Here is a 114,475-nt window from a genome sequence, read left to right on the forward strand (position 1 = left end):
CGCGCAGTGGCAGGCGGCCCTGGACCCCGACGGGGTCCTCCCAACCGAGGACCTGTTCGAGGCAAAGTCCAACATCGGCTTCGGCCAGTTGAAGAACGGGTTGTATCCGGTGAAGGGTGGGGTGACGCCGGAACTGTTCGGGATCATGAACACGATGTTCGACGCCTTCCTGAGCTTCCATGCCCGGCCCGCGTTCCCCACCGCCGAGGAACAGGCCCTGATGGATTCGGGGCAGATGATCCCCGGCGCCGAATCAGCGGACGGCGACGCCGACACGGGCCCGGATCTGGACGTGATCGAAGCGGAGCTGCGGGAGCGGCGGGCGGATACCCGCACGGGTGGGGAGAAGCGCGCGGACATCCTCCGGGCGTTGTTCGAACACGCCGCCCGGGACGAGGACACCCCGTCGATGGGCGGGTCGGCGCCGACGGTGATGGTGCACGTGAATGCAGCGGACCTCGCCTCGGGGGTCGGGGTGGGGTGGATCGACGGGGTCGAGGCCCCCGTGTCTTTGAAGACGGTGCATCAGCGCATCTGTGACGGCGGCTTCCAAGGGGTCCTCTTCGGGGCGAACAACGAAGTGCTCAAGCTCGGTCCGGAGCGGCGCTATTTCAACCGGGCGCAACGCCGGGCGATCACCGCCCGGGACGGCGGCTGCATCATCCCCGGGTGCAAAGCCCCGGCGCACTGGGCCGAAGTACACCACGTGAAGCCCTGGGCCAAGGACGGCCCGACGACCGTCGACAACGGGGTCCTGCTCTGCTGGTTCCATCACCACACGATCGACACCTCGGGGTGGGAGATCCGCATGGTGAAAGGCTCACCACAAGTCCGGGCCCCCGGACTCATCGACCCGCAACGACTCTGGCGGCCGCCGAACAGGCACCGCGCCCACCAAGTCCTCACCGGACCACCCAACCGCGACTGACCAACCGTGACGTGACCAACCGCGACGGGGCACGGCCTCCGTCAGCGGACCGGGAGCGACTCGAGGTCGAGGTCGGCTGCGGCGAGCACATCGGCACCGGCATCGCGGAGTGCGGCCATGAAGGCGGCATGAACGGATGCCCCCGGAACCTCAGTGCCCTGGAACTCGAAGGCGGGCGCCGCGCAGGCGTTGTGCACGATGGTGACGGCGAAGCCGAGGTCGAGGGCGGCCCTCGAGGTCGCATCGATGCACATGCTGCTCATCATGCCCATGACGACAAGGTGGTCGATGTTCTCAGCGCGCAACAGCCGTTCGAGGCCGGTGTCCACAAAGGCGTTCGCGGAGCCCTTGGTGAAGTGGCGCTCCGGTGTCACCGGTGCCACGAGCGGGTAGATCTCGACGCCTGTGGTCCCCGGGACGAAGAACGTCGCATCCGCTTCGGTGGCGATGTGCTGGAAGTGTATGACGGTCGTGCCGGTTGCACGGGCAGAGTCGAGGACGCCCCGGGCAACCACCGCGGCGGACTCACTCCCGGAGAGGGGATATGCGCCCCCGGGGAAGTAGTCCTTCTGGATGTCAATGACCACAATTCCAGTGCTCACACCTGCTCCGCTTCGTTTCCTGTGCCGATTCCCCCACACGACTCTAATTGTTACGGGCCGGATTTGCAGTGTCACGGCGCTGCCGTATTCTCGGCTCCATCCTCCCCGTTTCATTTCCGATCCCGCAAGGACATCGTGACCGCCACATATACCGGAATCTCCGTCGAATTGCCCGTGCTGACCTGGGGCGATCCCGCCGCGTCGCGGAGCGTGCTGCTGCTTCACGGACTCACGTCCGCGGGAGCGGTCTGGTGGCGAGTCGCGAGCGGACTCGCTGCGGAGGGATGGTTCGTGGTCGCTCCCGACCAGCGTGGCCACGGTCGGGCCCCGCGCACGACCTCGTATCCGCTGGAGGGATTCGTCGCCGACACGCTGCGGCTCCGCCCGGCGCCGGGGAAGCCCTGGGACCTGGTCATCGGGCACTCGCTCGGCGGCGTTGTCGCGCTCCTCGCCGCGGCGGGCAGCGACGACTGGACTCGGAGCGTTTTGCTTCTCGACCCACCGCTCACCCTCGGACCGGACTCGGTCGCACCGCTCCTCGCCGAAACGATCGCGGAGATCACCGATCCGACAACGGCGGGAATACTCAGCCAGAACCCGGGCTGGCACGCGGAAGACGCGCACCAGAAGGTGGAGGCCGCACGTGTGGTCAGCCCGTTCACGGTCGAGCGCGTGCTGAGCGACACCAGCCCCTGGGATCTCGAACCGCACCTCGACGACGTCCGGGTGCCGGTCAGGCTCCTCGGCGCGGACCCCGCGTCGGGCAGCGCATCGGTGCTTCCCGAACAGGGCGAGCGCCTCGCAGCCCGGCACGCGAACCTCAGCTACGCGTTCGTTGCGGGTGCAGGGCATTCGATTCACCGGGACTCGGCGGATCGCGTGATTGCCGAGGCGCTCGGGGCCGCGATCACGGCCGCGCGTACAACCAGTCCATAACCGCTGGACACGCCTCGAGCACGGAAATGTGGCCGTCGTCGGGGCGCAGCCGGAGCTCGGCTCGGGGAAGGCGCCGACTCAGCCAGTCGGCGTGAGACGGCGGGACCACCCGATCCCTGACGCCCTGGAGGAGCAGGACCGGCGCGGAGACCGCGGAAACGGGGAAGCCCCACGCGGCCACGAAGGCGAGATCATCATCGATCAGGCCCTCCGGCCCCGCCTCCGAAGCCAGGCCGACATCGGTGCCCAGGGAGGTCCACGCGCCCGCCAGTGCGTCGTAGTCCGCCTCGATGAAGCTGTCCGGGTCGAAGTCCACGGTTTCCTCGTACGTTGTGCGCTCCGCGCGACCGAGCAGTGCCGCGCGAAGGGACGCTCCGTCCGTGGCCATGCCGGCGAACCAGTCGATACCGTCGGCGTCGAGCGGGGCCAGACTCGCGAGGCAGCCCACTGCCGAGACTCGCTCCGGCAGCAGGGCGGCGCAAGCGAGGGCGTGCGGACCGCCGCCGGACGCGCCCATGACGGCGAATCGGGCGATGCCGAGCGCGTCGGCAAGCTGTTCGACGTCGGTGGCCGCGGCGGCCACGTCACGACCCGGCAGCGCAGACGAACCGCCGTAGCCGGGCCGGCCATACGAGATGAGACGGATGCCGCGAGCGGCCGCCGCGGACAGCAACGGCTCGAGCAGGGCTCCCGTCTGGGGTGAACCGTGCTGCCAGAGCACGGTGAAGGCCGAGTCGAGTTCGTGGTCGGCGGCGCTGTCGTGCACGCGGAGCGTGCGACCGTCGCGAAGGTGCAGGTCCTGAATGAACACCATGGAGACATCCTAGGCAGGGGCGGGCAGGACACAGGCGTGAAACCGGAAGAGCCGGGCCGGGAGAAGTGTCTCTCCCGACCCGGCTCTTCCGGTCACTGAGTGGTGGCTACTCGCGCTACTCGCGCGGGAGTCCTGCCGGGTTCACGAGGGACTCGGTGACGCCCTCGGACGTGAGGCCCCAGCGGGCGAGAACGTCGCCGTATTGACCGCCCGTGATCGCCTTGTTGAGCACGATGCTGACGCCCTCGATGAGGCCGTTGCCCTTCTTGGTGCCCGCAGCGATGTTGGCGTGCGCCGGGTAGCCGCCGTTGAAGGTGCCGACGAGCCTGGTCTCACCGTTCTGGGCTGCTGCGTAGGCAGAGGTCGCGTTCGGTCCGAAGTTGGCATCGGCGCGCCCGGACTGCAGGGCGAGGTTCGCGGCTGCGGTGTCGTCGAAGTACTGGTACTCGACGGGGGCGAGGCCCTTGGCGATGTTCTCCTTGTCCCAGCCCTGGAGGATCTTCTCCTGGTTGGTCCCGGAGCCGACGATGACCTTGAGGCCGGCGACGTCCTTGGCTTCCTTGATGGACGAGATCTTCGAGTCGCTCTTCACGTAGAAGCCGAGGAGGTCCTCGCGGTAGCTCGCGAAGTCGTAGAGGTCCTTGCGGGCCTCGGTCACGGTGACGTTGGACGTGATCAGGTCGTACTTGCCGGACTGGATGCCGAGGGGCCAGTCCGCCCACGCTGCCGGCTGCAGGTTGAGCTCGAGGCCGAGACCATCGGCGATGAGCTGGGCGATGTCGGTTTCGTTGCCGATCAGGGTCGTGTCGTCGGTCGCGAACAGGCCAAGGGGAGCGACGTACGGGCTGACGACGACCGTGAGCTTGCCGGCCTCGATCGGGGTGAAACCGCTCTTCTTGATGGCCGCGATGGCCTCGGGCACCTTGTCGAGACGGATCCGGTCCTGCTTCGGGCCGAGGTTGAACCTCACAGGTGCGGCGGACGCCGAGGGAGAGGCCGCGCCTGCGGCCTGGGCCGAGCTGTTGCCGGTGCCGGCCAGGACGGCCGCGGTGATGCCGCCTGCGACGAGAGCAACGGCGGCGATGCCTCCGATGATGACCGCGGTTTTCTTCTTAATTGCCATTGTGTGCCTCTATTTCTGTGCGGTTCTGTTTGTGAATGCTGCTGTGCAGGGTGGGTGGTGGCTGATTGGCCCGGAACGCGTTTAGAGCACGCGACCCAGGAATTCTTTGGTGCGCGGGTGCTTTGGCGAACCGAAGACCTGCTCGGGGGGACCGACTTCGAGGACGTGCCCGGCGTCGATGAACACGATCCGGTCGGCGACCTCGCGGGCGAATCCGATCTCGTGGGTCACGATGATGAGCGTCGTGCCGAGTTTGGCCAGGTCTCGGATCACGTCCAGGACCTCTCCGACGAGCTCGGGATCGAGCGCCGATGTCGGTTCGTCGAAGAGCAGCACCTTGGGCTGCAGGGCCAGGGCCCGCGCTATCGCGACGCGCTGCTGCTGGCCGCCGGAGAGTTGGCGGGGATAGGCGTCCGGCTTGTCGGCGAGGCCCACCTTCGCGAGGAGTCCGAGGGCGAGTTCGCGGGCATCCGACTTGCCCAGTCGCCCGAGAGCGACGGGAGCGACGGCGATGTTCTCTGCGGCCGTGAGGTGCGGGAAGAGGTTGAAATTCTGGAAGACGACGCCAACGTTGGTGCGCCGCTTCAGGATCTCGCGTTCCTTCAGCTCGAAGAGCCGGTCACCGCGCTGCTCGTACCCGATGAGCTCGCCGTCCACGGTGACCCAGCCCCTGTCGACGCTCTCGAGGTGGTTGATTGTGCGGAGCAGGGTGGACTTGCCGGACCCCGACGGCCCGAGGATCGCGACGACCTCCCCGGGCTGCACGATCAGGTTCACGTCGTGCAGGACTTCGTGGCCGGCGTAGCTCTTGGAGACGCCGCGAATTTCGACGAGGCCGCGGGTCGCCGGTGCGGTCAGCGTGCCGGAGGCCTGGGTTACTGCGATGCTCATGATCCGTTTCCGCCGATCCGGGTGGCGGGGGTTTCGGGTTTCTCGTCGAGCCGCGCCCATTGGGTCTTCACCCAGCCGCGTGCCGCCTGGATGGGCGTCGGCGGAACCACTCTGAGGGCACCTCTGGCGAAGTGGCGCTCCACATAGAACTGGGCGACGCTCAGCACGGTGGTGAAGATGATGTACCAGACCACCGAGACCAGCAGCAGCGGGATCACCTGCTGGTTGCGGTTGTAGATCACCTGGGTTACGTAGAAGAGTTCGCCGAGGGCGATGACCGACACGATCGAGGTGCCCTTGATCAGGCCGATGATCTCGTTGAAGGCGTTCGGGAGAATCGCCCGGGCGGCCTGCGGCAGGATGATCCGCAACACCCGTACGTGCCGGGGGAGTCCGAGGGCGGCAGCGGCTTCCAGCTGGCCCTGGTCGACCGAGAGGATTCCGCCGCGGATGATCTCGGCGGAGTACGCCGCCTGGTTGAGCGAGAGTCCGAGCACCGCGGCAGCGAACTGGCTGACCAGGGTCACGGTGTCGAAGCTCCAGAAGTAGTTGTCGGTGAACGGGACGCCGAGCCCGAGGCGCGGGTACAGGTAGCCGAGGTTGTACCAGACGAGCAACTGGACGAGCAGCGGAACCGAGCGGAAGAACCAGATGAACGACCAGGACACGCTGTTCAGGATCGGCGACTTCGACAGCCGGGCGAGGGCGAGCAGTGTGCCGAGGACGAACCCGATCGTCCCGGAGACGACCGTGAGGGCGAGTGTCAGCTGGATGCCCTTGATAATAGCCGGTGCGAAGAAGTAGGTCGCGAAGATCGGCCAGCCGTATTTGTCGTTCGTGGCGAGGCTCCAGAGGAACTGCAGCACGACGAAGAGCACGAGGGCGCCGAAGATCCAGCGCACAAAGTGGCGGGTGTGCACGACCTTGAGGGCGGCGAAATCGGGCGAATTCCGGTTCACGACCTGGTTCACGTCTCGGCGAGAAGCGGACGAGTCCTCGGTCGGCGCCGCCGACCGGTGTTCCTTCACGGTGTCCGTCATGGTCTCAGTCGCTTTCGGGGATCAGTGCGACGAAGCGCGGGTTGTCAGCGTGTTCACGCCGGATGGCTGCATAGTGCGCCGCCGTGATGCCGGCAACGTCGAGTTCCTGGGCGTCGAGGCTCTTCGCGAAGGCGTGGATGACCACCTCGTCGGGGGTGAGCGCGGTGTCGAAGAGCGGCGTGTAGCCGGTGACGAGGTAGAGGTTCTTCGCTTCGGGCTGGCGGGGGCCTGTCGTCAGGAACACCCGGTCGTAGCCGCGCCTGGCGGACTCGGCTTCGAGTTCGGCGACGACGAGCCGGGCCAGGCCCTGACGCCGATGGGTCGCGGCGGTCCAGATGCGCTTGAGCTCTGCGGTGCGCTCGTCGAACCGTTTGAACGCGCCACCGGCGATCGGGATGCCGTCGCGCACCAGCACGACGAAGGCTCCGTCGGGCGCCGCGAAGGCGTCGACCGGGTACCGGGAGATCTCGGTGGAAGCACTCTCGCCGAAGTATGAGCCGTACCGGGAGTGGTACTCCGCGGCGAGGTCCGTCAGCAGCGGCTGGGCGAGCGGGTCGTCGTCGGCGACGTAGACGAAGGTGTCTCGCGTGGTGGTGGTGCCGGCAAATTCGATGCTCACGGGGTGCCTGCCTTTCTCGTGGGTGGCGGTGGGAAGCGATGGGGAGCCAGGAAGCGGGACGACCCCGCTGGAGTTGAAACCTAAGGGGGTCTCCGAAGCGGCGCCAACGCATCCGCTTCACAATTCGTCACCTCGTCACGGCGCGACACATTGGGCGGGATTTGTCGCCGTCGAGACGACTCTTGTGTCATGAGCGACTCCAGAGGCACTGACCCCACGGGACCCGACCGCGCCCCGGCCATCGCGATCATCGGCGGCGGGCCCCGCGGATCCGGCGTGCTCGAACGCCTCGCGGCAAACCTCGACGAAACGTGGGGGAGGGACCGGCCCCTGGTCGTGCACGTGATCGACCCGTTCCCACCCGGAGCCGGCCGGATCTGGCGGCACGACCAATCCCCGCTGCTCAAACTGAATTCCCTCGCCGAGGACGTCACGATGTTCACCGACGAGACGTCGGTCATCGAGGGCCCGATTCTGCCCGGACCATCCCTGATCGAGTGGGCCGCCGGCGTCAGGGCCGGAACGATCGAGATCCCCGCGATCGACGGTGCCGGAAAGGACGGTGCCGGAAAGGACGGTGCCGGCGAGATCGATGCGGTCCTCGCCGCCGAGATCGCCGGCCTCACCGGGGCGAGCTTCCCGACCCGTCGCCTGCAGAGCCTCTATCTCGCCTGGTTCCATGAGGAGGCCGCCGCCGCACTGGGGCCGAACGTGACCGTCGAGTCCCACCGGGCCACCGCCATCCGGGTCGACGACATCGACGACGCCGCCGGCCAGATCGTGGTCCTCTCGACCGGGGTCACCCTGAACGTCGATCTCGTGCTCTACTCCCTCGGTCACAACGGTGCCGACCCGTCCCCAGAGCACACGGCCCTCACCGAATTCGCCCGCCGTCATGACCGCTACTACCTGCCGCCCGCCTTCACGGCGGATGCCGACACGAGCGCGCTCGAGCCAGGCGAGCGGGTCATCGTGCGCGGCTTCGGCCTGGCCGCGGTGGACCTCACCGTGCTCCTGACCGAGGGCAGGGGCGGCCGCTTCACCCGGCTGCCCGATGGGCGGCTGCACTACGCGCCGTCCGGGCTCGAACCCCGGGTACTGATCGGGTCGCGCAGGGGAGTGCCGTACCACTCCAAGATCAGCTCGACCATCGTCGGGGAGCCACCGGTTCCCCGGTTCTTCACGCCCGACGTTGCCGCGGCCCTCGACAGGGACAGCTCGAGCCTCGACTTCACGAGCGATGTCTGGCCACTGATAGCGCAGGAAATGGTCTGGGGATACTACCGGGAGCTTTTCACCGGACACCCCGAGCGGGTGTCCGCGTCCTGGGCGGACTTCTCCGACCGTTTCGACGCGATCGACCCGAGGGCGCTGCCGGTCGCCGCCGCACGGCCGGAACGGTCAGGGGAACGTGCGGCGAGTCATCCGCTCACCGAGTGGGGTGCCGACACGTTCCTCATCGAGCAGGATGCGGCACGCTTCCGCGCCCTCGTCGAGTCAACCGTCACCGACCCGATCGACCGGCTGTTCCTGCCCGACTTCGACCGTCCCCTCGACGGCCTTCGGTTCGAGTCGGTCGCCGAGCTCCAGGATGCCCTGCGCGACTATATCCGCCGCGATCTCACCCTCCGCACCGCGCCGGAGCACAGCGCGACCTTCGCCCTGTTCATCGCCCTGCTCCGGAGCCTCTTCGCGCTTTCGGACATCATCGATTCACCGAAATGGAGCGCGCAGTCACGGGTGCGTGACATCCACGGCTGGTGGCTCGGCTACTTCAGTTTCATCGCGAGCGGTCCGCCTGGCCACCGGCTCGAGGAACTCCTCGCGCTCTCCGAAGCCGGCATCGTCGAATTCCTCGGTGGCGACCTCTGGGTCGAGACCGACGAGGTGACGGGCCTGTTCCGGGCCGGAAGCGCGAACCTCGACCGGGTCGTCACGGCGACCGCACTCGTCGACGCGCGACTTCCCGACACCGTGGTCTCCGCGAGCGACAACCCGCTGCTCAGGTCGCTCCTCGACTCCGGCGCCGGTGTCGAGGAGCAGGCGACGGATGCCGGCTTCACCGGGAGCACGGGACGTCTCGCGGTGCGCCAGGCCGACACCCGGGTCCTGACGCCGGACGGAGACCACCACCCGCGACGATTCGCCATCGGGCCGTACACGAACTCGCCGTTCGTCGGCGCCTTCTCCCGCCCGCGCACGAATGCGATCTCCTTTCGCGAGAACGACAAGGTCGCCAGGGCGCTCCTGGTCCACCTCGACAGCCTCGTGGGCGACCCGGGGCGCACTCGGCTGCCGGCCGACCTGGCCGCGAGCACCCGATGATCCGGGCGCTGTGGGCGTTCCTGGCGAGTTGCCCGGTGCCGGCCGATGAGACTCTGCTTGCGACCTCGTCGCCCTATGTCCTGCGTCTCGTTGATGACGGCGTCGCCCCCTTCGACAGAAAGGACGAGCTCACCACCTGAATTGCACCGCGGCGTGCCCGAGAGGACGAAGGGACCGGTTTCATATTCCGGTAATCGCAGGTTCGAATCCTGCCGTCGCGTCACGACCCGTCGACGCTAGGCACTGGCGCGCGATAATGCCAGCGATCACGCATTCTTTACGACATGTTTCCGTCCGCGACGGGATGTGTCGGCCGGGACCCCGGCCCGAATCGACCCGGCCTAGCGTCGACCCATGACGAATCACACCTCCCCGGCGTTCGACGCCGACTGGTCGGAGCGCGACGGCCACCTCGTGCTCGGTGCGATGGTGCGCACCCTGGGGTCCTTCCCGTCCGGTTGGAGGTATCCCGGTGCGCACAACGACCCTTCGACCGATCCCCGCGCGCTCAAGCGCCTCGCGCTCGCCGCGGAGAAGGCCGGCTTCGACTACCTGTTCCTCGGTGACTGGCTCGCGACGGATCCGGAGCTCGAGTTCTCGGACCCGCACCTGCTCTCCCGCGTCGACTCGATGAGCACAGCGGCTTACCTCGCGGCGATCACGCGACGGATCGGTCTGGTCGGAACAGTGGAGACCGCCCACTCCGAGCCATACGCGACGGCCAGGGCCGCTGCGTCGATCGACCGGCTCAGCGGAGGGCGCTTCGGGCTGAACCTCACCGTCGGATCCGATGCCAAGGTCGAGGCGAATTTCGGGCCGCCCGGAGCCCGCACCCACCTCGACCGCTTCGACGTCGCAGACGAATACGTCACCGTGCTCCGCGGCCTCTGGGACACCTGGGGCGAGAACGCCTTCACCAGGAACGTCGCGAGCGCCGCCATCATCGACCGGTCCAGGGTCACGCCCCTTGAGCACGTCGGACCGGCCTTCGCGGTGGCCGGTCCCCTCAATGTGCAACGACCCGTCCAAGGCCATGTCCCGCTCGTCCACGCCGGCACTTCGCGTCGCGCCCAGCAGTTCGCGGCCGAGCAAGCCGACATCTACGTGGTCGCACCGACGAGCCTGGGCGACGCCGCCGAGTTCTATCACGACACCAAGGCCAGGGTCGAGGCGGCCGGCCGTGCGGCATCCGCCCTGACCATCGTCGCCCTCGTCCTTCCGATCGTCGGCGAGACGCGAGCGGATGCCTGGGCCGTCTACGACCGGCTCGTGGACCTGTTCCCCGTCGACGACGGCACCCCGGAAGCGGCGGACCTCGACCTGCCCGCCAACCGGAACATCCGGCACCTGCGCCAGGTCATCGGGCTTCCGCTCGTCGAGAGACGCTTCGACGAGGCCGTCACCCCCGGCACCGCGAGCCGTTTCACCGCGGCGGGCGCCCGTCTCGTCGACGTGGTCACCCGCCGCTCCGGTCGCACGATCGGCGGCAAGCGGCCGGTCACCTATCGGCACCTCCTCGTCGCCCACCTGATCAGGTCCCCGATCGTGGTCGGGTCGCCCGCCGATATCGCCGACCACCTCGAAACCTGGTTCCGGGCGAGTGCGGTCGACGGCTTCAACGTACTGAACGCCTTCCTGCACGAACAGTTCGAGACCTTCGCCCGTCTCGTCGTGCCCGAACTCCGCAGTCGCGGGCTCATCAGGGACGAGTACGAGGCCACCACTCTCCGCGGTCACCTCGGTTCTCCACTGCCGACCGCGCCATTGCCGGCGCTCGCCGCCGCGACCGCCCCCACCACCCGCACCGACTGAAGGACAACCATGACCGAATCACACGTGACCGAGACGCCGACCGAGACGCCGACCGAGACGCCGGCCAGGCCCCTCCGCGTCGTCGCCGTGTCCGGCAGCCTGCACGCGCCCTCGAAGACGACGGTTCTCCTCAAGGAAATCCTCGCCTCCGTCGGCCGGGAACTCCCTATCGCCGCGCATCTCATCGGCGTGCACGAGATCGGCGAGCAGTTCGCCGGCGCGTTGCGACGCGACCAGCTGCCCGCAACGATCGAGGCCGAACTCGACTGGATCGAGGGCGCCGACCTGCTCATCGTGGCGAGCCCGGTCTACCGGGCGTCGTTCACCGGACTGTTCAAGCACCTCTTCGACTTCGTCGACCAGTACGCCCTCGTCGACAAGCCGGTGCTGCTCGCGGCCACCGGGGGGAGCGACCGCCACGCCCTGATCATCGAGCACCAGCTCCGCCCGCTGTTCGGATTCTTCCAGGCGCTCACCCTCCCGATCGGCGTCTACGCGAAGGATTCCGACTTCACCAACTACCGGGTCTCGAGCCTCGACCTGCAGGAGCGCATCGATCTCGCGGTCACACGCGCCCTGCCCTTGATTCGCAGCAGGCGGGAGAGCCTCGAAGCGGCTCTGTGACGCCGCTTTACCTTTCATGACCTGCCCGATTCCCTCACCGTGTTGCCGGACGCTAGATTGCCGGACATGACCTCCCCAGCCTCAGTTCCAGCATCAGCGCCCACGCCGTCCCCGTTCCGTCTCGGCTTCCTCGCGTTCGTCGAACACGGCGGTGTCGCCGGCGCCACGTCGCAGGGCCTGCAGGACGGAATCGACCTGTTTCGGCACGCCGACGAACTCGGTTTCGACACCGGCTGGGTGCGACACCGGCACCTCGAGAAGTACCTCTCCTCGCCGCTCACCTTCCTCTCGGTCGTCGCCCAGCACACCGAGGGCATCAGGCTCGGCACCTCCGTGACCCCGTTGCGGTTCGAGAACCCGGTGCGACTCGCCGAGGAGGCGGCCACCGCCGACCTCCTCACCGATGGACGCCTCGAGGTCGGCTTGAGCTCCGGCTACGCCCAGTCAGAAGGCATCTTCGGCCCCGTCTACGGTGCCATCACCGGCTCGCTCAGAGAAGAGGCGGATGCCCGGCTCGCCTCCTTCCGTTCGGCACTCCGCGGCGACACCCTCGCCATCGCCGACGCGAGCTTTCCCGCCTTCCCTGCCGGCACGCCACTCACTGCCCAGCCGCTGAGCCCGACCCTCTCCGACCGCCTCTATTACGGCGCAGGCGCGACCCCGAGCGCAGTGCGCACCGGCCAGCAGGGCCTCCGCCTGCAGCTCTCGACCCTCAACACGGAACCGAGCGAGCTTTCCTTCGAGGAAGCCCAGCTCGAGTCGATCACCGCGTACCGTGCCGCCCACGCCGCTGTCACCGAGCGACCGTCCTACGCACTCGTCGGACGTCAGGTGCTGCCGATCCTCTGCCGGGACGACGCTGACGAATTCGCCTGGCTGATCGAGCGCGACGAGGAGCGGCAGCGCGCCCACGGCACTCCCGGAGCCGCCCTGCCGTTCCAGTTCGGCAAGGTGCCTTCCGGCGATCCGGACGACATCATCGAGGCCCTCCTCGCCGACGTCGCCTTCCGTGGTTCCGACGAGCTCGTGATCGCCCTTCCCTTCGACCATCCGCCGGCGGGGTTGCACCGCATTCTCACCGCCGTGGCCGAACGCATCGCCCCCGCCCTCGGCTGGACGCCGCGCCGTTAGGCCCCATCCGCGAATACCCGGCCGCCCATACAGATCCGGGTGGCACTGTCAACCCCCTTTTGCCGGAACTGACGGCCCGTAGCGTGAAAGGACGCACAGCGACGTGCGCGCGAATCCCTCGGTTCGCGAGCTCAGCAAGGACAGCGCCATGAACACACTCAGCCTCACCCACTTTTCACAGCGCGGGCAGCGGCAGGGAGACGACAGTCATTCGTCGCTGCTCCTTGCTGATGCTCTCCGCTTCGCCAGGACGGCCTGCGCGGGGAAACGTGACGAGGCAGGGGAGGCGGCCATCGAGCATCCGCTTCGTGTGATGGCCGCACTGGCCCGCGAGGACGAGAAAGTCGTCGCCCTGCTGCACGACACCTGCGCGTCGTCCGGCCCCGGCCTGGCCGGACTGCGCGGCTTCGTACCCAACCGGCTGCTGATGGCCGTCACTGCGCTTGGGCACGGCTTCGAGGAAACGGACGAGATCTCGTTCCGGTTCCTGCTCGCCGACCCGATCGCCCTCGCCGTGAAGCTCGCCTGCGTCGGAGACCTCACCGATCCGGGGCGGCTCGCCCGACTTGACCCGTTTACCCGTCGACGCCGGGAAATCGCGGGTGCTGCCGCCGCGCGCGGACTCGGGACAACCCTCGACGCGATCCGCACTCCGTTCGCAACGCCGTGATCGCCGAATAACGGAGTACGCTCAGTTTTAGGGCATACTCCCCACTACGGGGGTGTCGCCCCGACCGTGAGGAGTGCACCATGGCGCACGCCACCGAGAATCGATGAGCTTTTCGGCGGGCACTTCTTCGCGACCAACTTCTGGCAGATGTGGCGCACGACATTCGCCTTCCAGAACTGGCACTCCGCCGCCGAACTGCGTCGGTACTTCAAGCGCTTCATCCAGGAATTCGACCGGATCCACCTCCTGTCCGGCGTCAGCCGGACCACGTACAACCAATACGATTCGATGGTCGTGCCGACGTCGACTTCGCCGCGGCTCTGGAACCACGCCGGGCGACCCGGCTTCACCTCGAGAACGCCGAGGGGACATCCGCTCTCGACCTCGACGACAACACCTTCATCACAATCGGTTCGATCACTGACAAGAAGATGTCCGAGGCGACGGGCGAAGAGATCCTGACGGAGCTCGTGCACCAGCTCGGCTTCGAGGACATCCTCGACGAGGTGCTCGCGTCGACCGACGTGACAACGGTCATGATGCCGTATGCGTCAGCCCTCTTTAGCCGGCGCGTGCCGGAGGACCGGCCGAAGGTGCTCCCGGACGGCGCGGAGAACTTCGCCTTCCTCGGCCAGTTCACCCCACTACCCGAGGACGTCGTCTTCACGGTCGAGTACTCCGTGCACGGCGCCATGCAGGCGGTCTATACGCTCTTCGACGTCGAGAAGCCCATCCCGCCGATCTATCACGGGTTACTGGACCCGAAGGTCGACCTGCACGCGCTCGCAGCGGCGTTCCGGTAACCCGCTTCCCCCGCGTCCTGTGTCCGCGAGAGCCCGCCGCACCGCTACCCGACGGCGCGTTCGATCCCCGCCGCGGCGTAGATGGCATCGATGGCCGCCATGTTGCCGACGGAATCGTCCCCCTCGGTGAGGAGCGGCTCGCCGCTCGCAAGGCCGCGCACGACCGCATCGAGCTGGTGATCGTAGGTCTCGTTGCCGCGAACGGTGAGCCAGCGTTCGATTCCCCGGCTGACTTCGCGGATGCTGTGGCCGCGGGACGGGAAAACCATGTTGTCCACGTGCACGGTGCCCTCTGTCCCGACGATGTCGAACGAGGTGTCGAGGGGAGTGCCCGCGATCATGCTCGAGGAGACCCGGGCGGTGACGCCGGAGGGGAACACCAGTGCGGCATCCATGCTCATGTCGGCCCCCAGCGGGTTCAGGGTGGCTACGGCGCTCGTGACGAGGGGTTCCTCGCCGGTGAGGGCCCGCACCCAGTGCAGCGGGTAACACCCGAGGTCCATCAACGAACCACCGCCGAGGGCCGGGATGTGCCGGATCGACGTCGGGTCGAAGGGGTTGCTGCCGGAGAATTCGCCGCGCAGGGACACGACGTCGCCGAGCCGGCCGGACGCGACAATGGCGTCGAGCTCGAGGCTGAGCGGGTGGTAGCGGTCGTGGAACGCCTCGATGAGACGCTGCCCCGTCTCGGCGGCCGCCTGGCGCATCAGCCCGGCCTGGGCGGCGTTCATCGCGAAGGGCTTTTCGCAGAGCACGTCCTTGCCGGCCTCGAGCGCTGCAATCGACCACTCGGCGTGCTCCGAGGGCGGCAGCGCGACATAGACGAGGTCGATCTCCGGGTCCGCAAGGAGTGCGCGGTAGTCGCCGTATGAGCGGTCGATGCCGTGTTCCTGCGCATAGGCGGCGGCAGCGGATGCCCGGCGCGAGGCGACCGCGGCGATCACGACATCGGTTCGTCGCCGGGCGGGGCGGATGATCGCGGACGGCGCGATGCCGGCGGCACCGAGGATTCCGATCCTGAGCATCAGCGCACCGACCCACGGGCCGCGACATTGCGGCGACTATTTGTTGCGTGTAGTGACATATTCGGGACACTACCATTGAGCAGCGGCCTGCCGCATCTCACGTGCCGCTATCGCTGGATCTGTCGAAGAATCGAATCGGAGGGGCTCGTGTCTGAACCCGTTTCCCCGGCCGGCCGCCGCCGCCTCGCGGTACTGGGGTCTCCCATCGGTCATTCGCGCTCGCCCCTGCTGCACACGACGGCGTACACCCTGCTCGGTCTCCCGTTCGACTATTCCCGGGCCGAGGTCCGCTCGGGCGAGCTGGCCTCGTGGCTCGTCTCCCTCGACGACAGCTGGCTCGGGCTCAGCCTCACCATGCCGCTCAAACGCGAGGTCGTCCCGCTGCTCGACACGACCTCGTCGCTCGTCGACGACCTCGGCGTCGCGAACACCGTGCTGTTCACGGCCGACAATGGCACGCGCCGGTTGCACGGCTTCAACACCGACGTCGACGGCATCGTCCGTACGGTTTCGACGCTGGACTCTGCTCGACCCTCCTCTGCCGCGATCCTCGGCGGTGGTGCGACGGCAGCCTCGGCACTTTACGCGGCTCACGCGCTCGGCGCGGGGGAGATCACGGTCTACCTGCGGGATCCCGCCAGGGCCACCGGCCTGTCGGCCCTCGGCGACCGGCTCGGGGTCCCCGTGCGGGTTCGGCGGCTCGACGAGCTGGACGCGGCCGGTCCGCTCTCCTTCGTCATCAGCACGCTGCCGGGCGGGGTTGCGGACGGCCTCGACCTCCGGCCCCTTGACGCCGGTTCCATCCTCTTCGACGTGGCGTACGACCCGTGGCCGAGCCCGATCGCCGAGGGTTGGGGTTCCGCAGGCGGCGTCGTCTTCAGCGGGCTCGACATGCTCGTCGAGCAGGCGATCAGCCAGGTGCGCATCTTCACCGGCGGGAAACAGGACGAACCCCTGCACGGTGAGGCGGGCATCCGCGCTGCCATGCGGTCGGCCGTCGGCCTTGCGCCCGCGCACTCCCCGGCAGGGGGAGAGGCCTCATGACCGGCGCGACGGCACGGTCCTCTGTGCGGATGCGCTCGATCGTGCTCGGCGAGGGCAGGCCGCAGATCTGCGTTCCGTTGGTCGGGGCGACGATCGCCGAACTCGCGGCGGCCGCCTCCGGACTCATCGCCGGGGACTATGACCTCGTCGAACTCCGGATCGACTTCTTCTCCGAATCGGATATCCCAGCGGCCGTCCGGGAAGCGATCGCCGTCGTGCGTGCTGCCCTTCCGGAGGGCGTCCCGGTGATCTTCACCTTCCGCACGAAACGGGAAGGCGGGCAGCGGGACATCCTCCCGGAGGCCTACGCCGACCTGCTCGGGCTGGCGATCGCCGCCGGGGTCGATGCGGTCGACGTCGAACTCTTCACCGAGCGGTCGTGCCTGCTCCGCATCGTGAGCGCGGCCCACGAGACGGGCGTCCTCGTCGTGATGTCCTCGCACGACTTCGAGTCCACGCCGCCGCGGGCCGAGATTCTCGCACGCTTCGCGGAGCAGCAGGCACTCGGGGCGGATGTGCTCAAGCTCGCGGTGATGCCGTCGAGCCCGCGCGATGTCCTCACCCTGATGGACGCGACCGCCGAGTTCGTCGCCGAGCAGGCCCGGCGCCCGGTGATCGCGATGTCCATGGGGGGACTCGGCGTGGTGTCGAGGCTGGCCGGGGAGACCTTCGGTTCCTGTGTCACCTTCGGTTCCGTCGGAGCCTCGAGCGCCCCGGGCCAGATCGAGGCCAGCGAGTTGCGTGCCGTCCTGGACCTGGTGCACGGAGCCCGGTGACCGGGCCTGCTGAGCCCCGCCAGATCGCTGTGTGCTAGATCGCGGTGTCGTCGAGCTCGAGGGTCGATTCGCGTTCGCGGAAGATGTTCAGCTGGCGACGCCGGTACTCGGAGAACATGCTGCCCACCTCCGACGGTGCCAGGGTCTGGCCGTGCTCGGGTTCGTCGGCGTGCTTCAGGCTCTCGGTGTACGCGACGTTCTCGGTGCGCTCGGTGCGCTCGGTGTGCTCGGTGTGCTCGTAGTTCTCCGCGTGTTCGGACTTCTGCGGCAGGTCGGAGGATTCGTGGTTCATGGGGATACCCAATTCTTTCTCTGGGGTGAGTGTGGGGGAGCTGCTGCGGCGGCGAGCGAACCGGGGACAACCGGCAGTGGTGCCGGGCGTTCCTGGTGAGCGCTCTCAGCGCGTGGTGTGGGCCGATGGGCGGCGCAGCGGATGATGTCGCGAACCGACGTGAGGCGAAGCCTGGAGTCGTTCCCGCATCAGTGGTCCTTCCGTGATGAAGCGGTTTCTCGGGTGCGGCAGTACGGCGGGTTACCGAACGGCCGACGGGGATCCTGAAGCACTTCATCGGGCGGAGGAACTTTGGAGAAACATTATGTGATTCACTCCGAGATGTCAACGGCCGGATATCGGCGATCCATGAGATATTTCTGAGTATCACCGTGTCTCAGGCGAGGTCTCTGTCGTGCGGGAATAGGAAACCCCCGATCGAGGTTGGGTACGATATCCATGCAAATGCATTGAAAATACTGCCCGAGAAAATGCAGTGAACACTCAGAGAGGCTGACCATGCAGTTCGGAATCTTTTCGGTCGGGGACCTGACAACCGACCCGACCACCGGCCGTACCCCGACCGAGCAGGAGCGCATCAAGGCGATCCTGACGATCGCCCAGAAGGTCGAAGAAGTCGGACTCGACGTGTTTGCAACCGGTGAGCACCACAATCCGCCCTTCGTGCCCTCGAGCCCGACCACGATGCTCGGCTACATCGCGGCCAAGACCGAGCGCATCATCCTCTCCACGGCGACGACCCTGATCACGACGAGTGACCCGGTCAAGATCGCCGAAGACTTCGCGATGCTCCAGCACGTCGCCGACGGCCGGGTGGACCTGACCCTCGGCCGCGGCAACACCGGCCCGGTCTACCCGTGGTTCGGCCAGGACATCCGCCAGGGCATTCCCCTCGCGCTCGAGAACTACGCGCTCCTGCGCCGGCTCTGGACCGAGGAATTCGTGGACTGGGAGGGCCAGTTCCGCACCCCGCTGCAGGGCTTCCAGTCGACGCCCCGCCCCCTGGACGGCGTCGCGCCGTTCGTCTGGCACGGCAGCATCCGCACCCCGGAGATCGCCGAGCAGGCCGCATTCTACGGCGACGGCTTCTTCGCCAACCACATCTTCTGGCCGGCCTCGCACACCGCGAAAATGGTCGGGTTCTATCGCCAGCGCTTCGAGCACTACGGCCACGGCACCGCCGAGCAGGCGATCGTCGGACTCGGCGGCCAGGTCTTCATGCGCAAGAACTCGCAGGACGCCGTGAAGGAGTTCCGCCCGTACTTCGACAACGCGCCCGTCTACGGCCACGGCCCGAGCCTCGAGGAATTCACCTCGCAGACGCCGCTCACCGTCGGCAGCCCGCAGGAAGTCATCGACCGCACTCTCGGCTTCCGGGACTACGTGGGCGACTACCAGCGCCAGCTGTTCCTGATGGACCACGCCGGACTGCCGCTCAAGACCGTTCTCGAACAGCTCGATCTGCTCGGTGAAGAGGTTGTGCCCGTGCTGCGCCGCGAGTTCGCGAAGAACCGTCCGGCAACGGTTCCGGATGCCCCCACCCACGCGTCGCTCGTCGCTGCGGCGGCCGCGGCTCCCGTCGGCGCATCCGTCGGCGCTCCGGTCGAGGTGGCCTAGCCATGACGGAACGCACCCGTACCATCGCCGTCGTCACCGCAGGACTCAGCCAGCCGTCCTCGACGAGGATGCTCGCCGACCGTCTTGCGGAGGCGACCTCCTCCCGCCTGGCCGAGAAAGGCATCCCCGCCGAGGTCAGGATCTTCGAACTGCGCGACGTCGCCCTCGACGTGATGAACAACATGCTCACCGGGTTCCCGAGCCCGAAGCTCGATGCGGTGATCGAAGCCGTGACCGGCGCGGACGGGCTCATCGCCGTCACCCCGATCTTCACGACCAGCGCGAGCGGCCTCTTCAAGTCGTTCTTCGACGTCATCGACAACCGGTCGCTGACCGACATGCCGACGGTCATCGCGGCGACGGCGGGCACCGCACGCCATTCCCTGGCCCTTGACTACGCCATCCGCCCGATGTTCACCTACCTGCACGCGGTCGTCGCCACCACCGCGGTGTTCGCCGCATCGGAGGACTGGGGAAGCGGCGCGGACACGGTCAAGACGCTGCCCGACCGCATCGACAGGGCGGCCGGGGAACTCGCGGCTCTCATCGCGGCATCCGATCGCTCGAATTCCGTGCGCGACCCGTTCACGATCGACGCGTCCTTCAGTCCGACGGGCGGATTCCAGCCCTCGATCTGACCGGTTCCCTGCGAGAATGGGGGAATGCCCGCACCTACCGCTCTCTCCGCTGATCCCGAGCTGCTCGCGCAACTCCTGCTCGCTCGTCGCGCGACCGCGTTCTTCGCGCACGAGCTCAACGGGTTGTCGAACGTCGACCTCGACGGCGACTCGCTGTTGCCCGGCTGGAGCCGCCGTCACGTGATCGCCCATGTCGCATATAACGCGAGGGGCATCGTACGACTCGTGACCTGGGCGCGCACCGACGTCGAAACGCCGATGTACGTCTCGAACGCGGCTCGCGACAGCGACATCGCCGCCGGGGCCGAGCTCGACCGCGACGCCCTGCGGACCCTCTTCGACGTCGCGACCATCCAGCTCGACGCCGCGTGGCGCCGGCTCACCCCCGAGGCGTGGAGCCACCCGGTCCGGACCCCGAGCGGCCGGGAGATCGCCGTGTCCGAGACCGTGTGGATGCGCAACCAGGAACTCTGGGTGCACACGATCGACCTCGCGACCGGCGCATCCTTCGCCGACGTGCCGGTCGAGGTGCTCGATCGCCTGCTCACCGAGATCACCTCGGCCTGGGCGACCCGGGGTGACGGGGGAGACCTCGTGCTCTCCGTCACTGATTCCCACGACGAGCGCAGGTTCGGCGACCTCCATTCCGCGCATCCCATCGTCGTGTCCGGCAGCCTCGCTGGCCTCGTCCAGTGGGCGACCGGGCGTGGCGGTTCCGGCGTGGGTTCGAGCGCCGGGACTCCGGCCGACCCGCCTCGGTGGCTCTGAGCCCAGCTGAACGATCCCGCTGAACGATCGCGCTGAACGATCCCGCCGCGTGGCAGACTGGTACTCGAAACAACGGGGGCTGACAGTGGACGATCCGCGCGCGAACATGCAGGACAACCGACTGATCGCCCTCGGCGCGCCGCGTGCCGACTGGACGAAGACACCCGGGCGCTCGCTCGGATTCTGGATCACCCTCGCCGGATTCGTCCTCGCTCTCGTGCTCCCGTTCTGGGGAGTCATCGCTGTCCTCGTCGGGCTCGCATACTCGATGCGCGCGCTCCGGGTCATGCCCGCTGGCGTGCACGGCCGGGGCCTGGTCCTGATCGCGCTGGGCGTCGCGGCCGTGACCGTCGTCGTCGTGGCGCGCGGCATCCTCGGGGCCTGAACCTCTGGGCCTGTTCGCACTCCGTTCGCCGACCGCGTAACCGGGGGTTTCCCAGCATGAGGCGGGAATGAAACCCACGGCCTGACGTTGAGTTGAGTCAATAGCACTCAAGTTTCAAGATCAGGAGGTCTCGTGCCTACATTCTTCGGTCCCGCGGATTCCGGTAACGGTTCGTTCGACGAGTTCATCGCCCGCTACCTGCAGGGCCAGCAGGGTGCTGCACCAACAGGGCGCCCGATCGACATCACCCGGCTGCTCAGCCGCCGCACCCACGAGGTGCTCGCCGAGGCCGCCCAGTACGCGGTCGAGCACGGGCACTCCCACGTCGACGTCCTGCACATTCTCCGGGTCCTCGTCCTGCGCGAACCGGCCGCCCAGGCGATCCGGAATGCCGGCGCAGACCCCGCGGCCCTCGCCCTGGCCGCCGAGCAGCGCCTGCCGGAGCGCTCTGCCCCGACCGGAGACGCGACGCCGGGACTCACCCCCTCCGCCCAGCGCGCCCTCCTCGACGCGCACCAGATCGCGCGCGCCTTCGGGTCGACCTACATCGACCCCGAACATCTCTTCTTCGCCTTCGTGGTGAACGAGGACTCCCCGGCCGGCCAGGTCCTCGCTGCGGCCGGCGTCACCCAGGAATCCCTGCAGGCCGGTGCACGCGAGCCGCAGGCGGATGCGACGGGCCAGGACCCTGCCCCGGCATCCGCTTCGGAAACGCCGATGCTCGACACCTACGGCACCGACCTCACGGCCCGGGCCCGCGACGGGAAACTCGACCCGGTGATCGGCCGTGCCGACGAGATCGAACAGACGATCGAGATCCTCTCCCGGCGCACCAAGAACAACCCGGTTCTGATCGGCGAGGCCGGCGTCGGCAAGACCGCCGTCGTCGAAGGGCTCGCGCAGGCCATCGTGGCGGGAACCGTGCCGGAGCAACTGCGCGGCAAGCGCGTCGTGGCACTCGACCTCGCGGCGATGGTCGCCGGGACCCGGTACCGCGGCGACTTCGAGGAACGCCTCGGTAAGACCATGGACGAGATCACCGCGCACAGCGGCGAGCTCGTGATCTTCATCGACGAGCTGCACACGGTCGTCGGCGCCGGCGGATCCGGCGACGGCGGCATGGACGCCGGAAACATCCTCAAGCCGCGGCTGGCGCGCGGTGAGTTGCACGTGATCGGCGCGACGACGCTCAAGGAGTACCGGAAGGTCGAGAAGGACCCGGCCCTCGAACGCCGTTTCCAGACCGTGCGGGTCGGCGAGCCGAGCATCGACGACGCGGTGAGCATCCTTGCGGGGCTGCGCGGCCGCTACGAAGAGCACCACGGCGTGCGCTACACCGACGAGGCGCTGCGTGCCGCCGTCGAGCTTTCCGCACGCTACGTGTCCGACCGGTTCCTGCCCGACAAGGCCATCGACCTGATCGACCAGGCCGGTGCCCGGCTGCGCCTGACCCTCGGCTCCCTGCCCGACCGTGAGGCCCTCGAGGCCCTGCGTGCGCGCGTGGTGACACTCGAGGAGGCGAAGAGCGCCGCCGTCCTCACCGAACAATACGAGGAGGCCTCCCGGCTCCGGGACGAGATCGAGACGGTCCAGGCACAGCTGCAGCTCCAGGAAGACCCCGCCCAGGCCGTTGCAGCAGAGGCCGTCGTCGGCGAGGCCGAGATCGCCGGCGTCATTGCCCGCGCGACGGGCATACCCGTCGCCCGGCTCACCGCGGACGACCGTTCCCGCCTCGGCCTGCTCGAGGCCGAGCTGCACGAACGCGTCGTCGGACAGGACGACGCCGTCACGCTCATCGCCAAGGCGGTGCGCCGCAATCGCACGGGCATGAACGATGCCGGCCGACCCGTCGGCAGCTTCCTGTTCCTCGGGCCGACGGGCGTCGGTAAGACAGAGCTCGCCAAGGCCCTCGCTGAATCGTTGTTCGGCGACGAGCACGCGATGGTGCGCTTCGACATGAGCGAGTTCGGCGAACGGCACACCGTGAGCCGGCTCGTCGGGTCCCCTCCCGGCTACGTCGGCTACGACGAGGCCGGGCAGTTGACCGAGCGCGTGCGCAGGAACCCGTACTCGGTGATCCTGCTCGACGAGATCGAGAAGGCCCACCCCGACGTGTTCAACCTGCTGTTGCAGGTGCTCGACGACGGCCGCCTGACCGACGGCCAGGGTCGCACCGTCGACTTCCGGAACACGGTCATCATCATGACCTCCAACCTCGGCTCCGAATTCCTCGCCAGCCGGAGCGGCGCCCTCGGCTTCACCGCCCAGATCGATGGCGGGGCCGACAACGGCTTCGGCTCGGAGAAAGCGCTCCGCGACCGGGTGATGGGCAAGCTCCGCGAGGCGATGCGTCCGGAGTTCCTGAACCGGCTCGACGAGATCGTGCTGTTCCGCAAGCTCGACGCGCCGCAACTGCACGACATCGTGCGGATGCTGCTCGCCGGGACGCGCACCCGGCTCGCCGCCCAGGGCTTCGCCCTGACCGTGAGCGAGGACGCGATCGACTGGATCGCCACGCGGGGCTACGAACCCGAGTACGGTGCCCGGCCGCTCCGCCGCGTGATCCAGCGGGAACTCGACGACAAGATCGCCGACCTCCTCGTCGGCTCTGACCTGCTGGCGAGTACCGGAGTCGACGTCTCGGTTGCTGACGGCGCACTCGTCGTCGCGGCCGCGGCATCCGCGCCGGCGCAGCCGCTGCCCCTGGCCGCGTAAGGAGTCGCTGCGGAGTCGCCGCCAGGCTGGTTCAGCCCCTGGCGGCGATCCCGGCGGCGATCTCCGCGGCGATCTCCGTGTCGGAGCGGGCATTGAACACACCCCACATGATGTGCGTCGGGCCGCTGCCGTCGCTTCCGGGGGCCGCGGCCCGCGCGGTCCACCGGTTGGCGATGGCGGCGCGACCGAGGTCCCCGAGGGAGTCGGCGATCCGGGCCTTCCGGAGTTTTCCGGCCACGACACTGCCGTCCTCGGCGAGTCGCCAGCCGCGATCGCTCGCGAGCACGCGTCCGATCTCCTCCTCGGTGAGCCAGCGCGAAAAACTGCGACCGGGCGGGTCGATATCGGTGAGTTTCATGCTCGAAACTGTACCCAGCTTTCCGGGTAAGCGATTGAGAACCCCAACTGGTCAATCACAGCGATGACGGCTGTTGGACAGATCAGTGGTCCTGGAGGAGGCTGAAGTCATGGAATACACACACCTCGGTCGCTCTGGTCTTTCCGTCTCCCGACTGTGCCTCGGCACCATGAACTTCGGGCCGCTCACGCCGGAACCGGAGGCGCACTCCATCATGGACTCGGCGCTCGCCTCGGGAATCAACTACTTCGACACGGCGAACGTCTATGGCGGCGACCTCGGGCCCGGGGCCACCGAGTCCCTCGTCGGCCGGTGGTTCGCGCGCGGCGGCGATCGCCGGGAGCGGACCGTGCTCGCCACCAAGCTCTACGGGACGACCTCGGACTGGCCGAACAACGGCAGGCTCTCGGCCCTCAACATCCGCCGGGCCCTCGACGCGAGCCTCCGGCGACTGCAGACGGATTACATCGACATCTACCAGTTCCACCACATCGACAGGGAGACGCCCTGGGACGAGATCTGGCAGGCCATGGAGACGGCCGTCGCCCAGGGAAAGATCCTCTACGCGGGCAGCAGCAACTTCGCCGGCTGGCACATCGCCACGGCCCAGGCGGAAGCGCGACGTCGCAACTTCACCGGCCTGGTGAGTGAGCAGTCGATCTACAACCTCCTCACCCGGGACCTCGAGCTCGAAGTGCTCCCGGCGGCGCGAGCGAACGGGCTCGGTGTGATCGCCTGGTCCCCGCTGCAGGGCGGCCTCCTCGGGGGAGTGCTCGGCAAGGAGCGCGACGGCAGACGGCGCCTCGAAGGGCGCTCTGCCGAGACGCTTGCCGCGCACCGACCGGCCATCCAGGCCTTCGAGGACTTCGCCGCAGACCTGGGGCACGAGCCGGGAGACGTGGCCCTGGCCTGGCTCCTGCACCAGCCGGGAGTGACGGCGCCGATCATCGGGCCGCGCACCCAGGCCCAGCTCGACGACGGTCTCCGGGCGCTCGACGTCACCCTCGATGCCGCAGCTCTGGCCCGTCTCGATGAGATCTTCCCCGGGCACAAGCCGGCCCCTGAGGACTATGCCTGGTGACCAACCCCGCAACAGGTCCCGCAACAGATCCCGCAACAGATCCCGCAACGAATCCCGCAACGAACACTGCAGAACCGCCAGCCCCGTCAACCGCTCAACGAAGGAAGCCATGCCGACCCGAATGATGCAAACCCGAATGATCGCCGACCGAACCGTGAGCGCGATCGGACTCGGCGGAATGCCGATGTCGATTGAAGGACGACCGGATGCGGCCAGGTCCGTCGCGACGATCCACGCGGCCCTCGACGAGGGCGTGACCCTGTTCGACACCGCGGACGCGTACCACCTGCACGCCGACGAGGTCGGCCACAACGAAACCCTCATCGCAGGAGCGATCGCGTCGTGGGGCGGGGACACCAGCGACGTGCTCGTCGCGACGAAGGGCGGGCACCTGCGCCCCGGTGACGGCACCTGGTATGTCGACGGCCGCCCTGAATACCTCAAGAAGGCCGCGGAGGCCTCACTCGCGCGGCTCGGCGGCGACGCGATCGGCCTCTATCAGTTCCACCGGCCGGACCCGGCGGTGCCGTACGCCGATTCCATCGGGGCGCTCGTCGAGCTCCTCGACGCCGGCACGATCCGCCTCGCCGGCATCTCCAATGCGAACGTCGATCAGATCCGGCTCGCCCGCGAACTGCTCGGCGGGCGCCTCGCGAGCGTGCAGAACCAGTTCTCTCCTGCGTTCCGCAGCAGCGAACCAGAGCTCGAGCTCTGCACCGAACTCGGAATCGCCTTCATCCCCTGGAGCCCGCTCGGTGGGATCTCCTCTGCGTCCCGGCTCGGCGAACGCTTCGCGCCGTTCCAGCAGGTAGCAGCAGACCGCGGGGTCAGCCCGCAGGTCGTCTGCCTGGCCTGGCACCTCGCGAAGTCCCCTGTGGTCATCCCGATCCCCGGCGCCTCGCGGCCGGAGAGCATCCGGGATTCGGTTCACGCTGCCGGCATCACGCTCACGCCTGAGGAACTGGCGCTGCTGGGCTGATCCCCGCGAGCTGGGCTGATCCCCGCGAGCTGGGTGAGGAACGCCGTGGCGGCCGGGCTGGGCTCGTCCGCCACGGCGACCGCGGCCGTCCACGGCGGCATCGGATCCTCGATCTGAATGGCTCGCAGGAGGTCAGGGCGCTTCGCTGCGAAACTCTCCGGCACGATCGCGACACCGAGGTTGTAACCGACGAGGTCGAGCATCGGATGCACGTCGTTGACCTCGAGCGCGGCCCGGTAATCGAACCCGGCAGCGGCGAAACCGCGGCGGGCGAGGACGTGTGCGCCCCAGCCTGCGGGGAACCCGACGAGTGACTCGGCATGCAGGGATGCGAGGTCGACGGAGCCCCTGGCCGCGAACGCGTGATCGGGATGGCAGAGCACGATGAGCCGCTGCGTGCTGAGCGGACTGAGTCGGACGCCGGGAGTCTGGTCGCCGACCGAGACGACAAGGGCGACGTCCGTGCGGCCGTTCGCGACGCCCTCGATGAGCTCGAGCGATCCGGCGTGCCTGAGACGTACGTCGACCCCTGGATGCGTCATGCGGAAGCGGGCGAGCTCTCCCGGAAGGTCCACCGAGCCCAGGCACGGCTCGGCGCCGACGGTCAGGCTCCCCAGCATGAGGCCGCGCACGGCCGCAACGGCGTTCTGGGCCGCGGTGGCGCTCGCGAGCGTGCGCAACGCCTCGACCAGGAAGGCCTGTCCGGCGACCGAGAGTTCGACGCTGCGGGTGCTGCGGATGAAGAGTGACGTCCCGAGCTCGCTTTCGAGCGCCCGAACGGATGCCGACAGACCGGATTGTGAGATCTGCAGGATCTCGGCGGCCCGGGTGAAGTGGCGTTCCTCGGCGACGATCGCGAAATGTTCGAGCTGGCGGAGTTCCATTCAGCAAGGCTAGTGCCTCACGCGGGACCATTCACAGGTGCGAGGACTGGATCCACCGCCTCGTCTTTTGCCGTTCCGGGGTCGATAATGTCTCGGAAGCGCGGGCCCGACGGCGGGCACGCCCCGGTCTGGAGGTCTCAGATGACAACGCTCAACCCCTATCTCTCGTTCCGTGATTCGGCCAGGGCGGCCATGGACCTGTACGAGTCGGTCTTCGGCGGCACGGTCACGCGCAGTACCTTCGCGGAGCTCCACGCCAGTGAGGATCCTGCGGAGGGCGACAAGATCATGCACTCCGCTTTGACGACGGACGGCGGGATGGTCCTGATGGCGGCGGACACACCGAACAGCATGGATCTGACACCGGGCACCACTATGTCGGTCTCGCTGAGCGGCGACGACGAGGCGGAACTGAGCGGCTACTTCGAAAAACTGTCTGCCGGCGGGACCGTACTCCAGCCGCTTGCGAAGGCGCCGTGGGGAGACAGCTTCGGGATGCTCGTGGACCCGTTCGGCGTGAGCTGGCTGGTCAACATCTCCGGATCGGGCAGCACAGCGCCCGAGTGACGTTCAGGCGCCGGGCTGGACGTCGAGGCTGATCGAGTCGTCTTCCGTGCCGTCGACAAGGCGCTGCAGGGCGTTGCGGACGAGGAGGCCGCGCATGGTGTCGCGGTGCGCCCGCGCATTCGGCAGGAAGTGCGGCACGTACCCGTAGACGGCGTGGCTCTTCTTCGAGCCGAGGTACGGACCAGGGGGAGTGTCGGCGAGCGGTACGAACGGGATGCCCAGAAAGTCCCGCATCTTGCGCAGCGGGCGGTCGTCGACGATGGACACAATGTGCTTGATCCGGTGCACGAGCGCGGAGAGGTACATGGCGCGGTAGAGCTGCACGCTCACCGCTGCTTCGCCGCGACGGTAGTCGGGGAGGACGGCGACGGTGCCGATGTCCCAGATCTCGGTCGGATCGGTGATCGCGTGAAAGCGGAACGCCTCATCGAGTTCCAGATTGAACGGTTCCTGGGCGGCATCGTTGAGGCTCTTGAGTCCATGCGGGGAATCCTCGATGATCCGCAGCACCCCGCTCGGCGTGCCGGTGTCCCTGTCGATGGAGATGAAGAATGTGCTCGTGCCCTCGTACGCGCCGTACTCGTCCGTCATCTGCGCGGCATCGTTGCCGAACGTCGCCTCGAAGACAACACGTTCCACGTGCCGGCCGACGTTCGAAAACGGGCTCCGGCCGTCGACCTCGATCGCGACCAGCCGGTAGTGCTCCGGGAGGTCACGCGTGCGCGCGGCGAGCAGCCGCACGGTGAGGTCCTCGAGCTCGGCATCGCTCAGGTCGTATCGGGGGCTGAACACCTCGGCGCCGATCACGGTATCGGTGTCGCGGGTCGGCACTAAAACTCCTTGTATTCGGCGCTGGCACTGCCGAAGAAACGCGTGGTGTATTCGACGGCCACGAGGGGGTCGAACGGCTTGCAGGTGTAGATGTCGACACTGTAGAAGAGCACCGGTTGTTCCCACGCGTAGAAATGCGCCCCCGACGTTTCCCAGTGAGTCCACCCGGCCCAGCCGTACAGATCGCTGCGATGCGTGACCGGTTCGATCAGGCCTTTCATGTCGAGCACCGGGGCAAGCCCTGACAAGTAGTCCGTGATCTGCACTGCGCTGATCGGTTCGGCGGGGTAGGCCTCGATGACAAGACGCTGCCGGTAAATGGTTGGTGCAAGGTCGCGCATGAAAGCCATTCCCCCAGTGATGTGATCAAGAGCTTGGGGAAAGGAATCCCCGGCGGCAGCCGTTTCATCAGGGCGACATTGGAACCTGAGACTGAGCGGTGCTGCCTCACTGTACGCCCCCCAGACATCCATCGGGGTCCGAGGGCACGTCCGACAGTCTGGACGAGTCCCCGGTGGGTCCCTTTTCTTCACCGCGATGCCGGTGCACACTGAGCGAATGCGCAGGCTTTCCGTCACGAGACACCCGGGAAAGGGGCCGGTTGCGCCGCCCATTTTCGGGGCCGCGCTGCTGGTGATCCTTGCAGTGGGCCTTCCCCTCGCGGCCATCCAGGTAGCAGGTGCGATCCGACCGGACCCGGCGGCATCCGCCCCGTCCGGCATCCCAGCGGTTTCCCCGACCGCGGCCCCCACTCCGGTGCCGACCGTACCGGCCCAATCGTCGCGGGCCCAACCGTCACCGGCGATCAGGGCGCTGGATTCGGACAATCCGATTTCCGATCCTGCCTGGTTCGTGCAGGCATACGAAGCCGGGTTCCGGCTCTACATCCTCAGCTCCACCGAGTTCGGCACGTGCACGCCTCTCGCCCGCACCCAGGCGCAGCTCGCGATGGCCATCGACGCCGGTCTCGCGATCGCCGCGTACACCAGGGATCCGCGCTGCTGGCGGGAGGGGATCGCGGCGACGGGCTCCTTCCGCATCCGGCTCCAGTTCTTCGCCCTCGACATCGAAACGGGCGGCCCGCCGCTCACCCGCGCCATGATCACGGGCGTCCAATCCACCGGAGTGCGCCCCGTCGTCTACACCGGCGCGCGGATGTGGGACGACATCATGGGCGCGGGAACGACGGAGTTCTCGGACGTCGCCCTCTGGGATGCCGTGCCCGTCCAGCCGGGCTCGACTGCCGTGGCCGGCCTCCCTGACGACCCCGTCGATCTCCTCTCGCCTGCACCGATTCCGTTCGGTGGCTGGAACGCGTCCGGGAATCTCCGAGTCGGTGTTCAGCAGCATTTTGAACGGGTCTTCAACGGCGTCAACATCGATGTGAACACCTTCGCGAGGTCATTCCTGTACTGATCGGGAAGCGCGCACCGGAATGGGCGCCGCACCGCGTATCATGGCGGCGTGAAGCCCTACCTGCTCTTGGCCAGCCGTCCGGAGGACGAAGCCGCCGACGACGAGTACGAGGGTTTCCTGAGCGCCGGCGGCCTCACCCCGGAGGACCTGCACCGGGTCAGGCTCGAGGCGGCGCCACTGCCGCCGATCCGGCTGGACGACTACTCCGGCATCATCGTCGGTGGCAGCCCCTTCAACGCCAGCGACCCCGCGGCGACGAAGTCCGCCGTCCAGCTCCGGGTCGAGCGGGAACTCCAGTCGCTCCTCGACCTCGTCGTCGCCCGTGATTTTCCCTTTCTCGGAGCCTGTTACGGCATCGGGCTGCTGACGACACACGGCGGGGGTGTCGTCGACGGAACGTGGCCGGAGGACGCCGGCCCGACGAGAGTGCGGCTGACGCAGGAGGGAGCCGCCGACCCCCTGTTCGGTATCCTCGAGCCCGACTTCGAGGCCTTCGTCGGACACAAGGAGGCATGCACGGTCCTCCCGCCCGGCGCCGTACTCCTCGCCACCGGAGAGGATTGCCCGGTCCAGGCCTTCCGGGTCGGACGGAACGTCTACGCGACCCAGTTCCACCCGGAGCTCACCAATGCGAGCATCCTCACCCGCCTCCGGATCTACCGCGACAACGGATATGTCAAGCCGGATGCCTGGACCGGAGTCATCGCGAGCATCGCGGCGGCCACGGTGACGCAACCGGCGAACCTGATGCGTGCCTTCGTGCGGCGCTTCGGCACCGAATAAGCTGCGCCACCAAATAAACTGCTACGAATGCCAACCTCACTCGCGACCCCGTATGAAGACCTGCTTCGCCACACCCTGGCGACGGGCACCGCCAAAGCCGACCGGACCGGGACCGGAACCACGAGCATCTTCGGCGCCCAGCTCCGCTTCGACCTTCGTGAGGGCTTCCCGCTCATCACGACGAAGCGCGTGCACTTCAAGTCGATCGCCTACGAACTCCTGTGGTTCCTGCGCGGCGAGAGCAACGTCGGATGGCTCCGGGAACACGGCGTCAGCATCTGGGACGAGTGGGCATCGGAAACCGGAGAACTCGGTCCCGTCTACGGAGTGCAATGGCGCTCCTGGCCCACCCCCGACGGTGGTCACATCGATCAGATCGCCCAGGTGATCGAGACCCTGAAGACAGACCCGGATTCGCGTCGCATGATCGTGTCGGCCTGGAACGTCGCGGACATCCCGTCGATGGCCCTCGCACCGTGCCACGCGCTCTTCCAGTTCTACGTCGCCGACGGCCGCCTGTCCTGCCAGCTCTACCAGCGCAGCGCCGACCTCTTCCTCGGCGTCCCCTTCAACATCGCGAGTTATGCGCTGCTGACCCACCTCGTCGCCGCCCAGGCCGGCCTCGAGGTCGGCGACTTCATCTGGACCGGCGGGGACTGCCACATCTACGACAACCATCGTGACCAGGTCACGGAGCAGCTGACCCGTGCCCCGTATCCGCTCCCGACGCTCCGCATCACGGGCGAACGCGCGAGCATCTTCGACTACGGGTACGAGGACCTCGAGGTCGTCGGCTACCAGCACCACCCCGCGATCAAGGCACCCGTTGCCGTCTGATCCCGCCCGTCACACTCCCGTGATCGCACTGGTCTGGGCGCAGGCGCACGACGGGATCATCGGCAGCGCCGGTTCGATACCCTGGCACCTTCCCGAAGACCTCGCGCATTTCAAGGCCGTGACGGATGCCGCGACGGTCGTGATGGGTCGTCGCACGTGGGATTCCCTCCCCGAACGATTCCGGCCGCTCCCCGGGCGACGGAACATCGTCGTCACTAGGGACGCCGACTGGGCCGCTGCCGGAGCCGAACGCGCCGGGTCCGTGGACGATGCCCTCGCTGCGGACGACTCGGCCACAGATCCGGCCACGACGATCTGGGTGATCGGCGGAGGCGAGGTCTACCGCGAAGCCCTGGCCCGCGCCTCACGACTCGAGGTCACCGAGCTGGACCTCGCCGTGCCCGGCGACACGAGGGCCCCCGCGGTTGACGGGGAGTGGACGCGTGCCCACGCCTCGGAATGGATGGTCTCGAGGACCGGCATCCGCTTTCGCTTTGTCGGGTACGAGCGGCCGGTTCCGCGGAACTGACGTCTCTTCGGGCACCGACATCTCTTCACGAGCTGACGTCTCCGGCGGCACCGGCTTCTCCTGCAGCGCGGGAGCCACGGGCGCCACGGTGACTCGGCGTTCTGGACTCCTCCAGCGTCCGCTCGACGGCGTCAGGAATGCCTGGGGAAGGGTCGCCAGGCAGATCGCCGCGTCGACCACACGTACGAGTGGGAAGGCGAACCCGAGCAGCAGATAACTCGGCCGGCGGGTGACGGCGACGACGAGCACGGTCAACAGGTAATCGGGCACGAGCACGCCGAGCAGGATCAGGGTCGGCGGAATCGCGTCCGTCAGCCGCGTGGCGATGCCGGACGGGTCCGTCGACGTCGCCTCCCAGATGACCGCGCCGACCGATACGACGAGCAGCGGCAGGAACAGCAGCATCATCACACTGCTCGTCACGAGCTCGAACACGTGGAGCGCCAGCGCACCCCAGAACCAGCCGAGCCGGAATCCGTGGCGGCGCAGCGTCTGCCAGAACCCCAGGGTCCAACGCCGGAGCTGCCGGGTGTAATCGTGCAGGTTGTCCGGATCCTGGGTCGAGGCCCTCGCGATCGAGGGGTGGAATGCGATCCGGCCGAGCTTGCGCGCGTGCACTTCGAACGTCATGTTGAAGTCCTCGATCGCGAGCCCGGGAGGATCGATGTCGATGCTTCCGAGGACCCGGCTGCGATACATGCTCGCGAAACCGGGAACGATGGAGATCACGTTCGCGAGCCTGGCGGCCTGACCGTATTTGAGCAGGTACTGCACCCTGACGTAGAAACGTTCCCGGTATGCGACCAGGAATCGGCCCATCATCGTCGCGGGGGGAGGATCAGCGATCGTCGACGCACACGCTGCAACCGCGACGACCCCCGGATCCTGGAAGCACGGCAGGCCGGTCAGCAGGTAGTCGGGGGCCAGCACCGTGTCCGCATCGAGGAGCACCACGACCGGGAACCGGCGTGCCAGTTCGAAATGGTCGATTGCCGCGACGAGCGCGCCGGCCTTTCCATGATTCGACTCGAGTTCGAGCACGTTCGCTCCGCTGGCTCTCGCGAGGTCCGCGGTCCGGTCTGCTGAGGCGTCCGAAACGACGAAGACGTGTCCAACGGGCACCTGGCCGGTTGCGGAACCGATCGTCGCGGCGATCACTTGTTCTTCGTCGTGGGCGGCGACCAGGACCGCGACCTCGTCCGCGGAGATCAGCGGGTCCTGCGATCGATCGGGCGACCGGCGGCGGCTGCTCTCGACCACGGCACGGATGAGACCGACCGTGGTCCAGAGCAAGGTGTTGATTCCCACAACAAGAATGAAAATGACGAAGAACGTAACCATCTGTGCCCCCGGGGTGAAATCGAACGTCCCACACTGGAACCGGAGACGCCACGTCGAGACTGTCGGTGTTGACGTGCACGAAGCTACCCGAGGCCGGAGGGGACCGCTGGCCCTGTCACCCGGATGGGGCGACCCATGTGGTTAACCACATCCGGGTGTGGGTTGCCCCCGGAACGCGCCGCGACGTGTTTTCCGGATGCATGCAGTTACAGGCATTTATGAGTGAGGATGATGGAGAAGTGACTTTTCCGACGAGTACCTCCAATTTTCGTGCCGCCCGCGATCAGCTGCTGCGCCTCTGGGACGGCCACGCCCGTGCCGCCGCGGAATTCCGCTGGCCGGATGTCGGCGCGTCATTCAACTGGGCCGTCGACTGGTTCGACGTGATCGCGGCCGGCAACGACAACATCGCCCTGTGGATCGTCGAGGAGGACGGCCGTGAGCTGAAGGTCACTTTCGCGGAGATGTCCGCACGCTCCAACCAGGTCGCGGCGTGGCTCACCCAGCAGGGCGTCGGCAAGGGCGATCACGTGATGCTCATGCTCGGCAACCAGGTCGAACTCTGGGAGCTCATGCTCGGCATCATGAAGATCGGCGCCGTGATCCTCCCGACATCGACCGTGCTCGCCGCCGGCGACCTCGCCGACCGCGTGCAGCGCGGCGAGGTGGACTGCGTCATCGCGAATGCGGGTGACGCCGCCAAGTTCGCGGAGATCGACGGCGATTTCCGGCGCATCTGCGTCGGCGGCACGGTTCCCGGCTGGGCTCACTACGCCGACGCCGCCCTGCTTTCCACGGCGCCCGTTCCCGTGGCCGTCGGTTCGGACGACCCGTCGCTCATCTACTTCACCTCGGGGACCACGAGCAAGCCCAAGATGGTCGTGCACACCCAGACCTCGTACCCCGTGGGCCATCTCTCCACGATGTACTGGCTCGGGCTTCGTCCCGGCGACGTGCACCTCGCCATCAGCTCACCGGGCTGGGGCAAGCACGCCTGGAGCAGCTTCTTCTCGCCCTGGATCGCTGAGGCCACCGTCTTCGTCTACAACTACGGCCGGTTCGACCCGCAGGCGCTCACGGCCCAGCTGCACCGCGCCAAGGTCACGACGTTCTGTGCGCCGCCGACGGTGTGGCGGATGCTGATCCAGTCCGATGTGGGCGAGAAGCCGGTCGGCCTCCGCGAGATCCTCTCGGCGGGTGAACCGCTCAACCCCGAGGTGATCAGCCAGATCCAGCGTGCCTGGGGGCTCACGATCCGCGATGGGTACGGCCAGACCGAGACGACGGCCATCGTCGGCAACGTGCCGGGGTCCGTCCTCAAGGCCGGGTCCATGGGCCTGCCCCTGCCCGGCGTCGCGATCACCCTCGTCGATCCGATCACGGGAGGCGTCGCAGACGAGGGCGAGATCTGCCTCGACCTCGCCGAGCCCGCCGTCAACCTCATGGCCCGGTACCACGGCGACCCGGTCAGGACCCAGGCTGCGCTCCGGGATGGCTACTTCCACACGGGCGACGTCGCCACCCGGGACGACAACGGCTACATCACCTTCATCGGCCGCACGGATGACATCTTCAAGTCCTCCGATTACAAGGTCTCCCCGTTCGAGGTCGAAAGCGTGCTGCTCGAACACCCCGCCGTCGCCGAGGCCGCGGTCGTCCCCGCCCCCGACGACACCCGACTCAACATCGCCAAGGCGTATATCCACCTCGCGGCCGGCTGGGCACCCGACAGCGCGACTGCTCTCGCCGTGCTGCGTCACGCCCGCAACGGGTTGCCGCCGTACATGCGGGTGCGGCGTATCGAGTTCTTCGAACTGCCCAAGACGAGCTCAGGCAAGATCCGCAGGGTCGAGCTGCGGGCGCGCGAGAACGATGCCGCAGAGCAGCAGCTCCGGCTTCCGGAGGAATGGCGCGACGACCAGTTCCCCGAGCTCAAGCGTTCGTCGAAGAGCTGATCCGCGCGCCCGCGAAAGCGGGTGAAACGTCGTACTGAGCTCGGCATACCGACGACTCACCCGCTTTCGCGAACGGCGGCGGGGACGGGAACGGGGGCGAGCAGGGCGTCGATCGCTGCGAGGGGGATCGGCAGCCAGTCGGGCCGATTGAGTTTTTCGTAGACGACCTCGTAGAGAGCCTTGTCGAGTTCGAAGGCGCCGAGCAGCGGGCGTTGCTCTCCGAGGCTCCTGCCGGAACGTTCGCTGTACCCGGCAAGGAACGCCCGACGGCAGGCCTGTGCCCACCCGGTGACGACACCGGTCCGCTCGGGAGCTTCCCGCGCCACGGTTCCGGCCGCGTAGGAGAACGACCTCAGCATCCCGGCGACATCCCGCCAGGGCACGTCGACACGGGTCCGGTCCTCGAGAGGAGTGAGCGGTTCGCCCTCGAAATCGACGAGCACCCAGCCCCTGCCCGGAACGAGCAGCACCTGGCCGAGGTGCAGGTCCCCGTGGATGCGCTGCAGCCTCGGCCAGGACACCTCGGCCGCTGCGGCGAACACCGCCTCGATCGCCGGGGCGTACCGGTCGAGTGCAGGCACCTCCGCGATCGCGCGCCGGGCGCGGGCGCGCAGGCCGTCGAGGACCGTGCCGACGACCTCAGCGGTCGGCTCCGCCGTCGGCATCGCGTCAGCGAGGTCGGCGTGGACTGCCGCGGTCGCGACGCCGAGGCTCCGCGCCCGCGCAGTGAAGTCCTCGTTTCTCCGTGCCGCACCGAGTACCACCCGCCAGGCGTCTTCGACGCCGGGCAGGAACTCCTGGGCGAAAGCGAGGTGGCCGCGCGCGGTGCCGCCAGGCGCGCGGGGGTCCGCCCAGTCCCCGACGATGCAACCGACGGGAAGGGGAACGAAGTGCGAGCCGGCGCGGGCGAGTGCGGACTGCACGGTGACGTCGGGGTTGTCGCCGTGGTGGAGCGCCCGGAAGACCTTGCAGATCACGGGAGTGAGTGCGCGACCGTCAGGACCCGCGAGTTCGTAGATGATCGAGGTGTTGGACTGCTCTCCCCGGAGCACGTGACTCGACACGACGGTCGGCTCGACACCCTCCGGCGCGACTCCGTCGCCGGGTACACCTCCGGGTACACCGCCGGCGAGGCCGTTGGGAAGGGTCTCGCCTTCCGCGACCGAGCATCCGTCTGCACCAGGGCCTGACGTGCCGCGACGCAGGATCAACAGGAGCAGCGCCCGCGCATAGGCCGGATCCGCCGGAGCGTCATAGACGAACTTTCGCCGCCCGTCCGCTCCGGTAAGGGTCGTGATGAGGGCCGCCTCGCCGCCAGGGAGAGCCACCTCCCGCTCGGTCACGGGAAGCTGGTAGACCGTCCGGCGAGGGTCGCCGGCGTCGACGACGCAGTCGGTGCGGATCAGCACCCCCGGCTCGCCGGAGGGCAGCGACCAGCCGCCCACGCGCGCCAGCGCCACCGGGCGGCCCGTGTCCGCGAACCAGCGCTGGCGGGCGGCCCAGGAGCTCACATCTTCGGGCACTGCGGATCCGAGGCCATTCCCAGTCATGCCGCCAGCGTACGCCAGCGGCAGAGTGTGGCCCGCAGACATCCTGATCAGCTTGGAAACACCAGTGCCCAGCCGATGTTCATGGGGCAGAACTGTCATTTGACGGCGTATTCACAGGAAAGTGATAGCGTCCGGAAAGCCCTGATCCATAACTTCGATCCCGGTGGGCCCCACGGAGAGTCCCCGGAACCGGAGACTCATGTTCTATACCTACCTGCGTCGGGAACTCGCGGGCCGTCGCAAGCAGACCGCCATCGTCGCGATCGGCATGGCCCTCGCCATCGCGCTGGTCATCATCGTCAACTCGGTGTCGAGCGGAGTCCAGCTCGCCCAGGCATCCGTTCTCGAGTCCGTGTACGGCGTCGGCACCGACATCACCGTGAGCCAGGCCCCTGCTGCCGCCGCGACGCCGGGCACCGGAAACGGCGCGCCCCAACGCTTCGACTTCGGTTCGGCGGACGGTGCCGCAGCGGACGGAACCACGACGATCAGCCGCAGCAGGCTCACGGCTGAACGCGGGACGGAGACCTTCGCCTCGACCGGTCTCGACTCGGTGCGCGCGGTTCCGAACGTCAGTGCGGCCGCTGCGACGCTCCTGCTGAGCAACTCCACCTTCAGCGGCGCCCTCCCGACCCGCAGCCAGGGCGCCACCCGGCCATCGACCGGCCAGGGCGCTCCGTCAGGCCAGAGCGCTGAGACGCCGCCGACGGGTGGCCCCGACGGTGCGGGCGGCAGCTCGTTCAGCGTCGACTCCTTCACCGTGCTCGGGCTGAACCCGGCCGACGCAGCCGTCGGCCCGCTCTCCGCCGTGACGCTCACAGCCGGGCGCTCGCTCGCGAGCACGGATGCCGGTGCGAACGTCGCCGTCCTCGACGCGAGCTACGCGACGACCGCCTCCCTCGCCGTCGGCGGCACCGTCGCTATCGCGGGCACCGACTTCAGCATCGTCGGGCTGGTCTCCGCGGCGACCTCGGACAGCGCGACCGCGGCCAATGTCTACATTCCGCTCGACGTCGCCCAGTCCCTCGCGGCCCTGCCGGGCCAGGTCTCCAACATCTACGTGCAGGCGGCGTCGTCGACGGACATCAACCAGGTCCAGGCGGACATCAGGACCGCACTGCCCGCAGCGACCGTCAAGACCCAGGCGGACCTCGCGTCGAGCGTATCCGGGTCGCTCGCGAGCGCATCGAGCCTCGTCTCCAACCTCGGGTTGTGGCTCTCCCTGATCGTCCTCGCAGCGGCGTTCCTGATCGCGATCCTCTTCACGATCTCCGGGGTCACCCGGCGCACCCGTGAGTTCGGAACGCTCAAGGCGATCGGGTGGTCCAACGGCCGGATCGTGCGCCAGGTCGGCGGCGAATCGCTCGTGCAGGGCCTGATCGGCGGCGTCGTCGGGATCGCCGTCGGGCTCGCCGGGATCCTCGTGATCAACATCATCGCCCCGACGTTGACCGCAGGGGCCTCGACGGCCGTGCAGGCGGTGGGCCGCGGGGCCGGGGCCGCCGGCGGCGCGGGAGGTGCGGGAGGCGCAGGCTTCGGCCCTGGCGGTGGCGGATTCGGTGCCGCAACCCAGGCGGCCACCCAGTCGAACATCGTCCTGACGGCGCCCGTCACGGTATCCGTGATCCTGATCGCGGTCGGACTCGCCGTTCTCGGCGGCCTGCTCGCCGGAGTGATCGGGGGGTGGCGAGCCTCCCGGCTCCGGCCGGCGGAAGCCCTGCGCAGCATCGCGTAGCACTGCCTGCGTCACCCGATTCGATTCGCTCCGATTCTCACTTTCAGCTTCCAGAAGGAACCAGACCATGTACCAGCTGACGAATGTCACCAAAAAGTATGACCAGGGCAAGCGCTCGGTGACCGCGCTGCAGGACGTCACCGTTTCGATCCCCGATGGCCAGATGGTCGCGATCCAGGGGCCGACCGGTGGCGGCAAGTCGACCCTCCTGCAGATGCTCGGGGCACTTGACCGCCCGAGTTCCGGATCCGTGGTGCTCGAGACGGAGCACCTCGGCAGTTCGAACCTGTCGAGCCTCGGGGACTCCCAGCTCGGTCGCATCCGCGCCACCGAGATCGGCTTCGTGTTCCAGGGCTTCAACCTGATCCCGACGCTGACCGCCCAGGAGAATGTCGAGACGGCGCTCGCGCCGCTCGGCGGGACGAACGCCGCGCGCCGGGAGCGCTCGGCGGCCGCCCTCGAGGCCGTCGGCCTCGGGGACCGCCTCGGCCACCTTCCCGCCGAACTCTCGGGCGGCCAGCAACAGCGGGTCGCGATCGCGAGGGCACTCGTCAAGGACCCGACCGTGCTCCTCGCCGACGAGCCGACCGGCAACCTCGACGAGGAGACCAGGGACGAGATCATGGACCTGCTCGAGGGGCTCTGGCGGGCACAGGGCCTCACCCTGATCGTGGTCACGCACGACAGTGCCGTCGCCAGGCGCGCCCAGCGCCGCCTGCACATCAAGGCCGGACGACTCACCGAACTCGCCTGACTGCCGGGCTCGCCTGATGACCGCCGGGCTCGACAAACATTAGAGTAAAGACTCTAATGGGAGTATGACGCCCGACAGGACACCCAGGAACGACCGGAACGAGCAGCACGACAGGAACGACCGGCACGAGCCGAAAGGCCGGTACGACAAGAAGGGGCGGACGTCGTCCCGGCGTTCGTTCCTCAAGGTCGCCGGCATCGGCCTGGGGACGATCGCGATCGCCGGCGCCGCAGGCCTCACCTGGCGCGCGGTCGACGGTGGCGTGTTCGCGAGCGGGACAGGCGAGGCATTCGCCGCATGGGCGCAGGCCGGCCCGGAGGCGCATGACGCCCTCGGCCTCGTTCGGGCCGCCGTGCTCGCAGCGAACGCGCACAACGCCCAGCCCTGGCAGTTCAGGGTCGCCGACAACCGGATCGACGTCTTCGCTGACACGACCAGGAACCTCGGGACGATGGACCCGCTGCTCCGGGAGATGGACGTCTCGCTCGGGTGCGCGATCGAGAACATCGTCGTCGCGGCACCCGCGAACGGGAAGAAGGCCGCCGTCACCCTGCTGCCGGACCCCGCGGACCCCACACACGTCGCACGGATCGACCTTCAGGCGGCGGAGGCATCCGTCTCACCGCTGTTCACCGCGATCGCATCCCGACACACCGACCGCAACTCCTATGACCTCACGCGGCCCGTGAGCGCCGCGGAGCTGGCACGGCTCAGCGGACTCATCGACGAGACCGTCGCCGAACTCGTCTGGTTCTCGGCCCCCGCGGAGAAGAATGCGTTCGGTGCCCTGACCGTCCGCGCGACCGAGGCGATCATCGCAGACCCGCAACAGGTGGCGGACGACGCCGCCTGGTACCGCACCGACTGGCACGAGATCCAGTCGAAGAAAGACGGCATCACGATCGACCCGTCCGGGCAGTCGGAATTCATCAGGGCCGTTTCGAAGGTCATTCCCGTTTCGACGGCCCAGAACAACGCGGGCTGGCTCGCCGGCACCAGGGACAGCCAGGTCCCCACGGCCGCGGCCTTCGGAGCGCTCGTCGTGCGCGACCCGCTCGACACCGGCGAGCGTCTCGCCGTCGGCAGGGCCTGGCAGCGCCTGCACCTGAGCATGACGGTCGACGGGGTGAGCGCCCAACCGCTCTGCCAGCTTCCGGAACGGATCGACAGGGAACGCTCGACGGGCCTCAACCCGGACTTCGGCGACGCGCTGGCCGCGCTCCTGCCCGCCGGCCGCCACGCGATCATGACCTTCCGGATCGGACATCCGACCGGCTCGGCCCTGCCGAGCCCTCGACGCCCCGCGCGGGAAGTCGTGCTTTCGTGAGCCGGGTCCCGACCACGGTGACGGCGGGGGAGACCAGGGCCAGGATCCTCTTCGTCGCCCTCGGCCTCTTCAACGAACGCGGCACCGCCGCCGTGACCACCAACGCGATCGCGGCGGCCGCCGGAATCAGCCCGGGCAACCTGTACTACTGGTTCGGCGGCAAGGACGAGATCGTGCGCGAGCTGCATGCCCAGCGCGTGACGGCCTATGAATCTCTCTGGGAGGCATCCGCTGCCGGGGGAGGGGACGGGCCTGAACGCCTGGACCCCGAGCAGGTACTCGACCGCCTCGGTGCCGGTGTCGCGCTGACGCGGCAGTACGCGTTCCTGGCCCGCGACCTCTTCGGCCTGCTGCACGCGGACCCGGTGCTCGCCGAACACTACCGGCTCGTGCGCGCCCGGCGCCTCGTCAGGTTCAGCGAGATCGCCAGGGGCTGGCGTGAACACGGCGAGATCCGCCCGCTCGGCGATCGGGAGCTCGATGACCTCGTGCGGGCGCTCTGGATTCTCGCCGAGTCCTGGTTCGCCTTCGAGGAGCTCGACGGGGCGGACACCGGAGGGCCTTCGGATTCCACTGCAGATTCCACCGGCGGGACGCGCTACCTGCGCGCCGTCCTCACGCCGTACCTCAGCGCCCCTTTACCCGGGCGGGGCTAGACGCGGCGGATGCCCCAGGCCACGACGGCGAGGGACGCCGCGCAGACGACACCGAGCAGGGACATCAGCAGGGTGTAGCTCGCGACGGCGTTGAGCGCCGCGAAGAGGACCGGCAGCAGGAACCCGAGGTAGGTGAGGCTGTAGTACACGCCCGTGATGCCGGCGAGGTCGGCAGGGGTGGAGATGCGCTGCACCTCGACGAGGCCCGCGACGACGCACACGCCGTACGCGGCGCCGAGCACGATCGCCGTGACGAGGGCGACGATCGGGGACAGGGTCGCCGCGGCGCAGATGGAGAGCAGGATGCCGACGAGCATCATGCCCATGCCGACGACGAGCGCTCGCCCGTTGGTGCGTGTGTTGATCCGGGCGACCTGCGGCTGGACCAGGGCCCCCGTACCGAGGGTGACGACCGTGAGCAGGGTCGCGTATGCGAGGTTGAACTCGCCGAGCTGGGTGTCGACGAGCTTCGGCATGATCGCGTACGCGATCCCGGCCGCGCCGAAGACCCAGGGCGCTGAGGGCGCGATGACGCGCAGGAAGCGGCGATGCCCGGCGAGAGGAACCGCAAGGTCACGCCAGAACGGGCGGTGCGCCCGATAGCGCGGCACGGTCTCCGGCGTCGTGACGAGCAGGGGCAGTACGGCAAGGCTCAGCACGATGTGGACGAGGTAGGGGGCGAGCGTCGGCATCGGGCCCCACTGGGCGAGTGCGCCGGCGACGCCGGCACCGAGTCCGAAGCCGAGGGTGAGGGTCAGTGCCGGGCGCCGGGCGCCTGCCACCGTGTCAGCGCGCTTGTCGAACGGCGCGGCGGAGAGTTCCTTGAGCCACGCCGTTCCGACCGACATCGCAACGCCCACGCTCAGCCCGGCCAGGAAGCGGCCGAGGCACAGCATGACCGTGCTCGAGAAACCGAAACCGAGAAGGATGCTGGCCACGAGTCCCGTGATCACGCCCGCGATCGCTAGGGGCTTGCGTCCATACCGGTCCGAGAGCGCCCCGGCGAGGAGGAGCCCGGGAATCAGGCCGACGACGTACGCCCCGAGGAAGACATCCGCCATCACGGTCGTGTAGTGGCCGAGCGCCTCGTACATGTGCAGCAGCGGGGTGAAGTGGTTGCCGCCCCAGGCCATGACGAAGATGGCGGGTGCTGCGCGGAGCCAGGCGGGAATGGTACGGGGAATCATCGGACTTTCGGAACGCGATCGGGGATGGACGGTGGTGGTGGTGGTCAGGGGACCGTGGCGGTCAGGCGACCCTGGTGGAGAAATGCCCGGCCTCGACATGTTCGCGGAGGGCACGGTCGTACGCTGCGGTGTCTCCGCTGGACACGTGACCGGCCAGGGTGCGGTGCTCGGCGAGAAGGCGTTCGAGGTTGCGGGGGTCCCGGGAAGCGACCCGGTGGGTGAGGCGTTCGAGCCTCGGGCCGAGCTGGGCGTAGAAACCGTCGATCACCCGGTTGCGGTTCTCGTCCACGATCCGGGAGTGGAAGCGGTGGTCTGCCCTGGCGAAGGTGAGCAGGTCACCGCTCGCAGCGGCATCCGCCTGGATCTCGATCAGGGCGGCGAGGTCGGTGTCCACCGCGCCTGTCCCGCCCTCGCATTCGCCCAGGAGCCGGACGGCGGTCGTCTCGAGCATGATGCGCACCTGGAGCAACTCGGCGGTCTCCGCCTCGTCGAGCGCGGTGACGACGGCGCCCTTCTTCGGGAAGAGCCGGATCAGCCCGCGGGCCTCGAGCGCGAGGAAGGCTTCGCGCACCGGTGTGCGGCTGAGTGAGAGGGCTCCGGCGATCTCCCCCTCGGTCAGGAAGGAGCTCGCAGGGAGGGACCCCGAGATGATCAGGTCCGCGACGTGCGTGTATGCCCGCTCGACGGCGGAGGCCCCGGCCGGCATGAGGGAGGCTGATTCGTTCGGCATACCCCCAGCCTAGCCATAGATACATCAATAACTACAAGTCGGCTGCGGAATATACCGCCTCATATACTGGGCAAACGCCCCGATTGAGGCACACCCACCGCCGGGCCGCAGGCCTTTCGCCCGGTGCCGGCTCGTCCACTCTGACCCAGAGGCCCCCGTGACTGAAACGCTTTCCCCGCAGACGATCCTCGACGAACTCGCCACGATACTGCCGCCCGCGCAGCTCGTGACCGGACAGGCGACCGATGCGTATCTCACGGACCAGTCGGACGGCACCGCTGCGGGGGAGCCCCTCGCCGTCGTGTTCCCCAAAAGCACCGCCGAGGTTGCGGCGGTCGTCACCCTCGCAGCGGCCAACGGCATTGCGCTCGTGCCGCAGGGTGCCCGCACCGGACTCGCCGGCGGTGCGAACGCGATCACCGGAGCCATTGTCGTGAACCTCACCCGGATGAACCGGATCGTCTCCGTCGACAAGGCAGACCAGACCGCGACGGTCGAGGCCGGCGTGCGCACATACGCCCTGGCCAGGGCCGCCGCGACCGCCGGCCTCTTCTACCCGCCGGACCCCGGCTCGTGGAAGGGCTCGACGATCGGCGGCAACGTGGCCACCAACGCCGGCGGGATGCTGTGCGTCAAGTACGGCGTGACGGGTAACTTCGTGCGCCGCCTCACGGTCGTCCTCGCGGACGGCTCCATCGTGCACACGGGGCAGCGCACCATCAAGGGTGTCGCCGGGTACAACCTGACGGCGCTCCTCGTCGGGTCGGAGGGCACCCTCGGGATCATCACCGAGATCACGGTCGGGCTGCTGCCTGCCCCTGCCTCGGCCTCCGGCGTGTCCGCGACGTTCTCGACCACCGCGGAGGCCCTCGCCGCCGCCGCACTGATCGTCACGAACAACCGGCGTCCGAGCGTGCTCGAATTCCTCGACGGATCCTGCATCACCGCGATCAACGCCTTCGACCCCGCGTCCACGCTCCCGGAGGGTGCTGCAGCACTTCTCCTCGTGCAGTCGGATGCCGCGGGGCAGGCCGACGACGACGTCGCAGAATACGCGCGCATCCTCGAGGCCGGGGGAGCGGGCGAGATCGTCATCGCGCACGACGCCGCGCACCTCGACCAGCTGATGAGCGCGAGACGCCTCCTCCAGCCGGCCCTGCAGGCCGCGCGCGGTGCGAGCCTCAACGAGGACGTGACCGTTCCGCGGTCGCAGCTGCAGGCGCTCCTCTCCGGCCTTCAGGAGATTTCCAGCGAACTCTTGATTCCGATCAGCACCGGAGGGCACCTCGGCGACGGGAACCTGCACCCGGTGATCGGCTTCAACCCCGACCTGCCCGCGGAGGTCGATGCCGCCCACCGCGCGTTCAAACGGGTGATCCAGCTCGCCGTCACGCTGGGTGGGTCCGCGTCGGGGGAACACGGGATCGGCCTGCTCAAGCAGGCGCACCTCGACGACGAACTCGGCCTCGCCGTGCGGGAGCTGCAGCGCCGCGTCAAGCTCGCTTTCGACCCCGCCAGCCTGCTGAACCCCGGAAAGAAGCTCTAGCCGCCAGGTTTGAGAATTCTCAGGATCGTCACTCCCCGCAGTGGATTACCGGGGTTTGGCTGTGCTAGGCGAGTCCTTTTAAACGCGCGGGCGAGAGACGCGGCGGAAGAACCCCCCGACCGGCCCTTGCCGGGGAGTAGTGTTGGAAAAAGAGAGCGGACCACGGTGCATCGGTGCACGTCTGGCGCCTCGTGTCCCCCCGCTCACTACCCCGAGCGCGGGATCTTCCGCGGCGGGAAAGCTCAATCCCACGAGGAGAGTAGTCCACATGACAATTACAGAGGGCGTCCTCAGCGGCGACACTTCGATGCAGCACGGCAAGGCGGAATTCGTTTCCGGGCCGTGGCAGGATTCGATTAACCTTCGCGATTTCATTCAGCGCAATTACACGCCGTATATCGGCGACGCGTCCTTCCTGGCCGGGCCGACTGCCCGCACCACGGGAGTCTGGGCCAAGTTGTCCGCGATGTTCCCCGAGGAACGTCGTAAGGGCGTCTACGACATCGACGCCTTCACGCCGTCCTCCATTACAGCCCACAAGCCGGGCTACATCGACAAGGACAATGAAGTCATCGTCGGCCTCCAGACGGATGCGCCGCTCAAGCGCGCGATCATGCCGTTCGGTGGATGGCGCATGGTCGTCAACTCCCTCGAGACCTACGGCTACCCCGTCTCTCCCGAACTCGAGAAGATCTTCACCGACTACCGCAAGACCCACAACACTGCCGTGTTCGACGTCTACCCTCCCGGTGTGCGTCGTGCCCGCAACAGCCACCTGATCACCGGTCTTCCGGATGCCTACGGCCGTGGCCGTATCATCGGCGACTACCGTCGTGTCGCCCTCTACGGCGTCGACGCACTGATCGCCGGCAAGAAGAACGACCGCGCCGAGCTCGACATGGAGCCCTCGACCGAGGACATCATCCGCGCCCGCGAGGAAAACTCGGAGCAGATCCGGGCCCTCAAGGAACTCGTCCAGATGGCCGCGTCCTACGGCTCCGACATCTCCAAGCCGGCCCAGACCGCCCAGGAAGCCGTCCAGTGGCTGTACTTCGCGTACCTCGGTGCCGTCAAGGAACAGAACGGCGCTGCAATGTCGTTCGGCCGTAACTCGGCCTTCCTCGACGCGTACATCGAGCGCGACCTCGCCGACGGCACCATCACCGAAGAGGGCGCCCAGGAGCTCATCGACGACCTCGTCATCAAGCTCCGCATCGTGCGCTTCCTGCGTACCCCGGAATACGACGAGATCTTCGCCGGCGACCCGACCTGGGTCACCGAGTCCCTCGGCGGCATCGGCGAAGACGGTCGCCCGCTCGTCACCAAGACGGCGTTCCGTTTCCTCCAGACGTTGTACAACATCGGCGCAGCACCGGAGCCGAACCTCACCGTTCTCTGGAACGACGGCCTTCCCGATGGATTCAAGCGCTTCTGCGCCCAGGTTTCCATCGACACGTCGGCGATCCAGTACGAGTCCGACGACCTCATCCGCGCCGAGCTCGGTGACGACGCTGCGATCGCCTGCTGCGTCTCCCCGATGCGCGTCGGCAAGCAGATGCAGTTCTTCGGTGCTCGCGTCAACGCCGTCAAGGCGCTGCTCTACTCGATCAACGGCGGCAAGGACGAGGTTTCCGGCAAGCAGGTCGCCCCGGCGACCGCGCCGAACCTGGACACGATCCTCGACTATGACACCGTCTTCGCGAACTACCTCGTCACGCTCGAGTGGCTTGCCGAGACCTACGTCACCGCGCTGAACTGCATCCACTACATGCACGACAAGTACGCGTACGAGCGTCTCGAAATGGCTCTCCACGACAAGGAAATCGTTCGCACGATGGCCTGTGGCATCGCCGGCCTGAGCGTTGTCGCCGACTCCCTGTCCGCGATCAAGTACGCCAAGGTGCGTCCGGTCCGCGACGACAACGGACTCGTCATCGACTACACGATCGAGGGCGAATTCCCCAAGTTCGGTAACGACGACGACAAGGTCGACTCCATTGCGATCGACGTCATGGAACGCTTCATGAACATGATCCGCAAGCACCCGACCTACCGCAACGCGATCCACACCCAGTCGATCCTGACGATCACGTCCAACGTGGTCTACGGCAAGGCAACCGGCAACACGCCCGATGGCCGTCGCAAGGGTGAGCCGTTCGCTCCGGGTGCAAACCCGATGAACGGCCGCGACACGCACGGCATGCTCGCGTCGGCGCTCAGCGTCGCCAAGCTGCCGTTCAGCCAGGCGCAGGACGGCATCTCGCTCACGAACACGGTCGTCCCCAGTGGCCTCGGTCACACCAAGGACGAGCAGATCACGAGCCTCGTCGGACTCATTGACGCGTACACGGAAGCCACCGGCTACCACATCAACGTCAACGTGCTCAACAAGGAAACCCTTGAAGACGCCATGCTGCACCCGGAGAACTACCCGCAGCTGACGATTCGCGTCTCCGGCTACGCGGTCAACTTCGTGCGCCTCACGCGCGAACAGCAGATGGACGTCATCAGCCGTACGTTCCACCAGCGCTAAGGATTCACCAGCGCTAAGGATTCACCAGCACCGAAGATTCACCAGCACTAATATCCACCGATAACAGATGGCGGCGACGCTGAGTAGGACGAGACAATGCCCGCAATAAACCTCGGCCTACCCAGCGTCGGCCCCGCCATCGCACTCGTCGCGCTGGAGGACGGCAAGACTCCCAGCACCGAACAAGCTGAACTTGCCGAACTCCATCACCTCGAGATGGCCGCGATTCACAACGGCTCGGTGGCGAGCGTCCATTCCTGGGAACTCGTCACGGCCGTGGACGGTCCCGGAACGCGGATGACCCTGTTCCTGTCCGGGTGCCTGTTGCGTTGCCAGTACTGCCACAACCCGGACACCTGGAAGATGCGCGACGGGTTGATCACCACCCTCGACGACCTGGTCACGCGCCTCAAGCGCTACAAGGGCGTCTTCGACGCAACCGGGGGAGGCCTCACCATCTCCGGCGGTGAGCCGCTCATGCAGCCGGCCTTCGTGGAGCGCATCTTCGAGGAATGCCACAAGCTCGGCATCCACACCACCCTGGACACCTCGGGGTTCCTCGGGAAGAGCGCGTCAGAGACGCTGCTCGACAACCTCGACCTCGTGCTTCTGGACGTCAAGTCCGGTCTTCACGACACGTACAAAGAGGTCACCGGGCGTGAGCTCCAGCCGACACTCGATTTCGGCGATCGCCTCGCGGAAAAGGGAATCCCCGTCTGGGCCCGCTTCGTGCTCGTCCCCGGACTGACCGATGCCGTCGACAACGTCGACGCCGTCGCGGAAATCATTTCCCGCTGGCCGAACGTCGAGCGCGTCGAAGTGCTCCCGTTCCACCAGATGGGCGAGGACAAGTGGGACCGGCTCGAGATCCCGTACCCGCTGCACGGGGTGACGCCCCCCGACAACGATCTGCAGGAGCGCGTGCGGGAGCAATTCCGCGCGAGGGGCCTGACCGTTTTCTAGGCGAAACCGGCGTTCAGACGCTGGGAAAGGCGCGGCATCCAACGGATGCCGCGCCTTTCCTCCGCCACCGTGCAAACGTTTACCACCAATGTTGCAATCGGCAGAGAAAATGTGATGAATGCGCTTTCATTACTGGCAGACTGGGGGGTAACACGAGTGTCACGACAGGCGCGACACCAGGAAAGGTATCTCATGACAACCGCTACGACAACGGCTGCCCAGCCCCTGATCGCCGGTTCCGGCCAGGCGCGTATTCTTCGGATTATCGGCCTCCTCGGCATTATCGGCGGCCTCGTTATGCTCCTCGTCGGCGGCGTCGTCTGGGGCACCGTCAGCAGCCAGCTGGCCGGCGAGAAGATTACTGTCGCGGCCGACGCATCGTTCCTCGCCGGAACGACCGTCGACAACCCCCTCTCCGCCCTCGCGCAGGCGAACATCATTAACCACCACGCCATGGAGGCCTCGGGCGGCAAGACGTACGCCGAGCTCGCCCAGGACGACAAGGTCCGCCCGACGGTCATGACCGCGTCGCTGCTGCGCGCCTCGCTCTTCACCTCGATCGTCGCCTTCGGCGTCTCCTTCTTCGCCATGGGCCTCGGCATCCTCGTCGGCCTGTTCGGCTGGGCGATCTTCGTCCTCACGCCGCACGCTTCGAAGAAGACCGCGGTTCCGGCCGTCGCCTGATCCGATCCGGCAGTATCGAACGGGCCTCGCGGTAGTCGCGGGGCCCGTTTTCTGTGCCCGGCGCAGCTTGTTACCGTGCCGAAACACGGGAACCCCTACGATGGGGCTAACGGACGATCTTGCCGCCCCGAGGGGTGGCCATCGGGAACCACGTCCGCGGAATACTGGGGGACCAGCATGAGTGCTCGCGACAGCTATGCCACGAGGCAGATTTCCCCAACGGCGTCGGTACGACCGCGGCGCGGAGGCGCCACCGGACGCCTGGTAGCATTCGTGGCTGCCGCCCTGCTCCTGACGGGCGGCCTCGTGACGGCGGCTCCGCAGCCGGCGGCATTCGCGGCATCCTCCGTCAGTGCGCCGTCCGGCTGGCTGCACACCGCGGGTGGCACGATCCAGAACTCCGCCAACCAGACGTATGTCGTCAAGGCCATCTCCTGGTTCGGAATGGAGACGAGCAACTGCGCCCCGCACGGACTCTGGACGATCGGCCTCGACGCCGGCCTCGCGCAGATCAAGTCGCTCGGATTCAACACCCTGCGGCTGCCGTTCTCGAATGAGTGCCTCGGCGGGGCCCCCAGCAATTCGATCAACTACGCGGTGAATCCGACCCTCGCGGGACTGACCCCGCAGCGGCTGATGGACACGGTCATCGCCCGGGCGAAGGTCGCCGGACTCAATGTCATCCTCGACCGGCACCGTCCGGATTCCGGAGCCCAATCGGAGCTCTGGTACACGGCGCAATACAGTGAAGCCAAGTGGATCAGCGACTGGCAGGCACTCGCCACCCGGTATAAGAATGATCCGACCGTGATCGGCTTCGACCTGCACAACGAACCGCACGGGCAGGCATGCTGGGGCTGCGGTAACCCCGCGATCGACTGGCAGGCGGCCGCGACCCGCGGTGGGAACGCCGTGCTCGCCGTGAACCCCCGGCTGCTGATCCTCGTCGAGGGCATCGAGAACCAGGCCACCGGCGGATCCACCTGGTGGGGTGGCGGCCTGAGCGGTGTCAAGGGCAAGCCTGTCATCCTCTCCGTCGTGAACCAGGTGGTGTACTCGCCGCACGACTACCCGGCGACGGTCTACGCGCAGAAGTGGTTCAGCGCGGCCAACTACCCGGACAACCTCGCCACCGTCTGGGACCAGAACTGGGGCTACATCAGCAAGACCGGGATCGCACCGGTGCTGCTCGGCGAGTTCGGTACGAAGCTTGCGACCGAATCCGACCAGAAATGGCTTGCCAAGCTCGTACCGTACCTCTCGAGCAATGGCATGAGCTTCGCGTACTGGTCGTTCAACCCGAACAGCGGCGACACCGGCGGCATCGTCAAGGACGACTGGGTCACCCCGGAGGCGGCAAAGCTCACGGCCCTCACGCCGCTGCTCGGTGCAGGGACTCCGATCGTCGTTCCGCCGACTGCGACGCCGACGCCGACCGCTACTCCGACTCCGACGGCTACTCCGACTCCGACACCGACTCCGAAGCCGACCGCTACTCCGACTGCGACGCCGACGCCGACGGCGACTGCGAAGCCGACCGCTACTCCGACCCCGACTCCGACCGCCACTCCGACTCCCGTCCCCGGCACGGCCTCGATCACCACGACGTGGAACCTGCAGAGCGCGTGGGGCGCCGGCTACGTCGCCGACTTCCAGGTGAAGAGTGCGACCGGTGCCAAAGCCTGGAGCGTGACGTGGTCCGATCCGACCGTGACTGCGGTGACCAACGCGTGGGGGATGACGTGCACGGTCAAGGTCAGGACCTCGATCACGTGCACCGGAGCGGGTTGGGCGAGCACCATTCCCGCGGGGCAGAGCGTCTGGGTGGGCCTTCAGGTCGAGGCGACCAAGGCCCCGGTAGCACCGGCGCTGATCCTCACCGCCAGGTAAGCTCCCCGGCGGGCCTGCTCGACATCCGTTGCCCAGACCTGATCGCTCCGATAACGATCGTGAGACGCCCCTAGCAATTCTGTCGGCGCCGGGGTTCCATGAACCGTGATGGGGGGTTCAGATGCGGACGACGGAATTCCAGGAGCGGCGCACGCCTCGGGGTGTGATCGGCGGGCTGGTCGGGCTTGTGGCCATGAGCGGGGTTGCCGGACTCCTGATCGCCGCGTCGGTGACGCCCGTCGTCGCGCTGTCGGGACTCGCCGTGACGGACACGATCAACACCTTCCAAAGCCTTCCGGAATTCCTGTCGATCGACAGGCTCTCCCAGAAGAGCAACATCTACGCGATGCGGGGTGATGGCTCTCCCTACCTGCTCGCCTCCTTCTATGACCAGAACCGGATCGAGGTCGGCTCGGACTCGATCAGCCCCTTTGTGACGGATGCCGCGGTCTCGAGTGAGGACCCGCGCTTCTATGAACACGGCGGCATCGACATGCAGGGCACGATCAGGGCCGGACTCAGGGTGAGCCTTGGCGGGGAAACTCAGGGCGGGTCGTCCATCACTCAGCAGTATGTCAAGAATGTCCTCGTTCAGAAGTGCGAGGTACTCTCCGACCCCGTGGCGCGCGACTCCTGTTACACGACGGCCACCCGAACGAGCGCCGAGCGCAAGCTCAAGGAGATGCGGCTCGCGATCGGCGTCGAGAAGAAATACTCCAAGAAGGACATCCTTCGCCAGTATCTCAATATCACCGGCTTCGGAGGAACGGTCTACGGAATCGAGGCGGCCGCCGAGTACTACTTCAACACGACGGCGGCGGCCGTGAGCCTGCCGCAGGCCGCGAGCCTCGTCGCCATCATCAACAACCCGGTCAAGTTCCAGCTCGACGACCCGAACAGCGCCTCCAACGGTACGGCGAACGGCTACGCGGCGAACCGGGACCGTCGGGACTATATCCTCGGGACGATGCTGAAGTACGGCACGATCGGACCGGACGATTACGCGGCGGCGGTCGCGGCACCGGTCGAACCCAGCATCCACGAGCCCAGTACCGGCTGCCAGACCGCGGGCGGAAGCGCCTATTTCTGCGACTACGTGACCCATGTGCTTCGGAACGACCCGGCGTTCGGGGCGGATGCCGACACCCGGCTTCTCAACTTCCGCCGGGGTGGCTACAACGTCTACACAACCATTGATCTGGACCTTCAGAATGCCGCGGAGGCCACGATGAAGCAGAATGTGCCGTCGACCTTCCCCGGCTGGGATGTCGGCGCTGTCATCTCGAGCGTGCAGGTCGGCACCGGTCGTGTGCTTGCGATGGTGCAGAACAAGGACTACAGCCAGGATCCTGTCGTCGAGGCCACGGGAGCGAACTACACGAGCATCAACTACAACACCGACTATGCCGATGGCGGTTCGAGTGGCTTCCAGCCGGGTTCCGGGTACAAGGTGTTCACCCTCGCCGAGTGGCTCACGGAAGGTCACGCTCTCTACGAACGCGTCGATTCCCGCCGCAAGGCCAATTGGGGCACCTTCCAGGACAGCTGCCTCGGCCCGCAGAACTACGACAAGGAGAAGTGGAACCCGAAGAACGACGCCAACGAGAGTGGGGCGCACTACAGCGCCCTCGAAGCCACCGTGGGTTCGATCAACACCGGGTACATCGGGATGGCCAAGAAGCTCGACCTGTGCGGAATCCGTAAGACGGCTGAGGCATTCCGGATGCACCGCGCTGATGCGACCCCTCTCCTGCAGAGCGCTGCGTCGGTGATCGGCACGAATGAGATCGCGCCGTTGAGCATGGCCGTCGCGTTCGCGGGAATCGCGAACAGGGGGGTGACGTGCAGTCCGGTCGTGATCGACCGCATCGTTGGCCCGACCGGCGCTGAGGTTCCCGTGCCGACCAGCGAGTGCGCGGCTTCCGTCAACCCCACGGTCGCGGCGGGCATGGCCTACGCCATGCACAAGGTCATGACGACCGGGACAGGGCAGCAGTCGAACCGGGGCATGGCGCCGCAAGTGCCCGTGATCGGAAAGACCGGTACGACGGACGGCAATAAGGACACCTGGATGACCGGGTCGAGTACGAAGGTCGCAACCGTCGTCGCGGTGGTCAGCCTCACCGGCGATGCGAACCAGCGGACCACATACTTCGACAGCGGCCAGGCCGCGACCGCCCGGCACCGGATGTGGCCGGCGGTGATGTCGGTCGCGAATGCGAAGTACGGTGGAGATGACTTCATCGAAGCCAATCCGACGCCGACTCAGACACCGAGACCGACACCGGCGCAGACTCAGACTCCGACGCCCCGTTAAACACAGCGCTGAGGGTTTTCCGTCCTGAGAGTTTCTCAGCTATGAATGTGTCGTGAGTTCCCCGTGATTACGGCGATCTCTCAGTTTTTTTGTTTGTCAAGCCCCTAGCGCAGCCGTAAAACTGGGGGTATTTTCCGGAGCCGTGTACTTCGAATGGGTTACAGTCAACCCATCGAAAATGCGTGTCGTAGGTTCTGTGGATGGATTTGTGATCGGCGCGTTCCGGTCATTTGAAAGGCAAAAAACTCCATGCAACAGCTCTTTCGTCGCGCCGAGAAGTCCTCGCCGCGTAGTACAACCGCGCGTCGCAAACTCGTAGGCGGTGTCCTGGCCGCAACGGCGGCCCTGTGCATCGTCGTCGGCACAACGGCCTCCTGTGCGTTCGCCTCCGGCGACTCCTCGTCCTCGTCGTCCCGCTCGTCGTCCGGTTCATCGTCCGTGAGCGCACCGTCAGGCTGGCTCGCCGTGACCGGGGTGTGGTCACACCGTAAGAACCACCACAACGGAACTCCGACTCCGACTCCGACTCCGACTCCGACGCCTGCGCCGACGCCGAAGCCCACGCCGGCTCCGACGCCTGCGCCGAAGCCCACGCCCGCGCCGACGCCGAAGCCCACCCCGACTCCGACTCCGACTCCGACTCCGACTCCGACGCCTGCGCCGACGCCGAAGCCCACCCCGACTCCGACTCCGACTCCTACGCCCACGCCTACGCCGACGCCGACGCCTACTCCTACGCCGACGCCGACGCCTACTCCGACGACGCCCCCCATCGCCATCGGAACGTCCCCGCTGCACACCAATATCGTGTCGACGACCTTCTGGGTCGGCGAGATCTTCAACGCGAACCTCAGCGACGGCAGCCAGGTCTGCAGCACCTATGACAGCAAGTGGGCGCTTCACCACACCGGCGTTCAGCTCGGGTCCTCAACGGACACCGGCTGCGGCGGCTCGCCCGTCGGCGGGTGCGATGGCCCGTCCAGCGGCGCGACCGCTGCGACCTTCACGTGCACGACAGAGAAGCGCACCGCTGCCAACGGCTACTTCCCGACCAGCCAGCCCAAGCCGCTCGAGAACCCGTTCTACCTGGATCTTCCTTACGACGACGTCAACGACGCGACGGCGTTCGCCAACCGCGACACCGTCGTACCGTGGGCGAACGTGGCCCCGTACAGCGCTCACCATGGTGACTCGAACTACTCGTACATGAAGAACCACTGGGTCCAGCTCACCGGTCCCAATGGCCAGACGTGCTACGGACAGGTTGAGGACGCGGGCCCCTCGAGCGGCTCGCTGTACCACGACGCTGCCTACGTGTTCGGAAGCAACGACGCCCGTCCGGTGAACAAGCAGTTCAGCGGCGACCCGAGCCAGGGCGCAGGCACCGACGTGTCGCCCGCCCTCAACGGATGCCTCGGCTTCACCGACCTCGACGGCGACAACGACCACGTCAACTGGCGTTTCGTGGACCGGTCCGCCGTTCCCGCCGGCCCGTGGCTGAACGTGGAAACGACCAGCCAGGTGGCCCAGTAGCCGCCGGATAGTCGAACGGCCGTCCGGATCTACCGCCGGACGGCCGGTACAAGGATCCATCGGATGCCCGGTGCCGCGCCTGCGGCACCGGGCATTCGCCTGCCCGGACGGGTCGCGGCCGTTCCGTGGGCCGGGTTCGTGGGCCGGGTTCGCGTGTCGGATCAGGCGGAGCGCGCGGACCAGAGGTGGCGCACGTTTGTGGGCGCGACCGCGGCGAGCTCGGCCGCCAGGGCCTCGGCCCGGGCCTCGTCGCCCGCAGAGTTCTCGGCCGCGCGCTCGGCGCTGTGCCGTTGTTTGACCAGCCGGGCGGCATCCGCGAGGTCCCAGAGCGAGTCGCCCGTCACCGACACCCCTTTCGCACCCGAGCGCCTGGTGCGGCCGCGGACGAGCAGGTGCCTGGTCTGGAAGACCGGGGCGCCGATGCGTTCCTGGGCGTCGTGGAAGAACACCACGTTCGCGACCGGCCCGGTGCCGTCGTCGAGGCTCACGAACACGATGCGTCGCCCGCCGCGCATCGGCGGGGTGTTCGTCGCCCGCCGCACGCCCGCGAGGAGCACCTCGGTGCCGCCGGGCAGGTCGGCGAGGGCCGACGCCGGGGTGACGCCGAGTTCGGCGAAGAGCGGATAGAAACGGGCGAGCTGGTGCCCGGACACGGCGAGGCTCAGGTCGCGCAGCTCGAGTTCGGTCTGGGTCCGGCCGCGCAGCTCGAGGGAGGTGACGGCGGTGAACCGGTCGCCGGTGTACCGGGGGACCGGCAGGTCGACGTCGAAGGCGAGTTGGTCGTCGTGCACGGCGACGGCCGTGCCGCGGAGCGACTGGATGTGCGCGAGCAGCTCATGCCGGCGCTCACGGTCATAGCCGATGAAGCTGTCGAGGGCGCCGACCCGTGCGAGCGCCTCGAAGCTCGACCGCCGTGGCCGCACCCGGTCCCGGAAGTCCTGGAGCGAGGAGAACGGCTGGTGCCGCACGATCCGGGCCCTCTCGGCGGCGGTGCTGCCCGAAAGCTCTGGCAGCGCCAGGCGGATGCCTCTGCGCGGCCCGGCAGGCCCGGGAGACCCGGCAGTCACCGGTTCGACCTGGACAGGCCCGGCGTGGCCAGGAGGAAGATCCTCGACCCGGTAGTCGAGCACGCTGTGCTGCACGTCGAGCGGAAGCACGGGCACCCCGAGCGCCCGGGCTTCGGCCACGAGCAGGTCCTTCGGCCACATTCCCGGGTCGTGGGTGAGGAGACCGGCAAGGAAGACCGCAGGGTGATGGGTCTTCAGCCACGCGGACTGGTAGGTGGGCAGGGCGAACGCGGCGCCGTGCGCCTTGGCGAAGCCGAAGCTGCCGAATCCGGCGAGCACGGTCCAGATCCGGTCGATCACCGCCGGGGGGAATCCGCGGCCCAGGGCCTGCTCACGGACGTACGCCTCGATGAGGGGCAGCTGCTCGGGTTTCCCCAGGTGCCTGCGGAAGACATCCGCCTTGCCCAGGCCGCAGCCGGTGAGTTCGTCGAAGAGCCGCATCACCTGTTCGTGGAAGATGACGACGCCGCGGGTCTCCCGCAGGATCGGTTCGAAACGCGGGTGGATGTAGTCCGGCACGACCTCGCCGTGCCGCGCCTGCAGGTAGAGCAGGGGCATGTTGTTCTGCATCGGGCCGGGTCGGAACAGGGAGATCTCCACGGTGAGGTCGTTGAAGACCTCGGGCTGCAGCTTGCCGACGAGCTCCATCTGGCCTGGCGACTCGAGCTGGAAGATGCCGAGGGTGCGCGTCGAGCGGATTAGCTCGAAGGTCGGCTCGTCGTCGAGCGGGATCCGGTCGAGGTCGATGCTCTCGCCGGTGAGGCGTCGGTGCTCCTCGACGGCATGCGCCATCGCAGACTGCATCCGAACGCCCAGGATGTCGAGCTTGATCAGGCCCATCGGGTCCATGTCGTGCTTGTCGAACTGCGACATCGGCAGTCCCATTCCCGACGCCTGCACCGGGGTGCGGTCGAGCAGGCTCGCGTCGGAGAGGATCACGCCGCACGGGTGCACCGAGATGTGCCGCGGCAGCCGGTCGAGCCGTGCGGTGAGGTCGACCAGCTGATCGAGCTGCTGCGAGGCGCGCACTTCGGCGGCGAGCGGTTCGAGCTCGGGCTTCTCCTCGAGGGCACGGCGGAAGTCGCGGGCGTTGAACCGCCACATCTGCTTCGCGATCGCAGACACCTGCCCGGCATCCATGCCGAGGGCCAGCCCGGCGTCCCTGACGGCGCCGCGGCCGCGGTAGGCGTTGGTCATCGACATCAGCGAGACCCGGTCGGCACCGAAGGTCTGGAAAATGGCGCGGTAGATATCGTGGCGGCGCGCTGACTCCACGTCCAGGTCGATGTCGGGCAGGGTCTGGCGTTCGGGGGAGAGGAACCGTTCCCAGAGCAGGCCGTTCGCGATCGGCTCGACCGATGAGGTGTGCAGGGCGTAGTTGAGCACCGAGCCGACGCCGGAGCCACGGGCCTGGATACGAACGCCCATGCCCCTGACGAGGTCGGCGACGCGGGCGACCGTGAGGAAATAGCTCGCGAAGCCGAGATGCTCGACCGTCGCCATCTCGTACTCGAGGCGGGCGTGCGCCGTTTCGACCGCCGTCCGACCGGATGCCGCGTAGCGTTCGTCGACGCCGGATCGTCCGCGTTTCCAGAGTTCGGCGAGCGGGTCGCCGGTGACCCCGATCACGCGTGCCTCCGGCATCCGCGGGGTACCGAGGCCGATGTCGGCCTGCGGGTCGAGGGTGCAGCGGTCGGCGAGCATGTCCGTATCGCGCAGCAGCCGGGTGAGCGCGCCGTCGTCGTGCAGGCCGGCATCGACGACCATGCGGGCCACCTGCCGCATCGCGCCTGCCGGTTTGAGCCAGGCCTGTCCGTTCGTCTGCGGCTGCTCGAGCTCGGCGAGCGGGGTCAGGGTGCGGGCGGCGTCGGCAAGGTCTGCGGTCACCGCGTCCTCCGGCTCGCCGTAGCGCACCGCATTCGTGAGCACGGCGGGCAGGCCGTTCTGCTCGGCGAGGGCGAGCATGCGGGTCGCGGGAGTGACGCTGCCGCGGCTGCCGGGCTCGGCGAGATGGCAGACGACTTCGAGGCACACCGACCCGGTGGGCATCGATCCCTGCCAGGCCGTGAGCCGGGCGCCGGCTTCCTTCGTCGCGCGGCGGCCGATCGCCTCACCGACGTCTGAGACCGGCCCGAGCAGAACGGTCAGCGCCCGGAGCCCGGCCAGTTCGGCAAGCTCTGACCGGCCGATGCTCGGCTCGCGCCCTGTTCCGGTCGACATGGCCTGGTGGGCGGCGGACACGGCGCGGCACAGGGCAGCATACCCACGGCCGCTGGTGCCTCCGTGCGCGAGAACGACGACGCGGCCGAGCGGCAGCCGGTCGTCGTCGTGCACCGCGAGGTCGGACCCGAGGCCGGCGCGGATGCCCTCCGCCCCACACGCCCGAAGGTGCTTGACGGCCCCATAGAGCCCGTCACGGTCGGTGAGTGCAAGGAAGGAGGCGCCCTGGGCCCTCGCCTGGCCGGCAAGCGTTTCGGGAAGCGTCACCCCGTAGTGGGTCGAGTATGCGCTCGCGACGTGCAGGTGCGGGAAGCCGGTGCCCGGCCCGGCAGTGCCCGACCGGCCCGTGCCCGGCTCGTTCATCCCCAGTCGAGGGCGAGCACCCACGACCCGTCGACGTCGCGTCGCAGGTCGTACCGGTGTTGTTCCTCGCCCCCGCGGGCCGCGTCGACCCGCCACAGCTCGGTGTCGATGCGGGTGGGCACCCCGTCGTTCTCCCACCAGCGGGTGCGCGTGAACACCGCCTGCGGTTGCCCGATGATGGTGTGCTCGAAGCGGTCCCAGGTGAAGGCGCGGGGGTCGCCGTCGGCCGAAAGCTCGACGTCGACGCGGATGTCGATGATCTGGGGCATTCGGTGGCTCCTCCGTAATGATCGAACAAATGTTCGATATTGGGAGTGTACGTCACCCCGCCGACACTAGCCAGCGCCGACCGTCGATCGACGTCGCTCCGGTGCCTCGACGCGCAGCGCGTCGGCCCCGAGCAGGGCGGTCGGCACCCGGAAGGTCTCCCGCGCGGTGACGGCGGCGATCGCCGAGAGCACCATGGTGGCTGCGGTGAAGACGGCGACGGGAACCCAGCCGTCGATCCCGCTCCCGAGCAGGGCATAACAGATGCTCGGAGCGAAGCCGGCGAGCAGGAATCCGAGCTGGGTGCCGATCGCAAAGCCGGAGTAGCGCACCGGCGCGGCGAACATCTCCGTGAAGAACGACGGCCAGAGCCCGTTGACCATCGAATAGAACAGCGTCATGTTCAGGAAGCCGCCGAGGAAGATGAGCGGGATCGAACCGGTCGAGATCGCCCAGAAGTAGAGGAAGATGGTCGCCGCGGAACCGAGGGTGCCGATGATCCAGACCGGCCGGCGCCCGATGCGGTCCGACAGAGCCGAGAACAGCGGGATGGTGACGAGGGAACCCGCGATGGACACGGTCGCGACCCACAGCATCGTGCCGCGATCGATGCCCACGGCGGGGCTCGTCGCATAGGCGAGGCCGAAGACGGTGAACACGGTCTGCGTCACAGCGAACAGAGAGCAGACGAGCACGCGCACGACGTCGCGCCACTGGTGCCGGAACACCTGCGCGGCCGGGAACCTCTCGACGGCGGCGACGGACTTCGTCTCGGCGAACACCGGCGTCTCGTCGAGACGGGACCGCACGATGTATGCGACGACGAGCACGACCGCGCTCAACAGGAACGGCACCCGCCAGCCCCAGGCATACAGCTGGTCCTCCGGTAGGGCCGCGACGGGAATGAAGACGATGGTGGCGAGCACCATACCGGCCGCATACCCGGTCATCGTGAAACCGGAGAAGAACGCCCTGCGATGTTCGGGGGCGTGCTCGATGGCGAGGGTGCTCGCCCCTGCCGCTTCCCCGCCGGCCGAGAACCCCTGCGCGAGGCGGCACAGCACGAGGAGGGCCGGGGCGAAGGCCCCGATCTGGTCGTAGGTGGGCAGGAAGCCGATCGCGAGGCTCGCGACCCCCATGATCACGAGGGTGAGGATCAGCACCCGCTTGCGGCCGATCCGGTCGCCGAAGTGGCCGAGGATCAGCCCGCCGAACGGCCGGGCGACATAGCCGACGCCGAATGTCGCCAGGGAGGCGATGGTCGCGATCGCCGGGTCGGCGGCGGAGAAGAAGATGTGGTTGAAGACGAGGGCGGCCGCGGCGCCGTAGATGAAGAAGTCGTAGTACTCGAGGGCGCTGCCGACGAATGCCGCTGCCGCGGCCTTTCGAGGCATCCGCTGGGGGATGGTCGACGCTGGAACCGTGCTGGACATGCTGTCTCCTTTGACAAGGTGCCTGGTGGGGTTGGGGCGGGTGGTTCGGGTGGTGCGGGTGGTCTGCCCTGGGTCAGACGGCGGTGTATCCGCCGTCGATGACCAGTTCGGAACCGGTGCTGAAGCGGGATTCGTCGCTCGCGAGGTAGAGCACGCCGTAGGCGATCTCGTCGGGTTCCCCCTGCCGGCGGAGCGGATTGCCCTCGACCAGCTGGCGGTAGTACGCCTCTGGCCCGACAGCGCTCATGTCGGCGGCCGTGCGGCTCATCCTCGTGTTCATCGAGCCGGGGTGGATCGAATTCACCCGGATGCCGTGCTCACCGTAGGTCGCGGCGTCGGACTTGGTGAGCAGCCGGACCGCGCCTTTCGTGGCGTGGTACAGCGGCACGCTCCTGCCGCCGGTGATGCCGTGGATCGACGAGAAGTTGACGATGCTGCCGCGCGACGCGGCGATCATGGCCGGGACCACGTACTTCGTCATGAGCCAGGTGCCCTTGACGTTCACGTTGAAGATCCGGTCGAACTCGGCGAGGGTCGACTCGTGCGAGGGCGCCGCGCGCCCGATGATACCGGCGGCGTTCACGAGGATGTCGGGAACGCCGACCGTCTCGAGTACCCGGGCCACGGCGCGTTCCACCTGTTCCGGGTCGGTGATGTCGAGTTCGAGGGAGGTGATTCCCGGCTCGTGCCACGGTTCGGCCGGCGGGGTGACGTCGAGGCTGACGACCACGGCGCCCTCGCGGGCGAGGAGCCGCACGCAGGCGCTGCCGAGGTCGCCGCTCCCTCCCGTGACGATGGCGATCTTGCCGTGCACCCGCCCCTTCCTCTGCTCCGCGTGCGTCGTGGCCGGTTCCGGAACGTCGAAATCGACGGATGCGATCTGCCGGGTGTGCGGGCTGGAGAGGGCGATCAGCGGGGTGTGCAGCGGATGCCCTGCGTACCCGGCCACGTCGGCGGCCGTGTCGAAGTCCGCGACGATCGTGCAGTCCCAGGACCTGGCCTGTCCGGAGAGGTCGCGGCCGACGCTCAGCGACCGGAGCCCCGGCACGTGACCGACGAGACCGTCGAGCCCGGCACGCCAGTCGTGTTCGATCGAGGGGGTGAAGCTGTCTTCGAACCGGAAAAGCACCACGTGGCGGATCATCGGACGACCGCCGTCGCCGCAGCGTCGGCCAGGTCGGGGTAGCCGATCGGGCTGCCTGCGAGGGTGCGGCCGATCAGGTAGCCCATCGTCATCAGCGGCCCGAGGGTCGCGCCTGCGCCGGGGTAACCGGCCCCGTACGCGCTCTCGGTGGTGTTCCCGGCGGCGAACAGTCCACCGATGACGGCGCCGTCGACGTCGACGACGCGACCGACGCCATCCGTCGACACGCCTCCGCTCGTGCCGAAGGCGCCGTTGACGACCGGGAGCGCGTAGAACGGCCCGGTGGTGAGCGGGCCGAGGCTCGGGTTGGGGAAGACGTTCCCCGCATCGCCCCAGTAGGTGTCGTAGCGGCTCCGGCCCCTGCCGAAGTCTGGGTCCTCACCGAGCTCGGCGTAGTGGTTGAAGCGGCCGACCGTCTCCGTGAGGGCGGCCGGGTCGACGCCGATGCGCGCGGCGAGGTCGGCCAGGGTGGCGCCTTCGAGCAGCCACGCCGGCGTCGGCCGGCCGGCGCGGTGGCTCAGGACGCCGTAGCGCTCGAGGAAGGCGTGGTCGAAGACGACGTGGGCCGGCGTGTTCAGCGGGGCATTGGCCGCGGGGTCCCACGAGTGCAGGGCACGCGCGAGGTCGTTGTAATCCTGGGATTCGTTCGCGAAACGGCGCCCGTGTTGGTTGACCATGATCGAACCGGGACCCTGGCGTTCGAAGCGGAGCAGGGTGCCGACCTGTTCCCCGTCGCGGAGATCGCCGGGGATGACCGACATCGGCGCCCACCAGGCTTCCCTGGTCCCACCGGTCCGTGCACCGATGCGCTGGGCCATCCGGAGGCCGTCTCCGGTGTTCGACGGGGGAGAGCAGACGACGTGCAGACGGGTCTGGAGCAGCCCGTCGGCGAGTTCCTTGTCCCACTCGAAGCCGCCGCAGGCGAGCACGACGCCGTCATTCGCGTGGAACGTGCGTCCGTCCACGACGACGCCCGTGACGCGCCCGTTCTCGACGACGAGGCGTTCGGCGCGGGCGTCGACGGAGAGGGTCACGTCGTTCCCGAGGCAGGAGGCGAGCAGCATGCTGACGAGCGCCTGCCCCTTGGCGACGAGGCCCGCCGCTTCCCGTGCCGCGAGTTCTGGCCAGGGGAAGTGGGTGAAGGCTCCCCAGGCTTCGTATTCCTGCATCGTGAAGGGCGCCCGGCCGTCGGTGCGCACGTGTGCCCGCACGGGGCCGAGCGCGGCAGCGGCGTCGAAGAGTTCGGGTTCGACGGTGCGTCCGCCGTCGAGGGCGCCGTCGAGATCCATCCGGTAGTCCGGGAAGTTATCAAGCAGCAGGAAGGCCACGCCGAGCTCGCGTTCGACGTAGCGCAGCATGTCATCGCCGCTGTCGATCGCGGCATCGAAGAGCTCGTTCCTGCCCCGGCCCCTGGAGACCGCTCGCACGTACCGTGCGGCGTCTTCCGGCGAATCCGCGATGCCCGCGCCGCGGGCGAGATGGTTGGCGGCGACCCAGAGCATCCCGCCCGATACCGCCGAGGTCCCGCCGAGCAGGGCCGACTTCTCGACCACCAGCACGCTCTTGCCTTCGTTGGCCGCCGTCGCGGCGGCCGTGAGCGCCGCGGCGCCGGACCCCACCACCACGACATCGAATCGGTCCTGCGGCTTGCCCTGGAGAATTCGCATCGAATCCCACTCCCGTCGTCGTTGACACAAGAATTTGCGTTTCTGAAGACTGCCAACGGTCGGGGTCGCTCATCGTGCCCCTCCCATTCAATGGGAGGAATATTCGCCGGGGAATCGGGGCGTCCCGGTCAGACGGCCCGCGGCATCCGGCTTGTGCCGCCGCGCGGCCGGTCGGAGCCGAGGGCGCGGGAGATGCCGTGCGCCGCGGTCTTCAGGGCGGGCACGGTCGCCCGGAGGTCCTCCTCGCCGAAGGGGACGATCACGTTCAGCGCGGCGATCACCAGATCGCCGCGTTCGAACACCGGGACGGCGATCCCGGTCGTGTTCGGCACGATGATCCCGGGCACGGAAGCGTGGCCGAGCTGCCTGATCCCGGCCAGCAGCCGGCGCAGGGCTGCGGGTTCGGTGACGGTGTGTTCCGTGTAGCGCACGAGTTCCCTGCCGAGCACGTCGTCCTGGAACTCCGGCGGGGAGTATGCCAGGAGCACGAGCCCGGACGAGCACGCGTGGATCGGCAGCCGGCCGGCGATCTGGGTGATGTTCACCGCCGAACCGCGGGTCGTGAGCCGCTCGATGTAGAGTACGTTCTCGCTGTCGAGCAGGCTCAGGGTCGTGTGCTGCTGCACGACGGCGTGCACGTCCTCCATGAAGGGAAGCGCGATCTCGCGCAGGTCGGTGGTGCGCGAGCCCCGCGAGGCCAGCTCCCACAACCGGATGCCGAGGCGAACTCCTCCGTCCGCGTCGCGCTCGAGGAGCCGTTCGTCGAGGAGCTGCACGACGAGCCGGTGGGTCGTGGCGAGTGGGATGCCCACCCGGCGCGATAACGCGGAGATCGTCATGGACGAGCGATGGGAATCGAAGGCGTCGAGAATCGTCACGAGCCGGGACAGCAGGGAGTCGCCGGAGCAGGAATTCGCCATGGCCCCACAATATGCTGCCCGCCGGTGCGCGGGCGAGTAGCGTGGTGCTGATGTCAGGGAAGCCCGCACAGTCGAGGGGAACCGAGGACGCTGCGGCGTTCCCGGTCGATGACCGCGGCGTGGCCGCCCGGCTCTTCGCCATTCTCGACGCGTTCACCGCGCCGCCGGCGAGTTCGCTCACCCTCACCGCGATCGCGCAGCGCACCGGGATCCCGCTGACGACGGTGCATCGCCTCGTCGGCGAATGGACGAGCTGGGGAGGCCTTGCCCGCCAGGAAGACGGACGCTACGCGCTCGGGATGCGGCTCTGGGAGGTCGGGGTGCAGACCCCGACGGCGCGGAACCTGCGCACGATCGCCCTGCCCTATCTGGAAGACCTGTACGAGTCGACCCACGAGCACGTGCACCTCGCCGTCCTCGATGGGAGCGACGCCCTCTACCTCGAGAAGCTGTCCGGGCACCAGGCCGTGCGGGTGATCTCCCGGGTGGGCGGCCGCCTCCCGCTGCACGCGACCGGGGTCGGACTCGTGCTGCTGGCCTTCGCTCCGAACGAGGTGATCCAGGCCTACCTGGCCGGGCCGTTGCCGCGGTTCCTGCCACAGACGGTGACCGACCCCGAGGAATTGCGGCGGCGCCTGGCCGGCATCCGCGCCCAGGGCATCGCCCGCATGTCCGAGGAGATGACGGCCGGTTCGAGTTCGATCGCGGCGCCGATCCGGGACCGCACCGGCCAGGTGGTTGCGGCCGTGTCTATCGTCACCCGCACAACGCCCCGGTCGAGCCCCGAGCAGGAACAGGCCGTGCGCGTCGCGGCCCACGGGGTCGGCAGGGCGCTCGGGTACCGCCGCGCCGCCGGCTGAGTGCGGATCAGCTGCGGACTGATTGCGGACTGATCGCGCGGGGAGGCCCGCTCGATGGTTGCGGCAGTCGATAATGGGGGAATGCCCGTTGAGGAGCTCGTTCCCCGTGGTCGATGGCGACCCCTGCTGTCGGTCCGGGTGCGCATCCTGGCCGCCATCCTGGTCGTCACAGCGTTCGGCATGGCCACCGCGGGGACGACCGCGTATCTGGTGCAGCGCGAACGAACCCTGGATGCTCTTGACGCCTCACTGAAGGTGACGGTCGAGGACGCCCGTTTCATCGCAGGGGACTCCGGGCTGACCACGGTGGCCGGCGTGCTCGGTGCCGTCGTGCAGCGGGTGCGGCCGGGAACGAATGAGTCCACACTCGCCGTCATCGACGGTGCTGCGGCCTTCGCCCCCGCTGGGGACGTCGCCTTCCGCCTCGAAGACGACGCCGGGTTCGTCATGCGGATCACGGCCGAGACGTCGGGCGGAGCAGTCGTGCTCGGCACCGCGGTCGGGAACGGACGGGCTGTGCGCTACGTCGCGGCACCCGTCACCGTCGGCACAGACCCCGCCGCCGGGGTGTTCAGCGCCGCCTTCGATCTCGACGCCGAGCTGCGGCCCGTCACGGATGCCTTCCGCACCTACCTGGGAGTCGCCGCGCTGACCCTGGTCCTGCTCGGCCTCGTCGGCTGGCTGGTATCCGGACGTCTGCTGCGTCCCATCCGTGCCCTGCGTGAGGCGGCCGCGCGGATCACCGCGTCCGACATGAGTGAGCGCATACCGGCCTATGGCCGGGACGATGTCTCACTCCTGACCGAAACCGTCAATGGCATGCTCGACAGGCTCGATCACTCGATCACCAGCCAGCGTCGCCTGCTCGACGACATCGGCCACGAGCTCAAGACTCCGATCACCATCGTGCGCGGGCACCTGGAACTCATGAACGAATCCGACCCCGCCGACGTTGCAGCGACGAGGGCACTGGCGATCGACGAGCTCGACCGGATGAACGGCCTGGTCAGGGACATCTCCGCGCTCGCAGAAGTGCACAGGCCGGTGAGCCTGAACCTGGCGCCTGCCGACATCGCGGCCCTCACCGAACTCGTGCGCGCCAAGGCAGCTGCGCTCTCCGACCACCACTGGGTGTCGAGCCGGAGTGCCGCTGTCACGGCTACCGTCGACGCCGACAAGCTCACCCAGGCCCTGCTCCAGCTCGCGGCAAACGCTGTCAGTCACGGTTCGCCCGGAGGAACGGTCGACATCGGCAGCGCGGTCGACCGGGCGGCGGACGGCTCGTCCCGGCTGCGGCTCTGGGTCAGGGACGACGGTCCAGGGATCAGCATCGAGGCGCAGGAACACATTTTTGAACGATTCACGCGTGGAGCGGTCGGACGGGGAGAGACCGGTTCCGGACTCGGCCTCGCGATCGTCGCGGCGATCGCCGACGCCCACGGCGGTTCGGTCCTGGTGACGTCGCAGCAGGGACAGGGCGCGACCTTCACGCTCGATATCCCGCTCCCGCCCCGAAGCGTCGAAGCGCCAGAGACCACGGAGGTCACCCCATGAGCCGCATCCTGATCGCAGAGGACGAAGCGCGGATCGCGACCTTCGTCGACAAGGGCCTCTCGGCGGCCGGGTACGCGACGTCGGTCGTGCGCACCGGACCTGACGCACTCGACTTCGCCCTCACCGGCGGATTCGACCTGATGGTGCTCGACATCGGCCTTCCGGGCATCGACGGTTACGAAGTACTCCGCAGACTGCGCGCGGAGGACTCTGCGCTACCGGTGATCGTGCTGACGGCGCGGGACTCTGCAGAAGACACCCTGGCCAGCCTTCAGGGCGGTGCCAACGACTACATGGCCAAGCCGTTCCGGTTCGATGAGCTGCTCGCCCGCGTGCGCCTGCGTCTGGCAGATGCCGCCAGAGTCCTCGAACCCGTCCTGGGCGTCCCTGGGCTCCAGCTCGACCTGCGCAGCCGCCGGGCGATCGTCGGTGATCACCAGATGGACCTGTCGGCCAGGGAATTCGCTCTGGCCGAGGAATTCCTGCGCAACCCCGACCAGGTGCTCAGCCGGGAGCAGCTGCTCAGCCGGGTCTGGGGCTACGACTTCGATCCCGGTTCGAACGTTGTCGACGTCTACGTCGGCTATCTCCGGGCCAAGTTCGGCGCCTCGCGTATCGAAACGGTCAGGGGAATGGGCTACCGGCTGCGCTGATCGCGCTGAGCCGGCAGCCCATTTCCCGTCCCCGGCGACGAGCCCGGGCGGATGTCGGTGTTCGGGGAGTTCTAGCCGTTGCTGCCGTGCCCGGAGTTGTCGTGCCCGGTGCTGTCGTGGCCGGAGCTGTCGTGGCCGGAGTTGCCTGAGCCGGAGTCGGTGGAGCCGGAGGTGTCCGTTCCGTGGTCGTCGCCGACGTCGTGGGTTGCGGGGTCGTCGACGCCGTGGTCATCGGTGCGGACGGGAGTCGCAGGCGTGGCGGGCACGGCCGGGGCGGCGGAGTGGTCGTCGCCGACGTCGTGGGTGGCGGGATCGTCGGCTCCGTTGTCGTCGGTCGTGACGGCGGGGGTCGTCGGTGTCGGCGTGGCGGGGTCGGTCGAGTGATCGTCGCCGAGGTCGTGGGTCGCCGGGTCGTCGGTGCCGACGATGGTGCCGGGTGTGGTCGTGCTGGAACTGCTGGTCGGCGTCGGGATGACGTCGCCGTGCCTGCCGGTGTCTGCCTGTGCGGTGGCGATACCCGCAGACAGGAGCCCGGCGAGGCCGAGGGTGGCGAGTGCGAGGGAACTCTTCTTTGTCAGGTGGGCCATGAGATGTCCTTTCGACGGCGCCGGGACCGGCGCTTCAGCGGATGTCACTGAGTGCTTCCACTCTGCGGTGTGGTTCTAAGCCCGGAAGGAGACGCCGGTGAGAGCTCTCTTAGCGTTCGGGCGGTTCAGTCCTTACCGCTGCTCCCACTGCTGCCGCTGCCACCGCTTCCTCCCGATCGGTTACCGCCGTGGTCGTCGACGACAACCGGCGTCGGGGCAGGCACCAGCTCGGGCACGGGTGCGGTGGTCGGTATCGTGGCCGGGACCGTGCCCACCGACGGCGCGCCGGTGGAGACCGCGCTCGGCGCGACGACCGGGGCGTCGCCCGTGGCGGGCGGCTGGGTTCCGACCGTGACCCCGGGAACGGTGAGCGGCGTCCCCGCCTGGTCCGCGAGCGCGAGGGAGCTCACCATGGCTGCGGCAAGGCCGGCGGTGGCGACGACGACGACGACGATGAGTGCAGCCCCGGCGAGGCCGGCACGCGTCCGCCGCCGACGACTGTCAGGTGCTGGGATGGGCTCGCGCATTGATCTGCTCCTATTCAGCGGGGGAAGGCTCCACAGCCAGTGTGCCGTCACCGGGCGTCGGGGTCATCATCCGACAGTGTGCCTGTCCTCGATGAGGCAGACGCGAGACGCGTGTGAGAGCTTTCTTAGAAAGATCTGCTTGCCGTGAGTCCAGCCCGCGATCTTTCACTCAGTGGAAACGGCTGCGCTGGAGGGTTGCTGACTCCGCAAGATGGTGCGATCACCTGTCATCGTCGCTAGGAGAACCCCGTGTCCCCAGAAAACACCCGTGTCGCCATCATCGGCGCAGGCCCCGCCGGTCTTCTCCTCAGCTGGGCGCTGCGGGACGCCGGAATCGACTCGATCGTGGTCGAGAACCGTTCGCAGGACTACGTGCTCGCCCGGATCCGGGCCGGCGTACTCGAGCAGAGCGCCGTCGAGACCCTCACCCGCCTGGGGCTCGGCGAGCGGATCAGGACCGAGGGCCTCGAGCACGACGGCATCTACCTGCAGTTCCGGGGCGAACGCCACCACGTCGACTTCCAGGAGCTCATCGGCCGCAGCGTCACGGTGTACGGCCAGCAGGAAGTCGTCAAGGACCTCATCGCGGCGCACAACGCCGCCGGCTCGACGATCTACTATGAGGCGGCGGATGTCGCCGTGCACGACCTCGAGTCGAGCGCGCCGCGGGTGACGTTCACCCACGCGGGCGAGGCCCACGAGATCACGGCGGACTTCGTCGTCGGCGCCGACGGCTTCCACGGCGTCTGCCGCGCGAGCATCCCCCGCGAAGCCATCACGCTCTACGACCGGAGTTACCCGTACGCCTGGCTCGGGATCCTCGCGAACGTGGCTCCGTCGACCGACGAGCTCATCTATGCGCTGCACGAAGACGGCTTCGCAATGCACTCGATGCGTTCGCCGCACGTCTCCCGGCTCTACCTGCAGGTCGACACCGCGGACTCGCTCGACCAGTGGCCGGACGAACGGATCTGGGAGAACCTGCACGCCCGGCTCGGCGTGCCGGGCTGGACCCTCCAGGAGGGCGAGATCACCGACAAGTCGATCACGCCCATGCGCAGCTTCGTGGCGTCCCGCCTCGCGTACGGCAGTCTCTTCCTCGCGGGGGACGCCGGACACATCGTGCCGCCGACCGGGGCGAAGGGCCTCAACTCCGCCATCGCCGACGTCACCATGCTCGCCGCCGCCCTCGCCGCCCACTACGCGGACGACGACGCCCTCCTCTCCGGTTACGGCGAGGCGGCGCTCCGCCGCCAGTGGCGCGTGCAGCAGTTCTCGCAGTGGATGACCGACCTGCTGCACCGCAACCGCACCGACCTGCAGACGATGGAGTTCGACTACCAGAGCCAGCTCGGCCGTCTCGACTACGTCACGGGCTCGGTGCACGCCCAGCGCGAGCTCGCCGAACAGTATTCCGGACTCCCGTTCTAGCCCCGCACTCCCGACCCCATACTCCCGAGAGGAATCAGCGACATGACCGATACCACGTCACAACACGAGATCTCCGCAGAGATGCAGGCCATCGAGGCGGAAGCCAGGGCCCGCGTCGCGGAGGGCAACGCCCCGGAACTGCACCCGCGTCGCGACTACCCTCCCTATCGCAGTTCGATCCTGCGGCACCCGACCCACGAGCTCGTGCGGGCGGACCCCGAGGAGATCGAACGGCACTCGCCCGCCTTCGGGCACAGCGACGTCAGCCCCCTCGAGAGCGACCTGACCATCCAGCACAACGCCGAACCTCTCGGCGAGCGGATGACGGTGTCCGGGCGGGTGCTCGACGGCGAGGGCCGCCCGGTGCGGCACCAGCTCGTCGAGGTCTGGCAGGCCAACGCCGGCGGACGCTACGTGCACAAGCGCGACCAGCATCCCGCCCCGCTCGACCCCAACTTCACCGGCGTCGGCCGGGTCATCACGGGGGACAACGGCGAATACTCCTTCACCACGATCAAGCCGGGACCCTACCCGTGGCGGAACCACCTGAACGCGTGGCGGCCGGCACACATCCACTTCTCCCTCTTCGGTACCGCGTTCACCCAGCGCCTGATCACCCAGATGTACTTTCCGGGCGACCCGCTCTTCGCGCTCGACCCGATCTACCAGTCGATCACAGACCCCGCAGCGCGCGCCCGGCTGATCGGCGTGTACGACCACGACCTGAGCGTGCCGGAGTTCTCGCTCGGCTACCGGTGGGACATCGTGCTCACCGGTCCGAAATCCACCTGGATGGAAAGTGAAGAAGCCCATGACTGAGTCGCCTGCCGCCCGGTACGTGCAGACCCCCGCGCAGACCGTGGGCCCGTTCTACGGGTTCGCGTTGCCGTACGACGGGGGAGCCGAGCTCGTGCCCGGCCACCACCCGCACGCGATCCGGCTGCACGGAACCGTCTTCGACGGCGCAGGGGAACCGGTGCCCGACGCCATCCTCGAAATCTGGCAGGCCGACGAGACCGGCGCCCTTCGGAACGAACGGGGCTCCCTCGCCCGCGACGGCTTCGGCTTCACGGGCTTCGGCAGGGCGGCCGTCGACTTCGGCGGTCACTACACCTTCACGACGGTCGAGCCCGGCCCGGTCGCGGGCGGTGCGCCGTACGTGCTCGTCACCGTGTTCGCCAGGGGGCTCATCCACCACCTCTTCACCCGGGCCTACTTCCCCGGGAATGCGGAGCTGAATGCCACGGATGCCGTGCTCGCCGCGGTCCCGGCGGACCGGCGGCACACCCTCGTCTGCGTGCAGGAAGGGACCGGGCCGACGGGCGCTGCCTCGTACCGGTTCGACATCCGCCTGCAGGGCGAGAACGAGACCGTGTTCCTGGATTTCGATGCCTGAGTCAGTGCTGCCTGAGTCTTCGATGCCTGAGCCCATTCTCGACGCCGGGCTGCTGGCTCCGCTCGACCACGGCAGCAGGGCGCGGGCGCTCACGAGCGACGCGGCCTGGCTGCAGGCGATGGTCGACACCGAGCTCGCCCTGACCAGGGCGCTCGTCGACGCAGCACTCGCCCCCGAGTGGATGCTCGGCGTCTGCGACACTCTCGCCGACGCCGGTGCGCTCGACCTCGGTGCGATCGCGCGGGAGGGACGCGGCGGCGGCAACCCCGTGATCCCGCTCGTGAAGCACCTCGGGCTCGCCGCGGAACGCGTGCGTGCAGGGGCCTCAGACCACATCCATGTCGGCGCCACGAGCCAGGACGTCCTCGACACGGCGGCGATGCTCGTCGCCGACCGGGTCTGCGGCGAGCTCGCCGACCGGCTCGGGGAATTCGCCGCCGCGCTCGCCGTGCTCGCGGGGCAGCACCGGGACACGATCATGGCCGGCCGCACCCTGGGCCAGCAGGCCTCGCCCACGAGCTTCGGCTTCGTGGCGGCCGGCTGGCTCGACGCCGTGCTCACGGCCGCGACCGCGCTCGCTCGGGTGCGCGCGGGGCTGCCAGCGCAGCTCGGCGGCGCCGTCGGGAACCTCGCCGTGCTCACCGCCATCGCCAACGCCCGCTCCGGGGTCGCCGGGCCGGCGGCATCCACGTCGGGCACCCCGGCCGTCGAGGTCGTCACGGACCGGTTCGCCGCCCGGCTCGGGCTGCGCCGCCCGCTGCTCAGCTGGCACACCGACCGCCTGCCGGTCGTGGAACTCGGATCCGCGCTCGCCGCGGTGACCGGGGTCGCCGGGGCGTTCGCCCTCGACGTGTCCGTGCTGTCCCGCACCGAGATCGCCGAGGTGAACGAGCGGCTCGGTGCGGGACAGGGCGGCTCCAGCGCGATGCCGCACAAGCGCAACCCGGTGACGGCCGTGCTCGTCACGGCCGCAGCGCGCCAGACCCCTGCTCTGCTTGCGTCGCTCTACGGCAGCCTGCTCGCCGAGGACCAGCGCCCGAGCGGAGCCTGGCACGCCGAGTGGCAGACCCTGCGCGAGCTCGAGCGGCTCGCGGTTTCCGCGGTCAGCGGAGCGGCCGACCTCGCCGGGCGCCTCGACGTCCACCCCGGGCGGATGCGGGTCAACCTCGAGTTCACCGACGGGCTCGTCTTCAGCGAACGCGTGACCACCCTGCTCGCCGAGGCCCTCGGGAAGACCAGGGCCTTCGCACTCGTACAGCGTGCCGCCGAGGAATCCCACGAGACCCGGCGACCGCTGCGGGTGACGCTGGGTGGCCTGCTGGCAGCAGAGGGCGCCACCGGGGGAGTGACCGACGCACTGCGGGACCGGGCCTGGGCCGCATTCGACGCGGACTCCGGCCTTGGCCAGGGTTCGTCAGCGATCGACCGGGTGCTCGCCCGATACCGGGCACACGTCGAGGCAGAAGTGCCTCGTGAACCGGCAGTGCCTCGTCAACCGGCAGTGCCTGCCCACCCAGCACGGAAGGTTGAACGATGACCCAGCCTCTTCTTCGTGGCACAATTCGCCCTGGCCCGGCTGGCCCGGCTGGCCGGGCGTCGCTGCTCGTTCTCGGACCGTCGCTCGGCACCACGACGACGCTCTGGGACCCGGTCGTCGGCGCCCTCGGCGCCCTCGGCGCCCTCGGCGACCCGGCACATCCGGACCTGCGGGTGCTCAGCTTCGATCTGCCCGGACACGGGGTCAGCCCGGCCGCGCGGGAACCGTTCACGGTCGCCGAACTCGCCGACGCGGTGATCGCGCTCGTCGACTCCGCGACGGCCGCCGCCCTCGGTCCGGACGCGGCACCGGAGTCCTTCCACTATGCCGGGATCTCGCTCGGCGGAGCGGTCGGGCTCGAGCTCGGCATCCGCCACCCCGGGCGCCTGCTGAGCCTCACCGTCGTCTGTTCGGCGGCACGGATCGGCACAGCGGAGGGCTGGCACGAGCGCGCCGCACAGATCCGGGCGAGCGGAACGCCCTCGATGGTGATCGGCAGCGCCGAACGCTGGTTCGCTCCGGGGTTCCTGGAGCGCGATCCCGCGGCGGGTGCCGGTGCGCTGAACCGGCTGCTCGACATCGACGACGAGTCATACGCGCTCTGCTGCGAGGCGCTCGCCGCCTTCGACGAGTGCGACGCGGTCGCCGGCATCGCCGTGCAGACGCTCTGCGTCGCCGGGGAACTCGACCTCGCCACGCCGAGTGCCCTCGTCACCGAACTCGCCGCGGCCATTCCCGGCGCCCGGTTCGCCGAGATCGCGGGAGTCGCCCACCTGCCCTCCCTCGAGCGGCCGCGGGACCTCGCAGGCCTGCTCAGGGAACAGCTCGCGGCGACGCCCCCGGCAACGTCTGCGGAGGAGCCGATCGGACTAGCCGTGGCCCAGGATCCCTCCGCACGAACGGCGGCCGAGGTGTACACCGCGGGCCTGGCCGTGCGCCGGGCCGTGCTCGGTGACACGCACGTGGATGCCGCGACGGCCGCGATCACCCCGGAGACCGCCGACTTCCAGGACTTCATCACCCGATACGCCTGGGGTGAAATCTGGACCAGGCCCGGCCTCGACCGGCGCACCCGCAGCTTCCTCACCCTCGCCTGCCTGATCACCGGCGGCCACGAGCACGAGCTCGCGATGCACGTGCGCGCCGCGCTCACCAACGGGCTCAGCCGCGCCGAGATCAGCGAGGCGATGCTGCATACCGCGATCTACGCCGGGGTGCCTGCCGCGAACTCGGCGCTCTCGATAGCCCGCACGACGTTCGCCGCCCTGGACGCGGAGGCCGCCGCCCCTGCACCGACCCCGACACTTCCCTGAACCGGACCGAAGGACTGCTCCATGGATAAGACGTTCACCTCCGCGGCGGCCGCCGTCGCGGACATCCCAGACGGCGCTTCCCTCGCCGTCGGCGGCTTCGGCCTGGTCGGCGTGCCGATCGTGCTGATCCGCGCCCTGCTCGACCGGGGCACGACAGACCTCCGGGTCGTCTCCAACAACTGCGGCGTCGACGGCTGGGGACTCGGTGAGCTGCTCAGGGAGGGCAGGATCAGCAGGGTCATCGCGTCATACATCGGCGAGAACAAGGACTTCGCTCGGCGCTACCTCGGCGGGGACCTCGAGGTCGAGCTCACTCCGCAGGGAACCCTCGCCGAGCGGCTTCGCGCGGGCGGCAGCGGCATCCCAGCGTTCTTCACCGCGAGCGGCGTCGGAACCCTGGTCGCCGACGGTGGCCTGCCCTGGCGCTACGGACCGGGCGGGGAGGTGCTGGTGTCCTCGCCGCCGAAGGAGACCCGGGTGTTCTCCTCGCTCGGAAAGACGCAGGAATACGTGCTCGAGGAGGCGATCATCACCGACTTCGCCCTGGTGCGCGCCGCTCGCGGCGACCGGCACGGCAATCTGGTCTTCGAGAAGTCGGCCCGCAACTTCAACCCGCCGGCAGCGATGGCCGGCCGGATCACCATCGCCGAGGTCGACGAGCTCGTCGAACCGGGCGAGATCGATCCGGACGACGTGCACCTCGCCGGCATCTACGTGCAACGGATCGTGCAGCTGAACCACGCGGATGCGCATGACCTCCCGATCGAGAAGGTCACGACCCGGCCACGGCCGGGAGACGCCGCCGCGGCCGCGGCATCCGCCCAGACCGCCAGAACGGAAGGCTGACATGCCCCTGACCCGCAACGAGATGGCGGCCCGAGCCGCGCAGGAACTCGCCCCCGACAGCTACGTCAACCTCGGGATCGGCCTGCCGACCCTGATCCCGAACTTCCTGCCGGAGGGGGTGCACGTCATCCTGCATTCGGAGAACGGGGTGCTCGGCGTCGGGGCGTACCCGTGGGAGGGCGAGGAGGACCCGAAACTGATCAACGCCGGCAAGGAGACCATCACCGTCAATCCCGGTGCGGCGTACTTCGACTCCGCGCAGAGCTTCGGCATGATCCGTGCCGGGGTCATCGACGTGGCCGTTCTCGGCGCGATGCAGGTCTCGGAGACGGGAGACATCGCGAACTGGGCCGTGCCGGGCAAGATGATCAAAGGTATGGGCGGGGCGATGGACCTCGTGCACGGCGCCGATACCGTGATCGTCGTGATGGAGCATGTCACGCGTGCCGGCGAGCACAAGATCGTGGCGGAGTGCTCCCTTCCCCTGACCGGCAAGCACGTGGTCACCCGGATCATCACCGACCTCGCGGTGATCGACGTCACCGGGGAGGGGCTCGTGCTGCGGGAGGTCGCTCCGGGTCTCACCGTCGCGGAGGTGCAGGCCGCGACCGGGGCGCGGCTGCTCGTGCCCGCGGAACCGGGCGTCATCCGCACCCTGCTGTCAGGGGTCGGCGCATGAACGAGCGGATGCGCGAGGTCGTCATCTGCGAACCGGTGCGCACCCCGATCGGGCGCTTCGGCGGGATGTTCGCCACGGTCGCGCCGGCCGACCTCGCCGCCGCCGTGATCGCGGCCCTGCTGGAACGTACCGGCATCGACGGGGGTGTGATCGACGACGTGATCCTCGGGCAGGCCTACCCGACCGCGGAGGCGGCATCCGTCGCCCGCGTCGCCGCCCTCAATGCCGGCCTGCCGGTGACCGTCGGCGGGCTCCAACTCGACCGGCGGTGCGGCTCCGGCCTGCAGGCCGTGCTCGACGCGGCGATGCAGGTGCAGACCGGCATCAGCGACGTCGTCGTGGCCGGCGGAGTCGACTCGATGAGCCAGGCGCCGTTCTACACCGTCGATTCCCGTTTCGGAATCACGGCCGGGCCGGGCCTGCTGCTGCGCGACGCGCTCAGCCGTGGCCGGGAGACCGCCGGCGGCCGCAACTACCCGGTTCCCGGCGGCATGCTCGAGACCGCGGAGAACCTGCGCCGGGAGTACGGCATCGGTCGTACCGAGCAGGACGAGCTCGCCGTGCGGTCCCAGCAGCGCGCCGCGGCGGCCGTTGCAGAGGGCCGCTTCGACGCCGAAATCGTTCCGGTCACGGTTCCGGGGCGAAAGGGCGCCGTCGTCGTCTCCCGCGACGAAACCCCGCGGCCGGACACGACCCTGGCCGGTCTCGCCGGGCTGCGTCCCATTCTCGTGAAGACGGATGCCGACGCGACGGTCACCGCCGGAAACGCGAGCGGGCAGAACGACGCCGCCGCCGTGTGCCTCGTGACGACCCCTGAGCGCGCCGCGGAGCTCGGGCTCACCCCGCTCGTGCGCCTCGTGACGTGGGCAAGGGCCGGCGTCGAGCCCTCGCGGATGGGCATCGGGCCGGTGCCCGCAACGAAGAAGGCCCTCGAACGCGCAGGCCTCACCCTCGCGGACATCGACCTGATCGAGCTCAATGAGGCATTCGCCGCGCAGGTGCTCGCGGTCAGCCGGGAGTGGAAATTCACCGACGCCGACTGGGAACGCACCAACGTGAACGGTTCCGGCATCTCCCTGGGTCACCCCGTCGGTGCCACCGGCGCACGCATCCTGGCGACCGCGAGCAGGCACCTGCACCGCACCGGGGGGCAGTACCTGCTCGAGACCATGTGCATCGGGGGTGGACAGGGCCTCGCCGCCGTCTTCGAACGGGTGTGATGGGAGGCGATCGCTGTCCGGTCGCTCGGGCCGGGCATCCGGTGCGCGCAAGCCGAAGCAGGAGCCGACCGTGCGCTCCGCAGTTGGCGGCCGTGCTCAGGCGGCCGGGGGCCGGAACGCGAGCGCGAGCTCGACGAGCAGGCGGGCTCCGAAACCGGTCGGTCCCTTGGTCCGCCAGGAGTCGTCGGAGTCCGACTGCATCGGGCCGCACATGTCGACGTGCGCCCAGGGGGTGTCGCCGACGAAGTCCGCGAGGAACAGGGCAGCGGTCGTCGCGCCGGCGAACGGCCCGCCGAGGTTCGACATGTCCGCGACGTCCGAGTCGAGCTGGTTGCGGTAGCGGCGGTCGAGCGGAAGTTGCCAGACTGTCTCGTCGGTGAGGTCGGATGCCGCGCGCACCTGGTCGATGATGTCCTGGTCGTTGCCGAACAGCGCCGCCATCATCGGGCCGAGCGAGACGAGCGCGGCCCCGGTGAGGGTCGCGAGGTCGACGATGGCGTCAACGCCCTCTTCGGTGGCGAGGACGAGCCCGTCCGCCATCACGAGCCGCCCCTCCGCGTCGGTGTTCTTGACTTCGACGGTCGTGCCGCCGCGGATCGTGAGGACGTCACCCATCGCGGTCGCCGAACCGGAGGGCATGTTGTCTGTGCACATCAGATAGGCGGTCACGGCGTTCGTGCAGCCGAGTTCTGTGAGCGCAGTCATCGCGGCGAAGATCGCGCCGGCACCGGACATGTCCATCTTCATCGCGAGGTGCGTGACATCGCCCGGCTTGAGAGCGATCCCGCCGGAGTCGTACATGATGCCCTTGCCGACGAGGGCGAGGTGCCCGGTCGGCTGTTCGGAGGGGCGATACCGGACCTCGATCATCCGGGGCTCTTCGATGCTGCCGGCATTGACGCCGAGGAGGCCGCCGCAGCCGAGCTCGATGAGTTCCGCCTTGTCGAAGACGCTCACCTCGAGCCCGAATTGCGGTGCGAGAGCCTCTGCGAAGTCGCCGAAGACCGTCGCCGTGAGATGGGAGGGCGGGGCGGCAGCAAGGTCGCGCGCGAGGGCCGTCGCCCGGGCGAGGGCGAGGCCGCGTGCGACGCCGCCTGCCTGTGCGGTGCTCCCGACGAGGTCGAGCGCTTCGAGGGGAATGTGGGTGGTCGCCGTCTTGAGTTCGAGGTAGCGATAGCGTGCGAGCACGGCGCCCTCGACGACGGACGCGCTGGCCGCGACCGGGTCGAGCCCGCTCGCGGCGTCCAGGAGGTCCGTCGCGAGACGGCGTCCCTGCCGGCCGGCCCTGGCGAACGCGGCGGCGGCGTCTCTCAGGGTCGCGGTCGTGAGCAGACCCTGCGCGCCGACGCCGATGGCGACGAGGGTCGGTGCGGATGCCTGGGGGAGCACGAGCGCCTGGCCCACCGCACCGGTGAACCCGGCCTCCGTGAGCGCGGCACGGTCGAGTCCGATCGCCGCGGGGACGGGGCCGTCACTCGAGACGGCGTAGCCGGCGATCGTGGCGCCCTGACCGAAGTCGGGCGTGATCTCGACCCGCGTGCGCAGGTCGAGGGAGGGTCCGGGAGCGAAACTCGCGGGGATCAGTCTGTGGGGCTGGTGGGGCATCGGTGAACCTCGTTCCGGCAGTCGGTTCGGCGGAGCGGGGATTCCGCCGGCGCCAGCATACTGCCGGGTGCGTCCGCGCGGCGAGGATGCTGCGCGGGTACTGTGGGGCTGTGGAATCCGAACGCATACCGCCGCTATCCCTCGTCACCGAGCAGACGCTCGATGTGGCTGCGCACGTCCTCGCGGTGTCCTCGCGGTCAGCCGGCGCCGTCGTCACCTTCGTGGGCCAGGTGCGGGATCACGACCCCGACGCCGCAGGCGCCGTGACGGGCCTCGACTACAGCGCCCATCCGGATGCCGGACGTATCCTCACGGAGATCGCCGCGCGGTTCCGGGCCGGGAACCCCGCGGTGGAGCTCGTCGTCAGCCACCGGATCGGCCACCTCGAGGTCGGCGACCTCGCCCTCGTCGCCGCCGTCGCGAGTGCGCACCGCGCCGACGCCTTCCTGGTCTGCGAGCGTCTCGTCGAGGCGGTCAAGGCCGAGGTCCCGATCTGGAAGAAGCAGTACGAAGTCGACGGCACCCACTCCTGGGTCGGCCTGGGCCTGTAGCGTCTCGAGCGTCTCTGGCGTCCTTCCGCGTGAAGCCCGTCGCGCGCGTTCGATCGGGCTTCGCCCGAACCCGGGTTCCGGGGGTGGACCCGGCGCGTACTCCGCCCGGGCGTCCGAGCCCGTCCTGTCCGTCATCTCCGCTGATTCAGTCGTCGTCGCGGAGGATCTCGCTCCTGCTGGTGAGGGGGATGGGTTTCTGTTCGGGGTCGAGTCCGGGTGGTGGGGTGAGCCAGTAGCCGCCCGTGTCGTCGCGGGTGATGCGCCAGTGTTCGTTGTGGAGCCTGAGGTGGTCGCCGCGGCAGAGCAGGATGCCCTGGTCGAGGTTGGTCTCGCCGGTGTCCTCTTTCCAGTGTTGGATGTGGTGGGTTTCGGTTCAGGAGGGTGGCCGGTCGCAGCCGGGCCACATGCAGCCGCCGTCGCGGATGGCGAGGGCCGCGCGTTGGGCGACCGCAGTCCCCTCGATGACGCCGGGCTGGAGCGCGGGTGACGCGGTTTCGGGGTTCGCCGCAGCGTCGGCTGTGGGTGACGGGGCCTCGGTTGGCGCGGCATCGGTGGTTGTGGTTCCCCTGGGCGCGAAACCGGCGGGTGTGGTGCTCCTGGGGCGGATGGTGATCATGCGGACGGCGGGGCTGCGGCTTCCGGCGATGCGCTTGGGGTCGGCCTTCACGCCGAGTCTCATCAGGGCCAGGAACGCGTCCGCGGTGAGCTGCTCGGTGGTGCGCGGGTCGTCCTGCACCTGCTTCGCCCACGCGGCCTGCTCCTTGTCCACGAAGCGGACCCCGCCCCGGCGGGGGCTGGTGATGGCGTCGTAGGTACTCATCAGGTATTCGCCGTCTTCGGGGGCGAACAGGCCGACCATGCGCACCTGCCCCGTGTTGAGTCGCCAGAACCGCAGGGACCGGTCGTCGTAGGCGGCTTTCTCGCGGGCGGCGATGCCGGCTTCATCGAGCACGTCCCGTACCCTTCGGGCGCGCTTGAACAGCTGGTCAGCGTTCAGGGTCCGCGCTTCGGTGAGGAGCCGGGCGAGGGCGGTGGCGAGTTTCTCCGGGGTGATCGCCCGGTCCAGGTCGCCGAGGCCCTTCCGGAGCGAGTCTGCCTTCTCCACGCTCAGCCAGCCCTCGCGCAGGGCCCGGCCGATTGGTGCGTGCCAGGGCGGCACGGCGGCCGGCGGAACCGGCAGTTCGAGCGGCGGCAGGTCCGGGGCGGCGCCGTCGAGGGGCGGGATCTCGTCGAGCAGCTTCTTCGCGTCGGCGGCTTCGCGGGCGGCTTTCTCGGCGGCGTCGGTCTCAGAGAGCAACCGGCCGACCGCGAAGAGCTTGGCAGCGTCCCCTCTGCTCGATCCGGAGATGCTCTGCAGCAGGTCTTCCGGAGTCCGGAAGCCTTGCCGGGCCGCGAGGCCCTTCCCGCCGAGTTCCGGACGGGACCGCCGGGCCAGGGTTNTGCCGCGAACCACGCCGCCTGGGTGTCCAAGGCTCGCCGGGCCCCGGCGATCAACACGTGCCCCTCGAGCACCGCTTCATCGCTGAGCGTGTCGACAGCTGCAGACGAACCGCCCAGGCCGGTGACGACATCCGCCATCGACCGCAACCCGTCGAGCACGCCGCCCTGCACCGGGCCACCGTGCACCGGGTCACCCTGCCCCCGGTCGCCGTGCGGCTGATCGGGTGAAGCGGGTGACTCGGGACGGCTGGTCATGCCCCCACGTTACGACCGACCACCGACATTCTTTGAGCAAGGCTCAGGTCTGTGGAAACTAGCTCTGATCAGGTACGTGTTGAGGAGATTCCGTCATATTCGCAGCCTGCCGACCTGGCGCAGGTGCTCGACCTCGCCGCGGCGCAGGGCGGCTTCGTCGAGCTCACCTTCCCCGAGGCCGGGCGCTATCCGTTCGTCAGCCACGTCATGTCGGATGCGGAGAAGGGTGCCCGTGGGGTCTTAGCCGCCACACCGTGAATCCGGTCTGAAAACGCCGGGAAGGCGCCCCATGCGGCGTGTCGCACCTCACCGGTGAATTTGTTTCGGCGGTGTTTCGCCGCGGTCCTATTCCGGGGCCTCACCGTTTGATCTGGTGTTTATGTTCCGATCACTTCCCTTCGACGAGAATTGTGCGCATTAAAATGAAGTTAATAAGTTTTAAGACGTGGTAGTTTTTCCCCACCTCGCGTGACCCATTCGGGGGAGGAGCTTCGGCTGTCGCGAGCGCGGGCATGCCGCACGACCTTGAACAAGGCAACAGCGAGAGGGTCCGACATGGTCCAACTGAAATCCGGGGTCGGAAGAATTCGTTCCGAGTTGATGGTGTCCAAGGGTTGGCTGCAGGGCGTCGCCCTCGTGATGATCTTCGGCTTCGCGGTGATGGGATTCCTCGCCGTGATGACGTACACCGATTCGATGCCCCAGCCCAAACAGGTCGTGGACGAACGGGGAACGGTCGTCTTCACGGGCGCCGAGATCACTGCCGGCCAGCAGACCTTCGTGCAACGCGGCCTTCAGGAATACGGCTCGATCGTCGGACACGGCGGCTATCTCGGTCCCGACTACACTGCCGACTATCTCCGCCGGTCCTCGACCTTCGTCCTCGACGCCCTCACCGCCTCGGGCGTGCAGGACCCGCACGGAGCACTCGTCACGATGATGCGGACCAACCGGTACGACCCGGCAACGGGAAATCTCGTGTTCACGGACCTGCAGATCAGTGCGTTCGAGTCTGTCCAGAAACACTATGCGGACTTCTTCGGCACTCCGACGACCCAGAACGGGCTGATCCCGAGCGTGATCACCGATTCGGCCGAGATCCACGAGCTCACGGCGTTCTTCGCCTGGACCGCGTGGGGCTCCGCGGCCGAACGGCCGGGGCACAACTACTCGTACACCAACAACTGGCCGGCGGAGAAGCTCGTCGACAACGGGCCCACCGCGGACATCATCGTGTGGAGCGGTCTGTCGCTCATTTCGCTGATGGTCGCCCTCGGCGCGCTGTTCGCCCTCTACGGGCGCTGGAGCAAGCGAATGGGCTGGCAGCACGGAGAAGAGACCCCGCCGCTGTCCTTCAGGCAGCCCGGCGACGTCGCCGTCACCCCCGCCCAGTCTGCGACCGCCTGGTTCTTCTTCGTCGTCGCGTTGATGTTCCTCGCGCAGGCGTTCCTCGGCGCGGCCGTCGAACACTACCGGGTCGATCTGACGAGCTTCTTCGGGATCGACCTCGCCCAGCTGTTGCCGATCAACCTCGCCAGGACCTGGCACGTGCAACTCTCCCTGCTCTGGACAGCAGCCTCGTTCCTCGCGGCAGGGATCTTCCTCGCGCCGTATATCTCGGGTCACGAACCGAAGCGGCAGCACTGGCTCGCATACATCCTCCTGGGAGCCCTCGCCCTGGTCGTCGCCGGTTCCCTAGCGGGAGAAGCCCTCAGCATCTTCGGCGTCACCGCCGCCAAGGACTCGCCGTTCTGGGGGATGCAGTGGGAGTACATCGACCTGCCGAAGTTCTGGCAGGGCTTGCTGACCGTCGGGATGTTCATCTGGATCGCGATCATCTACCGCGGTATCCGGGCCCGGCTGAAGTCTGAACACCGGTTCAACCTGCCGTGGCTGTTCTTCTATTCGGGTCTCTCCATCCCCGCCTTCTACGCCGTCGGCATGCTCGCCGGCAGCGAAGTGACACTGAGCGTCGCCGAATTCTGGCGCTTCTGGGTTGTGCATCTCTGGGTCGAGGACTTCCTCGAACTTTTCACGACCGTCATGGTCGCCTACATCTTCGTGATGCTCGGCGTCGTGCACCGCCGGATCGCGATGCAGATCATCCTGCTCGACGTGATCCTGTACTCCGCGGGCGGAATCCTCGGAACCATGCACCACCTGTACTTCTCGGGAACCCCCGTCGAGCACATGGCGCTGGGTGCGTTCTTCTCCGCACTCGAGGTGATCCCGCTGACGTTCCTCACTGTGGAAGCGTGGAGCTTCCTGCAACTCGGGGCCCGCCAGCAATCCCGAAGCGCCGCCCCGTTCCCACACCGCTGGTCGGTGATGTTCCTCGTGGCCGTCGGCTTCTGGAACTTCCTCGGCGCCGGCGTCTTCGGATTCCTGATCAACCTCCCGATCGTCTCGTATTACGAGATCGGCACCGCCCTGACCGCCAACCATGCCCACGCGTCGATGATGGGCGTTTACGGGATGATGGGCGTGGGACTATCCCTCTTCGCCCTGCGCTACCTGATTCCGGCCAAACGCTGGCCGGACCGGCTCGCCAAGATCTCGTTCTGGTCGCTCAACATCGGCCTGGCCTGGATGACCTTCGCGACGCTCCTGCCGCTCGGTGTGCTGCAGTTGTGGCACTCCGTCAGCGATGGCTACTTCGAGGCCCGCAGCATGAACTTCATCACCGGAACCGGCAACACGGTCCTGGAATGGCTGCGGATGCCCGGCGACCTCGTCTTCATCTTCGGGGGAGTCGTTCCGTTCGTCTGGATCGCCTGGCTGGGCGTGCGGTACCGCATCAAGGGAACCACCCAGGATGTCCCGATGGAGGCCCTCTTCGTGGAGGCGCAGCCCGCCGGGGCGGTCGGCGGCACTTCCGATGCGGGTGTCGATGGCGCGACACCGGAGTCCGGGTACGGGTCGGGCTACCGCAGGCGCGTCGCCGATCAGGACGGTGAGAACCGGCCGGACAGGGGCGCGTGATGGAGACGGTCAATCCTGACGTCTGGTTCGCCCTCGGCTACGGCGGCTTCCTGCTGCTCGTGGCGCATGTCCTGGACATCCTGGCCCGGCGCACGGCGGCGGCGACGACGAGCGCGCGGTCCGGGGGATTCGAGTACCACGAGGGACACGACGCCTGGACCTGTTCCGAAGACCAGTGGCTCTGGCCGATCTCCTTCGACCCGGAGAATCGGGTGACCCGGTACCGCGCTTCCCCGACCGTCTGCAATCCGTGCCCGGTCAAGGACGACTGCACTCCGTCCCACGCGGGCCGGGAGGTCGTGCGGAACATCGATTCCTGGCCGAGCTCCGAAGCCGAGCGATTCCACAGGGGGATCGCCTGTGCCGTCGTGGTCCTCGGGGTCATCTGGCCGATCGCCGTCATGTTCCAGGGCCGCACCGGCCTCGAACTGCTCATCCTGGGAGTCGTGTCCGCGATCATCGCAGCGGGCAGCTGGCCGCTCTGGTCCCATCTCCGACGCGCTCCCGCGCGCTTCCCCGATCACCTCACGGCGCTCGGACTCGAAGACAACGAGGACCAGCGGGCCGCCATCTCGGCGAACGAACTCGCCAGGCGGAGCGGCTACGGCAGCATCCGCAAGACGGGACCGCGCACGGTCCCCGGAAAGGAAGCCCGATGACCGGAATACTCGTGACGGCCGGCGTCATCCTCCTGATCGTCGTGGTCTGGTTGACCGTCGCGTTCACGGTCCTGCAGGAGTACGAGCGGGGGGTCGCCTTCCGGTTCGGCCGCCTTCGGCAGCTCCGCGAACCCGGAGTGCAGATGGTCTTTCCGGGCCTCGACACGATGGTCAGGGTGGACCTGCGTATCGTCACCCTCACGATTCCGCCGCAGGACGTCATCACCAAGGACAACGTGCCCGCGCGGGTCAATGCCGTCGTGCTCTTCCAGGTCACCGACCCGCTGCGGTCCGTGATGGCGGTTGAGAACCACGCGGTGGCGACCTCACAGATGGCCCAGACGACCCTGCGCTCCGTCGTCGGGCGAGCGGACCTCGACACCCTGCTCGCGCATCGGGCCGACCTGAACGAGGATCTGGCCAGGAGTATCAATGCGCAGACAGAGCCGTGGGGAGTCCAGGTCAAGGTCGTCGAGATCAAGGACGTCGAGATTCCCCAGGCCATGCAGCGCGCCATGGCGCGCGAGGCCGAAGCCGAGCGGGAGAGGCGGGCGAAGATCATCAACGCCCACGGCGAACTGCAGGCCTCGGAAGAGCTCGGCCAGGCCGCGGAGATCCTCAGCCGCAATCCGGCGTCGCTCCAGCTGCGCTACCTGCAGACCCTGCTCGAGCTCGGCGCGGACCACAACTCGACCGTGGTCTTCCCGCTGCCGATGGACATCATCGGGCCGTTCCTGAAGAAAGTACCGCAGTGGCTCGACCCAACCGAGCCCGGCCGTCCCGGCCAGACTCACGGAGAGAAAACGGATGTGACCGACCATGGCTGACACAGTGCACGCGGAGCGGGGCACGCATGTGCCGACGATCGGTTCGGCTCACGACCGGGGTGTCAGCATCCGCCTGATGCTGATCGGGGTGCTCGTCGGGCTGTTCGGTCCCATCGGCGGCTTCCTCAGCGGCACGATCGTCAACGCCGACCACACTATCGCCGGCCTCGAACCACTGTTCGTCTGGCTCTTCCTCGGCATGATCGTCGGTGGGATCGGCGTCACGGTCGGCATCATCGGCGCCTTGCGCTGGGTTCGCGGCAACCACCACCTCGAATAGCGCTCCGAACCAATTCGACGGAGTTCTTGCCGTTCGGGTCGCCCCGCCCGCCCAGGTGCCGAAAACCCCACGAGTCCGTCGACTGGGTCAGGAAACCGGGACGGTGGCGACCGGCCGGTACGCGCAGCTCGGATCCTCGGCGAGAGGATCGCCGGTGACTGCGTACGCGTGCGAGCGGGAACCGCCGCAGACCGTGCGGAACTCGCACGCTCCGCACCGGCCGCCGAATGAATCCGGGGTGCGCAGCTCCTGGAGTAGCCGCGCCTCCCGGTAGATCTCGGGGAACGACTGCTCACGCACCGAACCGACGGACACGGGCAGGAACCCGCTCGGGTAGACCGCGCCGACGTGGTCGACGAATGCGAAGCCGCGGCCGGAGTTGACATCGATCGGGGCGCGCGGCGCGCGGCGCCTGGGCTCGTCCCCGGTCAGCAGTTCCGCGGTGTCGCACCGCAACCGGGCGCGCAGCGGGCCGACGGGGAACGCCGCATCGAGATCGGCGACACCGGCGCGCTGGATTGCGATCCGGCGGTAGTGCGGCGCCTCCGTCGTCTTGATCGCGACGAGTTCGGAGACATCGTGCAGCCAGTGCAGCACCTCTTCGGCCTCGGTGGAGGTGAGCGCGTTGAGAAGCTTGCCGCGCCCGGTCGGGACGAGGAAGAACACGCTCCACAGCGTCGTGCCGAGCTCGAGGACCGTCTTCAGGATGGCGGGCAGCTCGTGGACGGTGTCGCGGGTGACGGTCGTGTTGATCTGCAGCCGGCAGCCGACGTCGCGCACCATCCGTGCGGCGACCATCGTGTCGTCGAAGACCCCGTCGACACCGCGGAAGGCATCATGGGTCGCCGCGGATGCCCCGTCGAGGGAGAGCGACACCGCCTTCGCTCCGGCGTCGTGCAGCTCGACAAGGACCTCCCGGGTGAGGCGTGGGGTGACGGAGGGCGAGAGGGCCATGCTGAGGCCCAGGCCCGTTCCGTGGGCCACGAGTTCGGGGAGGTCGGGGCGTTCGAAGGGGTCGCCGCCGGTGAGGACGACGAGCGGGCGGGGCGTGCCGAACGACGCGAGATCGTCCAGGAGCTTCCGGCCCTGGTCGGTGGTCAGCTCGAAGGGATTGCGGGTGCGAATGGCGTCCGCACGGCAATGCGTGCAGACGAGCTGGCAGGCCCGCGTCACCTCCCAGATCACGATGAAGGGACGCTCGCCGGCATCGTGGTGCAGGTGTCGAACGGCGCGCATTGCGGTGTCAGTCACGTGATCCTGGTCCGGTACAGCTCGAATGCGCACCTCAGTTGTTTTTACCACACTTATAGGGAAAACTAGGGGTGTGCCTGCCTCCGACCTCGATGCCCGTACCCACCGCGCCCTCTCCGGCGTGAGCCGGGTCGCCGTCCTCGACGTGCTGCGTACCCACCGGATGCCGCTGGACGTTCCCGCACTCGCGGCGGCGGTCGGCCTGCACCCCAACACCGTTCGCTCGCACCTCGAACGGCTCCTCGAGGTCGGCCTCGTGACCGAGACGGTCGAGGCGCGGACGCGACCTGGCCGTCCCCGCCTGCTCTACGCCGCGGTACCGCCCGAGGCGGAACCCGCCGGGCCCGGTTCCGCCGGGCCGGCAGAATCCGGGACCTCCGAGGACTCCTACCGACTCCTCGCGGGCCTCCTCGCGGACAGCCTTGCCGCAGGAGCCCCCGACGCGCGCCCCGGCAATGAAAAGGCCGGCGACGCCGGGCGACGCTGGTCGGAACAGTTCGTGCCCGCCGACGAGCCAGCTGCCGGTCCGGTTGATCCCGCTGGAGCGATCGACCGGGTGGTCGAGATCCTCGACGGCGTTGGTTTCGCCCCCGCCCTGTCGGAGGACCGCACCGCGATCGAACTGCATCACTGTCCGTTCCTGGACGTCGCGAAAGACCACAGCGCCATCGTGTGCTCCGTGCACCGCGGACTGATGCAGGGTGCACTGGACCGGATGCACGCGCCCACCATCGGCATCCGCCTCGAGCCGTTCGTGCGCCCGGGGGTATGCGTCGCCCATGTGCTCTACTCCTCAAACCCGGCACACCATGGCGGCTTCCTGACAAAGAGCGGATAGTAGACCCATGTCTTCGAGCCCACCGTCGAGCTACCGCACGCTCGCGTCGTTCAGCAGAATCAAACTGCTGTACTTTCTGCAACAGCGCGGGACGATGACGGTCGGCGACCTCGCCGAGGCGACCGGGCTGCACCACAACACGACACGCGAACACCTGCAACGCCTGATCAATGACGGATTCGTCACCTGTGAACCCGAAGAGCGCGACGTCAAGGGCCGGCCGCGGATGCTCTACAGTGCGGCTGCCGGCGTCGACCATCGGGAGGGCTCGATCCGGGTCGCGAAGATCGAGGCCGCCGAACGGCGCGGCGACCTGGTCCGGCGGATGCTGCCGGTCAGCGCCGCGATCGACTCGCCCTTGCAGCGGCAACTGGACGCCCTCGACGACCACCTCGACCAGACCGGGTTCGACGGGCGGATCGACGCGGGCGGGCGTCACGTCAGGCTGCACGATTGTCCGTACAGCGAGATGGTCAAGGAACACCCGGAGGTCTGCCGCGTGCACCTCGGCCTGCTCCAGGGGATCCTGCAGCAGACCGGCGGTCCGCTGACGGCCGACGCGCTGCATCCGCTCGACGAGCCGGACTCCTGCACACTGGACCTCCGGCACTCCGACGAGGGTGCTGAGTGTGAGGAATCCGAGGGGGCCGATGCCGGACCCGTCCGGGTGCCCACCGAGACCGACGTGGTTATTATTCACGGCGTTTTCCGCTTGTAGCCCGTTCGGGTGCCCGTGAGACTCGGATGCGAGGGTGGTTGCTGAATCGGCAATGCCCGGCACCGCAAGGGGTATGTCGTGAAAACTCTCAAGAACTCGAGCTTCTCGAAGCGCAAAGCCGGCCAGCCCGACACCAAACCGGGCATCGACGGCCCGATCGCGGACAGCATCCTGAACCTCGGCCGTTTCCTTCGCAGGGGCGAGACCTCGCCGGACCTGCGCTCCCTGTTCCTCGAAGGCGGCAGGGACGCCGACAGCTTCTATCGCGACCGCTGGACCCACGACAAGGAGGTGCGGTCCACCCACGGCGTGAACTGCACCGGCTCCTGTTCGTGGAAGGTGTACGTCAAGGACGGCATCATCACCTGGGAGACCCAGCAGACCGACTACCCCTCCGTCGGCCCTGACTCGCCGGAGTACGAACCCCGCGGCTGCCCCCGTGGCGCAGCATTCAGCTGGTACACCTACTCGCCGACCCGGGTGCGGTACCCCTACGTGCGCGGCGTGCTGCTCAACCTCTACCGTGAGGCGAAGGCACGCCTCGGCGACCCGGTGCTCGCCTGGGCCGACGTCACCGGCAACCCCGAGTCTGCCAAGGCCTACAAGAGCGCTCGCGGCAAGGGCGGCCTGGTGCGCGCGAGCTGGGACGAGGCCGCGGAAATCGTCGCCGCCGCCCACGTGCACACCATCAAGACCTACGGGCCGGACCGGATCGCCGGTTTCTCGCCGATCCCGGCGATGTCGATCGTCTCGCAGGGCGTCGGCAACCGCTTCATCTCCATGCTCGGCGGCACGATGCTGTCCTTCTACGACTGGTACGCCGACCTCCCCGTCGCGAGCCCGCAGGTTTTCGGCGACCAGACCGACGTCCCGGAATCCGCCGACTGGTGGAACTCGTCCTACCTGATCATGTGGGGCTCGAACGTGCCGGTCACCCGCACCCCCGACGCCCACTTCATGGTCGAGGCCCGGTACCGCGGACAGAAGGTCATCACGGTCTCTCCCGACTACGCCGACAACTCCAAGTTCGCCGACGAATGGCTCGCCGTTCACCCCGGCACCGACGGCGCCCTTGCGATCGCGATGGGCCACGTCGTTCTCAAGGAGTTCCTCGTCGACCGGCGGACCCCGCGTTTCGTCGACTACATGAAGCGCTACAGCGACTCCGCCTACCTGATCACGCTCACGAAACGCGGCGACGCCTGGGTGCCCGGCAAGTTCATGACGGCGGATGCCCTCCCCGACACCGAGCCGACGGTCGCGAGCGCGGCGTTCAAGCCGATCCTCCTCGACCAGGACGGCCGCACCGTCATCCCGAACGGATCGATCGGACACCGCTTCTCCGAGACCGACGTCGGCAGGTGGAACCTCGACCTCGAGGGCGTCGACCCGCTGCTCTCGATCATGGACGCGCCGGACTACGACGGCGCATCCGCTTCGGTCGACCTGCCGCGCTTCGACGTGTCGCCGACGACAGACGACGCGGGGGAGCAGCAGGCCGGCGGCGCCGGTATCATCCGCCGCGGCGTGCCCGTGCGGCGCGTCGCCGGCGAACTCGTGACGACCGTCTTCGACCTCCTCCTCGCCCAGTACGGCGTCGGTCGCGACGGGCTGCCGGGCATCTGGCCGACGGGCTACGACGATGCGTCCTCGCCCGGCACCCCTGCCTGGCAGGAGGCCATCACCTCGGTGCCGATGCAGGCTGCTGAACGCATCGGCCGCGAATTCGCGCAGAACGCCGAGGAATCGGGCGGTCGCTCGATGATCCTGATGGGGGCAGGCACGAACCACTGGTTCCATTCCGACACGATCTACCGGGCCTTCCTCGCCCTCACGACGATGACCGGCTGCCAGGGCGTCAACGGCGGCGGCTGGGCCCACTACGTCGGGCAGGAAAAGGTCCGCCCGCTCACCGGCTACGGACAATACGCCTTCGGCCTCGACTGGGTGCGCCCTCCCCGCCAGATGATCGGCACCGGCTTCTTCTACCTCGCGACCGACCAGTGGCGCTACGACGGGCTGTCCGCCGACACCCTCTCGAGCCCGCTCGGAGTCGGTACCTTTGCCGGCCGCACCACCGCGGACTGCCTTGTCGAATCGACGAAGCGCGGCTGGATGCCGAGCTACCCGACGTTCAACCGGAATTCGCTCGACCTCGTCGACGACGCCGTCGCCGCCGGGGTCGACCCGGCCCAGTACGTGGTCGAGTCGCTGGAGGACGGCAGCCTCGCGTACTCGGTCGAGGACCCCGACGCACCGGAGAACTTCCCTCGCGTGATGGTCGTCTGGCGGGCGAACGTACTCGGCTCTTCCGGCAAGGGCAACGAATACTTCCTCAAGCACCTGCTCGGCACCACGAGTGCCGTGCGCGCGCCCGAATCCCCGCCGGAGAAGCGCCCGAAGACGATGAAGTGGCACGAGTCCGCTCCGGAGGGAAAGCTCGACCTCCTCGTGACGAGCGACTTCCGGATGACCTCGACGACCGTCTTCAGCGATGTGGTCCTGCCGCCGGCCACCTGGTACGAGAAGAACGACCTGTCGACGACGGACATGCATCCGTTCATCCACTCGTTCAACCCCGCGATCACGCCGCCGTGGCAGGCGAAGACCGACTTCGACATCTTCCACATCCTCGCGAAGAAGATCTCCGAGCTCTCGGTCGACCACCTCGGCGTGCGCCGGGACATCGTCGCCGTGCCCCTGACGCACGACACCCCCGATGCGATGGCGACCCCGCACGGAACCGTGCAGTACGGCCAGCCGCTCGTGCCCGGCATCACGATGCCCAAGCTCGTCGTCGTCGAGCGCGACTACCCGGGCTTCGCAGACAAGCTCGGCGCACTCGGCCCGCTCACCGCGAAACTGGGCATGGTCACGAAGGGCGTCAAGTTCAATCCCGATGTCGAGGTCGAGTACCTCGGCCGGAAGAACGGTCTCGTCGAGAGCGGCCCCGCTGCCGGCCGGCCGCGCCTCACGACCGCGATCCACGCCTGCGAGATGGTGCTGGCCCTCTCCGGCACCACGAACGGCCGTCTCGGCACCCAGGGCTTCCGGCAGCTCGAGGAGCGCACGGGCATGAAGCTCGCCCACCTCGCGAGCGACAACGAGGGCAGGCGCTTCTCATACCCGGATGTCCAGGGCGCGCCCGTCCCCGTCCTCACCTCCCCGGAGTGGTCCGGCAGCGAGCACGGCGGTCGCAGGTACAGCGCCTTCACGATCAACGTCGAGCACCTCAAACCGTGGCACACGCTGACCGGGCGGCAACACTTCTACCTCGACCACGACTGGATGATCGAGCTCGGGGAGCAGCTGCCGATCTTCAGGCCGCCGCTCGACATGCACCGCCTGTTTGACGACTCGATCGTCGGTTCCACGGCGGCGACCGGTTCGACGGGGTCGAAGGGCCGCGCGGAGGTCGCCGTGCGCTACCTGACGCCGCACTCGAAGTGGTCGATCCACTCCGAATACCAGGACAACCTGATGATGCTCTCGCTGTCCCGCGGCGGGCCGACGATCTGGATGTCACCGCAGGACGCCGACAAGATCGGCGTGCGCGACAACGAATGGATCGAGTCGTACAACCGCAACGGCGTCGTCGTCGCACGGGCCATCGTCTCGCACCGGATGCCGGAGGGCACCGTGTACATGTACCACGCGAAGGACCGCACGATCAACGTACCGATCGCCGAGACGAGCGGCATGCGCGGCGGAACCAACAACTCGCTGACCCGGATCCTGCTCAAGCCCAGCCACCTGATCGGCGGCTACGCCCAGCTGTCCTTCGCCTTCAACTACCTCGGCCCGACCGGGAACCAACGCGACGAGGTCACCGTGATCCGTCGACGCAGCCAGGAGGTTGAGTACTAAATGCGCGTAATGGCCCAAATGTCGATGATCATGAATCTCGACAAGTGCATCGGCTGCCACACCTGCTCCGTGACCTGCAAGCAGGTATGGACCAACCGCACCGGCGTCGAATACGTCTGGTTCAACAACGTCGAGACGCGGCCAGGCCTCGGTTACCCGAAGCGGTACGAGGACCAGGAGAAGTGGAACGGCGGCTGGGTGCGCAACAAGCGCGGACGCCTGAAACTGCGCTCCGGCGGCCGGCTCAAGCGGCTCGCCACGATCTTCAACAACCCCGACCTGCCCGTCATCGACGACTACTACGAGCCGTGGACCTACGACTACGACATGCTCACCAAAGCTCCGCTCAGCACCGAGAGTCCCGTCGCCCGACCCAAATCCCTACTGACCGGCAAGAACATGGACATCAAGTGGTCAGGCAACTGGGACGACGACCTCGGTGGTTCCCAGGAGACCGCGGCGGAGGACCCCATCCTCGCGACGATGAGCGAGCACGTGAAGATGGAGTTCGAGAACACCTTCATGTTCTACCTGCCACGGATCTGTGAGCACTGCCTGAACCCGGCCTGCGTCGCGGCGTGCCCATCCGGTGCGATGTACAAGCGCGAGGAGGACGGCATCGTCCTCGTCGACGAGGATGCCTGCCGCGGCTGGCGGATGTGCGTCTCGGCCTGCCCATACAAGAAGGTCTACTTCAACCACAAGACCGGCAAGGCGGAGAAGTGCACCCTCTGCTATCCGCTGATCGAACAGGGCAAGCCGACCATCTGCTCGGAGACCTGCGTCGGTCGACTGCGCTACCTGGGCCTGATGCTCTACGACGCCGACGCCGTGCTCGCCGCCGCCGCGATCGAGAACGACCAGGACCTGCTCGAGGCCCAGCGCGGGGTGTTCCTCGACCCGTTCGACCCCGAGGTCATCGCCGCGGCGAAGGCGGAGGGCATGGAGGACGACTGGATCCTCGCCGCGCAGAACAGCCCGATCTACAAGCTCATCTCCGAGTACAAGGTCGCCCTGCCGCTGCACCCCGAGTATCGAACGATGCCGATGGTCTGGTACATCCCGCCGCTGTCCCCGGTCGTCGACGTCATCTCGACGACGAACAACGACGGTGAGGACGCCCGCACCCTGTTCGCCGCAATCGACAAGCTGCGCATCCCCGTCGAATACCTCGCCGGGCTGTTCTCGGCCGGAGATGTCGTCCCGGTCGAATCCTCGCTGCGGAAGCTCGCCGCGATGCGTTCGTACATGCGCGACATCAACCTCGGCCGGGACCGCGACGAGTCCATCCCCGAGGCCGTCGGCATGACCGGCACCGAGATCGAAGCAATGTACCGCCTCCTCGCGATCGCCAAGTACGAGGACCGTTACGTGATCCCGAAGGCGCACGTCGAGACGGCGCGCGAGCTCGAGGAGCTCGCGTGCTCGCTCGACACCGACGGCGGCCCCGGCATGGGCGGCCCGACGTCGACCGCCGCAGGGCCCTATGGCAAGACACCGGGAATGCCGTTCAACGCGACGGTCGACAACTACAACGAGATGATCGGCAAGGGCGGGGAGAAGACCAAGCCGACAACGCCCGGCCGGCTCAACCTGTTGAATTGGAACGGCTCGGGGGCGCCGAAGGGCCTGTTCCCGCCGATCCCGCCGATCATTCCGCCCGTCGCCGACACCGGGAGCCCCGCATGAGGCTCCCAAAGCTTCCGCCGCGCACCGTCAGGGCGATTCCGCTCAGTGCGGAGGACGGCGCCATCGCGCACATGGCGGCGTCGATCCTGCTCGACTATCCGACCATCGAACGCCGGGCGCGGTTTGCGGTCGTCGCCGAATCGGTCACGCTGCTGCCCGACCCGCTTCGGCACGCCTTCGAGGCGTTCCTTGGCGCGGCCGACACCATGGACCAGCAGCAGCTCGAGGTGCACTTCACGGCCACGTTCGACCTCAAACGCAAGTGCTGCCCGTACCTCTCGTACTACGCCGCCGGCGACACCCGTCGCCGGGGCATGGCGCTGGTGCGCTTCGTCGAGGCGTATCGCGCGGCCGGCTGGGAGGTCGCGGCGGACGAACTGCCCGACTACCTTCCGATGGTGCTCGAATTCTCGGCGCTCAGCGATTCGCCCATCGCACAGGAGCTGCTGGCGGCACACCGCGACGGGATCGAGGTGCTCCGCACCGCACTCGAGACCATCGAGAGCCCGTACGCGCACGTCGTCGAAGCGGTCTCCCTCTCACTCCCGAGCATCGATGAGGAAACCCGCGAACGCTACCTGAACCTCGTGAACGAGGGCCCGCCGACGGAGACGGTCGGCATGACCTTCCTCGGCAATCTCAAACCATTTTCGCCGTCCGGCATCGCGAGTGAGGAACTCAGGGTATGAACCCGATCGACTTTCTACTGTGGGTGGCGTTCCCGTACGCGGCCATGGCCGTGTTCGTGGTCGGCCACATCTTCCGGTACCGGCACGACCAGTTCGGCTGGACTTCCCGGTCGAGCCAGGTCTACGAGAACCGGCTGCTTCGCTGGGGATCACCGATGTTCCACTACGGCATCCTGATGGTTCTCGGCGGCCACGTCGTCGGGCTCCTGGTTCCCAAGGAATGGCTCGAATTCGTCGGCGTCTCCAATGAGATCTACCACGTCGGCGCGACCTGGCTCGGCAGTATCGCGGCCGTCCTCACCCTCGCCGGGCTTGCGATCCTGATCTACCGGCGGCGGCTGAACACCCGGGTGCTGCTCGCTACAACGGTGATGGACAAGGTCATGTACCTGCTCCTCGGGGCGACCCTGCTGTTCGGGACCACCGCCACCGTGCTGTTTCAGGTGCTCGGTGCCGGCTACGACTACCGCGGAACCATCTCACCGTGGGTGCGCGGGCTGCTCTCGGCCCAGCCGGACCCGTCGCTGATGGCTCATGTGCCGTTCTTCTTCCAGCTGCACGTACTGACCGCGACCCTGCTGTTCCTGCTCTGGCCGTTCACCAGGCTCGTGCACGTGTTCTCGGCCCCGATCGGCTACATCGTGAGACCGTACATCGTCTACAGGTCGCGCGACTCTCACCGGGGATCCGGCGCGCGCAAGGCCCGCCGCGGCTGGGAGAAGAGCGTACTGCCGGCATCCGCCAGGGACAGGGACGACGCTCGCCGCTAGCCGGACCCGCCTCACTTCGCTCCAGAGAAGCGCCCGCACGACACCGAATCGTGCGGGCGCTTCGTCGTCCCCGCTGGTCTTCGCTCATCCCCGTGTTAACTCAGGAAGACCGGGCGGGCGCGACGAAGGCCCCCGCTCCAGAGAGCGGCGGCCTTCGTCGTGGTGGTGCCAGGTGGTGCGCTGAGCCGGCGGCCGGGTGGTGCCGGTCAGCTCGGGTACGGAGCGCCGGGACGTGCGTAGTAGTGCCACGCGAGCCAGGTGCAGAAGACGCAGAAGACCGCGCAGCCGACGAAGAACGCGGTGGGACTGATCGCCGTGAGCGCGATGCCTACGATGAACGGGCCGAATGCCGCGATGGCGCTCGTCCAGGCGATCGCCCCGCCGGCCTGCCGCTTGGGGAAGATCATCGGCATCTGCTTGAACGTGCCGGCGTTCGCAAATCCCGCGAAGGTGAAGATGATGAGCATCCCGGTGAGGAAGCCCCAGAAGTCGGACACGCTGCTCGGGCTGAGGAAGAACGCGGTGACCACGGTGCCGACGGTCATGCCGATACCCCCGATCAGGGTGAAGATCGCGCCGCCCCACCTGTCGCAGAACGGACCGCTGGCCGCGCGCACGAGGGCGCCGACGACGGGGCCGATGAAGGCGAAGGCGAGCGGATTCGGGGCATCGGGAAAGTGCCCGTAGACGTTCAGGATGATCAGGCCCATCTGTGCAGCGAGGCCGCTGTACGCACCGAAACTCATCAGGTAGATGGCCGTCATGATCCAGGTGTGCTTGATCCTGAAGATGTCCATCTGCTGGCGGAAGTTCGCCGTGACCGGGACCCGGCGCAGATAGACGATCGCGAGGACGACGGCGAGGAGTGCCCAGGGGATCAGGACGAGGCCGCCGTTGTGCAGCCAGACCAGGTCGCCCTTGGCGCTGCTCTGAGGGGTGAGCGCCGCGGTGCCGAGCAGGCCGAAGCCGACGACCCACGGCAGCAGCAGCTGCATGAGGCCGATCCCGAAGTTACCGATGCCCGCCTGAAGTCCGAGCGCGGTGCCGGCGAGGCGCTTGGGGAAGAAGTAGCTGGTCGAGGCCATGAATCCGGAAAACGTCCCTCCGCCGATGCCGGCGGAGAAGGCGAGCGCGAGCAGCACCCAGTATGGGGTCGCAGTGTCGCGGGCCGCGAGCGTCCAACCGAGCATCGGCAGGACGAGGAGGGCGGACGACATGGCCACGAGGGACCGGGTGCCCATGATCGGCGGCAGGAACATGAAGACGAGTCGCAGCAATCCGCCGGCGAGTCCGGGGATGGCCACAAGCCAGTAGAGCTGGCCGGGCGCGAGGGAATAGCCGATGTCGTTCAGACGTGGGGCGATCGCGCTCACGAGGTACCAGGCCGCAAAGGCAAGCGTCAGGCTGAAGGTCGTGATCCACAGGGTGCGCCACGCGAGCTTGGGATCCCAGGTTTCTTCATTCTCCGGATCCCAGTTGGAGAGGTCTGGTTTGAGCTTCGACGAGACGAGTGCGGAAGGGACTGACATGTGCTTCCTCGGACTAGGTGGTTTCGGGCCGTGCGGCCCGCGTAACTACCACCCTGACCGTGCGTGCGGACCTCGACAATCGCGGAACACCGTGAAAAATCATTCCCCTCCGATCAGGCCCGGTCAGTCGGATCGTGCCGCTCACACCCGGTCCGCGTCGATCTGCGGTTCAGCCGCCGGCGAAGGGGGGCAACACGTCGACGGTGTCGGTCCCGGCGAGGGGCACCGCGTCATCCGCTGCCCTGATGCCGTTGACCAGCAGGGAACAGCGCGACAGGATCCTGGCGAACTCGGTGCCGTGGCGGTCGGCCAGGAGCGTACGGAGATCGCCGATGCTGGCAACGTCGACGGTCGTGGTCTCAGTGCCCGCGGACTCTGCCACGGCCGCGAAGAAGCGGATGCCGGCCACTAGCGGGTCTCGGTGGGGTGTGTCTTCGCCCACTCGAGGGCCAGCCCGGTGGCGGTGGCGCAGGCCTGCTCGATGTCTGCTGCGGTGCCGCCGTTGCGGGCAGCGGCGAAACCGACGAGGAACGTGCTGAGCGGGGCGGCGGGGCGGGCGACGCCGTGCGCGACGTCGCGGGCGACGTCGAGGAGAGTGCCGACCGGCACGTCGGCCGGATCGAGGTCGAGCCCGGCGGCGAGGACGGCAAGCCAGTCGTCGAGGGCCTCGGGAGGCAGGGGGGTGGAGGTGCTCATGGGGTGTCGCTCCTCGGAGGGGTGGTGCTGACCGGGCTGGGTCCCGACAGGAGCGCGGTGCTCCACTCAACATCCTGCCACGTGTCCACGTCGCGGCTGCTTCCCGAGTCGTCACGGACCCCGACGAGCCGAAGCCCGGACAGGAGGGCGCGCATGCTCGCGCCGTTCGCTGCGGGGCCGAGGCGTGCCGCGGCGTCCCGGAGGGTGCTCGCCCGGTAGAGACCGGCGAGCCACTGGGGGTGACCGTCCGGGTCGGACAGGTGCAGGCCGTCCAGGGCGTCTGTGCCGGTGGTGTTCCTGCCTGCGCGGTCAGCGAGGGCCTGGTCGGCGAGGGCTGCGACGAGGGTGCCGGCGGCATCCGCCGCCCAGGGCAGGTCGCACGCGAGGACGAGCAGCCACTCGGCCGGGGCATCGGCCGGGGCGCCGGCTGAGGTTGCGGGTGAGGGTGCCGCGAGGGCCGCGAGGCCGGCGGCGATGCCCGCGACGGGGCCGCCGAACGGGGGATCCTCGAGCGCCCAGAGCACTCCGGCCGCCTCGGGGCCGGCGGCGACCCGTGCTGACGCCGGCCCGACGACGACGACTCGACGGGCGAGGGTCCGAGCGTCGAGCACCCGGGAAAGCAGTGTGCGGCCCGCGACGTCGACGGCGGCCTTGACGGCGCCGCCGAGCCGGCTGCCGCGGCCGCCCGCAAGCACGATCAGGTCGACCTGAGGGGTGAGGGCTTCAGGCATGGGCGGTCCTACTCCGCGGGGCGCAGCCAGTCGCCGGACTTGCCGCCGGTCTTGCTGATCAGGCGGATGTCCCCGATGCTGACGGACTTGTCGAGTCCCTTCACCATGTCGACGACCGCCAGTGCAGCGATCGACACGGCCGTGAGCGCCTCCATCTCGACGCCGGTGCGGTCGGCCGTGCGGATGGTCGCCGCCACCCGCACGCCGGTGTCTTCGATCGTGAGGTCGACAGCCGCGCCGTGCACCCCGATCACATGGGCGAGGGGGAGCAGGTCCGCGCACTTCTTCGCGCCCTGGATGCCCGCGATGCGCGCGACGGCGAGCACATCGCCCTTGGGCGTCGTGCCGTCGCGCAGCGCGGCGACCACGCGGGGCCCGCAGAACACGAAACCCGCGGCGGTCGCGCTGCGCACGGTCGGCTGCTTCTCGGTCACGTCGACCATCCGGGCCTGGCCGGCGGTATTGAGATGCGTGAACGGCTGCCCGGCCTGCGCATTCGGCGCAGCGTGCCCTTCGGGTCTGGCGGCGGCGGTTTCGTCTCGGGCGGAAGTCATACCACCAGCATGACTCATATCACCAGCATGACCGGGAGCAGGTCGCCCTCAGCCACGGTGTCGGACTCCTCCGGAACGATGGCGAGACCCTCGGCCTGGCCGAGTCCCGCGACGAGGTGCGAGCCGGAACCGCCGGAGGTGGCCGGCCACACGAGGGTCTCCTGGCCACGACGCTCGCAGACGACGGGCATGTACTGCTGGCGGCCGCTCGGTGAGCTCCAACCGCGGGCGACGGTCCCCGTGATCGTCGGACGGGTGGTGGTGCCGTGGCCGCCCATGAACAGGAGCGCCGGGCGTACAAAGGCCTCGAACGAGACGAACGCGCTCACCGGGTTGCCGGGCAGGGCGAACACGATCGGGCCGAGCGCGGCGCTTCCGGCGGAGCCTTTCTTCCCGGTGGTGCTGTTGCTGCCGGTGCCGGCTGCGGGCAGGCGGCCGAAGCCCTGCGGCTTGCCGGGCTGCATCCGCACCGGGCCGAACCACACGCCGAGCGGGGCGAGCACCGCCTTGACGACGTCGTACGCTCCCACGCTGACGCCTCCGGAGAGGATGATCGCGTCGACCGTGCCGATGAGGGAGTCGAGCACGGTGCGCAGGGACTCCTCGTTGTCGGGGACCGCCCCGATCCGGTGCACGACGCCGCCGGCCTGGGCCACTGCAGCGGCGAGCAGGTACGAGTTGGAGTCGGGGATCTGGCCTCGCCGCGCGGGGGTGCCGGGCACGATGAGCTCGTCGCCGGTCGAGATCACCGCGACGCGGGGCGCCGGGTGCACGAGCAACTCAGCGCGGCCGGCGCTCGCGGCTGCGGCGATCCGGGTGGGCCAGAGCGTCGTCCCTGCCCGCAGTATGGTGTCGCCGGCTGCGGCGTCGCTGCCGGCCCTGCGAATGTGGGCTGCCGGCTCCGGCACCCTGAGGATGCCGACCCGGTCGATGCCCCGGTCGGTGTCCTCGATCGGCACGACGGCATCCGCCCCGTCTGGGATCGGCGCCCCGGTCATGATCCGGGCGACCTGCCCGGCGTCGATGCGCGGGTTCTGTGCGGTACCGGCGGCGAGGTCGGCGACGACGGGCAGCACGACCGGGCTCATGGGGGTCGCGGCGAGCAGGTCGGCGCGCCGCACGGCGTAGCCGTCCATCGCCGAGTTGTCGAACGGCGGGGTGTCCGTCGCGCTTGTGACGTCCTCGGCAAGGGCGAGCCCGAGCGCGTGTTCGAGCGGGACCCGGACGGGCTCGAGAATGGGCAACTGCCCCAGGATCCAGTCGAGGTGCTCGGCGACCGGGCTGGCGGATGCCGCGTCAGCGTGCCCGCCGCGCCTCGCGTGATCGTGGTTCCCCGCAGCGCCCTCTGCTACTGCCACGGTCAGCTCCGCGCTTCGACGGACCACTCGGGGGACCAGGTCCCCGACCACTGGGTCGACCACTTCTGGCCGAAACCGGGAGCTCCGCCGTCGGCGACGGCGGCGTCCCAGGCGATGATCCCGCCCTCGAGCAGTGTCAGGTCGGTGAAGCCGTCCGCGGCGAGCGCCGCGGCGGCGCTCAGCGCGCGCGGCCCCTGCGCGCAGTGCAGCACGAGGGGAACGTCGCGCGGCAGCGAAGCCAGGCCCTCCGGGGTGCGCAGCTGGTCGAGGGGGAGCAGCAGTGAGCCGGGCACCGCACTCTCGGCGTGTTCACCCGGCTCACGCACGTCGAGGACGATGAAGTCGTCCGCACCGTTCGCGCGCGCGACCAGGCGGGAGACGAGCTCGGCCGCCGACAGTGTCGGCCAGGTGGGCACGGGGGCTTGCACGTTTGCCGTACCGGAGTCGGTCGCGGCAGCCGCGGCGGCCTTCCTGGCGGCCCGGGCGTGCCCTTCCGCGTCTCCGCCGACGAGCGGTACCTCGGTGAACCGCCCGGAGAGGGCGTCGATCACGAGCACCCGCCCGATCAACGGTGCGCCGATGCCGGCGACGAGCTTGATCGCCTCCGTCGCCATCAGCGAACCGACCTGGCCGCAGAGGGCGCCGAGCACACCGGCCTCCGCGCAACTCGGCACTTCGCCCTCGGCGGGCGGATTCGGGAACAGGTCCCGCAGCTGCACGCCCGCAACGCCGCTCCCTTCGGGCGGGGTGGCCCAGAACACCGAGAGCTGGGCATCGAAGCGCAGCACGGATGCCCAGACGAGCGGCTTCCCCAGTTCGGCGGAGACGTCGTTCACGAGGAACCGGGTCGGGAAATTGTCGGTGCCGTCGATCACGACATCGTACCCGGAGATGAGCGCGCGGGCATTGCCGTGGTCGAGCCGCTCGGCATGCTGAATGACAATGGTCGCCGGGGCGATGGCCGCGATGGACTCCGCGGCACTCACGACCTTCGGCCTGCCGACATCCGCCTGGCCGTGCACGATCTGGCGTTGCAGGTTGCTCGGCTCGACGTCGTCGCCGTCGACGATGCCGATCGTGCCGATCCCGGCCGCCGCCAGGTAGAGCAGGGCCGGGGAGCCGAGGCCGCCCGCGCCGAGCACGAGCACCTTCGCGTTCGCCAGGCGACGCTGGCCGAGCTCGTCGAGCTGCGGCAGGCGGCGTTGACGGGCGGTGCGCACGGATTCGGTCGGGGTGAGCCGGGCGACGGGTTCGACAAGGGGAGGAAGGGCCATGCCCCTTACGCTAGGCGCTCCCGGCGGCCGGCGCATCCGCATCCGCCCAGAGTCTCGGCAACCCCCTTGATATCCCCAGCCGATGGGTGTTTCGTCGAAGACGGCACCACCGAGTAAGCGCCACCCCACAGCGCACCAACTAGCACCACTGCAATCTCGCACGATCGAAACGGCCGTGCACAGAGGATCACTACGCAGAACCTAGGAAGGTATGTAATGACAGGGAACAGAGCAGTTGCCTACAAGAGCCCGGGGCACGTCGAGGTCATCGACATCGACTACCCCACCTTCGAGCTGAAGGACGGGCCCGGCGTCAACCCGGCCAACGTCGGCCGGAAGGTACCGCACGGGGTCATCCTCCGCACGGTCAGCACCAACATCTGCGGCTCGGACCAGCACATGGTCCGTGGACGCACGACAGCCCCGGCCGACCTCGTGCTCGGTCACGAGATCACCGGCGAGGTCGTCGAGACCGGGCCCGATGTCGAGTTCATCAAGGTCGGCGACATCGTGTCGGTCCCGTTCAATATCTCCTGCGGCCGGTGTCGCAACTGCAAGGAGCGCAAGACCGGGATCTGCCTGAACGTCAACCCCGACCGCCCCGGCAGCGCGTACGGCTATGTCGACATGGGCGGCTGGGTCGGCGGCCAGGCCGAGTACGTTCTCGTGCCGTACGCCGACTGGAACCTCCTGAAGTTCCCGGACCGGGACCAGGCCCTCGCGAAGATCATGGACCTGACCATGCTCTCCGACATCTTCCCCACCGGGTTCCACGGGGCGGTGAGCGCCAACGTCGGCGTCGGGTCGACTGTCTACGTCGCCGGTGCCGGACCCGTCGGCCTTGCGGCTGCGGCGTCCGCGCACCTGCTCGGAGCGGCCGCCGTCATCGTCGGCGACCTCAACGAGGAGCGGCTGGCCCAGGCCCGCAGCTTCGGCTGCGAGACGGTCGACCTGCGCAAGGGCGACCCGCAGGACCAGATCGAGCAGATCCTCGGCGTGCCAGAGGTCGACTGCGCCGTTGACGCGGTCGGCTTCGAGGCCCGCGGGCACGGCCAGGCGGCGGGGGAGGAGCGGCCGGCGACGGTGCTCAACTCGCTCATGACCATCACCGCCGCCGGCGGCGCGCTCGGCATCCCCGGGCTCTACGTCACCGGTGACCCGGGCGGGGTTGACGAGGCTGCGAAGGTCGGGTCGCTCTCGATCCGGCTGGGGCTCGGCTGGGCGAAGTCGCTGTCCTTCACCACGGGCCAGTGCCCGGTGATGAAGTACAACCGCAAGCTCATGATGGCGATCCTGCACGACAAGGTGCAGATCGCGAAGGCCGTCAACGCCCAGGCGATCAGCCTCGAGGACGCGCCGCGCGGCTACGCCGAGTTCGACGCCGGCAAGTCCGTGAAATATGTGCTCAACCCGAACGGTTACGTCAAGTAGTGAATCAGTGACGTAAGAGCAACCGTTTCGAGCGGATGCCCGGCCGGGGCCGCCCCGGTCGGGCATCCGTGTCGCGGGGCCGTGGTGACGGAAGATTAGGGTGGAGCGTATGACCGGAAACCCGACACTCACGGACACCCGGGGTCGGCCGTTGCACGACCTGCGGATCTCGGTCACGGACCGGTGCAACTTCCGGTGCGTGTACTGCATGCCGAAGGAGATCTTCGGCCGCGACTTCGCCTTCATGGAACGCGACGAACTGCTCACCTTCGAGGAGATCACCCGGCTCGCCCGGGTGAGCGTCGCGCACGGGGTCGGCAAGATCCGGCTGACCGGAGGGGAGCCGTTGCTGCGCCGTGGCCTCGAAGACCTCGTCGCCGAGCTTGCGGTACTCCGCACCCCGGACGGACGGCCCATCGACATCGCCCTGACCACCAACGGCTCGGCGCTCGCGGTCAAGGCCCAGGCTCTCAAGGACGCGGGACTTCGCCGTGTCACGGTGTCCCTCGACTCCCTCGACGACGCGACCTTCCGGGCCATGAACGACGTGAACTTCCCGGTCGCGAAGGTCCTGCACGGCATCGACGTCGCCGCGGCCGTCGGGCTCGGCCCGGTCAAGGTCAACATGGTCGTCAAGCGCGGCCAGAACGACGGGGACATCCTCGCCATGGCGCGGCATTTCCAGGGCACGCCGGTCATCCTCCGCTTCATCGAATTCATGGACGTCGGATCGAGCAACGGCTGGGAGATGGGCGCCGTCGTGCCGTCCCGCGAGGTGATCGCCCGGATCGACGCCGAACTGCCGCTGGAGGAGATCGCCCCGAACTACACAGGGGAGACCTCGAGCCGCTGGCGGTACCGGGACGGCAGCGGCGAGATCGGGGTGATCTCGAGCGTGACGCAGTCGTTCTGCTCGACCTGCTCCCGCGCCCGGGTGTCGACGGACGGCAAACTCTTCACCTGCCTGTTCGCGACGGAGGGACACGACCTGCGCGCGCTCCTGCGCGGCGGCGCAACGGACGACGACCTCTCCGCCGCCATGGCCGCGGTCTGGCGAGAGCGGACCGACCGGTATTCGGACCTGCGGAGCGCGAAAACGAGCGAACTGCGGGCATCCGGTAAGAAGAAGATCGAGATGTCGTACATCGGAGGGTGACCAGGAACAATGACACGAATCACGGCACGACGAAAGGTTGTCCGGCTCACGGTCGGCGGCCGGAGGACCAGCCGGGAAGACGTGCTCGCCGTCGAGGAGCCGCTCGAGATCCGCGTGAACGGCACCTCGCTCGCGGTCACGATGCGCACGCCCGGCAACGACTATGACCTGGCCGCGGGCTTTCTGGTCTCCGAGGGCGTGATCAGCCGCGGCGAGCATTTCTTCGCGGCGCGCTACTGCGCCGGCGCTACCGTCGACGGAGAGAACACCTACAACGTTCTCGACGTGAGCCTCGCGCCGGGCGTGGCTGCTCCCGACCCGAGCCTCGAGCGGAACTTCCTCACCACGAGCGCGTGCGGGCTCTGCGGCAAGGCGAACATCGACGCCGTGCGCACGCGGTCGGTCTTCACCGTCTCGGACGACCCTGTGCTCCTCGACGCCGAACGCCTCGTCACTTTCCCGGAGGTGCTCCGGGCCGGCCAGCGGGTATTCGAGAAGACCGGCGGCCTGCACGCTGCCGGGCTCTTCGACGCCGCCACCGGGGAACTGCTCGTGCTGCGCGAGGACGTCGGGCGACACAACGCCGTCGACAAGGTGATCGGATGGGCGGTCAAGGAGGACCGGCTGCCGCTGCGTGGAACCGTGCTCCAGGTTTCCGGCCGGGCGAGTTTCGAACTCGTCCAGAAGGCGGCGATGGCCGGCATCCCGATGCTGGCCGCGGTCTCCGCGCCGTCCTCCCTCGCGGCGGAACTCGCCGCCGAGGTGGGCATGACCCTGGTCGGCTTCCTGCGCGGCGACTCGATGGTGATCTATGCGGGCGCCGAGCGGATCACCGGCGGTGGCGGTCGCGCAGCGGAAGATTTCGCCGGTGCCGAGGGTGCTGAGGGTGCCGAGGGTGCTGCGAGTGTTGCGAGTTCTGCCCCATCGGCCCTTGCCGGTTCCGCAGCGCCGAATTAGTATGTGCGCATACTAACTGTCCCGCTGCGAGGGGCAGCTTCGGACGAGAGGTCATCTGATGTGGAGAACTGAGTACACGGCAGACACCAGCGCCACACCCGCCGCGGTCTGGGCGGCGTTTCGGGACATCCACACCGGGGTCGCCGCGGCCGCGGGCGGGGACGTCTTCGAGATGGACGGTGCATTCACCGTCGGCACGGAGTTGAGCGTGACGCCGGTCGGGCAGGACACGTTCCGATCCCGCATCATCGAACTGGCCCCGAACGAACGGTATGCCGACGAGACCACATTCGGCGACGTCGTGCTGACGTTCCGGCACGTGTTCACACCGAGTGACGGCGGCACGCGGGTCACCCACGAACTCGTGATCACCGGGCAGGATGCTGACGAGATCGGACCGGGGCTCGGCCCGGAGATCAGTGCGGACTTCCCCGAGGCGATGGCCGGGCTGTTCGCGCTCGCCGAGGCATCCGCTGACCCTGCTGACCCTGCTGACCCTGCTGACCCTGCTGACCCTGCTGACCCTGAAGACCCTGACCACTGATGCCGGACGCCGAGGAGAGCGGGCTCGACAGCGAGTTCGCGTCCGCGGAGGACAGCACGGGGCTGATGCTGTGGCGGGTCACCAACGCCTGGCAGGCGGCCCAGCGGGCGGCGCTCCGGCCGTTCGGCCTGACCCATGTGCAGTTCGTGCTGCTCGCCTCGCTCGCGTGGCTCGACACGGACGGGCCGACCACCCAGCGGGAACTCTCCCGCCACGCCGGAACGGACCCGATGATGACCTCGCAGGTGCTGCGCACCCTGGAACGGAAGGACCTCGTGGAACGGCGGGGTCACCCGACGGATGCCCGGGCGAAGTCCCTCAGGGTGACAGTGACGGGAGCCGAGCTCGCCCGCCACGCGAACGCGGCCGTGGAAGGCGTCGACCAACGTTTCTTCACTCCGCTCGGCGCCGAGCGGGCGGTCTTCACCGGCATGCTCCGCGTGGTGCTCGGCCCGGCGTCCTAACCGGCCGTCGGGACCGGGGCCTGCTCGTGGGCGATGAAGCGCACCGCCATGGCCTTGTAGCCGGGGGTGTTCGACTCGCGGGCGACGAGTTCGCGGTGCATCAGAGCGTTCGCCTCGGGGAAGTACGCGGCGGCACAGCCGCGCGGGGTCGGGTACACTACGAGCCGGAACTCGTCCGCGCGGCGTTCCTCGCCGCGGAAGGTGCTGATCACATCGACGAGGTCGCGGTCGTGGAAGCCGAGCTCGACGATGTCGTCCTTGTTGATCAGGATGACCCTGCGCCCGTTCGAGATGCCACGGTACCGGTCGTCGAGGCCGTAGAAGGTCGTGTTGTACTGGTCGTGGCTGCGGATGGTCTGCAGGATGAGGTGCCCGGCCGGCGGAGTCAGGTATTCGAGCGGGCTCACCGTGAACCGGGCGCGGCCGATGTCGGTCGCGAAGCTGCGGGTGTCGCGGGGCGGGTTCGGCAGCACGAAGCCGTTCTTCGTCTTCAGCCGGCGGTTGAAGTCGGTGAAGCCGGGGACGACCCGGGAGATGTGGTCGCGGATCAGGTCGTAGTCCTCGCTCATCGCCTTCCAGTCGACGGGGTGTTCGGCGCCGAGGGTCGCGCTCGCCATCCTGGCGACGATGACGGGCTCGGCGAGCAGGTGCTCCGACACGGGATCGAGGCGCCCCTGTGTCGTGCGGACGACCGACATCGAGTCCTCGACGGAGAGCACCTGGCGTCCGCGGGGGTGCTTGTCGTCGGTGTCTGTCCGGCCGAGGGTCGGCAGGATCAAGGAGGTGCGCCCATGCATCACGTGCGAGCGGTTCGGCTTCGTGGAGATGTGGACCGTGAGCCCGACCCGCTGCATCGCGGCCTCGAGCTTCGCGGTGTCCGAGCAGGCGAGGGCGAAGTTGCCGCCGAGGGACACGAACACGTCGACGTCCTCGTTCTCGAAGGCCTCGACCGTCGCGACGGAGTCCAGGCCGTGCGCGCGCGGGCTCACGATCCCGAACTCCGTGTCGAGGGCGGCGAGGAACGCCTCCTTCGGCTTCTCCCAGACGCCCATGGTGCGGTCGCCCTGCACGTTGGAGTGGCCGCGCACCGGGCAGGCGCCCGCGCCCGGCTTGCCGAAGTTGCCCTGCAGCAGCAGCAGGTTGATGATCTCCTTGAGAGTGTTGACCGAGTGCGGCTGCTGGGTCAGACCGAGCGCCCAGCAGATGATCGTGGCCTTCGAGGTCACGAGCATGCTCGCGACCACGCCGATCTGCAGCCGGGACAGCCCGGTCGCCTTCTCGGTCTCCTCCCAGTCGATCTCGCCGCGCGCGGCCCGGTACTCCTCGAGTCCCTGGGTGTTGGCGTCCATGAAGGCCTGGTCGACGACGGAGCCGGGCACGCGCTTCTCCTCCTCGAGGAGCAGGTGGCCGAGGGCCTGGAACAGGGCGAGGTCCCCGCCGACCTTGATCTGCAGGTATTCGTCGGCGAGCGCGGTGCCGTCGCCGATCAGTCCGGAGACGGACTGCGGGTCCCTGAACTTGAACAGCCCGGCCTCGGGGAGGGGGTTGACCGCGACGACCCGTCCACCGTTGTCCTTGCATTCCTTCAGGGCTGACAGCATCCGCGGGTGGTTGGTGCCCGGGTTCTGGCCGACGACGAGGATGAGCTCGGCGTGGTGGATGTCCTCGAGGGAGACGGTGCCCTTGCCGATGCCGATCGTCGCGTTCATCGCCGAGCCGGAGGACTCGTGGCACATGTTCGAGCAGTCCGGCAGGTTGTTCGTGCCGATTGAGCGGGCGAAGAGCTGGTAGAGGAACGCGGACTCGTTCGCGGTGCGGCCGGAGGTGTAGAAGACGGTGCGGTCGGGGGTCGTGGCACGGATCTGCTCGCCGATGAGCTCGAACGCGTCGTTCCAGGAGATCTGCGAGTAGTGCGTGTCACCGGGGCGGATGACGACGGGGTGCGTGATGCGGCCCTGGTTGCCGAGCCAGTACTCGGTCTTCGTCGCGAGCTCGGCGATGGAGTGCTCCGCCCAGAATGCGGGGGTCACCTGGCGCACGGTGCTCTCCTCCGCGACGGCCTTCGCGCCGTTCTCGCAGAATTCGGCCGTCTTGCGGTGACCCTGCGACTCCGGCCAGGCGCAACCGGGGCAGTCTGTCCCGTCGCGCTGGTTGAGCCGGAGCAGGGCCCGGGTGGTGCGGCCGATCCCGGCCTGGGCGACGCCGCGCTCGAGCGCTACGACGACGGCTTCGAGGCCCGCCGCGCTGGTCTCCGGCTTCTTCACGACGAGGGAGTCTTCGTTGATGTCCTGGATCGGGGCGTGACGTGTCATGCCATCCATGATGCTCCTTTTGACTGCGTACCGGCACAACGGCAGCCGTCGCAGGGTCTGAGAACGGCGATGCGTCCTCTCGGGTGATTCCCAGCCCGGAAGGGCGCGCGAACCGGGAAAGTGGCGTTGAATCGACAAGGGGCTTTTGTCCCGGCCCACCGGGCCATTCTCGGCCCACCGGCCGACACCAGCCGCGGCATCGCCGGCAGACAGGGAGTTCGACCATGGGAACGCAGAGCACACTGGATTCGCTCCGGAGCGCGGACTCGATCCTCGCCACGATCATGGCCGCAGACGACCTCACCGTTGCAGCGAGCCGGGACGGCGGCACCAGGGCCGTGCGCCTGCTCGCAGAGGCCGCCGTCGATCCGGCAGACCAGGTCACCGCGATCGCCGCGGTGCACGCCCTCGCCCAGGTCTTCGACGAGACGGCGGACGAGGTCCTCGTCTCCCTCCTCGGGCACGAGCAGCTCTTCCTCCGCGAGCACGCGGCCTGGGCGTTCGGCGCCCGCCTGCCCCGCTTCGACGCGGTCGCGCCCCTGCTCGGGATGGTCATCGACGGCGGTTTCGCCGGGATGATTGCCCAGCGCACCCTCGAGCAATGGAGCGCTGCCGTCGCGGCCCCTGTCGCCCTCGCCGTCGAGGGCGCCCTGCTGGGCGTCACCGAGCCGGGCGCCCGGGCCAGACTGGTCGAAACCATCGGCCAGATCTCGGGGCGCATTCCCGAACGCATGCTGTTCCGCGTCGCCGTCGACCCGGCCGAGGCGACAGAGGTGCGGGCCGCCGCGATCGCCGCGATCGGCGACCGGGGCCTCGCCGATGCCGGTCCCGGCTCCCTCTCGGGCGCCGGCGCGGGTATCGGAACCGGGATCGGAACCGGGATCGGTTCCAACGACACCGGCCTCCGAATCGTCACCGGACTGGCCGCAGGCAGCGGGGTCCTCGCCGAGGTCGCCAGGCTCGCCGTGATCGACCTGACCGTGCCGCGCTACCCGCGGGCACCGTGGAGCAGCGGAACGACCGTCGCCCAGCTCTTCCTGCACGCTGACATCGACGGCGCGCTGACCCGGGTCGGCTCCGGCGACAACGGCGGCATCGCGACCCTGCTGGTCCGGCTCGGGGACGCGCTCGTCTCCGGACAGTCCGGCAGCGGTGCCGGGACTGGTGCCGGTGATGTCGGCCGGGTGCTGACCCTCTCCCGCGGCGGCTTCGCCTCCGCGCTCGACTGCCTGCCCGAGGTCGCGTCTACCCTGTCCGGCCACGCCTTCGCGACGGTTCCCTTCCTTGGCGAGCCCGTCGCCTCCGCCGACGCCTGGTCCCGCCGGATCGCGACCCAGCGCGGCATCCGCCGGGTGCTCCGCGCCGCGGGGCCGGTCGACGCGATCCACCTGCGGATGGCGGACGTGGGCACCCTCGCCGCCTCGACGGTCGCCAGGGAACTCGACATCCCGGTCGTGTTCACCGTCGCGCCGGACCCGCACAGCCTCATCCGCTCGCTCGAGTCCGCCGGTGCCCTCACCCGCGCGACCTTCGGCACGGCCGATGCCGCCGATCACTTCTGGTTCCGCGTCCGGCTCGTGCAGCGCCTCGCAGCGGATGCCGCGCACACGGTGCTCTTCCCCCGGCCAGACCTCGAGCGTGACCTGCACGAGCTCGTCGGCATCGACGTGACGCAGCACCCGGAACGCCACTCGATCGTCGCCGAGGGCATCGACATCGGCGTGATCGAGGCTTCGCTCGTCGACGCCGGGGCGAGCGAGGGCACGCCGGTCGCGGAGGTCGTGGCCGCAGCGTACGCCGAGCCCGACCTGGCTGCCCCGCCCTCGTCCGTGGTTCCCGCCCAGATGAGCGTCGAGGGTGCCCTCGCCCTCGGCCAGCTCGACGAACTCCTCGCAACCCTCCCGCTGGAGCGCCGCGCACTGCCGCTCGCGATCACCGTCGGCCGGCTGCACCGGGTCAAGGGCATGGCAACCCTCGTCGAAACCTGGGCGGCCGACCCGGCGCTCCAGTCCGCCTGCAACCTCCTGATCGTCGGAGGCGACCTCACGGATCCCACTCCGGACGAAGCCGGCCAGCTCGACAGGATCCACGCCGTCGTGCCGCGCGGCGACGCCGCCTCTGCGGGGCTGCTCCTCGCCGGGCACCGCTCCAACGACACTGTCGCCCGCTGGCTCGCCGCCACCCGCCTCGGCCGCACCGGCCTCGCCGCGGCGAACGGCGTGTACGTCTGCGCGAGCATGAAGGAGGAGTTCGGCATCGCGTTGCTCGAGGCGATGGCCGCGGGGCTCACCGTGGTCGCCCCGAACGGCGGGGGACCGGCCACCTACGTCGAGCAGGGAGTGACCGGGTTCCTTGTCGACACCGGGAACCCGGCAGGCCTCGCCACCGGGGTGCGTGAAGCCCTCGATCTCGCGGCCGGCCCCTTCGGCCCCGAATTCGCCGAGCGCGCCATGGCCATGGTCTCCGGCTCGTTCACGATCCAGGCGATGGCCGCGACCCTCTCCGGGGTGTACCGCGACGTCGCAGAAGCGCACGAGCGCCTCAGGGCGGATGCCGGGAACGGCTACGGCCGGGGACTGGCGTCAAACTGGACGCTGAGCGCCTCATGACCCTGCTCATCATCAGCCCCGACTACGCCTCGCACCTGTTCCCGCTCGCGACCCTCGGCACGGCCTGGCAGACCGCCGGGGAACGGGTCGTCGTCGCGAGCGGCCCCGCGACGGCCGGAATCGTCGCCGAGTTCGGCTTCGAACGGGTGAACCTGCAGCTCGGCCGCGGTTCGAACCCCGGCACCATCCGGGCGGAACAGCAGCCGAGCGGTGAGGACGACGCCCTCCGCGGCTTCTTCGCCGCGACGAGGCTCGGCCTCGTGCCGACTCTGCAGTTCCAGGCCGAGGCACGCAGCAACGACCTGCTCTGGAACCCGGTCGAGATCGCCAGGGAGGTACAGCGCATCGTCGCCGAGGTGCGCCCCGACCAGATCATCGTCGACCACCTGGCCTTCAGCGCCCGCCTCGCGCTCGTGAGCGCCGGCATCCGCCACGCCGACGTCGTGCTCGGGCACCCGAGCGCCCTTCCGGTCGGCACCGAGGTCTATGGCTTCCCGTCCTCCTGGCCCGATGCTTTCGCGCCGGAGCCGGACGACCTCGCCGGGCTTCACAGCACCTGCGAGGCGGTGCGCGACACCTTCACCGCCCAGTGGAACGCCGCCCTGCTCGAACTCGACCCGGCGGCCGAGCCGAGCCGCGACGCCTTCACCGAATCCGGCGACGTGCTGATGCTCAACTATCCGGCCGAACTGCACGCACCGGCCCGGACGGCACTGCTGCCGCAGCACGTCTTCCTCGGTTCCGCGGTGCGCGAGGAGGCCCACGACGCCGAGGTCGAGGCGTGGCTCGCCGACGCCGTCGCGGCCGGCGACGACCGTCCCCTCGTCTACGTGAGCTTCGGGAGCTTCCTCTCGGTGCGCGGCGACGTGCTCGCCCGGGTGGCGGATGCCCTCAGCGGCCTCTCCGTCAGGGTCGCCCTCGCGACGGGGTCGACGGACCCCGCCGAGCTCGGCCGGATCCCGGACGCCTGGCTCGTGCGCGGCTTCCTGCCCCAGGTCGCCCTGCTCGGCGCCGCGGACCTCGCCGTCACGCACGGCGGCAACAACAGCGTGACCGAGGCGATGACCGCGGGAGTGCCGCTGCTCGTGCTGCCGTTCTCCACCGACCAGTTTGCCGGGGCCGAGGGCGTCGAGACGAGCGGATTCGGGCTGTCGCTCGCGCCCAACACCGCGACGAGCCTCGAGCTCCGCGCCGCAGTCCTCTCGGTGCTCGGGCTTCCGGCCGGCGACCGCGCGCGTCTCGACGCCCTCAGCGACTCACTGCGGGGCGGCGCGGGCCCGCGTCGGGCTTACGAGGCGCTCACCGCGCTTGCGGCGGTCCCGGCAGCGAGCTGAACCCCGGTCGCTGGCTGCGGGTCAGGCGGTCAGCGAGAACCGCAGAACGCTCACCGAGGCTGCGGGCAGCTCGATGCTCACCCGTGAGACCGGCGTTCCGTCCACCGCGACGGTGGCACGCCGCACCCGGTCGGGATCGCCGGGCGTGTTGTGATCCGTCGGATGGCCGGCGACGAGCACCTCGCGACCCGTGGCGACGACCGCTGATTCGAACTCCAGCTCGATGGTTTTCGGCAGGAGCATGCTCGCGTTGACGAGGTTCACGACCACCTGCCCGTCCTTCACCGACGCGAAGGAGAAGACGTCCGGGTCGCCGTCGCCGAGTCGGAGATCCGCTGCCTCGGCACCCCGATGGTCGCGATACATCATGAAGACGTCGTAATTGGGTGTGAGCACCGTGCTCGGCCCGTCGGTGATGATGAGGGCGTTGAGCACGTTGACCGTCTGGGCGACACAGGCCATGGAGACGAGATCACAGTTCCGATGGAAGATGTCAAGGGTGATCGCCGTGGTGATCGCGTCCCGCATCGTGACCTGCTGGAACAGTGCCGGGCGTTCCGTGAATGCGGTTCGATGCCAGTTGCCCCATTCGCCCACGACCAACTGCACCTCGGTGAGCCGGGTGTCCATGTCGGATTCCGGTTCGGGCATCCGTGCGAGCCCCTCGCGGATGAGCCGCCCCTGCTCGAGGATGACGTCTTCGAGCTCGAGGGAGCCGCGAATCACTCGATTCCAGTCGGCCTCGGTGAAATCAACCGGGGTGTCCTCGGGGTTGTCGAGGTTCCAGTTGTAGAAGTGGAGGTCATAGCCCTGGATGCCCGGCTGCCGGTACTCGGCGAGGCGGTCGAAGAAGTCGCGGGTCCAGGTCACCCGCTCCAGGGGCTTGTTGCCGTCCGGCCCGCTGGCGATCCGGAACAGGTGATCCTCGTCGAAGACGGATGTCTTGAAGGAGGGCATCGCGGTGGCGAACTTCCGGTACTCGTCTGCGTACGCGCCCGGGGTCATGAAGCCGCCGCCGGCCCAGACCTCGTTGCCGATGCCCCAGTACTTCACCTTGTATGGCGTGACGGATCCGTTCGTGGCACGCTCGCGCGCAGCATCCGTTTCACCCTCGCGGTTGCAGTACTCCATCCACTCGCGCATCTCACTGGTCGAGCCGGACATCAGGTTGATATTGAGCCACGGTTCGGCATCGATCAGGCGGCAGAAGTCCATGAATTCGTCAGTGCCGAATTCGTGCGTGTCGACCTCGAAGGTGGCGAAGTTCTCGTTGTAGCCGACCGGCCGTTCGCTGCGGGGGCCGATGCCATCGCGCCAGTGATAGGTGTCGGCGTAACACCCGCCCGGCCAGCGCACGAGCGGCGGCCTGAGCGCCTTCATCGCGTCGATCACCGCGGAGCGGAACCCGCGAATGTTGGGGATTTCAGAATCTTCGCCCACCCAGATTCCGTCGGTGATGCACGAGCCGAGGAACTCAATGAACTGGCCATGCACGGCGGGGTTGATGGTGCCCGCGGTGCGGGCCGGATCAATGGAGATGAGCACGGGGAGACCTTTCGGGCAGCGTTATCGCACGGACTTGATACGCAGGATGAACAAGCACCCGACAACGACCAGGACGATAGCCGTTGGAAACACAAGCTGATACGACTGGGTGACGGACACGATGACGGAGGTGAGGATCGGGCCGGCCATCTGGCCGAGGGTGGTGCCGATGTTCAGGAATCCGAGGTTCCTGCCGGCATTCTCGTCCTTGGGGAGGACGTCGACGTTGAGCGCCTGGTCCACCGAGCCGTACATTCCGTAGCCCAGGCCGCCTCCGATCGCCGCGAAGAGGATCATGCTGAGCACGCTCGGGAAGATCCAGGGCAGGGCGTAGCCGATGGCCAGGAGGATGCTCGCGCCGACGACGGGCAGCTTGCGGCGCCCGAGCCTGTCCGAGATCGGACCGGCAGTGAGCGCGGCGACGAACGACACGATCATCAGCAGGATCGACATGGTGCCGATCGTGGCTGCCGAATTCTCCGTGGACAGGCCGATGTAGTCCTGGAGGATGTACAGCTGGTAGTTCAGGATCATGTAGTAGCTCAGGATGACGAGGGAGCGTCCTGCAAATGCGCGGTAGAAGTCCGGTGCGTTGCGCGGCGGTCGGAACGACCGCAGAATCGACGCGAAGTCCTTTTCCAGCACGGGAAGGTCCTGTGCGGACTTCTCGCGCGGCCAGAGTATGACCGCCGCCAGCCCCGAGATCGCCATGACCACACCGGAAATGACGAAGCCGGGGAGGACAGAGGTGATGAAGACGGCGCCGATCAGTGTTCCCACGGACTGGCCGACGAGCGTGCCCGCCGAGATGAACGCCGACATTGTTCCGCGCATCGACTCGGACACCCGGTCGGCGAGTGACGCCATCACCGGGGCGATCATCATGTTCAATCCCACCATCGCGAGGCAGTAGCTGACGCCGATGAGGAAGGCGTTGGGCAGGACGCCGATGAGGAACAGCGTGATTCCGGCCAGGACTCCGCCGGACAGGATCCACGGTGCTCTCCGGCCGAAGACTGACCGGGTGCGGTCCGAGAGGTTGCCGACGATGAGGTTGCTGATCAGGGAGACCACCGCGGTTGCGGCGTTGAGGACGCCGAAGACCGCTTCCTTGGAATCCGGTGCGATCTCGGCCAGCCGCTGCGGCAGGAGAACGGAGGCTACGATCCCGAGTGCGGTCATCCAGAGCAGGGAGAAGAAGAAGAAGCCCGCCGAGAAGCGGATGCGATGACGGGGTGTCATAGCCCGACCCGTTTCGGGGGTGAGAGTGCTGGTGGCTGTGATGATGATCCTCTTTGACCTGTCGAAGTGCGCGACGCTGGTGGTGCTGGG

Annotated in this window: 104 protein-coding genes, 1 tRNA gene and 1 pseudogene; 67 read left to right on the forward strand and 39 right to left on the reverse strand. The window is 68.4% G+C overall.

Translation table 11 applies throughout. From position 1 onward, the window contains the following. Positions 1-928, forward strand: a 928-nt coding sequence (locus tag E3O39_RS13265; protein WP_134448827.1) for an HNH endonuclease signature motif containing protein, incomplete at its 5' end; no start/stop codon positions are given. Positions 929-969: 41 nt separating this feature from the next. On the opposite strand, the gene E3O39_RS13270 is transcribed toward E3O39_RS13265, so the two are convergent. After that, on the reverse strand, positions 970-1,530 hold the full coding sequence (locus E3O39_RS13270) for a cysteine hydrolase family protein (RefSeq protein ID WP_198413439.1): 561 nt from the start codon (positions 1,528-1,530) through the stop codon (positions 970-972). 135 nt (positions 1,531-1,665) lie between these two features. On the opposite strand from E3O39_RS13270, the gene E3O39_RS13275 reads away from it, so the two are divergent. Then, positions 1,666-2,466 (forward strand): alpha/beta fold hydrolase, encoded by an 801-nt coding sequence (locus E3O39_RS13275; RefSeq protein WP_166787352.1) that lies wholly within the window; start codon positions 1,666-1,668, stop codon positions 2,464-2,466. Here the strand turns inward: E3O39_RS13275 and E3O39_RS13280 are convergent. The 5 genes from E3O39_RS13280 to E3O39_RS13300 all read right to left on the reverse strand — a co-directional run bounded on the left by E3O39_RS13280 (position 2,438) and on the right by E3O39_RS13300 (position 6,953). Further along, the gene (locus E3O39_RS13280) at positions 2,438-3,280 is read right to left on the reverse strand and encodes an alpha/beta fold hydrolase (protein ID WP_134448829.1); all 843 of its coding nucleotides are present in this window, start codon (positions 3,278-3,280) and stop codon (positions 2,438-2,440) included. The genes E3O39_RS13275 and E3O39_RS13280 overlap by 29 nt on opposite strands. Before the next feature lie 115 nt (positions 3,281-3,395). After that, positions 3,396-4,403 (reverse strand): ABC transporter substrate-binding protein, encoded by a 1,008-nt coding sequence (locus tag E3O39_RS13285; RefSeq protein ID WP_134448830.1) that lies wholly within the window; start codon positions 4,401-4,403, stop codon positions 3,396-3,398. Between the two features lie 81 nt (positions 4,404-4,484). Then, positions 4,485-5,294, reverse strand: a complete 810-nt coding sequence (locus E3O39_RS13290) for an amino acid ABC transporter ATP-binding protein (RefSeq protein ID WP_166787353.1) — start codon at positions 5,292-5,294, stop codon at positions 4,485-4,487. Then, positions 5,291-6,334, reverse strand: coding sequence for an amino acid ABC transporter permease (locus E3O39_RS13295; RefSeq protein ID WP_134448832.1), 1,044 nt, complete (start codon positions 6,332-6,334; stop codon positions 5,291-5,293). Before E3O39_RS13295 ends, E3O39_RS13290 begins: the two co-directional genes overlap by 4 nt. A 4-nt stretch (positions 6,335-6,338) precedes the next feature. Further along, a complete protein-coding gene (locus tag E3O39_RS13300; protein ID WP_134448833.1) occupies positions 6,339-6,953 on the reverse strand; it encodes a GNAT family N-acetyltransferase in 615 nt (204 codons plus the stop codon). 189 nt (positions 6,954-7,142) lie between these two features. On the opposite strand from E3O39_RS13300, the gene E3O39_RS13305 reads away from it, so the two are divergent. The 6 genes from E3O39_RS13305 to E3O39_RS13330 all read left to right on the forward strand — a co-directional run bounded on the left by E3O39_RS13305 (position 7,143) and on the right by E3O39_RS13330 (position 13,515). Next, the gene (locus E3O39_RS13305; RefSeq protein WP_134448834.1) at positions 7,143-9,278 is read left to right on the forward strand and encodes an FAD/NAD(P)-binding domain-containing protein; all 2,136 of its coding nucleotides are present in this window, start codon (positions 7,143-7,145) and stop codon (positions 9,276-9,278) included. 147 nt (positions 9,279-9,425) lie between these two features. Then, a tRNA-Met gene (locus E3O39_RS13310) sits at positions 9,426-9,499 on the forward strand. A gap of 133 nt (positions 9,500-9,632) precedes the next feature. Continuing rightward, positions 9,633-11,090: an NtaA/DmoA family FMN-dependent monooxygenase gene (locus E3O39_RS13315; RefSeq protein WP_134448835.1), complete on the forward strand. Its 1,458-nt coding sequence runs from the start codon at positions 9,633-9,635 to the stop codon at positions 11,088-11,090. Positions 11,091-11,099: 9 nt separating this feature from the next. After that, the gene (gene msuE, locus E3O39_RS13320; protein WP_134448836.1) at positions 11,100-11,714 is read left to right on the forward strand and encodes an FMN reductase; all 615 of its coding nucleotides are present in this window, start codon (positions 11,100-11,102) and stop codon (positions 11,712-11,714) included. Between the two features lie 66 nt (positions 11,715-11,780). Further along, complete coding sequence (locus E3O39_RS13325; protein ID WP_134448837.1) at positions 11,781-12,845, forward strand: LLM class flavin-dependent oxidoreductase; 1,065 nt, start codon at positions 11,781-11,783, stop codon at positions 12,843-12,845. 148 nt (positions 12,846-12,993) lie between these two features. After that, complete coding sequence (locus tag E3O39_RS13330) at positions 12,994-13,515, forward strand: phosphohydrolase (RefSeq protein ID WP_134448838.1); 522 nt, start codon at positions 12,994-12,996, stop codon at positions 13,513-13,515. Between the two features lie 44 nt (positions 13,516-13,559). On the opposite strand, the gene E3O39_RS19535 is transcribed toward E3O39_RS13330, so the two are convergent. Further along, a complete protein-coding gene (locus E3O39_RS19535; protein ID WP_241985079.1) occupies positions 13,560-13,736 on the reverse strand; it encodes a hypothetical protein in 177 nt (58 codons plus the stop codon). Between E3O39_RS19535 and E3O39_RS19885 the strand changes: the two genes are divergently transcribed. Together E3O39_RS19885 and E3O39_RS19890 are read left to right on the forward strand one after the other, a co-directional pair. After that, entirely contained in the window at positions 13,663-13,977 is a 315-nt protein-coding gene (locus tag E3O39_RS19885; RefSeq protein WP_347233218.1) for an oleate hydratase, read from the forward strand. The two genes, E3O39_RS19535 and E3O39_RS19885, sit on opposite strands and share 74 nt — an antisense overlap. Continuing rightward, positions 13,932-14,318 carry an oleate hydratase gene (locus E3O39_RS19890; protein ID WP_347233219.1) on the forward strand — a complete coding sequence of 129 codons (387 nt, stop codon included), beginning with the start codon at positions 13,932-13,934 and terminating at the stop codon, positions 14,316-14,318. The genes E3O39_RS19885 and E3O39_RS19890 overlap by 46 nt, the downstream gene beginning before the upstream one ends. Before the next feature lie 44 nt (positions 14,319-14,362). Here the strand turns inward: E3O39_RS19890 and E3O39_RS13345 are convergent, their stop codons facing one another. Next, positions 14,363-15,343, reverse strand: coding sequence for a Gfo/Idh/MocA family protein (locus E3O39_RS13345; RefSeq protein WP_134448841.1), 981 nt, complete (start codon positions 15,341-15,343; stop codon positions 14,363-14,365). Positions 15,344-15,490: 147 nt separating this feature from the next. Here E3O39_RS13345 and E3O39_RS13350 point away from each other — a divergent pair, with 147 nt between their 5' ends. Both E3O39_RS13350 and aroD read left to right on the forward strand, forming a co-directional pair. Further along, a complete protein-coding gene (locus E3O39_RS13350) occupies positions 15,491-16,387 on the forward strand; it encodes a shikimate dehydrogenase (protein ID WP_134448842.1) in 897 nt (298 codons plus the stop codon). Next, positions 16,384-17,163, forward strand: a complete 780-nt coding sequence (aroD, locus tag E3O39_RS13355; protein WP_134448843.1) for a type I 3-dehydroquinate dehydratase — start codon at positions 16,384-16,386, stop codon at positions 17,161-17,163. The genes E3O39_RS13350 and aroD overlap by 4 nt, the downstream gene beginning before the upstream one ends. Positions 17,164-17,197: 34 nt before the next feature. On the opposite strand, the gene E3O39_RS13360 is transcribed toward aroD, so the two are convergent. After that, positions 17,198-17,455, reverse strand: coding sequence for a hypothetical protein (locus E3O39_RS13360; protein ID WP_134448844.1), 258 nt, complete (start codon positions 17,453-17,455; stop codon positions 17,198-17,200). Positions 17,456-17,953: 498 nt separating this feature from the next. Between E3O39_RS13360 and E3O39_RS13365 the strand changes: the two genes are divergently transcribed. The 5 genes from E3O39_RS13365 (at position 17,954) to E3O39_RS13385 (ending at position 23,578) form a co-directional block, all read left to right on the forward strand. Beyond that, positions 17,954-19,072 carry an LLM class flavin-dependent oxidoreductase gene (locus E3O39_RS13365; RefSeq protein ID WP_134448845.1) on the forward strand — a complete coding sequence of 373 codons (1,119 nt, stop codon included), beginning with the start codon at positions 17,954-17,956 and terminating at the stop codon, positions 19,070-19,072. A gap of 2 nt (positions 19,073-19,074) precedes the next feature. Then, positions 19,075-19,710, forward strand: a complete 636-nt coding sequence (locus tag E3O39_RS13370) for an FMN reductase (RefSeq protein WP_134448846.1) — start codon at positions 19,075-19,077, stop codon at positions 19,708-19,710. 24 nt (positions 19,711-19,734) lie between these two features. Further along, complete coding sequence (locus tag E3O39_RS13375; RefSeq protein WP_134448847.1) at positions 19,735-20,478, forward strand: maleylpyruvate isomerase family mycothiol-dependent enzyme; 744 nt, start codon at positions 19,735-19,737, stop codon at positions 20,476-20,478. Positions 20,479-20,563: 85 nt separating this feature from the next. Continuing rightward, positions 20,564-20,863 carry a hypothetical protein gene (locus E3O39_RS13380; RefSeq protein ID WP_134448848.1) on the forward strand — a complete coding sequence of 100 codons (300 nt, stop codon included), beginning with the start codon at positions 20,564-20,566 and terminating at the stop codon, positions 20,861-20,863. A 132-nt stretch (positions 20,864-20,995) separates the two neighbouring features. Then, positions 20,996-23,578 carry an ATP-dependent Clp protease ATP-binding subunit gene (locus tag E3O39_RS13385; RefSeq protein ID WP_134448849.1) on the forward strand — a complete coding sequence of 861 codons (2,583 nt, stop codon included), beginning with the start codon at positions 20,996-20,998 and terminating at the stop codon, positions 23,576-23,578. Between the two features lie 31 nt (positions 23,579-23,609). On the opposite strand, the gene E3O39_RS13390 is transcribed toward E3O39_RS13385, so the two are convergent. Next, positions 23,610-23,936, reverse strand: coding sequence for a hypothetical protein (locus tag E3O39_RS13390; protein ID WP_134448850.1), 327 nt, complete (start codon positions 23,934-23,936; stop codon positions 23,610-23,612). Between the two features lie 109 nt (positions 23,937-24,045). Here E3O39_RS13390 and E3O39_RS13395 point away from each other — a divergent pair, with 109 nt between their 5' ends. Both E3O39_RS13395 and E3O39_RS13405 read left to right on the forward strand, forming a co-directional pair. Beyond that, complete coding sequence (locus E3O39_RS13395; protein ID WP_134448851.1) at positions 24,046-25,017, forward strand: aldo/keto reductase; 972 nt, start codon at positions 24,046-24,048, stop codon at positions 25,015-25,017. 124 nt (positions 25,018-25,141) lie between these two features. Beyond that, positions 25,142-25,996, forward strand: coding sequence for an aldo/keto reductase (locus E3O39_RS13405; protein ID WP_134448987.1), 855 nt, complete (start codon positions 25,142-25,144; stop codon positions 25,994-25,996). On the opposite strand, the gene E3O39_RS13410 is transcribed toward E3O39_RS13405, so the two are convergent. Beyond that, complete coding sequence (locus tag E3O39_RS13410; protein ID WP_134448852.1) at positions 25,945-26,880, reverse strand: LysR family transcriptional regulator; 936 nt, start codon at positions 26,878-26,880, stop codon at positions 25,945-25,947. The genes E3O39_RS13405 and E3O39_RS13410 overlap by 52 nt on opposite strands. Positions 26,881-27,021: 141 nt before the next feature. Between E3O39_RS13410 and E3O39_RS13415 the strand changes: the two genes are divergently transcribed. Next, positions 27,022-27,447, forward strand: coding sequence for a VOC family protein (locus tag E3O39_RS13415; RefSeq protein ID WP_134448853.1), 426 nt, complete (start codon positions 27,022-27,024; stop codon positions 27,445-27,447). A gap of 3 nt (positions 27,448-27,450) precedes the next feature. Here E3O39_RS13415 and E3O39_RS13420 read toward each other — a convergent pair whose 3' ends face one another. Beyond that, positions 27,451-28,278 carry a hypothetical protein gene (locus tag E3O39_RS13420; RefSeq protein ID WP_134448854.1) on the reverse strand — a complete coding sequence of 276 codons (828 nt, stop codon included), beginning with the start codon at positions 28,276-28,278 and terminating at the stop codon, positions 27,451-27,453. Then, positions 28,278-28,619: an S-adenosylmethionine decarboxylase gene (locus E3O39_RS13425; RefSeq protein WP_198413440.1), complete on the reverse strand. Its 342-nt coding sequence runs from the start codon at positions 28,617-28,619 to the stop codon at positions 28,278-28,280. Before E3O39_RS13425 ends, E3O39_RS13420 begins: the two co-directional genes overlap by 1 nt. Positions 28,620-28,836: 217 nt before the next feature. On the opposite strand from E3O39_RS13425, the gene E3O39_RS13430 reads away from it, so the two are divergent. The 4 genes from E3O39_RS13430 to E3O39_RS13445 are packed head-to-tail and all read left to right on the forward strand — an operon-like array spanning position 28,837 to position 31,843. Beyond that, positions 28,837-29,694, forward strand: a complete 858-nt coding sequence (locus E3O39_RS13430; RefSeq protein ID WP_134448856.1) for a hypothetical protein — start codon at positions 28,837-28,839, stop codon at positions 29,692-29,694. Positions 29,695-29,742: 48 nt separating this feature from the next. Then, entirely contained in the window at positions 29,743-30,477 is a 735-nt protein-coding gene (locus tag E3O39_RS13435; protein WP_134448857.1) for a glutamine amidotransferase, read from the forward strand. Between the two features lie 27 nt (positions 30,478-30,504). After that, complete coding sequence (locus tag E3O39_RS13440) at positions 30,505-31,314, forward strand: thymidylate synthase (RefSeq protein ID WP_134448858.1); 810 nt, start codon at positions 30,505-30,507, stop codon at positions 31,312-31,314. Further along, positions 31,304-31,843, forward strand: a complete 540-nt coding sequence (locus E3O39_RS13445; protein WP_277871718.1) for a dihydrofolate reductase — start codon at positions 31,304-31,306, stop codon at positions 31,841-31,843. The genes E3O39_RS13440 and E3O39_RS13445 overlap by 11 nt, the downstream gene beginning before the upstream one ends. Before the next feature lie 375 nt (positions 31,844-32,218). Here the strand turns inward: E3O39_RS13445 and E3O39_RS13450 are convergent. Beyond that, positions 32,219-33,184, reverse strand: a pseudogene (locus E3O39_RS13450) (glycosyltransferase family 2 protein); the annotation flags it as partial. Positions 33,185-33,423: 239 nt separating this feature from the next. Here E3O39_RS13450 and E3O39_RS13455 point away from each other — a divergent pair. Next, positions 33,424-35,139 carry an AMP-binding protein gene (locus tag E3O39_RS13455; RefSeq protein WP_241985080.1) on the forward strand — a complete coding sequence of 572 codons (1,716 nt, stop codon included), beginning with the start codon at positions 33,424-33,426 and terminating at the stop codon, positions 35,137-35,139. Between the two features lie 56 nt (positions 35,140-35,195). On the opposite strand, the gene E3O39_RS13460 is transcribed toward E3O39_RS13455, so the two are convergent. Continuing rightward, complete coding sequence (locus E3O39_RS13460) at positions 35,196-36,689, reverse strand: phosphotransferase (protein WP_166787354.1); 1,494 nt, start codon at positions 36,687-36,689, stop codon at positions 35,196-35,198. A gap of 199 nt (positions 36,690-36,888) precedes the next feature. Here E3O39_RS13460 and E3O39_RS13465 point away from each other — a divergent pair, with 199 nt between their 5' ends. From E3O39_RS13465 to E3O39_RS19025, 4 genes are all read left to right on the forward strand, one after another. Beyond that, complete coding sequence (locus tag E3O39_RS13465; protein ID WP_134448861.1) at positions 36,889-38,424, forward strand: ABC transporter permease; 1,536 nt, start codon at positions 36,889-36,891, stop codon at positions 38,422-38,424. A gap of 67 nt (positions 38,425-38,491) precedes the next feature. Next, a complete protein-coding gene (locus tag E3O39_RS13470) occupies positions 38,492-39,178 on the forward strand; it encodes an ABC transporter ATP-binding protein (protein ID WP_134448862.1) in 687 nt (228 codons plus the stop codon). A 64-nt stretch (positions 39,179-39,242) separates the two neighbouring features. Beyond that, positions 39,243-40,505: a hypothetical protein gene (locus tag E3O39_RS19020; protein ID WP_166787355.1), complete on the forward strand. Its 1,263-nt coding sequence runs from the start codon at positions 39,243-39,245 to the stop codon at positions 40,503-40,505. Further along, positions 40,502-41,161: a TetR/AcrR family transcriptional regulator gene (locus tag E3O39_RS19025; RefSeq protein ID WP_134560012.1), complete on the forward strand. Its 660-nt coding sequence runs from the start codon at positions 40,502-40,504 to the stop codon at positions 41,159-41,161. The genes E3O39_RS19020 and E3O39_RS19025 overlap by 4 nt, the downstream gene beginning before the upstream one ends. On the opposite strand, the gene E3O39_RS13480 is transcribed toward E3O39_RS19025, so the two are convergent. Continuing rightward, positions 41,158-42,348, reverse strand: coding sequence for an MFS transporter (locus tag E3O39_RS13480; RefSeq protein ID WP_134448864.1), 1,191 nt, complete (start codon positions 42,346-42,348; stop codon positions 41,158-41,160). The genes E3O39_RS19025 and E3O39_RS13480 overlap by 4 nt on opposite strands. Positions 42,349-42,409: 61 nt before the next feature. Further along, positions 42,410-43,078: a GntR family transcriptional regulator gene (locus E3O39_RS13485; protein ID WP_134448865.1), complete on the reverse strand. Its 669-nt coding sequence runs from the start codon at positions 43,076-43,078 to the stop codon at positions 42,410-42,412. Positions 43,079-43,235: 157 nt separating this feature from the next. Here E3O39_RS13485 and E3O39_RS13490 point away from each other — a divergent pair, with 157 nt between their 5' ends. The 7 genes from E3O39_RS13490 to E3O39_RS19230 all read left to right on the forward strand — a co-directional run bounded on the left by E3O39_RS13490 (position 43,236) and on the right by E3O39_RS19230 (position 54,544). Then, positions 43,236-44,624: an FAD-binding oxidoreductase gene (locus tag E3O39_RS13490; RefSeq protein WP_134448866.1), complete on the forward strand. Its 1,389-nt coding sequence runs from the start codon at positions 43,236-43,238 to the stop codon at positions 44,622-44,624. A gap of 268 nt (positions 44,625-44,892) precedes the next feature. Continuing rightward, a complete protein-coding gene (gene pflB, locus E3O39_RS13495; RefSeq protein WP_134448867.1) occupies positions 44,893-47,157 on the forward strand; it encodes a formate C-acetyltransferase in 2,265 nt (754 codons plus the stop codon). 96 nt (positions 47,158-47,253) lie between these two features. Next, a complete protein-coding gene (gene pflA / locus E3O39_RS13500; protein ID WP_134448868.1) occupies positions 47,254-48,120 on the forward strand; it encodes a pyruvate formate-lyase-activating protein in 867 nt (288 codons plus the stop codon). A gap of 192 nt (positions 48,121-48,312) precedes the next feature. After that, positions 48,313-48,804 carry an aromatic ring-opening dioxygenase LigA gene (locus E3O39_RS13505; protein ID WP_174774856.1) on the forward strand — a complete coding sequence of 164 codons (492 nt, stop codon included), beginning with the start codon at positions 48,313-48,315 and terminating at the stop codon, positions 48,802-48,804. 273 nt (positions 48,805-49,077) lie between these two features. Further along, positions 49,078-50,694, forward strand: a complete 1,617-nt coding sequence (locus E3O39_RS13510) for a cellulase family glycosylhydrolase (RefSeq protein WP_241985081.1) — start codon at positions 49,078-49,080, stop codon at positions 50,692-50,694. A gap of 121 nt (positions 50,695-50,815) precedes the next feature. Beyond that, positions 50,816-53,011, forward strand: a complete 2,196-nt coding sequence (locus tag E3O39_RS13515) for a transglycosylase domain-containing protein (RefSeq protein WP_134448870.1) — start codon at positions 50,816-50,818, stop codon at positions 53,009-53,011. Positions 53,012-53,260: 249 nt separating this feature from the next. Further along, positions 53,261-54,544 carry a hypothetical protein gene (locus tag E3O39_RS19230; protein ID WP_194088662.1) on the forward strand — a complete coding sequence of 428 codons (1,284 nt, stop codon included), beginning with the start codon at positions 53,261-53,263 and terminating at the stop codon, positions 54,542-54,544. A 161-nt stretch (positions 54,545-54,705) separates the two neighbouring features. Here the strand turns inward: E3O39_RS19230 and E3O39_RS13525 are convergent, their stop codons facing one another. The 6 genes from E3O39_RS13525 to E3O39_RS13550 all read right to left on the reverse strand — a co-directional run bounded on the left by E3O39_RS13525 (position 54,706) and on the right by E3O39_RS13550 (position 63,625). Then, on the reverse strand, positions 54,706-58,194 hold the full coding sequence (locus E3O39_RS13525) for a DNA polymerase III subunit alpha (protein ID WP_134448871.1): 3,489 nt from the start codon (positions 58,192-58,194) through the stop codon (positions 54,706-54,708). Next, on the reverse strand, positions 58,191-58,463 hold the full coding sequence (locus tag E3O39_RS13530; RefSeq protein WP_134448872.1) for a hypothetical protein: 273 nt from the start codon (positions 58,461-58,463) through the stop codon (positions 58,191-58,193). The genes E3O39_RS13525 and E3O39_RS13530 overlap by 4 nt, the downstream gene beginning before the upstream one ends. 66 nt (positions 58,464-58,529) lie before the next feature. After that, positions 58,530-59,894, reverse strand: coding sequence for an MFS transporter (locus E3O39_RS13535; protein WP_134448873.1), 1,365 nt, complete (start codon positions 59,892-59,894; stop codon positions 58,530-58,532). A gap of 73 nt (positions 59,895-59,967) precedes the next feature. Next, complete coding sequence (locus E3O39_RS13540) at positions 59,968-61,038, reverse strand: SDR family oxidoreductase (RefSeq protein ID WP_134448874.1); 1,071 nt, start codon at positions 61,036-61,038, stop codon at positions 59,968-59,970. After that, positions 61,035-62,705 carry an FAD-dependent oxidoreductase gene (locus E3O39_RS13545; RefSeq protein ID WP_134448875.1) on the reverse strand — a complete coding sequence of 557 codons (1,671 nt, stop codon included), beginning with the start codon at positions 62,703-62,705 and terminating at the stop codon, positions 61,035-61,037. The genes E3O39_RS13540 and E3O39_RS13545 overlap by 4 nt, the downstream gene beginning before the upstream one ends. Positions 62,706-62,833: 128 nt before the next feature. Beyond that, complete coding sequence (locus E3O39_RS13550; RefSeq protein ID WP_134448876.1) at positions 62,834-63,625, reverse strand: IclR family transcriptional regulator; 792 nt, start codon at positions 63,623-63,625, stop codon at positions 62,834-62,836. Between the two features lie 50 nt (positions 63,626-63,675). On the opposite strand from E3O39_RS13550, the gene E3O39_RS13555 reads away from it, so the two are divergent. From E3O39_RS13555 to E3O39_RS13565, 3 genes are all read left to right on the forward strand, one after another. Next, complete coding sequence (locus E3O39_RS13555; RefSeq protein WP_134448877.1) at positions 63,676-64,485, forward strand: IclR family transcriptional regulator; 810 nt, start codon at positions 63,676-63,678, stop codon at positions 64,483-64,485. Between the two features lie 81 nt (positions 64,486-64,566). Continuing rightward, positions 64,567-66,039 (forward strand): HAMP domain-containing sensor histidine kinase, encoded by a 1,473-nt coding sequence (locus E3O39_RS13560; protein ID WP_166787357.1) that lies wholly within the window; start codon positions 64,567-64,569, stop codon positions 66,037-66,039. Beyond that, positions 66,036-66,692 (forward strand): response regulator transcription factor, encoded by a 657-nt coding sequence (locus tag E3O39_RS13565; RefSeq protein ID WP_134448879.1) that lies wholly within the window; start codon positions 66,036-66,038, stop codon positions 66,690-66,692. The genes E3O39_RS13560 and E3O39_RS13565 overlap by 4 nt, the downstream gene beginning before the upstream one ends. Positions 66,693-66,763: 71 nt before the next feature. On the opposite strand, the gene E3O39_RS13570 is transcribed toward E3O39_RS13565, so the two are convergent. Beyond that, a complete protein-coding gene (locus E3O39_RS13570) occupies positions 66,764-67,279 on the reverse strand; it encodes a hypothetical protein (protein ID WP_134448880.1) in 516 nt (171 codons plus the stop codon). 125 nt (positions 67,280-67,404) lie between these two features. Then, a complete protein-coding gene (locus tag E3O39_RS19040) occupies positions 67,405-67,806 on the reverse strand; it encodes a hypothetical protein (protein ID WP_166787358.1) in 402 nt (133 codons plus the stop codon). Between the two features lie 249 nt (positions 67,807-68,055). Here E3O39_RS19040 and E3O39_RS13580 point away from each other — a divergent pair, with 249 nt between their 5' ends. From E3O39_RS13580 to E3O39_RS13615, 8 genes are read left to right on the forward strand one after another with little or no spacing between them, the layout of a single operon-like run. Next, positions 68,056-69,237, forward strand: coding sequence for a 4-hydroxybenzoate 3-monooxygenase (locus tag E3O39_RS13580; RefSeq protein ID WP_134448882.1), 1,182 nt, complete (start codon positions 68,056-68,058; stop codon positions 69,235-69,237). Between the two features lie 42 nt (positions 69,238-69,279). Continuing rightward, entirely contained in the window at positions 69,280-70,056 is a 777-nt protein-coding gene (pcaH, locus tag E3O39_RS13585; RefSeq protein WP_134448883.1) for a protocatechuate 3,4-dioxygenase subunit beta, read from the forward strand. Continuing rightward, entirely contained in the window at positions 70,049-70,633 is a 585-nt protein-coding gene (gene pcaG / locus E3O39_RS13590; RefSeq protein WP_134448884.1) for a protocatechuate 3,4-dioxygenase subunit alpha, read from the forward strand. The genes pcaH and pcaG overlap by 8 nt, the downstream gene beginning before the upstream one ends. Positions 70,634-70,655: 22 nt before the next feature. After that, positions 70,656-72,170: a lyase family protein gene (locus E3O39_RS13595; RefSeq protein ID WP_166787359.1), complete on the forward strand. Its 1,515-nt coding sequence runs from the start codon at positions 70,656-70,658 to the stop codon at positions 72,168-72,170. Continuing rightward, positions 72,167-73,483, forward strand: coding sequence for a 4-carboxymuconolactone decarboxylase (gene pcaC / locus E3O39_RS19895; RefSeq protein WP_134448886.1), 1,317 nt, complete (start codon positions 72,167-72,169; stop codon positions 73,481-73,483). Before E3O39_RS13595 ends, pcaC begins: the two co-directional genes overlap by 4 nt. Before the next feature lie 21 nt (positions 73,484-73,504). Continuing rightward, positions 73,505-74,329 carry a CoA transferase subunit A gene (locus tag E3O39_RS13605; protein ID WP_134448887.1) on the forward strand — a complete coding sequence of 275 codons (825 nt, stop codon included), beginning with the start codon at positions 73,505-73,507 and terminating at the stop codon, positions 74,327-74,329. Between the two features lies 1 nt (position 74,330). Then, positions 74,331-75,008: a 3-oxoacid CoA-transferase subunit B gene (locus tag E3O39_RS13610; RefSeq protein ID WP_134448888.1), complete on the forward strand. Its 678-nt coding sequence runs from the start codon at positions 74,331-74,333 to the stop codon at positions 75,006-75,008. After that, entirely contained in the window at positions 75,005-76,228 is a 1,224-nt protein-coding gene (locus E3O39_RS13615) for an acetyl-CoA C-acetyltransferase (protein ID WP_277871719.1), read from the forward strand. Before E3O39_RS13610 ends, E3O39_RS13615 begins: the two co-directional genes overlap by 4 nt. A gap of 96 nt (positions 76,229-76,324) precedes the next feature. Here E3O39_RS13615 and E3O39_RS13620 read toward each other — a convergent pair whose 3' ends face one another. Next, a complete protein-coding gene (locus E3O39_RS13620; protein WP_134448889.1) occupies positions 76,325-77,833 on the reverse strand; it encodes a M17 family metallopeptidase in 1,509 nt (502 codons plus the stop codon). A 110-nt stretch (positions 77,834-77,943) separates the two neighbouring features. Between E3O39_RS13620 and E3O39_RS13625 the strand changes: the two genes are divergently transcribed. Next, positions 77,944-78,384 (forward strand): molybdenum cofactor biosynthesis protein MoaE, encoded by a 441-nt coding sequence (locus E3O39_RS13625; RefSeq protein ID WP_241975370.1) that lies wholly within the window; start codon positions 77,944-77,946, stop codon positions 78,382-78,384. Between the two features lie 145 nt (positions 78,385-78,529). On the opposite strand, the gene E3O39_RS19900 is transcribed toward E3O39_RS13625, so the two are convergent. Continuing rightward, the gene (locus E3O39_RS19900) at positions 78,530-78,742 is read right to left on the reverse strand and encodes a hypothetical protein (RefSeq protein ID WP_134448991.1); all 213 of its coding nucleotides are present in this window, start codon (positions 78,740-78,742) and stop codon (positions 78,530-78,532) included. A 15-nt stretch (positions 78,743-78,757) separates the two neighbouring features. Further along, entirely contained in the window at positions 78,758-79,837 is a 1,080-nt protein-coding gene (locus E3O39_RS13635; RefSeq protein ID WP_134542326.1) for a DUF222 domain-containing protein, read from the reverse strand. 44 nt (positions 79,838-79,881) lie between these two features. Between E3O39_RS13635 and E3O39_RS19045 the strand changes: the two genes are divergently transcribed. From E3O39_RS19045 to E3O39_RS13660, 6 genes are all read left to right on the forward strand, one after another. Continuing rightward, a complete protein-coding gene (locus E3O39_RS19045) occupies positions 79,882-80,052 on the forward strand; it encodes a hypothetical protein (RefSeq protein WP_166789565.1) in 171 nt (56 codons plus the stop codon). A 78-nt stretch (positions 80,053-80,130) separates the two neighbouring features. Continuing rightward, a complete protein-coding gene (locus E3O39_RS13640) occupies positions 80,131-80,337 on the forward strand; it encodes a hypothetical protein (protein WP_134448892.1) in 207 nt (68 codons plus the stop codon). A gap of 297 nt (positions 80,338-80,634) precedes the next feature. Next, positions 80,635-83,061 carry a nitric-oxide reductase large subunit gene (locus E3O39_RS13645; RefSeq protein WP_134448893.1) on the forward strand — a complete coding sequence of 809 codons (2,427 nt, stop codon included), beginning with the start codon at positions 80,635-80,637 and terminating at the stop codon, positions 83,059-83,061. Further along, positions 83,061-83,720 (forward strand): hypothetical protein, encoded by a 660-nt coding sequence (locus E3O39_RS13650; protein WP_134448894.1) that lies wholly within the window; start codon positions 83,061-83,063, stop codon positions 83,718-83,720. Before E3O39_RS13645 ends, E3O39_RS13650 begins: the two co-directional genes overlap by 1 nt. Beyond that, positions 83,717-84,547 carry a slipin family protein gene (locus E3O39_RS13655; RefSeq protein WP_134448895.1) on the forward strand — a complete coding sequence of 277 codons (831 nt, stop codon included), beginning with the start codon at positions 83,717-83,719 and terminating at the stop codon, positions 84,545-84,547. Before E3O39_RS13650 ends, E3O39_RS13655 begins: the two co-directional genes overlap by 4 nt. Next, positions 84,540-84,827 carry a hypothetical protein gene (locus tag E3O39_RS13660; RefSeq protein WP_134448896.1) on the forward strand — a complete coding sequence of 96 codons (288 nt, stop codon included), beginning with the start codon at positions 84,540-84,542 and terminating at the stop codon, positions 84,825-84,827. The genes E3O39_RS13655 and E3O39_RS13660 overlap by 8 nt, the downstream gene beginning before the upstream one ends. A gap of 87 nt (positions 84,828-84,914) precedes the next feature. On the opposite strand, the gene E3O39_RS13665 is transcribed toward E3O39_RS13660, so the two are convergent. Continuing rightward, on the reverse strand, positions 84,915-86,078 hold the full coding sequence (locus E3O39_RS13665) for a TIGR04053 family radical SAM/SPASM domain-containing protein (protein ID WP_241975458.1): 1,164 nt from the start codon (positions 86,076-86,078) through the stop codon (positions 84,915-84,917). Positions 86,079-86,151: 73 nt separating this feature from the next. Between E3O39_RS13665 and E3O39_RS13670 the strand changes: the two genes are divergently transcribed. The 6 genes from E3O39_RS13670 to narI all read left to right on the forward strand — a co-directional run bounded on the left by E3O39_RS13670 (position 86,152) and on the right by narI (position 94,649). After that, positions 86,152-86,916, forward strand: a complete 765-nt coding sequence (locus E3O39_RS13670; RefSeq protein ID WP_166787360.1) for a metalloregulator ArsR/SmtB family transcription factor — start codon at positions 86,152-86,154, stop codon at positions 86,914-86,916. A 7-nt stretch (positions 86,917-86,923) separates the two neighbouring features. Continuing rightward, entirely contained in the window at positions 86,924-87,634 is a 711-nt protein-coding gene (locus tag E3O39_RS13675) for a metalloregulator ArsR/SmtB family transcription factor (protein ID WP_134448898.1), read from the forward strand. A 144-nt stretch (positions 87,635-87,778) separates the two neighbouring features. Next, complete coding sequence (locus E3O39_RS13680) at positions 87,779-91,501, forward strand: nitrate reductase subunit alpha (RefSeq protein ID WP_198413441.1); 3,723 nt, start codon at positions 87,779-87,781, stop codon at positions 91,499-91,501. Continuing rightward, positions 91,502-93,190, forward strand: coding sequence for a nitrate reductase subunit beta (gene narH, locus E3O39_RS13685; RefSeq protein ID WP_134448900.1), 1,689 nt, complete (start codon positions 91,502-91,504; stop codon positions 93,188-93,190). Then, a complete protein-coding gene (gene narJ, locus E3O39_RS13690; protein ID WP_134448901.1) occupies positions 93,187-93,879 on the forward strand; it encodes a nitrate reductase molybdenum cofactor assembly chaperone in 693 nt (230 codons plus the stop codon). Before narH ends, narJ begins: the two co-directional genes overlap by 4 nt. Further along, on the forward strand, positions 93,876-94,649 hold the full coding sequence (gene narI, locus E3O39_RS13695) for a respiratory nitrate reductase subunit gamma (RefSeq protein ID WP_134448902.1): 774 nt from the start codon (positions 93,876-93,878) through the stop codon (positions 94,647-94,649). The genes narJ and narI overlap by 4 nt, the downstream gene beginning before the upstream one ends. A 206-nt stretch (positions 94,650-94,855) precedes the next feature. On the opposite strand, the gene E3O39_RS13700 is transcribed toward narI, so the two are convergent. From E3O39_RS13700 to E3O39_RS13730, 7 genes are all read right to left on the reverse strand, one after another. After that, positions 94,856-96,178, reverse strand: coding sequence for an MFS transporter (locus E3O39_RS13700; RefSeq protein ID WP_134448903.1), 1,323 nt, complete (start codon positions 96,176-96,178; stop codon positions 94,856-94,858). A gap of 169 nt (positions 96,179-96,347) precedes the next feature. Next, entirely contained in the window at positions 96,348-96,587 is a 240-nt protein-coding gene (locus E3O39_RS13705; protein WP_134448904.1) for a MoaD/ThiS family protein, read from the reverse strand. Continuing rightward, complete coding sequence (locus E3O39_RS13710) at positions 96,587-96,874, reverse strand: DUF6457 domain-containing protein (RefSeq protein ID WP_174774645.1); 288 nt, start codon at positions 96,872-96,874, stop codon at positions 96,587-96,589. The genes E3O39_RS13705 and E3O39_RS13710 overlap by 1 nt, the downstream gene beginning before the upstream one ends. Further along, on the reverse strand, positions 96,871-97,605 hold the full coding sequence (locus E3O39_RS13715) for a molybdenum cofactor guanylyltransferase (RefSeq protein WP_134448905.1): 735 nt from the start codon (positions 97,603-97,605) through the stop codon (positions 96,871-96,873). Before E3O39_RS13715 ends, E3O39_RS13710 begins: the two co-directional genes overlap by 4 nt. A gap of 8 nt (positions 97,606-97,613) precedes the next feature. After that, on the reverse strand, positions 97,614-98,159 hold the full coding sequence (gene moaC, locus E3O39_RS13720; protein ID WP_134448906.1) for a cyclic pyranopterin monophosphate synthase MoaC: 546 nt from the start codon (positions 98,157-98,159) through the stop codon (positions 97,614-97,616). Positions 98,160-98,173: 14 nt separating this feature from the next. After that, the gene (gene glp, locus E3O39_RS13725; RefSeq protein WP_134448907.1) at positions 98,174-99,517 is read right to left on the reverse strand and encodes a gephyrin-like molybdotransferase Glp; all 1,344 of its coding nucleotides are present in this window, start codon (positions 99,515-99,517) and stop codon (positions 98,174-98,176) included. 2 nt (positions 99,518-99,519) lie between these two features. After that, entirely contained in the window at positions 99,520-100,791 is a 1,272-nt protein-coding gene (locus E3O39_RS13730) for a ThiF family adenylyltransferase (protein ID WP_134448908.1), read from the reverse strand. Positions 100,792-101,007: 216 nt separating this feature from the next. On the opposite strand from E3O39_RS13730, the gene fdhA reads away from it, so the two are divergent. From fdhA to E3O39_RS13755, 5 genes are all read left to right on the forward strand, one after another. Continuing rightward, on the forward strand, positions 101,008-102,222 hold the full coding sequence (gene fdhA, locus E3O39_RS13735) for a formaldehyde dehydrogenase, glutathione-independent (protein WP_134448909.1): 1,215 nt from the start codon (positions 101,008-101,010) through the stop codon (positions 102,220-102,222). A gap of 109 nt (positions 102,223-102,331) precedes the next feature. Then, positions 102,332-103,378 (forward strand): GTP 3',8-cyclase MoaA, encoded by a 1,047-nt coding sequence (gene moaA, locus E3O39_RS13740; RefSeq protein ID WP_134448910.1) that lies wholly within the window; start codon positions 102,332-102,334, stop codon positions 103,376-103,378. A gap of 9 nt (positions 103,379-103,387) precedes the next feature. Further along, a complete protein-coding gene (gene fdhD / locus E3O39_RS13745) occupies positions 103,388-104,335 on the forward strand; it encodes a formate dehydrogenase accessory sulfurtransferase FdhD (RefSeq protein WP_134448911.1) in 948 nt (315 codons plus the stop codon). Positions 104,336-104,393: 58 nt separating this feature from the next. Continuing rightward, positions 104,394-104,879: an SRPBCC family protein gene (locus E3O39_RS13750; RefSeq protein WP_174774857.1), complete on the forward strand. Its 486-nt coding sequence runs from the start codon at positions 104,394-104,396 to the stop codon at positions 104,877-104,879. After that, positions 104,879-105,343 carry a MarR family winged helix-turn-helix transcriptional regulator gene (locus tag E3O39_RS13755; protein WP_134448912.1) on the forward strand — a complete coding sequence of 155 codons (465 nt, stop codon included), beginning with the start codon at positions 104,879-104,881 and terminating at the stop codon, positions 105,341-105,343. Before E3O39_RS13750 ends, E3O39_RS13755 begins: the two co-directional genes overlap by 1 nt. Here E3O39_RS13755 and E3O39_RS13760 read toward each other — a convergent pair. Then, complete coding sequence (locus E3O39_RS13760) at positions 105,340-107,655, reverse strand: FdhF/YdeP family oxidoreductase (RefSeq protein WP_134448993.1); 2,316 nt, start codon at positions 107,653-107,655, stop codon at positions 105,340-105,342. The genes E3O39_RS13755 and E3O39_RS13760 overlap by 4 nt on opposite strands. Positions 107,656-107,879: 224 nt before the next feature. On the opposite strand from E3O39_RS13760, the gene E3O39_RS13765 reads away from it, so the two are divergent. Both E3O39_RS13765 and E3O39_RS13770 read left to right on the forward strand, forming a co-directional pair. Continuing rightward, complete coding sequence (locus E3O39_RS13765) at positions 107,880-110,264, forward strand: glycosyltransferase (RefSeq protein WP_134448913.1); 2,385 nt, start codon at positions 107,880-107,882, stop codon at positions 110,262-110,264. Beyond that, a complete protein-coding gene (locus tag E3O39_RS13770; RefSeq protein ID WP_134448914.1) occupies positions 110,261-111,598 on the forward strand; it encodes a glycosyltransferase in 1,338 nt (445 codons plus the stop codon). Before E3O39_RS13765 ends, E3O39_RS13770 begins: the two co-directional genes overlap by 4 nt. Before the next feature lie 21 nt (positions 111,599-111,619). On the opposite strand, the gene E3O39_RS13775 is transcribed toward E3O39_RS13770, so the two are convergent. Together E3O39_RS13775 and E3O39_RS13780 are read right to left on the reverse strand one after the other, a co-directional pair. Further along, positions 111,620-113,143 carry an alpha-N-arabinofuranosidase gene (locus E3O39_RS13775; protein WP_134448915.1) on the reverse strand — a complete coding sequence of 508 codons (1,524 nt, stop codon included), beginning with the start codon at positions 113,141-113,143 and terminating at the stop codon, positions 111,620-111,622. 21 nt (positions 113,144-113,164) lie between these two features. After that, a complete protein-coding gene (locus tag E3O39_RS13780) occupies positions 113,165-114,385 on the reverse strand; it encodes an MFS transporter (RefSeq protein ID WP_134448916.1) in 1,221 nt (406 codons plus the stop codon). Positions 114,386-114,475 lie beyond the last annotated feature (90 nt).

The sequence above is a fragment of the Cryobacterium sp. MDB2-A-1 genome (assembly GCF_004402675.1).
GTDB lineage: Bacteria > Actinomycetota > Actinomycetes > Actinomycetales > Microbacteriaceae > Cryobacterium > Cryobacterium glucosi.

What these genes read in the sequence shown, in the direction of transcription:
- E3O39_RS13280 (WP_134448829.1), bottom strand. Translation starts at nt 3,280, where the DNA reads ATGGTGTTCATTCAGGACCTGCACCTTCGCGACGGTCGCACGCTCCGC.
- E3O39_RS13285 (WP_134448830.1), bottom strand. Translation starts at nt 4,403, where the DNA reads ATGGCAATTAAGAAGAAAACCGCGGTCATCATCGGAGGCATCGCCGCC.
- E3O39_RS13290 (WP_166787353.1), bottom strand. Translation starts at nt 5,294, where the DNA reads ATGAGCATCGCAGTAACCCAGGCCTCCGGCACGCTGACCGCACCGGCG.
- E3O39_RS13295 (WP_134448832.1), bottom strand. Translation starts at nt 6,334, where the DNA reads ATGACGGACACCGTGAAGGAACACCGGTCGGCGGCGCCGACCGAGGAC.
- E3O39_RS13305 (WP_134448834.1), top strand. Translation starts at nt 7,143, where the DNA reads ATGAGCGACTCCAGAGGCACTGACCCCACGGGACCCGACCGCGCCCCG.
- E3O39_RS13315 (WP_134448835.1), top strand. Translation starts at nt 9,633, where the DNA reads ATGACGAATCACACCTCCCCGGCGTTCGACGCCGACTGGTCGGAGCGC.
- msuE (WP_134448836.1), top strand. Translation starts at nt 11,100, where the DNA reads ATGACCGAATCACACGTGACCGAGACGCCGACCGAGACGCCGACCGAG.
- E3O39_RS13325 (WP_134448837.1), top strand. Translation starts at nt 11,781, where the DNA reads ATGACCTCCCCAGCCTCAGTTCCAGCATCAGCGCCCACGCCGTCCCCG.
- E3O39_RS13330 (WP_134448838.1), top strand. Translation starts at nt 12,994, where the DNA reads ATGAACACACTCAGCCTCACCCACTTTTCACAGCGCGGGCAGCGGCAG.
- E3O39_RS19885 (WP_347233218.1), top strand. Translation starts at nt 13,663, where the DNA reads ATGTGGCGCACGACATTCGCCTTCCAGAACTGGCACTCCGCCGCCGAA.
- E3O39_RS19535 (WP_241985079.1), bottom strand. Translation starts at nt 13,736, where the DNA reads ATGAAGCGCTTGAAGTACCGACGCAGTTCGGCGGCGGAGTGCCAGTTC.
- E3O39_RS13345 (WP_134448841.1), bottom strand. Translation starts at nt 15,343, where the DNA reads ATGCTCAGGATCGGAATCCTCGGTGCCGCCGGCATCGCGCCGTCCGCG.
- aroD (WP_134448843.1), top strand. Translation starts at nt 16,384, where the DNA reads ATGACCGGCGCGACGGCACGGTCCTCTGTGCGGATGCGCTCGATCGTG.
- E3O39_RS13360 (WP_134448844.1), bottom strand. Translation starts at nt 17,455, where the DNA reads ATGAACCACGAATCCTCCGACCTGCCGCAGAAGTCCGAACACGCGGAG.
- E3O39_RS13365 (WP_134448845.1), top strand. Translation starts at nt 17,954, where the DNA reads ATGCAGTTCGGAATCTTTTCGGTCGGGGACCTGACAACCGACCCGACC.
- E3O39_RS13370 (WP_134448846.1), top strand. Translation starts at nt 19,075, where the DNA reads ATGACGGAACGCACCCGTACCATCGCCGTCGTCACCGCAGGACTCAGC.
- E3O39_RS13375 (WP_134448847.1), top strand. Translation starts at nt 19,735, where the DNA reads ATGCCCGCACCTACCGCTCTCTCCGCTGATCCCGAGCTGCTCGCGCAA.
- E3O39_RS13390 (WP_134448850.1), bottom strand. Translation starts at nt 23,936, where the DNA reads ATGAAACTCACCGATATCGACCCGCCCGGTCGCAGTTTTTCGCGCTGG.
- E3O39_RS13395 (WP_134448851.1), top strand. Translation starts at nt 24,046, where the DNA reads ATGGAATACACACACCTCGGTCGCTCTGGTCTTTCCGTCTCCCGACTG.
- E3O39_RS13405 (WP_134448987.1), top strand. Translation starts at nt 25,142, where the DNA reads ATGCAAACCCGAATGATCGCCGACCGAACCGTGAGCGCGATCGGACTC.
- E3O39_RS13410 (WP_134448852.1), bottom strand. Translation starts at nt 26,880, where the DNA reads ATGGAACTCCGCCAGCTCGAACATTTCGCGATCGTCGCCGAGGAACGC.
- E3O39_RS13415 (WP_134448853.1), top strand. Translation starts at nt 27,022, where the DNA reads ATGACAACGCTCAACCCCTATCTCTCGTTCCGTGATTCGGCCAGGGCG.
- E3O39_RS13425 (WP_198413440.1), bottom strand. Translation starts at nt 28,619, where the DNA reads ATGCGCGACCTTGCACCAACCATTTACCGGCAGCGTCTTGTCATCGAG.
- E3O39_RS13430 (WP_134448856.1), top strand. Translation starts at nt 28,837, where the DNA reads ATGCGCAGGCTTTCCGTCACGAGACACCCGGGAAAGGGGCCGGTTGCG.
- E3O39_RS13440 (WP_134448858.1), top strand. Translation starts at nt 30,505, where the DNA reads ATGCCAACCTCACTCGCGACCCCGTATGAAGACCTGCTTCGCCACACC.
- E3O39_RS13460 (WP_166787354.1), bottom strand. Translation starts at nt 36,689, where the DNA reads ATGACTGGGAATGGCCTCGGATCCGCAGTGCCCGAAGATGTGAGCTCC.
- E3O39_RS13465 (WP_134448861.1), top strand. Translation starts at nt 36,889, where the DNA reads ATGTTCTATACCTACCTGCGTCGGGAACTCGCGGGCCGTCGCAAGCAG.
- E3O39_RS13470 (WP_134448862.1), top strand. Translation starts at nt 38,492, where the DNA reads ATGTACCAGCTGACGAATGTCACCAAAAAGTATGACCAGGGCAAGCGC.
- E3O39_RS19020 (WP_166787355.1), top strand. Translation starts at nt 39,243, where the DNA reads ATGACGCCCGACAGGACACCCAGGAACGACCGGAACGAGCAGCACGAC.
- E3O39_RS13480 (WP_134448864.1), bottom strand. Translation starts at nt 42,348, where the DNA reads ATGATTCCCCGTACCATTCCCGCCTGGCTCCGCGCAGCACCCGCCATC.
- E3O39_RS13485 (WP_134448865.1), bottom strand. Translation starts at nt 43,078, where the DNA reads ATGCCGAACGAATCAGCCTCCCTCATGCCGGCCGGGGCCTCCGCCGTC.
- pflB (WP_134448867.1), top strand. Translation starts at nt 44,893, where the DNA reads ATGACAATTACAGAGGGCGTCCTCAGCGGCGACACTTCGATGCAGCAC.
- pflA (WP_134448868.1), top strand. Translation starts at nt 47,254, where the DNA reads ATGCCCGCAATAAACCTCGGCCTACCCAGCGTCGGCCCCGCCATCGCA.
- E3O39_RS13505 (WP_174774856.1), top strand. Translation starts at nt 48,313, where the DNA reads ATGACAACCGCTACGACAACGGCTGCCCAGCCCCTGATCGCCGGTTCC.
- E3O39_RS13515 (WP_134448870.1), top strand. Translation starts at nt 50,816, where the DNA reads ATGCGGACGACGGAATTCCAGGAGCGGCGCACGCCTCGGGGTGTGATC.
- E3O39_RS19230 (WP_194088662.1), top strand. Translation starts at nt 53,261, where the DNA reads ATGCAACAGCTCTTTCGTCGCGCCGAGAAGTCCTCGCCGCGTAGTACA.
- E3O39_RS13525 (WP_134448871.1), bottom strand. Translation starts at nt 58,194, where the DNA reads ATGAACGAGCCGGGCACGGGCCGGTCGGGCACTGCCGGGCCGGGCACC.
- E3O39_RS13530 (WP_134448872.1), bottom strand. Translation starts at nt 58,463, where the DNA reads ATGCCCCAGATCATCGACATCCGCGTCGACGTCGAGCTTTCGGCCGAC.
- E3O39_RS13535 (WP_134448873.1), bottom strand. Translation starts at nt 59,894, where the DNA reads ATGTCCAGCACGGTTCCAGCGTCGACCATCCCCCAGCGGATGCCTCGA.
- E3O39_RS13540 (WP_134448874.1), bottom strand. Translation starts at nt 61,038, where the DNA reads ATGATCCGCCACGTGGTGCTTTTCCGGTTCGAAGACAGCTTCACCCCC.
- E3O39_RS13545 (WP_134448875.1), bottom strand. Translation starts at nt 62,705, where the DNA reads ATGCGAATTCTCCAGGGCAAGCCGCAGGACCGATTCGATGTCGTGGTG.
- E3O39_RS13550 (WP_134448876.1), bottom strand. Translation starts at nt 63,625, where the DNA reads ATGGCGAATTCCTGCTCCGGCGACTCCCTGCTGTCCCGGCTCGTGACG.
- E3O39_RS13555 (WP_134448877.1), top strand. Translation starts at nt 63,676, where the DNA reads ATGTCAGGGAAGCCCGCACAGTCGAGGGGAACCGAGGACGCTGCGGCG.
- E3O39_RS13560 (WP_166787357.1), top strand. Translation starts at nt 64,567, where the DNA reads ATGCCCGTTGAGGAGCTCGTTCCCCGTGGTCGATGGCGACCCCTGCTG.
- E3O39_RS13565 (WP_134448879.1), top strand. Translation starts at nt 66,036, where the DNA reads ATGAGCCGCATCCTGATCGCAGAGGACGAAGCGCGGATCGCGACCTTC.
- E3O39_RS13570 (WP_134448880.1), bottom strand. Translation starts at nt 67,279, where the DNA reads ATGGCCCACCTGACAAAGAAGAGTTCCCTCGCACTCGCCACCCTCGGC.
- E3O39_RS19040 (WP_166787358.1), bottom strand. Translation starts at nt 67,806, where the DNA reads ATGCGCGAGCCCATCCCAGCACCTGACAGTCGTCGGCGGCGGACGCGT.
- pcaH (WP_134448883.1), top strand. Translation starts at nt 69,280, where the DNA reads ATGACCGATACCACGTCACAACACGAGATCTCCGCAGAGATGCAGGCC.
- pcaG (WP_134448884.1), top strand. Translation starts at nt 70,049, where the DNA reads ATGACTGAGTCGCCTGCCGCCCGGTACGTGCAGACCCCCGCGCAGACC.
- E3O39_RS13595 (WP_166787359.1), top strand. Translation starts at nt 70,656, where the DNA reads ATGCCTGAGCCCATTCTCGACGCCGGGCTGCTGGCTCCGCTCGACCAC.
- pcaC (WP_134448886.1), top strand. Translation starts at nt 72,167, where the DNA reads ATGACCCAGCCTCTTCTTCGTGGCACAATTCGCCCTGGCCCGGCTGGC.
- E3O39_RS13605 (WP_134448887.1), top strand. Translation starts at nt 73,505, where the DNA reads ATGGATAAGACGTTCACCTCCGCGGCGGCCGCCGTCGCGGACATCCCA.
- E3O39_RS13610 (WP_134448888.1), top strand. Translation starts at nt 74,331, where the DNA reads ATGCCCCTGACCCGCAACGAGATGGCGGCCCGAGCCGCGCAGGAACTC.
- E3O39_RS13615 (WP_277871719.1), top strand. Translation starts at nt 75,005, where the DNA reads ATGAACGAGCGGATGCGCGAGGTCGTCATCTGCGAACCGGTGCGCACC.
- E3O39_RS13620 (WP_134448889.1), bottom strand. Translation starts at nt 77,833, where the DNA reads ATGCCCCACCAGCCCCACAGACTGATCCCCGCGAGTTTCGCTCCCGGA.
- E3O39_RS13645 (WP_134448893.1), top strand. Translation starts at nt 80,635, where the DNA reads ATGGTCCAACTGAAATCCGGGGTCGGAAGAATTCGTTCCGAGTTGATG.
- E3O39_RS13650 (WP_134448894.1), top strand. Translation starts at nt 83,061, where the DNA reads ATGGAGACGGTCAATCCTGACGTCTGGTTCGCCCTCGGCTACGGCGGC.
- E3O39_RS13655 (WP_134448895.1), top strand. Translation starts at nt 83,717, where the DNA reads ATGACCGGAATACTCGTGACGGCCGGCGTCATCCTCCTGATCGTCGTG.
- E3O39_RS13660 (WP_134448896.1), top strand. Translation starts at nt 84,540, where the DNA reads ATGGCTGACACAGTGCACGCGGAGCGGGGCACGCATGTGCCGACGATC.
- E3O39_RS13675 (WP_134448898.1), top strand. Translation starts at nt 86,924, where the DNA reads ATGTCTTCGAGCCCACCGTCGAGCTACCGCACGCTCGCGTCGTTCAGC.
- narH (WP_134448900.1), top strand. Translation starts at nt 91,502, where the DNA reads ATGCGCGTAATGGCCCAAATGTCGATGATCATGAATCTCGACAAGTGC.
- narJ (WP_134448901.1), top strand. Translation starts at nt 93,187, where the DNA reads ATGAGGCTCCCAAAGCTTCCGCCGCGCACCGTCAGGGCGATTCCGCTC.
- narI (WP_134448902.1), top strand. Translation starts at nt 93,876, where the DNA reads ATGAACCCGATCGACTTTCTACTGTGGGTGGCGTTCCCGTACGCGGCC.
- E3O39_RS13700 (WP_134448903.1), bottom strand. Translation starts at nt 96,178, where the DNA reads ATGTCAGTCCCTTCCGCACTCGTCTCGTCGAAGCTCAAACCAGACCTC.
- E3O39_RS13710 (WP_174774645.1), bottom strand. Translation starts at nt 96,874, where the DNA reads ATGAGCACCTCCACCCCCCTGCCTCCCGAGGCCCTCGACGACTGGCTT.
- E3O39_RS13715 (WP_134448905.1), bottom strand. Translation starts at nt 97,605, where the DNA reads ATGCCTGAAGCCCTCACCCCTCAGGTCGACCTGATCGTGCTTGCGGGC.
- moaC (WP_134448906.1), bottom strand. Translation starts at nt 98,159, where the DNA reads ATGACTTCCGCCCGAGACGAAACCGCCGCCGCCAGACCCGAAGGGCAC.
- E3O39_RS13730 (WP_134448908.1), bottom strand. Translation starts at nt 100,791, where the DNA reads ATGGCCCTTCCTCCCCTTGTCGAACCCGTCGCCCGGCTCACCCCGACC.
- fdhA (WP_134448909.1), top strand. Translation starts at nt 101,008, where the DNA reads ATGACAGGGAACAGAGCAGTTGCCTACAAGAGCCCGGGGCACGTCGAG.
- moaA (WP_134448910.1), top strand. Translation starts at nt 102,332, where the DNA reads ATGACCGGAAACCCGACACTCACGGACACCCGGGGTCGGCCGTTGCAC.
- fdhD (WP_134448911.1), top strand. Translation starts at nt 103,388, where the DNA reads ATGACACGAATCACGGCACGACGAAAGGTTGTCCGGCTCACGGTCGGC.
- E3O39_RS13750 (WP_174774857.1), top strand. Translation starts at nt 104,394, where the DNA reads ATGTGGAGAACTGAGTACACGGCAGACACCAGCGCCACACCCGCCGCG.
- E3O39_RS13755 (WP_134448912.1), top strand. Translation starts at nt 104,879, where the DNA reads ATGCCGGACGCCGAGGAGAGCGGGCTCGACAGCGAGTTCGCGTCCGCG.
- E3O39_RS13760 (WP_134448993.1), bottom strand. Translation starts at nt 107,655, where the DNA reads ATGACACGTCACGCCCCGATCCAGGACATCAACGAAGACTCCCTCGTC.
- E3O39_RS13765 (WP_134448913.1), top strand. Translation starts at nt 107,880, where the DNA reads ATGGGAACGCAGAGCACACTGGATTCGCTCCGGAGCGCGGACTCGATC.
- E3O39_RS13770 (WP_134448914.1), top strand. Translation starts at nt 110,261, where the DNA reads ATGACCCTGCTCATCATCAGCCCCGACTACGCCTCGCACCTGTTCCCG.
- E3O39_RS13780 (WP_134448916.1), bottom strand. Translation starts at nt 114,385, where the DNA reads ATGACACCCCGTCATCGCATCCGCTTCTCGGCGGGCTTCTTCTTCTTC.